Source organism: Aminobacter sp. AP02, from assembly GCF_003148805.1.
Lineage (GTDB): Bacteria > Pseudomonadota > Alphaproteobacteria > Rhizobiales > Rhizobiaceae > Aminobacter.
On record NZ_QGGX01000002.1, the window covers coordinates 1 to 111,255 of the forward strand.

Below are 111,255 nucleotides of genomic sequence, written 5' to 3' on the forward strand. Positions count from 1 at the left end.
GCACTGCCCGGCGCCGATGCGCTTTTGATCGCCACCGAATGGAAGAACTTCCGCGCGCCTTCCTTCGAGATGATCAAGCAGGCGCTCGCCACACCTGTCATCTTCGACGGCCGCAACCTCTACGACCCGCGCGTGCTCGCCCGCCACGGCATCGACTACATCTCCATCGGACGCAAGGGAGGCTGACCGCAACATACTGAAATCTTTGTTGATTGCTTATCCAGAGGCAGCTGATTCAGGCCGCCTCAATATTGTCATCAGTTCGGAACAATAGCCGCGCAGAACAGTTACCTTCCGCTGGGAAGGCGATGTTTGCGAAAAGCATGCAAGAACGGGGAGAATTCAATGGCAATCAGAAAAGTCAGAAAGGCTGTCATTCCGGTGGCAGGTCTCGGCACGCGGTTTTTGCCGGCAACCAAGTCGATGCCGAAGGAAATGCTGCCGGTCGTCGACCGTCCGGTGGTGCAATATGCAGTCGACGAAGCACTTGAAGCCGGCATCGAGCACATCGTCTTCGTGACGGGCCGCAACAAGGCTGTCATCGAGGACTATTTCGATCTGCATCCCGAACTCATCGGCACGCTCGAACAGGCCGGCAAGGTCCAAGAACTCAAGTCGCTGGAAAGCCTTTTGCCGGTGCCGGGTACCACCAGCTTCACCCGCCAGCAGGCGCCCCACGGCCTTGGCCACGCTGTCTGGTGCGCGCGCGACATCATCGGCGACGAACCTTTTGCGCTCTTGCTGCCCGACATGGTGTCGTTCGGCAAGCGCGGCTGCCTCGCCGAGATCATGGAGCTGTATGGCGAGACCGGCGGCAATGTCATCGCCGTCGAGCAATGCGCGCCGCATGAGACCCACAAATACGGCATCGTCGGCAAGGGTGTCGACGCCGGCTCGGGGTTCGAGGTGACCGCGATGGTCGAAAAGCCCAAGCCGGCCAATGCGCCGTCGAATTTCTACATCAATGGCCGCTACATCCTGCAGCCGGAAGTCTTTTCGCTGCTTGGCACGCAGGCGCGCGGTGCCGGCGGTGAGATCCAGCTGACCGATGCGATGGTTCGCCTCGCCGCCGACCAGGCGTTCTTCGCGAGGCCGTTCGATGGCCGGATGTTCGACTGCGGCTCGAAGGAAGGCTTCATCCAGGCCAATGTCGCCTTCGCCCTCAAGCGCAAGGACCTCAAGGGCTCGGTGCTGGAAGCCCTGCGCGAGATGATCGCCGAGCACGACCGCGAAAACATGCCCGCCTGATTGGTAGCTCAAAAGGAAAGGCCCGCTCGTCAGCCGACAAACGGGCCTCTCCGTTTTAAGCCGGCTTACTGGTTGCGGCGCTTGCCTTCCATCAGGTCGAGCACAGCGCGTGCCGCATCGAGCACGTTGGTCCCGGGGCCGAACACGGCCGCGACGCCGTGGTCGAGCAGGTACTCGTAGTCCTGCCGTGGTATGACGCCGCCTACAACGACGATGATGTCCTTGGCGCCCTTGGCCTTCAACGCATCGACCAGTTGAGGCGCGAGGGTCTTGTGGCCGGCGGCCAGCGACGACATGCCCACGACATGCACTTTCGAAGCAATTGCCGTGTCGGCGGCCTCGCCTGGGGTCTGGAACAGCGGGCCGGCGATGACCTCGAAACCGATGTCGCCGAAGGCCGAAGCGATGATCTTGGCACCGCGGTCGTGGCCGTCCTGGCCGAGCTTGGCCACCATGATGCGCGGCTTCTCGCCTAGTGAGCCGGCAAATTGGTCGAGCCGCGAGACCAGTGTCTGGAACTCTGGTTCGTCGTCGTAGGCCTTGCCGTAGACGTTTTCGACCACTTCCGGCACCGCCGCATGGTCGCCGAAAGCGCGGCGCATGGCGTCGGAGATCTCGCCAACGGTTGCACGCGCTCGCGACGCCTCGACGGCGGCGGCCAAAATGTTGCCTTCGCCTGACAGGGCGACCTTTTCGAGGGCAGCAAGCGCCTCTTCCACCCGCTTCGGGTCGCGCTGGCGTCGCGTACGCTCGATGCGGGCGATCTGGGCCTGGCGGACGGCGGAATTGTCGATCTCGAGAATGTCGATCTCGTCTTCCTGCTCGAGCCGGTACTTGTTGACGCCGACGATGACCTCTTCGCCCTTGTCGACGGCGGCCTGACGACGGGTCGCGGCTTCCTCGATCATGCGCTTGGGCAGGCCGGAGGCGACCGCCTTGGTCATGCCGCCCATCGCTTCCACTTCCTCGATCAGCGCCCATGCCTTCTCGGCAAGGTCGTTGGTCAGCGCCTCGACATAATAAGAGCCGGCGAGCGGGTCGACGACCTTGGTCACGCCCGTCTCGTGCTGGAGGATAAGCTGGGTGTTGCGGGCGATGCGGGCCGAAAACTCGGTCGGCAGCGCGATCGCCTCGTCGAAGGAGTTGGTGTGCAGCGACTGCGTGCCGCCAAGTGCCGCCGACATCGCCTCGAAGGCCGTGCGGACGATGTTGTTGTAGGGATCCTGCTCCTGCAGCGACACGCCCGAGGTCTGGCAATGCGTGCGCAGCATCAGCGACGACGCCTTGTTCGGCTCGAACTCGGTCATGATGCGCGACCAGAGCAGGCGTGCGGCGCGCAGCTTGGCGGCCTCCATGAAGAAGTTCATCCCGATGGCGAAGAAGAACGACAGCCGCCCGGCGAAGTCGTCGACATTGAGCCCCTTCTTCAGCGCCGCGCGTACATATTCGCGCCCGTCGGCCAGCGTGAAGGCCAGTTCCTGCACCAGCGTCGAGCCGGCCTCCTGCATGTGGTAGCCGGAGATCGAGATCGAGTTGAACTTCGGCATCTCCCTGGCCGTGTATTCGATGATATCGGCGACGATGCGCATCGAGGGCTCGGGCGGGTAGATGTAGGTGTTGCGGACCATGAACTCCTTGAGGATGTCGTTCTGGATGGTCCCCGAGAGCTGTTCTCGCGGCACGCCCTGTTCCTCGCCGGCAACGATGAAGTTGGCGAGGATCGGGATCACCGCGCCGTTCATCGTCATCGACACGGAGATCTTTTCGAGCGGGATGCCGTCGAACAGGATCTTCATGTCCTCGACCGAGTCGATCGCAACGCCGGCCTTGCCGACATCGCCCTCGACGCGCGGATGGTCGCTGTCGTAGCCGCGATGGGTAGCAAGGTCGAAAGCCACCGACACGCCTTGCTGGCCGGCGGCGAGTGCCTTGCGGTAGAAATTGTTGGACGCTTCGGCCGTCGAGAAGCCGGCATACTGCCGGATCGTCCAGGGACGGCCGGTATACATCGTAGCGCGTGGGCCACGCAGGAACGGCGCGAAGCCGGGCATGGAATCGAGATTGTCGATGCCGGAGAGGTCGTCGGCCGTGTAGAGCGGCTTGACGTCGATGCCTTCGGGCGTATTCCACACAAGCGTATCCGGCGACGCCTTGATCTCGCGTTCGGCGAGCTTTTTCCACGATTCAATCGATGGTTTGTCGGTCATTGGGGCCTCCTCGGACGCCGGCTTCCTCCCCACAAGGGGGAGGGTGAAAGTGCCCGGACTTCCATCACTCGAATTCCATGATCAGCTCGTCGACGGCGAGGCTTTCGCCAGCGGTTGCCGCGACGCGCTTGACCGTGCCCTTGCGCTCGGCGCGCAGCACGTTTTCCATCTTCATCGCTTCGACCGTCGCCAGCGACTGGCCGGCCTCGACCTCGTCGCCCTGCTTGACCAGGATCGACGTCACCACGCCCGGCATCGGGCAGAGCAGCATCTTGGAGGTATCCGGCGGAAGCTTGACCGGCATCAGTTTTGCCAGTTCCGCGACGCGCGGGCTGCGCACATGCGCCACCACGTCCATGCCGCGCCAGCGCAGGCGCCAGCCGGTGCCGGAACGCGCGGTCTTGACGCCGATCGAGCTGCCGCCAACGGCGAAGTTGGCGTGCAGATGACCAGGCAGCCAGTCACTCGAAACAGTAAGCGCTGTGCCATCGTCGAACGCGACAACCGTGCCGTCGGCACCGTCCTTGACCTGCAGCGGCAGGGTGAAACCGCCGAGCGTCACCACCCAGTCGGCACCCACCGGGCGCTGATGGTTGGCGAGCGCGCCGGAAATCTGGGCACCGCGGCGCTGCATCGACAGGTTGATGAGGGCGGCCACGCCGGCAAGCTTCTTGGCATCGGCCTCGGAAGGCGCGACGCCTGAGAAGCCGTCGGGATATTCCTCGGCGATGAAGGCAGTGGTGATGGCGCCCGAGCGGAAGCGCGGATGATCCATGACGGCCGACAGGAACGGCAGATTGTGGCCGATGCCTTCGACCTCGAAATCGTCGAGCGCGCGGCCCATGACCTCGATGGCGGTGGCGCGATCCGGCGCCCAGCTGCACAGCTTGGCGATCATCGGGTCGTAATACATCGAGATTTCGCCGCCCTCGAACACGCCGGTGTCGTTGCGCACCACCGTGCCGTCGTCGCGCTTGCCTTCGACGGGTGGGCGGTAGCGGGTCAGACGGCCGATCGACGGCAGGAAGTTGCGGTAGGGGTCTTCGGCGTAGAGCCGGCTTTCGATCGCCCAGCCGTTCAGCTTGATGTCGTCCTGGGTGAAACGCAGCTTTTCGCCCGCGGCAACGCGGATCATCTCCTCGACGAGGTCGATGCCTGTGATCAGCTCGGTCACCGGATGCTCGACCTGGAGACGCGTGTTCATCTCGAGGAAGTAGAATTTGCGATCGCCGTCGACGATGAACTCGACAGTGCCGGCCGAGAAATAGCCGACCGCCTTGCCCAGCGCCACTGCCTGCTCGCCCATCGCCTTGCGGGTGGCGGCGTCGAGGAAGGGCGAGGGCGCTTCTTCGATGACCTTCTGGTTGCGGCGCTGGATCGAGCATTCGCGCTCGCCGAGATAAAGCAGGTTGCCGTGCTGGTCGCCCAGCACCTGGATCTCGATATGGCGCGGCTGGGTGACGAATTTTTCGATGAAGATGCGGTCGTCGCCGAATGACGATTTCGCCTCGTTCTTCGACGACTGGAAGCCCTCGCGCGCCTCGGCGTCGTTCCAGGCGATGCGCATGCCCTTGCCGCCGCCACCGGCGGAAGCCTTGATCATCACGGGATAGCCGATCGAATTGGCGATCTTCACCGCCTCATTGGCATCCTCGATCAGGCCCATATGGCCCGGCACGGTAGAAACACCGGCCGAGGCCGCGATCTTCTTGGAGGTGATCTTGTCACCCATCGCCTCGATGGCTACTGGCGGCGGTCCGATGAAGGCGACGCCCTCGGCCTTCAGAGCCTCGGCGAAATTCGAGTTTTCCGACAGAAAGCCGTAGCCCGGATGTACCGCGTCCGCGCCGGTCTGGCGGATGGCATCGATGATCTTCTGGATGACGATGTAGGACTGGTTCGACGGTGCCGGACCGATATGGACGGCCTCGTCGGCCATCTTCACATGCAGCGCCTCGCGGTCGGCGTCGGAATAGACAGCGACCGTTGCGATACCGAGCTTCTGGGCGGTCTTGATGACCCGGCAGGCGATCTCGCCACGATTGGCGATGAGGATTTTCTTGAACATGTCTGACCTGCTCACAAAGGAATCGTGTCGTGCTTCTTCCACGGCGCTTCGACCTTCTTGCCGCGCAGGGCGGCGAAGGCGCGGGCGATGCGGCGGCGCGACGAATGCGGCATGATCACCTCGTCGATGAAGCCGCGTTCGGCGGCGACGAAGGGATTGGCGAAGCGTTCTTCATATTCCTTGGTGCGCGCGGCGATCTTTTCGGGATTGCCGAGTTCCGAGCGGTAGAGGATTTCGGTCGCGCCCTTGGCACCCATCACCGCGATCTCGGCGGTCGGCCAGGCGTAGTTGATGTCGGCGCCGATATGCTTGGACGCCATGACGTCGTAGGCGCCGCCATAGGCTTTTCGCGTGATCAGCGTGACCATGGGAACTGTCGCCTGCGAATAGGCGAACAACAGCTTGGCGCCGTGCTTGATGACGCCGCCATATTCCTGAGCCGTTCCCGGCAGGAAGCCCGGCACGTCGACCAAAGTCAGGATCGGGATCGAAAACGCATCGCAGAAACGGACGAAACGCGCCGCCTTGCGCGAGGAGTCGATGTCGAGGCAGCCGGCCAGCACCATCGGCTGGTTGGCGATGACGCCGACGCTCTGGCCTTCGATGCGCATGAAGCCGGTGATGATGTTCTTGGCGAAGGCCTCCTGGATCTCGAAGAAATCGCCTTCGTCGGCAATTGCCAGGATCAGCTCCTTCATGTCGTAGGGCTTGGCCGCGCTGTCGGGGATCAGCGTGTCGAGACGCTTCTCCAGCCGTGCCGGGTCGTCGTGGAACGGCCGAACTGGCGGCTTCTCGCGGTTGTTCAGCGGCAGGAAGTCAAACAGCAGGCGAACCTGCTCCAGCGCTTCGATGTCGTTTTCATAAGCGCCGTCGGCGACCGAGGACTTCGAGGTGTGGGTGCGCGCGCCGCCCAGTTCCTCGGCGGTGACGATTTCGTTGGTGACTGTCTTCACCACGTCCGGACCGGTGACGAACATGTAGGACGAGTCGCGCACCATGAAGATGAAGTCGGTCATGGCTGGCGAATAGACAGCACCACCGGCGCAGGGGCCCATGATGACGGAGATCTGCGGCACCATACCCGAGGCATCGACATTGCGCTTGAACACGTCGGCATAGCCGGCGAGCGAGGCCACGCCTTCCTGGATGCGGGCGCCGCCGGAATCGTTGAGGCCGATGACGGGCGCGCCGTTGCGCATCGCCATGTCCATGATCTTGCAGATCTTCTGGGCATGGGTTTCGGACAGCGAACCGCCGAGCACGGTGAAGTCCTGGGAGAAGACATAGACAAGGCGGCCGTTGATGGTGCCCCAGCCGGTGACGACGCCGTCGCCTGCCACCTTCTGCTCGGCCATGCCGAACTCGGTGGTGCGGTGGGTCACATACATGTCGAACTCTTCGAAGGACCCTTCGTCGAGCAGGACGTCGATGCGCTCGCGCGCCGTCAGCTTGCCCTTGGCATGCTGGGCGTCGATGCGCTTCTGGCCGCCGCCGAGGCGGGCTTCGGTGCGGCGGGCTTCAAGCTGTTCGAGAACGGCGCGCATCAGTTCATGCCCTTGTGAGAAAGCCACTTCCAGGCGGCGGGGAAGGCAATCGCCGCAAGCACGGCCTTGGCGATGTCGCCTGGGATGAAGGGATAGAGGCCGAAGGCCAGCACCGGCTTGTCGAAGCCGATGACCGAGCCGAGCCAGAGCAGGCCGGGCACGTAGATGACTGCGCCTGCGAGCAGGGCAGCAGCCATGGCAGAAAGCGGGTTGCGGTCCCAGCCGCGCTCGGCCAGCCATCCGGCAAGCAGTGCGGCTGGCAGGTAGCCGAGGAGGTATCCACCCGTCGGCCCCATCATGTAGGCGAGCCCGATGCCCTTTTCCGGTGTGCCGGCGAAGACCGGCAGGCCAAGCGCGCCCTGCAGGAGGTAGAGCGCGACGGCGGCAGCGCCACGTACCGGACCGAGCGCCAGGCCAAGCCCGATCACGACAAGCGTCTGCATGGTCATCGGCACGGGGTAGAACGGCACCTGGACCTTGGCCGACAGCGTCAGAAGCAACGAACCTGCGACGACGGCGATGACATCCATGGTGGTGAACTGGCTGGCTGGCCTGCTGGCTGCGGCTTGGTAGAGCGTCATGAGCTTTCTCCCGCGCTACGAGTTTGAAAAACAATGGCCTCTCGCCGCGTCAGCGGCAAGCAGCGAAGTTGGCGCAATAGCCCTATGGCGCGCGCAGGAAAACAGTTGAAAGTGTGCGAAAGCGTAATATACAAATTCGAGAACTGTAAATTGCGAATTTGCAAACATGGCGTCACGCAAACTCTATATCGGCCGCAAGGTGCGCGAGCTGCGCGAAGCCAACAAGCTGACGCAGGCGAGCTTCGCCGAACGCATCGGCATCTCGACGAGCTATCTCAACCAGATCGAAAACAACCAGCGCCCGGTTTCGGCCTCGGTTCTGCTCGCGCTCGCCGAAAAATTCCAGATCGACATATCAGAGATTTCGCAAGGCGACGGCGACCGGCTGTTGTCGGCTCTATCGGAAGCACTCAGCGATCCGCTGTTCGAAAACTACGCGCCGAATTTGCAGGAGCTGAAGCTGGTGACGCAGAACGCGCCGGGTTTTGCCCGGGCGCTGATCTCGGCCCACCAGGCCTACCGCCGCAACAGCGAGCAGCTTGCCAGCCTCGACGACACGCTTGGCAAGAGCATCGGCCTGACCGAGCCGACGCCTTACGAGGAGGTCCGCGACTTCTTCCATTTCGTCGACAACTACATCCATAGCCTTGATGTTGCCGCCGAGCGGCTGGCCAATGAACTCGGCATCGACGAGCGCGACAGCTACACGGCGCTTTCCGGGCATCTCGAAAGCCGCCACGGCGTGCGCATCGCCCGTGCCGACGCCAATGATGACGCGCTCAGGCGCTTCGATCCCAAGTCGGGCGTGCTGTTTCTCAACACCTATTCGCCGGTCGCCACCCGCAGTTTCCAGATCGCCTTCCAGATCGCCGAGATGGAGATGGAAACCGAGATTGCGCAGATCGCGCGCACCGCCGACTTCCGCACCAGCGAGGCACTGGAGATCTGCAAGATGGGCCTGCGCAACTATTTCGCCGGCGCGCTGACCCTGCCTTATCAGGCTTTCATGAAGGCAGCGGGGGAGCTACGCCACGATCTGGAACTTCTGGCGGCGCATTTCGGCGCCAGCATCGAGCAGGTCGCGCACCGCCTCAGTACCTTGCAGAGGCCGGGCCACAAGGGCGTGCCGATTTTTTTTGCCCGCATCGACCGCGCCGGCAACATCACCAAGCGCCATAGCGCCGCCAAGCTGCAGTTCGCCCGCTTCGGCGCGGCGTGCCCGCTGTGGAACGTGCACCAGGCCTTCGAGACGCCGGGACGCATCATCCGGCAGCTGGCCGAAACGCCCGATGGCGCGCGCTATCTGTGCATTGCGACGGAGATTTCCAAGGGCGGCGGCGGCTTCAACGCGCCGCATCGCCGCTACGCCATCGCACTTGGTTGCGAGGTCGCCTACGCCCGCGACTTCGTTTATGCCGACGGGCTGGAGTTGGGCAGCAAGACCGCCTTCGACCCCATCGGCATCTCATGCCGCATCTGCGAGCGCACCAATTGCCAGCAGCGCGCCGTGCCGCCGCTCAAGCGCAAGCTGGTCATCGACAAGGACGTCAGGCATCCGCTGCCGTACCGGATCGGCTGACGCTGAATTGCCCCTCACCCTTACCTCTCCCCGTGAAGGACGGGGAGAGGGGGGCGTCAGCGTAGCGGCTGAGCCTTCAACGTCTGATGTAAAGTGAGGCGTAGCGGCAGATGCCCCTTCTCCCCGTCGTTACGGGGAGAAGGTGCCGGCAGGCGGATGAGGGGCGGCGCAAGCCTGTCCGAGCCTAGTCCCTGCGCGCCACCACCCCGCCAACCGCCAGCATCAGCCAACCCAAAATCATGCCGGTGCCGCCGACGGGAGCGGCGAAAGGAAACAGGCGCTGGCCGAGAAATTCGCGGGCCAGAAGGTCGCCGGAAAATAGCAGGGCCGCCACGAGAAGAATGGCTGCGCCAATGTGGAGAATTCTCCTGCCGGCGACAACCAGCGACAGCGCGATCAGCGCTGGAGCGTGAAAGAGCAGGAAATTGGCGGCGGTTGCGACATTGGCGCTGCCGCCATGGGTTGCCGCCGCCGACAGCGCCACGCCCGCAGCACCAAACAGTGCGCCTGCCGCAAACAAGAACCGGTCGAATTTCATACTTTTTGCTCCTGCTTTCACACACCGGCGGCACCCCCACCCCTAACCCCTCCCCACAAGGGAGAGGGGAATTTCCCGCAACGTCCCGCGCCGATATCTAACGATGCAGAAGCCGCACAACAACGTCCCCCTCCCCCTTGTGGGGAGGGGTTAGGGGTGGGGGTATCTCTACATGCCATCATTGTAGCGTATGGTGCGCCGATTGCCGCAGGATGGCCGCTTTCCTGTGGACCTTGAACAAGCGCGGCTGATTGGGCGTTTGGCGTTCGCGCCGCCAGTCACTATGTTCGCGCACCGTTCAACAGGCACCAGGATTCCATGGCTGGCGACAACAGGAAAATCGCTGCGATCATCGCAGCCGAGATCAATGCGAAGCCCGAGCAGGTCGTGGCCGCGGTCGGACTGCTCGACGAGGGCGCGACCGTGCCTTTCGTCGCGCGCTACCGCAAGGAAGTCACCGGGGGCCTCGACGACACCCAGCTGCGCGATCTCTCCGAGCGGCTCGCCTATCTGCGCGAACTCGAAGCGCGGCGAGCGGCTATCGTCGACTCCATCACCAGCCAGGGCAAGATGACCGACGATCTGGCGGTGCGTATCGCCACCGTCACCACCAAGGCCGAGCTTGAAGACATCTACCTGCCCTACAAGCCCAAGCGCCGCACCAAGGCGGAGATCGCCAGGGAGCGCGGCCTAGGCCCGCTCGCTGAAACCATTCTCGCCGACCGGACTAAGGTGCCGGCCGAACTCGCAGCCGCCTATGTCAGTGGCGACGTGGCCGATGTGAAGGCAGCACTCGAAGGCGCGCGTGACATCGTCGCCGAAGGCATTTCGGAAAACGCCGAGCTTCTGGGCCGCCTGCGCAACCACATGAAGGAACGCGCGGTGATGCGTGCCCGCGTCGTCGACGGCAAGCAGGAAGCCGGTGCAAAATTCTCCGACTATTTCGACCATTCCGAGCGCTGGGCCTCGGTGCCGAGCCACCGGGCGCTCGCCATGCTGCGCGGCCGTAACGAGGACGTTTTGTCGCTCGACCTCGAGATCGACGCCGACGACACCTCGCCGGTCAAGCCGGTCGAGCGCATGATTGCTGCCTCTTATCAGATCGGCGCGACATTGCCTGGCGACCAGTGGCTGATGCAGGTCGCCGGCTGGACCTGGCGCGTAAAACTGTCGCTGTCACTGTCGCTCGACCTGATGCGCGACCTGCGCGAGGCGGCCGAGGAAGAGGCGATCCGCGTCTTTTCGCGCAACCTCAAGGACCTTTTGCTCGCAGCCCCCGCCGGCTCCCGCGCCACGATGGGCCTCGATCCGGGCATCCGTACCGGCGTCAAGGTCGCGGTCATCGACGCCACCGGCAAGGTGCTCGACACCACCACCGTCTACCCCTTCCCGCCCAAGAACGACGTGCGCGGCACCCAGGCTGAACTCGCCAGCCTGATCCGCCGCCACAATGTCGAGCTGATCGCCATCGGCAACGGCACTGGCAGCCGCGAGACTGAGCGACTGGTCGCCGACATGCTGGGCGACCTGCCGGCGCCCAAGCCGACGAAAGTCATCGTCAGCGAGGCTGGTGCGTCGGTCTATTCGGCGTCGGCCACGGCTGCCGCAGAATTCCCCAATCTCGATGTGTCGCTGCGTGGCGCGGTCTCCATCGCGCGGCGTCTGCAGGACCCGCTGGCCGAACTGGTCAAGATCGAGCCCAAGTCGATCGGCGTCGGCCAGTACCAGCACGACGTCGACCAGTATCGCCTCGGACGCTCGCTCGAAGCGGTGGTCGAGGACGCGGTGAACGCCGTCGGCGTCGACCTCAACACGGCGTCTGCACCCCTTCTCGCCCGAGTCTCCGGCCTCGGGCCGTCACTGGCGGAATCGATCGTCGCCTATCGCGACGCCTCGGGCGCCTTTGCCACGCGCCGCGACCTGCTTGCCGTGCCGCGGCTTGGACAGCGCGCCTTCGAGCAGTGCGCGGGTTTTTTGCGCATCCGTGATGGCAAGGAACCGCTCGATGCGTCCTCGGTCCACCCCGAAGCCTATGGCGTCGCCAAGAAGATCGTGGCGTCCTGCGGCCGCGACCTGCGCCAGCTGATGGGCGACAGTGCAGCGTTGAAGGCGATTGACCCTCGCGCGTTCGTCGATGAACGTTTCGGCCTGCCGACGGTGCGCGACATCATCGCTGAGCTGGAAAAGCCGGGCCGCGATCCGCGCCCGGGCTTCAAGACCGCGACCTTCGCCGACGGTGTCGACGACATCAAGGACCTGAAGCCGGGCATGCTGCTTGAAGGCACCGTCACCAACGTCGCCGCCTTCGGCGCCTTCGTCGACATCGGCGTGCACCAGGACGGCCTCGTCCATGTCTCGCAGCTGGCCGACAAGTTCGTGAAGGACCCGCACGAGGTGGTGAAGGCCGGCGACGTAGTCAAGGTCCGCGTCGTCGAGGTCGACATCTCGCGCAAGCGCATTGGGCTCACCATGCGCAAGGATGGCGGCGAGGCAGCACCCCGTTCGGCAGCCCCGGCAAAACCCCGCGACATGAAGTTCAGCTCGGCATCGCCCAAGCCGCAGCCAAACAAGCCGGCGCAACAAGGCGCCTTCGGTGCAGCGCTGCTCGAGGCGATGAAGCGGAAGTAGCGCGCGAGGCGCGACGTGGACGCCTCCCTCTCCCCGTTGTTCACGGGGAGAGGGTAAGGGTGAGGGGCAATCTCGGCCCGTTTGCGCTGCCCTCATCTGCCTGCCGGCATCTTCTCCCCGTAAGAACGGGGAGAAGAACGCTGTCCGCAACGCCGCATCCTTTCTGGAACGCACCGCACCTGCCATCCCGTGCTCCCCCAGCGGCATCATCGCCCTTGCCCGGCTCGCCGTTCGTGCTTAGAAAGCGCGGGAAAACGCGGCCCTGGCCGCATGCGAAAGGTGCCGTGATCCCATGTCCAAGTGGAAAGACGTCAAGAAGGTCGTGCTCGCCTATTCCGGTGGCCTCGACACATCGATCATCCTGAAGTGGCTGCAGACCGAACTCGGTGCGGAGGTCGTCACCTTCACCGCCGATCTCGGCCAGGGCGAGGAACTCGAGCCGGCGCGCAAGAAGGCCGAGATGCTCGGCATCAAGGAGATCTTCATCGAGGACGTGCGCGAGGAATTCGTCCGCGACTTCGTCTTCCCGATGTTCCGCGCCAACGCCGTCTATGAAGGCGTCTATCTGCTCGGCACCTCGATCGCCCGCCCGCTGATCTCCAAGCACCTCGTCGACATCGCCAGGAAGACCGGCGCCGACGCCATTGCCCACGGCGCCACCGGCAAGGGCAACGACCAGGTTCGCTTCGAGCTGTCGGCCTATGCACTGAACCCCGACATCAAGATCATCGCGCCATGGCGCGACTGGACGTTCAAGTCGCGCACCGACCTGCTCGACTTCGCCGAAAAACACCAGATCCCGGTTGCCAAGGACAAGAAGGGCGAAGCGCCGTTCTCGGTCGACGCCAACCTCCTGCACTCCTCCTCCGAGGGCAAGGTGCTGGAAGATCCGGCTGTCGAGGCGCCCGAATACGTCCACATGCGCACGATTTCGCCTGAGGCAGCGCCCGACAAGGCGACGATCATCAAGATCGGCTTCGAAAAGGGTGACGCGGTTTCAATCAATGGCGAGCGCCTGTCGCCTGCCAACCTGCTCGCCAAGCTCAACGACTATGGCCGCGACAACGGCATCGGCCGTCTCGACTTGGTCGAAAACCGTTTCGTCGGCATGAAGTCGCGTGGCGTCTACGAGACCCCCGGCGGCACGATCCTGCTTGTCGCCCACCGCGCCATCGAGTCGATCACGCTCGACCGCGGTGCCGCGCATCTCAAGGACGAGCTGATGCCGCGCTACGCCGAGCTCATCTACTACGGCTTCTGGTTCTCGCCGGAGCGCCAGATGCTGCAGGCGGCGATCGACCTCAGCCAGAAGGACGTCGAGGGTGAAGTGACGCTGAAGCTCTACAAGGGCAACGTCATGGTCATCGGCCGCGAGAGCGCCAAGTCGCTCTATTCCGACAAGCTGGTCACCTTCGAGGACGACCAGGGCGCCTACGACCAGAAGGACGCCGCCGGCTTCATCAAGCTCAACGCGCTGCGCCTGCGCACGCTGGCCGCGCGCAACCGGTAATCCAGGATTCCCCTCCCCCTTGTGGGGAGCGGTTAGGGGTGGGGGTGCTGTCGGCCGCATCGCCGGTGTCTTCAGTACGGGAATGGAATTACCCCCACCCTGTATCCCTCCCCACAAGGGGGAGGGAGGCGTCAGCGCCGCGCCATTCGATCCTGTCTGTTTGTCGGTTTTTTTAAGCCCCACCCTCATACATATCCGCGAGGTATTCCCGCTTGGCCGCGTCATCGCGCGCTGAATACAGATAGCGGCTGAACGCCTGGCGCTCGTGGTTGACCGCTGCCAGTTCCCAGACGCAGAAGGTCGCGCGGTGCGGCCCGGGCAGCGCAAACAGCGAGAAATCGGGCGCATCGGCCGTCTTGGCGTAAACAGTCTCCCACATCTCGTTGGCATTGCGCCACGAGCTCACTAGCAGGAAATGGAAATCGCCGCCGCAGCGGTGAAGGATGACGAAACCGAGCTCGCCATTGAGGTTAAGGCGCCCGGTCGCCGTCTCTGCGGCGAGGAAACGCTGCGCCAGCGCGCAGGTTTCGCGGGTCACCGGCGTTTCGGCTTCTGCTATGTCGTACCATTTCAGCAAGCCGCCGCCCGCCGGCACGGGCAGGCCGGGTGTCACCGATTTGGGGTAATGGGTGTAGCCTTCGACATTGCCGAAGTGCGAGAGATCGGCGGGCAGGCCGCTCTGGCTGTTCATGGCTAGATCCTCGTCCGCATCGAAAAAGCCCGGTGTTGCCACCGGGCTTTGTCACTCTGCGTCCGAGGCGCTGGCCTGGCCAGACTGCCCCAAAATGTCTCCTGACAGCGTCGTGTCAGGGCAACAGGCGTCAGTTGCCGTCGATCTCGGCACCGATGATGGCGATGGCCTGCTGGTAGACGCTGGCCGCGTTCCAGCCCTGCAGCGCGGCGAAATTGGGCTGGCCAGGCTGGTAGCCGGCGCCGGCCCGCCAGCCGTGGCCGCGCAGGAAGTTGGCGGTCGAAGCCAAGGCGTCGGCCCTGGAGCGGACCATGTCGATCCTGCCGTTGCCGTCGCCGTCGGCGCCGTATTTCAGCACGTTGACCGGCAGGAACTGCGTCTGGCCAATCTCGCCATGTGCAGCGCCGATTGCGTTGGGCGCCAGCGTTCCGTTCTGGACGAGCTTGAGCGCCGCGTAGAGCTGGTCGGTGAAATATTCGGAGCGGCGGCAGTCATAGGCCAGCGTGGCGACCGCCGACAGCGTGTGCTGGTTGCCAAGGAAAGCGCCGAAGCCTGTTTCCATGCCCCAGATCGCAATCAGCGGGCCGGCCGGCACGCCATAGCGGGCCTCGATGCTCTGGAACAGTGCCGCATTCTGCTTCTTGAGCGTCTTGCCCTTGGAAGCAATGGTCTTGCCGCCGCGCTTGGCCATGAACTGGTCAAGCGAGAGCTTGAAGCTCTTCTGGTTGCGGTCGGCGTAGATCGTCTTGGTGGCGTAGCTGGTCGCGGCCAGCGCGCTGAGCGCGTTGCCCTTGATGCCGTTGCCTGCCGCTTCTTGCGCAAACGAAGCTTTCCACGCTTCGAAGCCGCCAGCGTTGTTGCCGCACTGCGCCGCATACGCGCCGCTGGCCGAAACCGCCAGCATGGCGGTGGCCGCAGCAAAAGTCTTCACCTTGGCAGGTAGTGCCATGCCGTTCTCCTGATGCCTGAATCAATGCCCTTGGGAGGGATGTTGCCAGCCGCACGCTCTCTCGTCATCGTTAAGAAGGCGTTTACGTCCCCAATGTCCTGCAATGGCTGGTGGCAAAAAACTGGCACACGATCAAGCAGTGAATGTGGCGAGAGCAGGGAAAAACCGTGCAAGATGTCGATGTTGTGATCGCCGGAGCGCTTTTGCAGGTCTTTTCGGCGGCAAAACCGCACCGCTCGGTAAGGTTGAAGGCCAGGTGCAGGCCGGTCTCTGCGGTGCGCACGACAGGCTGTAAGCGTCGGCCTGCCACAATTCGTGAGCATCCCCAGCAGGAACTGATCGCCGATTGCGCCGTTTTCGCCACCTGAGGGACCCAAGAAAACGGAGCGAAAAGATGAAAAACAAACTGTTGTTGCCCGCCGTCGCGGGCGCGCTCGTCGCCTTCTCAGGCCCGTCATTTGCAGATGTTGCAGTACAGGCGGCCACCGATCTCAATGTTCGTGCAGGCCCCGGCCCGCAATACCCGGTCATAGGCGTCATCGGTGCCGGGCAAGGCACCACGCTGCGAGGCTGCCTAGAAGGCAGCAAATGGTGCAGCGTTGCCGATTCAGGCGGAGACGGCTGGGTCTATTCCGACTATCTGGTCGGTGATTTTGGCGGGCAGCAGCTGACACTTTCGGCCCGACCGGCCGATTCCGGCGTGATGGTGGTCGAACCGCCCAAGGGCGGCGGCGCCACTGGCGCAGTCGTAGGCGGTGTCACAGGTGCGATTGCAGGTGCCGTCGTCGGTGGTCCGGTGGGTGCTGCCGTCGGTGGCGGTGCCGGTGTCATTGCCGGCGGCACGGCCGGCACGGTGATCGATCCGCCGGGGAAGGTTCGCACTTATGTCGAGGCGCATCGCACCGAACCGGTCTATCTCGACGGCGAAGTGGTTGTCGGCGCGGGGCTGCCGTCCAATGTGCAGCTGACTGAAATTCCCGATTACGAATACCGCTATGTCTACGTGAACGGCCAACCTGTTCTGGTCGAACCTTCGACGCGCCGTGTTGTCTATGTCGTGCGCTGATTCATATGAGGTCGCCCGGCGTCCGCCCGGCGACCTCATTTTATTCGTTGTCCTGCCTTAGACATGCACCTGCGCCAACCCGGCTTCCGCAGCATCGTCGAACGGGCGGAAGGAAACATAGAGCAGCCAGAAGTAGAACCCGGCGACGCCAGAAATGATCAGCCATCCGGGTGCGAGGCCGAGGTTGGCATTGGCCGTGACCTCCCAAAGCGACGACACCAGATCGCCACTGCCTCCAGTGGCCTGAAGATTGGGCGTCGAAATCTTGAGCACCCAGGCCAGCAGCAGGATCAGGAACATCCAGATGTAGTTACGTCGCAGCCGCCGTGAGAATGCGTCGGCATAAGAAATGCGAAACTGGGGCTCCCTGAGGCTGTCGCCCAGCATCTTCCGCCAATTCACGTTCTCACCGGCCTCGGGCGAAAATATCTGGGCGAAGTAATAGCGTTCGAAGGTGCGGACGCGGGACCGGTAGACGTCGAAGAAACGGTAGCGCCGCGCCTCGATCCAAAGCAGCAGGAAAATGAGCAGCATGGCAAACAGCAGCACGCCGTGATGGGCGTTGGGCGTCGAAAGCGACACTGACAGCATCGCCGCCACGACCGTGATAGCCCAGTTGCTGGTTCGGTCGATACGGTCGCGCCAGCCGGCCATCCTGGCCATTTCCGCGCGATGGTAATGCGCCATGGTGTTGACGATTTCGGCCGAGGTCGAAGGCAGCGGCCCAAGCTGCGACAAATCTGGGTTGGCACTTTCCGGCATGGCAGCCTCCCTGGTGCTCTGGGACATCCCCTGAGTGTGCATCGGATAGGACACAAGGCACTCCTGGTGATGCTGTTGCGGCGTGGGACCCGGCTTGCGCTATATGCATGTTGCAGTGGCAGTCCGCGCTGTGGCCCGAAGGTCCGCCGCCGGCACCGATTCTATACCTGTTGCGGCGAGATCGCGCGAAAATTGGCCGCCGCCGCCCGGCTCAAAAGCGTATCGAAGTTCCCTTTTTTCCCGGCTTCGCGCTGCGTTTGAGCAGGCGCGCGAAATTGTCCGGCGGCAACGCCTTGGAGTACAGAAAGCCTTGGCCTGTTCGGCAGCCCATGGCGTAGAGCGCGGCCTCCTGCGCCCTTGTCTCGACGCCCTCGGCGACGACGGCAAGCCCCATGTCCTTGGCCATGCCGAGCACCGCGCGCACGATAGCGGCGTCCTGCCGGTTGCGGAGCATGTCGCGGACGAAGCTGCGGTCGATCTTGAGCACGGTAAGGGAAAAACGCTTGATGGTGCTGAGCGCAGCATGGCCGGTGCCGAAATCGTCGAAGGCGAGACCGACACCCGCCTTGGCCAGCTTGCGGAACGGCGCCAACGTGCGTTCCTCATAGTCGAGCGCGATGGTTTCGGTGACCTCGAGCTCCAGCGCCTTCGCCGGCAATTTGTGTCGCGCAAGCGTCGTCAGCACCGTCTCAGCCAGATTGCCGGCCTTGACCTGTGCCGCAAACAGATTAACCGCCATGCTGATGGGCGCCAGGCCCTGGGCGCGCCAATCGGCTGACTGGCGACAGGCTTCGTCGAGGATCCAGCTGCCCACCGTCAGCGCGCCCGTATGCGTTTCTAGCACGGCCAGGAAGTCGGCTGGCTCAAGCAGTCCACGGGTGGGGTGGCGCCAGCGAAGCAGAGCTTCGGCCCCCAGCACGCGGCCGCTCTCGAGGCAAACCTGCGGCTGGTAGTGCAGCACGAATTCCTTGGCACCGATTGCGTGCAGTAGCTCGTCCTTCAAGGCACGGCGCGCCGCAACGGCGTTGCGCATGTCTGGCTCGAACATGCGGTAGCTGCCGCCGCGTTGCCTTGCGCGGTAAAGCGCCAGATCGGCGCTGGCCACCAGCTCCTCCCGATTTCCTCCGTCGCCGGGCGCCACCGCGCCGCCGATGCTGGCGCCGAGCTTGAGCAGGTGATCGCCGATCTCGAATGGCTTGTCGAAGGACTGGAGCAGGCTGTCGGCCGCTGCCACAACAGTGGAGGGATCGTCGATACCGCGCAAAAGCACCGCAAACTCGTCGCTGCCGAGCCGGGCTACGACGGCATTGGTGTCGAGCGCAGCCGGCAGCCGGACAGCCAGCGCCTGCAGCAGCGTGTCGCCGGTGGCATGGCCGAGCGTGTCGTTGAACTTTTTGAAGCCGTCGAGGTCCAGCAGCAGTATCCCCGTCGCTTCGCCTGCCGCCAGCGCGTCCTCGAGCTGCATGTCGAACTGGAAGCGGTTGGGCATGCCCGTCAGCGTATCGTGATGCGCCAGGCGATGCAGCCGCATGTCGCGCTGCCGTCGCTCCGAGATGTCGCGGATGATGCCGCCCATGGCGATGCCGTTCGGTCCGCGCCAGATAGACAGCGAAAGCTCTATGGGGAATTCGCTGCCGTCGCGCCGAAGTGCCGCCACTTCCACTGTCTTGCCGTTCAGCCTCGACGGTCCGCCGGAGCCGACCCGGGCAATGCCCGCATTGTGGGCGCCGCGCAGCCTTTGCGGTATGATCAGGTCGAGCCTGTGGCCGAGCATCTCGGTCCGGTCATAGCCGAATATGCGTTCGGCTGACCTGTTGACATAGGTAATCGTGCCGCCGGCGTCGATGACAACCAGCGCGAATTCGATATTCTCGGCAAAGCCAGCAAGCAAGGTGTCGTCGCCGAAGCTAGGACCGTCTTCTTGGGGCAAAACATGCGAGCCGCCCGCATGATCACACATGGTGGTGAAATACCCTGAAATAATACATAAGCCCCCCGGCAGTCCGGCAGCCTAGTGGGGAAGTCTTAACAGGGCCTGAGCGCAGTGCACGGACTAGCGGGCCGAGCCGGTGCCGCGATGCGCGTTCCCTTGACTCTCGGGCCGTTTTCCTGTCTACAGCCCACAAATTCCGCGACGAGTTCCACTCCGAGCGGCCGACCGGGACACCCTTGGAGGGTAAAAACGATCCCGGAGGCCAACACCCGGCAGCGCAGTGCGCCCCCGGGTGCTTTTTGGTTTGGTTCGCGCGCGCAGAGGCATTACCTCTCGGTTCGACATTGTTTGGCTGAGAGAAGGGAAGTTGAATGTTTGAATCGCTGCAAGAGCGACTTGGATCGATCCTCAACGGCCTGACGGGCCGTGGCGCGCTGTCGGAGGCCGACGTCTCGGCAGCCCTGCGCGAGGTTCGCCGTGCCTTGCTCGAGGCCGACGTCGCCCTCGAAGTGGTCCGCTCCTTCACCGACCGCGTGCGCGAAAAGGCCGTCGGTGCGGCGGTCCTCAAGTCGATCAAGCCCGGGCAGATGGTCGTCAAGATCGTCCATGACGAGCTGGTCGAGATGCTCGGCTCCGAAGGCGTCGCCATCGACCTCAACGCGCCGGCCCCGGTCGTCATCATGATGGTCGGCCTGCAGGGCTCGGGCAAGACCACTACTTCGGCCAAGATCGCCAAGCGCCTCACCGAGCGCCAGGGCAAGAAGGTCCTGATGGCCTCGCTCGACACGCGCCGTCCGGCAGCGCAAGAGCAGCTTCGCCAGCTCGGCGAGCAGACCAAGGTCGCAACCCTTCCCGTCATCGCCGGCCAGTCGCCGGTCGATATCGCCAAGCGCGCCGTCCAGGCAGCCAAGCTCGGTGGCCATGACGTCGTCATCCTCGACACCGCCGGCCGTACCCATATCGACGAGCCGCTGATGGTCGAGATGGCCGACATCCGCAAGGTGTCGGACCCGCACGAGATCCTGCTCGTCGCCGACTCTTTGACCGGCCAGGACGCAGTCAACCTCGCCAAGAATTTCGACGACCGCGTCGGCATCACCGGTCTCGTGCTCACCCGCATGGACGGCGACGGCCGTGGCGGTGCGGCGCTGTCGATGCGCGCCGTCACCGGCAAGCCGATCAAGCTGATCGGCGTCGGCGAAAAGATGGACGCGCTGGAGGAGTTCTATCCCAAGCGCATCGCCGACCGCATCCTCGGCATGGGCGACATCGTTTCGCTGGTCGAGAAGGCTGCCGAAAACATCGACGCGGAAAAAGCCGCGGCGATGGCCAAGAAGATGCAGTCGGGCAAGTTCGACCTGAACGACCTCGCCGACCAGCTTGGCCAGATGCAAAAGATGGGCGGCATGGGCGGCATCATGGGCATGATGCCCGGCATGGGCAAGATGAAGGACCAGATGGCCGCGGCCGGCCTGGACGACAAGATGTTCGGCCGCCAGCTGGCCATCATCTCCTCGATGACCAAGGCCGAGCGCGCCAATCCCGACGTTCTCAAGCACTCGCGCAAGAAGCGCATCGCCGCCGGTTCCGGCACCGACGCCGCCGAAATCAATAAGCTGCTCAAGATGCACCGCCAGATGGCCGACATGATGAAAGCCATGGGCGGCAAGGGTAAGGGCGGTGGCCTGATGCGCGGCATGATGGGTGGTCTGGCCTCCAAGATGGGCCTCGGCGGCATGGGTGGAATGGGCGGCATGCCCGACCTGTCGAAGATGGACCCCAAGCAGCTCGAAGCCCTGCAGAAGCAGGCGGAAGCGGCAGGCCTCGGCGGCGGCCTCAAGGGCCTGCCTGGCAGTGGGCTTCCCGGCATGGGCGGCGGTTTGCCCGGCCTGCCCGGCGGCATAAAGCTTCCGGGGCTCGGCGGCGGCCTGCCCGGCCTTGGCAAGAAGAAGTGAGGAGCGCGCGATGACCGACATCACCCCGCAGGCACAGCTCCAGGACCTGCGCGCTTCGATCGACAATATCGACGCAGCCCTGGTTCACATGCTGGCCGAACGCTTTCGCTGCACAAAGGCAGTCGGCGTGCTCAAGGCGACGCACGGCCTGCCGCCAGCGGACCCGAACCGCGAGGCGACCCAGATCGCGCGGCTGCGCCAGTTGGCCGACGACGCGCATCTCGATCCCGATTTCGCGGAGAAGTTCCTGAACTTCATCATCCGCGAGGTGATCCGTCACCACGAAATGCTGGCCGCCGAAAGAAATGGCGGCTCAGACAGGACTACCTCCGCCTGATGGCGGAACAAGAAGAACAGACCAAACCCAAGACAGAACTATCAGGAGTAAGACAATGTCCCTTAAGATCCGCCTGGCTCGCGCCGGCTCCAAGAAGCGCCCCTACTACCACATCGTCATCGCTGACGCCCGCAGCCCGCGCGACGGCCGCTTCATCGAGGCGATCGGCGCCTGGAACCCGCTGCTGCCCAAGGATGGCGAGCGCATGAAGCTCGACGCCGACCGCGCCAAGTACTGGCTGTCGAACGGCGCGCAGCCGACCGACCGCGTTGCCCGCTTCTTCGACGAAGCCGGTATCGTCAAGCGCGAAGCCCGTTCGAACCCGACCAAGGGCGAGCCGGGCAAGAAGGCTCAGGAGCGCCTCGCCGCTCTGAAGAAGGCACAGGACGACGCTGCAGCCGCTATCGCAGCCGCTGCCGCCGCACCGGCCGAAGCTTCGGCAGAGTAATTTTCGCCGCTTTGGCGAATGGAAGACGGCGGGCCGAAAGGTCCGCCGTTTTGCGTTTCAGGCCAGCTCCTGCGCCGGTGCGGGGGGCGTGCTTGACCTCTGAAGAAGCAGGCTCCACCATTTCGCCAATGGAGGAGACGCATATGACCGACAAGAGTTCAGCTCTCAATGCCGACGGTGTGTCCGAGCCATTTGCCGCTGTTACAGCGCCGCTCGAAGCCTTTTCGCACGGCGAGCGTTTCGGCAGCAGCTTCAGGCATCTTTCAAGTTTCGGCGGCGGCGATCATGTCGGGGTGGCGCTTGAAGAGCTTGCGCCGGGCAAGGAGTCCAATCCGTCGCACTATCACTTGCTCGAGGAGGAACACGCCTACATCCTCGAAGGTGCGCTGACACTGAAGCTCGGCGCGCGAACCTATGTCATGAAGGCCGGCGATTATGTCTGCTTCCCCGCCGGCCAGAAGGTCGGGCATTCGCTGTTCAACCATACCGATGCTGCGTGCCGCTATCTCATCATCGGCGAGCGCAATCCCAACGATGTCATCGTTTATCCTGAATCCGGCCGGGTCAGCGTCCGGCTGACTGGCGAAGGCTACAGAAAGTCGGCGACCATGGATTATTGGGAAGGCATCGACCCGGCAGCCGCGAAGCCTGGCGCTCGTCAGGAATAGTAAAAGTTCTCCGCCGGCAGCATCTGCGGCGGGGTCTCACCCAGCGCCTCGAACACCGAGATCTCGCAGACCCGGCACAGACCGTCGAGCGCGAGGTCGTTGGCCTCCATGCCGAAGGGATCCTCCAGTTCTTCGGACAGCGCGTCGAGCCCGAAGAAGGTGTAGGCAATCAGCGCGGTGAACAGCGGGGTTGCCCAGCCGGCGGAAGCGGCCAGGCCGAACGGCAAAAGCAGGCAGAAGACGTAAGCCGTGCGCTGCAAGAGTAGCGTGTAGGCAAAGGGCAGGGGCGTGCCCATGATGCGCTCGCAGCCGGCCTGAAGTGCTGCGATTGCCGACAGCCGCTCGTCGAGAATGCGGTAATCCATTGCCTCCAGCACTTGGGTCCGCTTCAGCGCGCCGATCTTTGCGCCCATCCGCCGCATCACCGCGTCAGGCTTGTTGGTTGCGGCGTAGATCGCATCCACGGCATCGCCGACAAAGGGCCGGGCGGCGTCGCGCGTATCGATCCGGCGCAACTCGCCGCGCAGGAAATGGCAGAAGGCCAGCGAGTCCATCAGCAGGGGCCCCAACTGGTCGCGGTCGGAAATCATCGCGGTCGCGGCGCGGGAAAGATTCCTGATCTCGAACACCAGCTGGCCCCACAGCTTGCGTGCCTCCCACCAGCGGTCATAGGCGGCATTGTTGCGGAAGCCCAGATAGACCGATAGCGCGACGCCGAGCAGGGCAAAGGGAGCTACACCGGCATTGCCCAGGTCGAGTTTGAGCAGCTTGATTGCGGCGACCACCACGGCACCATAGAGCGCAAAGCCAAGAATTTGCGGCAGGATGCGCGGCACCACCGATCCGCGCATGACAAAGAACAGTTTCAGCAGGCCGGTGCGTGGACGAACGATCATATGGGCTTATACCCTTGCCTTGATGGTGGCCGCCATTGTGCGTCGGACGGGACGCCGGAGTCACGATCCAATCGCGACATGATTGGCAGTTTCGTCGAATTGTTTCAGGCGCTTGCCGGCTCTGTGCTGCTACGCCGCGTCGCCTGTACGGACGTATCGGATATCGGGCAGCCCTTCCTGGTTGCCCGATCCGTCGCCGAATGCTTCCGCTTTGAAGCCGTGCCGCTCATAGAAACGCCGCGCGCCGGCATTGGCCTTACAACAGAAAAGTTTCACGTGAGTCATGCCCATGGTCACGTGACGGAGCAAGTGGCTGCCGATGCCGCGTCCCGTCCAGGGCGGATCGAGATAGAACTGCTCGATCCAATCGCCCTTGACCGCGACGAAGCCGACGATGTCGTCCCGGATCGTCGCGACGGTGACTTGCTGGTCGTTGAGCAGGCTGCCCCTGACGAAGCGCAGGTCTTCATCAGGCGTTTGCAGCTGGGGCATCCAGTCAAAGGCGGCAAGCGCTGCCCTCAGGATGCGGGCGATGTCGTGTGCGTCTTGGGCCGAGGCCGGACGCAGCACGACATCGGGCATAGTGTCAGGCCGCCTTCTTCTTGGGCGTGATCAGGCCGCGCTCGACGAGCAATTCGGCGATCTGGACAGCGTTGAGGGCAGCACCCTTGCGCAGGTTGTCGGAGACGATCCACATGGCCAGGCCGTTCTCGACCGTGCCGTCCTCGCGGATACGCGAGATGTAGGTAGCGTCCTCGCCGGCCGAGTCGAGCGGAGTTGCGTAGCCGCCGTCCTCGCGCTTGTCGATGACCAGGCAGCCGGGTGCTTCGCGCAGGATCTCGCGCGCTTCGTCGGCGGTAATCGGCTTCTCGAACTCGATGTTGACGGCCTCGGAGTGGCCGATGAACACCGGCACGCGCACGGCTGTCGCCGTCAGCTTGATCTTGGGGTCGAGCATCTTCTTGGTCTCGGCCATCATCTTCCACTCTTCCTTGGTGTAGCCGTCTTCCATGAAGACGTCGATGTGCGGAATGACGTTGAAGGCGATGCGCTTGGTGAACTTCTTGGCCTCGACCGGATCGGCGACGAAAACGGCGCGCGTCTGGGTGAACAGCTCGTCCATGCCTTCCTTGCCCGCGCCCGACACCGACTGGTAGGTCGAAACGACCACGCGCTTGATGGTGGCGGCGTCATGCAGCGGCTTGAGCGCCACGACCAGCTGTGCGGTCGAGCAGTTCGGGTTGGCGATGATGTTCTTCTTGGAGAAGCCGGAAATCGCGTCGGGGTTCACTTCCGGAACGATCAGCGGCACGTCCTGGTCGTAGCGGAACGCCGACGAGTTATCGATGACGACGCAGCCCTGCTTGCCGATCTTGGGCGACCACTCCTTGGAAATGTTGCCGCCGGCCGACATGATCGCGATGTCGGTGTCGGAGAAGTCGTAGGTGTCGAGAACCTTGACCTTCAGCGTCTTGTCGCCGAACGACACTTCGGTGCCGAGCGAACGGCGCGACGCAAGTGCTACGACCTCATCGACCGGAAAGCCGCGTTCTTCGAGGATGTTGAGCATTTCCCGGCCGACATTGCCCGTGGCGCCGACGACTGCAACCTTGAAACCCATATCGAAAGTCTCCTGTCCCTCTCCGCTCGTTTTCTGGAGAAAACCCGCTGGCCGTTGCGGGTCTCGCCCCCGGGCCGGACCCGGGAGAGGGTGAGCAGGCCAAGGGAGATCAGACCGTTTTAGTGGTCATTTTGGCCATGGTTTTGGTCGAAAGCAGGGACGCGGCTCCGCGCCCGGCACAATGGTTGGCATTGTGTCCGGGGAAGTCGAATGCGAAAAGCGCCATCAAGAGGCCGCGCATCGGAGGGTTCCCTGTTCGCCGCCGCTTGTATCCGGTTTGTGTGGAGAGTCAATCGGTGTGCGAGGCGCGCGATGAAATCCTCGATCGGTTGTGATTTGACCTTTGCCGCGAGCCACCTAGGCTTGCTTGCGGATCCGTGACGGAGGAACCCATGGAAGTCCTGTCAAAACGTTTCCATCTGGCTGGCTCGTTCGCGGCCTTGACATTGTTTTCGTTGCCGGCGCTGGCGCATCACGGCTGGTCATGGACACAAGACGGCTTTTTCGAGCTCAAGGGCGTCATCGCCGAAATCTACATCGGCAATCCCCATGCCACGCTTGACGTCAACGTCGAGGGCGAAATCTGGCGCGTGGAGCTGGCTCCCCCGGCACGGACCATCGCCGCCGGATTCACCGAAGAGGTCGCCAGTAAGGGTGACGAAGTGGTGGCAGTCGGAAACCGGTCGCGCGACGAAACGGAAAAACGCATGAAGGCGGTCCGGATCGTCGTCAACGGGAAGACCTACGACGTCTATTCTGACCGCGTTCCGCCAAGTTGAGCAGGATAGCGCAGGTGGAGCAGCTTCAGGGGATAGAGCAGCTCGCCCTGGTCAGGTTGTTCAAGGCCTCGTTCGTCGCCTACCCCATCGTCAATGCGGTCCATATTGCTGCAATCGGCTTGTTGCTTGCTGCGGTCACGCTGATGGATCTGCGTGTTATCGGTGCGTTTGCCGCTTTGCCCGAACGCGCCTTCATCCTGGTTCTGAGGCGGGTCGCTTTCACGGCTTTCGGCTTCGCCATTCTGAGCGGGCTTCTGATGTTTGCCGTTCGGGCCACGCATTACGCGCAACTGCCGGTCTTTCTCGTCAAGATGGCGCTCATCGCCCTGGCCGGAGCCAATTTCGTTGTCTTCGCTGCCGTCTACAACGGTAAACGCGAGAACAGCCGGCGGACGCTATTGCGCCTGCTCGCAGGAGTTTCGATCCTGTTGTGGTGTGGCGTTTTGCTGTGCGGCCGCTTCATAGGTTTTCTGTAGGGCAGAAGCGGTCACTTCTGCCTGAGCCGGATGCGTGGGAAACGCAGTGGCGGCCATTCTTCCTCAGGCTGCGGCTGGGCCAGAAGGGTGGTGAGTTCGGCCGGCAGGCTGGCCAGCGCCTTCTTGGTGCCCACGCCATCGGCGATGCTGAGAATGCTGTCGTAGAACTCCACGCCCATTGCCGATTTTGGCGGAACGCTCTCATGCATGACGCTGATCACCGTCACATCGGGACAATTGTCCTTGATCACCTGATGGAAGGCGATCTTGGCGTCGATGTCGAGGGCAGCGGTCGCTTCGTCGAGGAACAGCACGCCGGGTTGCAATAGCAGGATGCGCGCGGCCACCAGCTTTTGCTTCTGGCCGCCTGAAAGCAGCTGGTCCCAGGATTTGCCCTGGCGGCTTTCGTCGTCGAGATGTTCGATGAAGTCACCAAGCCCGGCCTTGTGCAAGGCAACTGCGACCTTGGCCTCCGAGTGGGCGGCGGGGGCGTCCGGCAGGCAGACAAGCTGCTTCAGCGAAAGCTGCGGCAGCTTGATGTCCTGGGTAGCGTAGATGGTCCTGACGCCTTCGGGAAAGACGACGGCGCCGCGCCCATATGGCCACAATCCGTTGATCGCCTTGACCAGGGAGGTCTTGCCGCAGCCGGACTGGCCCGAAACGAAGGTCCATTCGCCGCGCCGGAAGCGCAGATTGGCGACCGTCAGGAACGGGCTGGCGTCGCGGCCCTGGTGCATCAGCTCGAGATTGCGGACAGTCAGCCCGAACAGGGCGTTCTGGTTGCCGTAGCTGAAGTCGGACTGGCCGGTGGCGGCATAGAATGCAGGCGGTGTCTGCACCTTTTCGATTGCCTTGGCCAGATCGGTAACGCGCTCGCTGTTGGCCTTCAGCGTGGCGATCGCCGGCATGACCTGGATGAACCACGAGCATTGGCTGATCAGCGAATTCACCAGTTCGGCACCGGTGATGTAGCCCTTCAAGTTGATCTGGCCATGCATGTAGGGAACGAGCCCCGGCCCATAGGCGACAAAGCGGGCGGCGATGAAGCCGTAGATCGATTCAAACGACATGTAGCCGGCATTGACGGTGTTCAGCCGTCCCCAGGTCCGGTCGATATCGCGGTAGAGCCGGTCGTGCATCGCCTGCTGGACGCCTTCGCCGTGCGATGCCGCGACGTGGAAGCTACGCCTGAGCAGGATCGTCAGTTCGCCGCGGTAGCTGCCTTCGGCCTGTTGCATCCTGACGCTGAGGCGTTCCATCACGCCACCCAGCTTCAGGGCGATGTAGGTGTTCAGCGGCACGTAGGCTGCGACCGCCGCGAGCGCGAGGACGAAGCTGCCATAGTTGCCGAGGAATTCCAGCCCGCGTACCGAAGTCGAGGTCTCCAGCAGCTTCTGGCCGACGAAATACAGCGACGTGGCAACGCTCATGATGCCCATGGCAAGCCCGATCGCGCCGCCGGTCATGCCCTTGATAGAATCCTGGACGCGCTGGTCGATATTGTCGGGGGCGGCCGTGCCGACGCCGTTTGCGTCGACAGTGTTGTGCTGGACGTGGAAGTGGGTGTGGTTGGTGTCGAGCAGTGCCGCGTTGAAGCGACCGTCGAGCCAGCCGCGCCATTTGCGGTGCAAGGTGGTTGAAAACAGGTGCCGGATGCCGGTGAAGCCCGCATCCTTGATGACCACGAGAAGGAGCAGGGTGCCGGCGCTTGTCAGCAGGGACGCCAGGGGCGCCGCATTGGCTGGATCGTGGAAGAAGGCGATGGAGTTGACCAGATCGCCCGATGCTTCGGCCATCCAGACGGCGGCCTTGCTGGAAAGTGCGGTGAGGAGGGCGATCACCAGCGTCAGCCCCCAGGCTTCCTTCCAGCGATCCGAGAACCAGTAGGCCCGCATGAGGCCCCAGAAGCTGCGCATCGCCGAAACCGGCGTCCGGGGAGGCGGCCTTGCGGCGCCGCGACGCCTTTTGTTCGCCGATGGATATCGAGGTCTGTCGACCCGAATCACTGTGTTCCCTGCCCCAGTGCCCTTTTCTTTAGCAAAGGGTAACATGAGTTGGGCATTCTCAAATCGATTTGTCCGGTCGTTGGCCCGGTTTGGATTCACCTCCTTGTGATCCGTGGCCCAGCGGCAACGGTTTTTGGCGTTCGAATACCCCTTTCGGGGGACGCCGAAAGGCCGCGGAGGCTTGCGGCCAGCGCTGGAACCTTGCAAAGCGTGGCGCCCAACGTGGACGAGGGGAAAATGCGCGGCGAGGTGCTTTACTACGACGAAACCCAGGGATTCGGCTTCATTGCCGGCGCTGATGGCAATCGCTACGCCTTCGCGCGCGAAGATCTGCGTCGCGAGATGCAGATCAGCAAAGGCGCCGAGGTCGAGTTTCAGCCGAGCGGCGGCCAGGCGCGGGGCGTCTTTTCGATCGGCAGCCAAACCAGCGCGCCGACGGCAGCGCCATCCCCACAGCTTTTCGGCCGTATGGCAGTTAGCAGCGTCATCGAAAAGACTAGCCTGTGGTCGTATTTCTGGCGCGGTCTAACTGCCAACTACGCCAATTTCCGTGGCCGGGCGCGGCGCAAGGAGTATTGGGGTTTTTACCTCTACTGGGCAATTTCGGTGATGCTGCTCATGGCCTTGGGCCTTGGCATCGACGGCGCGCTCGGCAATCTCGAGGCGGGCATGGAGGCGCCGGTCGTTGTGCTCGGATTGCCGGGGCTGTTGCTGTTGGCCGGCATAGTGCCATGTATTGCCGTCACCGTGCGGCGCATCCACGACCTTGGCCTGTCGGGCTGGTTCTACCTGCTGATCCTGCTGCCCTATGCCGGCGGGCTGATCATCCTGGTGTTTTCGCTGATGCCTTCGCAGAAGCACGAAAACAAATGGGGGGCCGTACCGGCGGGGGTGAAGGTTCCCCCGCCTCCGGGCGCCTGAGCGTCTTTTAGGCGAAGAACTTCGCCACGATGGCGTCGCCCATCTGTGTCGTGCCGACCTCGGTCTTGCCTTCCGACATGATGTCCTTGGTGCGCAGGCCGTCTTCCAGCACCGAAGCGATCGCCGCCTCGAGCTTGTCGGCTTCGGCCACCATGTTGAAGGAATAGCGCAGGCACATTGCGAACGACGCGATCATGGCGATCGGGTTGGCGATGCCCTTGCCGGCGATGTCGGGCGCCGAGCCGTGCACGGGCTCGTAGAGCGCCTTGCGCTTGCCGGTGACAGCATCCGGTGCGCCGAGCGAGGCAGAGGGCAGCATGCCGAGCGAGCCGGTCAGCATCGCGGCAACGTCCGACAGCATGTCGCCGAACAGGTTGTCGGTGACGATGACGTCGAACTGCTTGGGCCAGCGCACCAGCTGCATGCCGCCGGCGTCGGCGAGCATGTGGTCGAGCTTGACGTCCGAATACTTGGCCTTGTGGGTCGCGGTCACGACCTCGTTCCACAACACGCCCGACTTCATGACGTTGCGCTTTTCCATCGACGTCACGCGGTTCTGGCGCGTGCGGGCGAGTTCGAATGCGACGCCCGAGATGCGTTCGATCTCGAAGGTGTCATAGACCTGGGTGTCGATGCCGCGCTTCTGGCCGTTGCCGAGATCGATGATCTGCTTGGGCTCGCCGAAATAGACGCCGCCGGTCAACTCGCGCACGATCAGGATGTCGAGGCCCTCGACAACTTCCTGCTTGAGCGAGGACGATGCCGCGAGCGCGGGATAGCAGATTGCCGGACGCAGGTTGGCAAACAGTTCCATGTCCTTGCGCAGGCGCAAGAGGCCGGCCTCGGGGCGCACCTCGTAGGGAACGGCATCCCACTTCGGGCCGCCGACGGCGCCGAACAGTACGGCGTCCGCTGCCATCGCCTTGGCCATGTCGGCATCGGAGATCGCCTGGCCATGCGCGTCATAGGCCGAGCCGCCGACGAGGCCTTCTTCGGTGACGAAGCCGGTATCCAGTTTCTCGTTCATTGCTGTGATCAGCTTGCGGACCTCGGCCATGGCCTCTGGGCCGATGCCGTCGCCGGGCAGGAGAAGAAGATTGCGCGTCGCCATGGAAAGCCTTTCCGAAAGATGCGTGAACCGCGGCCTTGCTAGCCTTCGAGGGGCCCGCGTGCAAGCAGGAAAGGCTCTGCCAGCCGCATGAAATGGCGGTTTGTCCGGGCTTTGACGGCGGTTTCGGCCGCCGGTACGGCGTCTTGACACATGCAGCCGCCGCCGCGTTATCTTGGCCGACATGACGCATCGTCATGTCGGCCGGGTCGGGGGAGCGGGGAAATGCGTTTGTTGCCGGTGCTTGTTGCTTCGACGGCCTTGCTTGCGGCGCCCGCCGCGCTCGCGCAGTCGCTGAAACCGGACGAGGTGTTCAGCTCGATCACGGTCCGACCGATCAGCGAACCGAACCCGGTGCTCGGCGCCGACGGGCGCGTGCACCTTGCTTATGAGTTGCTGGTGGTCAATCCGAGCCAGCTTTTCGTGACTCTCGAAAAGGTAGAGGCGATAGGCGAGGGCGACGGCCGCCTGTGGACCCTCGAGGGCGATGGTCTCGGCGCGATGACCACCGTCTATGGCAGCAAGGGGCGGACGCTGGCGCCGGGCGGATCGGCGGTGGTGTTCGTGGACGTCAGCTTTGCTGCAGGCGACAAGCTGCCGGGACAGCTCACCTCGCGCATCGCCGCGACACGCCAAGGTGCCGGGGCCGATGGCAAGCCGGCGCCGTTGCCTGCGGATAGTCCTATTCCATCGACCTTCAGCTTCGATGGCGCCGCAACGAAGATCGGCAAGCAAGCTGTCGTCGTTCAGCCGCCGCTGCGCGGAAAGGGCTGGGTCGCCGTCAACGGTTGCTGCGACGCGATCACGTCGCACCGCGGGGCGGTGATGTCGGTCAACGGCCAACTTCGCGTTCCCGAACGCTTCGCCATCGACTGGATCAAGCTTGACGATGAGGGTCGGGTCTTTACCGGCGACGGCTCCAAGCTTGAGAGCTACGCCTATTACGGCGCGCCCATCCACGCCGCGGCCGATGGTGTGGTGGCCAACGTCTACGACGAGGCCGGCGAGCAGGTGCCCGGCCAGGATGCCAAGGGCATCACCACTGCAAACATCGGCGGCAACATGTTAGCTGTCGACATCGGCGATGGTGCCTACGCCTTTTACGCCCATCTGCAGCGTGGCAGCCTGAAGGTGAAGCTCGGCGATCGCGTCAAGGCAGGCGATATCATCGGCCTGCTTGGCAACACCGGCAATTCGACTGCACCGCACCTGCATTTCCATGTCATGGATGGGCCTTCGCCGCTCAATGCCAATGGATTGCCGTTCGTCTTCACCGCCTTCTCCAGCCAGGGCGTGCTGGCGCCTGGCGGCGACGATGCCATCGAAAGCGGCGAGCCAGCCAAGATCGAAAGCGGGCTTTCTGGTACGCACAACAACCAGCTGCCGCTCAACAACGAGGTCGTCGACTTCGAATAGGCTTGCCGCACCGGCCGGCAGTTCTTCAGTTCGGCCGGTTAGCCACGCTTCAGCGCCGTCACCTCGATCTCGATCTTCATCTCGGGCTTGTTGAGCTGGCACACGATCATCGTTGCCGCAGGCCGGATGTCGCCGAATGTCTCGCCGAGGATCGGGAATACCAGGTCCACATGGGCCTGGTTGGTGATGTAATAGTGCGCGCGCACCACGTCCGCCATTTCGAAGCCACCCTCGGAGAGCGCCTTGGAGATGGTGGCGAGGCAATTGCGCGTCTGCTCCTCGACGCTGTCGGGCATCGTCATGGTGGCATAGTCATAGCCGGTCGTGCCGGAGACGAAGCACCAGTCGCCCTGGACGACCGCCCGAGAGTAACCGGCGGTCTTCTCAAACGGCGATCCGGTGGAAATCAGCTTGCGCATGGAATCTCCTCATTGGGGCGGGATCAGCGCCTTGGTCATGGCGTCCTTGACCTCGGCTGGCCATGCGGTGAGTGTCGGCCAGGTCTTCGGTTCCGGCTTGTCGCCCTGCTGGGCGAAATAGAGCTTCTTGCCGGCGACATCGACGCCGATGAAGGCATCGGAACTGCCACAGGCATGTGGAACGCAACCGCTGGTAAACAGGATGCCGGATGCGGTCTTTTTGGTTTCGCCTGCCACGGACAGGCCAAGTGCCACTTGTTCAAGCTCGTTGCCAAGCAGTACTTGGGCAGCGGCATAAAGTTCGGCATTGGCAAAGAAATCGGAAGGATAGGTGATCTTGTCGGCGACTATGTCGGCCCAGCTCGTCCCGGGCTGCGGCACGAAGCTCAACTCGCCCGCCACCTTCAACCCTTCCTGCGGTGACCATACACGCACGGGCGCACTGGCGCCGGGCCTGAGATAGGGAACGAAATACAGCGTATCGCCGGTGGCCGAGGCCGGTGGCGTGCCGCATTCGCCCTCGCCGACGACGGTCGACTGGATGCCCGCCTCGGTCTTCCAGGCAAGCACGGTTTGCGGGCCACAGGCATTGCCGCCGCCGCCGACGTCGAAGATCGCAACCTTGGTGCCGTTCAGGTCAACCGTGCGCTCGTAATAGGCAACGTAGTCGCGCGCCAGTTCCTTGCCATCATAAGCGAGAATCTTGTCGAGTTGCGGCGTCTCGGTAATGGTGAACGTGCCGCCTTCGAACGGGACCGTCTGCGGCGCGCTTTCCTGGGCCTGAACCGAAGAGGCGGTCAGCGCCAAAGCGAACGCGGCAAGAAGGGTGGAAGATTTCATGGTCTGCTCCTCGAGATCGACCTGCGATGTCACGGAGCGGTACGCACTCCGAATCCCGACGCGCGACAATGACATGGCAAGGTGAGCCTGTCAGCCGAAGCCTGCTGCTCCAGCAAGAAGCCCCGCCGCGATTTCAATCGGGACGGGGCTTTGGAATTCCAGCCTGGGCTGTTTGCGGGCTATCGAGGCTCAGGCCCAGGGGCGGCTCTCGGCGACCTTCTTTTCGTAGGTGTCGATCGAGCTAGCCTTTTCCATGGTCAGGCCGATGTCGTCGAGACCGTTGAGCAGGCAGTGGCGACGGAAATCGTCGAGGTCGAACTTGACCACTCCGCCGTCGGGACCACGGATTTCCTTGGCTTCGAGATCGACCGACACGGTCGCATTGGCGCCGCGCGAGGCGTCGTCCATCAGCTTGTCCAGGTCGTCTTGGCTGACGGTGATCGGCAGGATGCCGTTCTTGAAGCAGTTGTTGTAGAAAATGTCGGCGAAGGACGTCGAGATCACGCAGCGGATGCCGAAGTCGAGCAGCGCCCACGGTGCATGCTCACGCGACGAGCCGCAGCCGAAATTGTCGCCGGCGACCAGAATCTGCGCCTTGCGATAGGCTGGCTTGTTGAGCACGAAATCGGGATTTTCCGAACCGTCCTCATTGTAGCGCATTTCGGCGAAAAGCCCGGTACCAAGGCCGGTGCGCTTGATCGTCTTGAGATAATCCTTGGGGATGATCATGTCGGTGTCGACATTGACGATCGGCAGCGGCGCTGCGACGCCGGTGAGCTTGGTGAATTTTTCCATGGCTTTGTGCCCGTCTGGTTGTTGCGGGGATTTGGCTTGCCCCGCTTTACACAAGCTTGGCCGGGAATCAAAGCGTTTCGACGCAGGGTCAAGCGGCGCGCCGCAGCTTCGCGCGGCGCGTCGAAAAGGTGTGGCTTACTTCGAAGGCGTCACGCCATAGACGCGGGCGATGTCATCGAGCAGCAGGTTCGCCGCAATGGCGCCGCCGGCGGTGTTCCACACGGCATCGTCGACCGCTACGGCATTGCCTGCCTTGACCACCGGCAGGTTCTGCCACAGCGGCTCGGCCAGCCAGTCGTCGGCCTGGCTGCTCGCCTTGCCGTTGCCGGTCTCGTAGACGAAGTAGAACAGACGATCGCCGTCGAATTCGGGGATGCGTTCCTTGGTCACGTCGTCGGCGAAGCCCGGCTTGTCCTGGACCGCGGGCCGCTGGATGCCGATCTGCGCGAAGATCATGCCGGGGAAGGTGTCCTTGTAGTAGATGCGGGTCAGGCCCGGCATGAAGCGGATCAGCGACACTTTTTCCGCTTTCTTGTCGCCCAGTGCTTCACCCAGCTTGGCCGCCTTGTCGTCGAACGCCTTCAGCTGTGCGTCGCCTTCCGCCTTCTTGCCAAGCGCATCGGCATAAAGCGTGAAGTTCATCTTCCAGTCGCCGCGCAGGCGCTCCGACATGACCGTCGGCGCGATCGCCGAAAGCTGGTCGTAGATCTTTTCCTGGCGCGTCTTGTTGCCGAGGATCAGGTCGGGCTGCAGGCCGGCGATCAGCTCGAGATTGATAGCCGATTCCTCGCCCACCACTTCGACACCTTCCATCTTGTCGGCGATGTGTTTGTACCAGGGCGAGCCGGTCCACGAGCGGACCGCGCCGACAGGCTTGAAGCCGAGGGCCAGAACGGCCTCGGTGCCCTCGTTGGTCAGCACGACGATGCGCTGCGGATTTTCTGGCACGTCGGTCACGCCCATGGCGTGCTTGACTTCGTGGGCGAAGGCGGCGCTGACAGCCAAGGCCGAGAAGGCCAGGCCGAGGGCGGCTTTGACGAAGAGCTTCATGGCTATGCTCCAAAACTTGACGGGGTCGAGAAGGTTTGGCAAAGGGTCAGAACAAACCCTGACTGTCAAGATCATATTAAGGCCCGCGCGTGCCCCTCGCTTCGTCGACCACGAGCAACCGAGCGCCTTGGCGCATCGGCCAACGCGCGCTGTTCTTGCTGCTCGGCGCGTCGCTTCTGGTGCTGATGTATCTCAGTCTCGCGCTCGGATACCGCCTCTACGCACCGACCGAAATCTGGGGCGCGCTGACCGCGTTCGACGGCAGTGAAACCGACGTCGTCATTCGCGATTTGCGCCTGCCGCGCGCCTTGATGGCGCCGATGGTCGGTGCTGCGCTCGGCATCGCCGGCGTGCTGGTCCAGACGCTGGCGCGCAATCGCATCGCCTCGCCCGACACGCTTGGCCTGAATGCCGGTGCCGCCTTCGCGGTGGTCATGGCAAGTGGCATTTTCGGTGTCGCTTCACTGCCCGGCCTGTCCGTCGCCGCCGCTGCCGGGGCACTTGGCACCAGCTTCATCGTCTTTGGCCTCGCGGCCGCCGCCGGCGGCATCTCGCCGCTGCGCATCGTTTTGGTCGGCGTCACCTTCGCCGGGCTGTTCGACAGCTTCGTCAACGTCGTGTTGACCGTCAACGAAACCATGCTCGACCAGCTGCTGTTCTGGCTTGCCGGTTCGTTTGCCGACCGCAAGATCGAGCTGGCGCTCAACGGCCTGCCGTTCGTACTGGTGGGCGGCGTGCTGGCATTTTCCCTGGCGCGCTCGCTCGATATCCTGCAGACCGACGACTCGACGGCGCGTGGTCTTGGCGTGCCGTTGGGCGTGGTGCGTGGTCTCAGCTTCGTGTCGGTGGCGCTGCTGTCCGGCGCGGCAGTCGCCATGGCCGGGCCGGTTTTGTTCGTCGGGCTGGTGGTGCCGCATGCGGCGCGCGCGCTGGTCGGGCTCGACCATCGGCTGCAGATCGTCGCCGCTGCCCTCGTCGGGGCGCTCTATACCACGCTTGCCGACATCGTCGCGCGCTTCGTCATTTATCCGCGTGAGGCGCCGGTGGGGGCGATCACCGCCATCGTCGGCGGTTGCCTGCTGCTTGTCCTGCTCAGGAGGCGCGCCGCATGAGTGTGCTCTCGCCTCGCTTGTCGCCGGCGTTGCTTAGGCTCAATCGCCGCGCCTGGATCGCCGTGGGCGTCATTGCCGCCGTTGCCCTTGTGGTTGCCATTGGCGGCATCGGCTTCGGCTCGACCTGGATCGACCCGCGCCGCGTCGTCGAGATCCTGTCTGGCGGCGGCGCGCGCGGCGAACGGGTCGTGGTGCTGCAGTTGCGCGCGCCGCGCGTCGTCATCGCCGCCCTTGCCGGCGGCGCCATGGCCGTCGCCGGCTACCTCTTGCAGAAGGTGACACGCAACGAGCTGGCCTCGCCGGGCGTGCTCGGCGTCATCGGCGGCGCCGGCCTAGGCGTTGTGATCTTCCTCGCGCTGCTGTCGGACGAGAGCAATTCGCTTGTCACCTCGATCGTCTGGCAACCTGTCGCGGCGATGATCGGCGCCTGCGTTGCCATCTCGGCGGTGTTCCTGCTGTCGGGCCAGCAGGCGTCGTCTGCAGTGCGGCTGTTGTTGTTTGGCATCGCGGTGGGCGCGGTGTGCAAGGCGGCAACGCTGATCCTGATGATCGTCGGGCCGATCTATCGCACGACCCAGGCCAGCCGCTGGCTTGCGGGTGCGGTCAACGAGATCAACTGGGGCGAGGTCCAGGTCGTTGCCATCGGGCTCGCCATCGCCATGGTCGGTGTCTTTGCGGTCGCGCGTCGCCTGCCGCCCGCCGACCTCGACGAGGTCTCGGCGCGTGGCATCGGGCTCAACCTGCCGGTGTTCCGCATCCTGGTCTTCGCGCTCGCATCGGCGCTGACGGCACTCGCGGTCGCCTTCGCCGGCGGCGTCGGCTTCATCGGCCTGATGGCGCCGCATCTGGCGCGGCTGATCGTCGGGCGGCCGGTCCTGCCCGGCATCGTCGCCAGCTTTCTTCTGGGTGCGATCATGCTGATCGGCGCCGATCTGATCGTACGCGTGCTGTTTGCGCCGACCGAAGTGCCTGCCGGCACGGTCACGGCGGTGATCGGCACGCCCTATTTCCTCTACCTCGTGCTGCGCAGGGGAAGCACCAATGGATAAAGCCATCAGCGTTCGCGCCCTGACTGTCGCTTATGGCGCCACCACCGCGCTCGACAGCGTCGATCTTGGCATTCCCAAGGGCAAGATCACCGTGCTTGCCGGGCCCAATGGCTGCGGCAAGTCCACCTTGCTGCGCGCCATCCGCCGCCTGCATCAGCCGAAATCCGGCGACATCCATCTTGGCGACGTGCCGATATCGGGGCTCAAGGAAAAGGAACTCGCCCGCCACATCGGCCTGCTTGCGCAAAACCCTTCGGCGCCCGACGACATGAGCGTCGAGGAACTGGTCCGGCTCGGGCGCTACCCGCACCAGACCATGCTGCAGCCCTGGAGTGCCGCCGATGGCGAGGCCATCCAGGCGGCGATGTTCGGCACCGGTGTCTCGCATCTCGCCGACCGCCGCCTCGGCTCGCTGTCGGGCGGGCAGCTGCAGCGCGTCTGGATCGCCATGGTCCTGGCGCAGGAGACCGACGTCATCTGCCTCGACGAGCCGGTCAACCACCTCGATATGGCGCATCAGATCGATTGCCTCGACCTCGTCACCCGGCTCAACCGCGAGCACGGCCGCACCGTCGTGCTGGTCCTGCACGACCTCAACCTTGCCGCGCGCTACGCCGACCGGCTGGTGTTCATGAAAGGCGGCGGGCTGGTCGCCGAGGGCGAGCCCGACACGCTGATGAGCGAGGCGCTGATCGAAGACGTGTTCGGCATCAGCTGCCGGGTCATCGTCGACCCTGTGCACCAGCGCCCGCTGTGCATCCCGATCCGCAATTCGACGCCGCGCTTCCGCCCGGAACAGACTGCCTGAAGCAAAAAAGGCCGTGGATCGCCTCGACGTTCCACGGCCTTTTTTCAGGCTTGGCGCAGCCTCAGGCGCGTTCGAGCGCCATCACGCCGGTTTCGGTGCCGGTGAGGCGGCGCGAGCGGCCGTCGGCGCCGACCACCATCTGGATGCGCCGGCGTTCCGACGAAAACAGCTTCGAGGTCGATACGTCCACCGGCGGGTTGAAGGCGATGGTGACGCGCCAGAGATCCGGCTTGATCGTCTCTTCGAGACCGATGACGCGGCCTTTGGCCGGATTGCCGTTAAACGTCCCCGACACCGTTTCGCCGACGGCGAACGGTACGCCGGAAATAGCGCTCTCGGTTTTGGTTTCGCTGGGACGCGCGGCAAGCGTGTTCCAGTCACGCGCGCCTTCCTGGCGGGCGACGAGTTCCAGCGCCTTGGCGTGGCTGATCGAGATGCCCTCAGTGGCGAGCGCGCCGCGCAGCCTGCGGGCATTGGTCTTGTAGTCGGTCTGACCTGTGGTCATGGTTTCGCTCCTTCGCGATGGGCGAACGGCGTGGTGAAAGTCGGGAGCCCGCATTGCCGCTTCGGCCGTCGCATCGACAGGGAAACGAAACTTTCGAGGGAAGCTTCACCAGGCCTTGCGGCTGCGGACGGCAGGGGCTTCCCGCCCTTGATCGCCCTCAGATAGGATCAAGCAGGCGCCCCGTCAATGAGGGGCGCCAAAGGCTGAATTTCAGGCCGATCGCCTTCATCGATTTCCTTGCCGAAAAGACGCGCACGCCGTGAGGCCATTGCATCGCCGGGCGCACGCACTATTTTGAAGGGGTGCGATGGTCCGCGCGGAGAGGTTGAGGCTGTTGATACGTTCGATGGCGAAACTGAAGGCAGGTTTGGTGGCGGCAGGCTTGATGCTTGCCGGCGCACAGGCTACCTTTGCGCTTGATCTGACAGTTCAGACAGCCCCCAATGTGCTGACGGTGCAGCCGCTTCCCAATCTGCTTGCCCGCGAGGGAAGGCTCAACGAGTTGCAGATATTGCAGAGCCGTCAGGATCGTTTGAACTACCAGTTCCAACAGCAGCAGTATCGCGAGCAGGACCGTCAGGCCGTCGTGCCGATGCGGCCCGAGGTGCCAGTCATGAAGCCGAGCTGCCAGATCCAGCCTTTCGGCAACATTTTCCGGACCGTCTGCCGATAGGCGCTTGCCCTCACGCTCAGCATGTCGAAGCTTGTCTTGCGGGCACGCAGGATTATGTCGCTGCCAGCTTCTCCGCCAGCACGCCGTCCAGCCTGTCGTAACCGGCCTCGACACCTTTGGCCATGCCGATGGCGATCGCGCCGTCCCTGGCTTCGCGAGAGCTGTAGAGCATGGTGTTGACCGAGATCGTGCGGCCGTCCTTTTCCGTCAGCACCAGCGTCGAGCGCGCCTCGCCATCGGTCCAGTCCATGTCGAACAGCTCGACGCTGACGATCTTTTCGGGGCGGAGGATTTCCCAATAGGTGCCCGTCATGCCCATGTCGCGGCCATCGACGTTTTGCCACACGAAGCGGTATTTGCCACCGACCTTGAGGTCGACCTCGCAGACGGCGAAGGACCAGCCGTCGGGTCCGGTCATCCAGCGTTTCAAAAGTGCCGGGATCGTCCAGCAGTCGAAGACGAGATCGCGTGGCGCGTCGAAGACGCGCGTCATGGCGATCTCGCGGTCGCTCGGGGTCGTCACTTCCAGCCGGTGGCTCATCGTCCTCTCCCTTGTTGTCATCTCAGGCCTTGCCCTGGTTGGCCTGCAAATCGGCAAGAAGCGCGTCGAGGCGCTTGTAGTTGCCTTCCCAGACCTTTCGGTACTCATCGAGCCAGCCGGTCGCTTCGGCGAGTGCTTCGCCTTCGATGCGGCACGGCCTCCGCTGCGCGTCGCGGCCGCGCGAGATCAGCCCGGCGCGCTCCAGCACCTTGAGATGTTTGGAAATCGCCGGCTGGCTCATGGCGAATGGTTCGGCCAGATCCATGACCGATACCTCGCCCGACATCAGCCGCGCCAGGATCGCCCGCCGGGTCGGATCGGCAAGAGCGGTGAAGGTCGCGTCAAGGCGTTCGGACGGCGTCATTTCATAACCCTTTTATTCTATAACTATAAGGCTATGAAGAATGCAGGTTCCCGTCAAGACGTTTCGAAGTTGTTGCCGACAATGGGCGCCCCCGCGCACGGCCATGGGCCCTGTGCGCCCGCGCCCATCGGCATTCAGGCCGCCTTGCTGGCCTTTTTCGCCCGCACATTCTGGTTCATGCGGAAGACATTGTCGGGATCGTATTTCCGCTTCACCTCGAGCAGCCTGGCATAGTTGCCGCCATAGGCCGCCTCGACCCGGTCGGCCTCGTCTGCCGGCATGAAGTTGATATAGGCGGTGCCAACCGCCTGGGGTCTGGTGGCTTCGTAGATGCCGCGCGCCCAGTCGATGCAGGCGCGGTCCATCGAGGCTTCGCGCCAACGCGCATGCACGTTCATGACAAAGTGCGAATTGCGCTGTGGGAAGGCCGTGGCATCCGCCGCCACGCGCTCGGCGGCACCACCGACGTGGCCGATGAAGATCTCGCATTCGGGGCCAGGCAAGGTGCGGATCGCATTGTCGAGAATGTCGATCGTGGCGTCCGGCAGGTCGATGAAGTCGTGGCTCTTCCAGTAGTTGCGCGCGCCCGGCTGAAGCAGCGGGTCGAATGCTGTCTGCCATCCGGCAAAGGGGTTCGGCCCGACCACGTCGACGATCGGCTTGCCGATGGCGCGCAAGGCGGCGGTCGCCTTTTCGCCTGCTTCGAGCTCGCCGCAATAACACATCGCCAGAACCAAAACCTCCTTCCAGTGCCATTGCGCCGGCAGGAAGGGCAGGGGCGGCGCCTTGCGCATCACCGTCCAGCAGGTGAGCTCGTCGGGTGCGTCTTCAAGCGCCTTTCGATATTGCTGGAGAACCGACTTGGCATCGTCGAAGGGATGCACCACAAGCCCAGACAGCACCTGCGGGCCGAGCTTGTGAAGCTTGAACTCGAACGCCGTCACCACGCCGAAATTGCCGCCGCCGCCGCGCAGGGCCCAAAACAGGTCCGGATGCTCGGTCGTGCTTGCCCGCACCAGTTCCCCATCCGCCGTCACCACGTCGGCCGAAAGCAGATTGTCGATGGTCAGCCCGAGCTTGCGTGCCGTCCATCCAAAGCCGCCGCCGAGCGTCAGGCCGGCGATGCCGGTGGTCGAGTTGATACCGGTAGGCACCGCCAGGCCAAAGGCCTGCGTTTCCCTGTCGACGTCGGCAAGGATCGCACCCGGCTCGACCCAGGCCCGGCGCGCCACCTTGTCGACACGCACGGATTTCATCAGGCTGAGGTCGATCATCAGCCCGCCGTCGCAGACGGCACTGCCTGCAATGTTGTGGCCGCCGCCGCGCACCGCGACCAGCAGCTTGTGTTCGCGTGCGAACTTGACCGCCGCGATGACATCGCTGGCACCCAGGCAGCGTACGATCAGGCCCGGCCGGCGGTCGATCATGGCATTCCACACCGAGCGGGCCTCGTCATAGCCCGCATCGCCGGCATGGAGCATCTGGCCGCGAAGGTTTGCGGCGAGGGCCTCGAGGACAGGTGTGCTCACCGTCGCCAGTTCACCGTCCGGTGTCGTCAGGTTCAGGTCGTTCATGGCGCTTCCTCCGATCAGGGAAAAAAGGCCTCCTCATCCGCCGTACGGGGCAATTTATGCGCCTCGCATCGGGCTGCAACAAGGCCGCTACGGCCTTGTTGCAGAATGTGATGGGCGGCAAGAAATGCCGGGCTTTTCCCCGGCTTTCCCGGCACGCCGCCGCCTGCTCAGTAAGCGGTGTAGCCGCCATCGGTGGCATAAGTGCCGCCGGTCAGGTTGGAGGCCTCGTCGGAGAGCAGGAAGAGCATCACCGCCACCTGTTCGGCGGGCGTCGAGTCGCGCTTGTGCGAGTCCGCCGCCTGCAACAGGCTGTCGGTCTTGAGCATGCTCATGCTGGGCTGGTTGCCTGCCGCCGCCATCTTCATCCTGACCAGTTGCATGGCGCGCTCGACCATCGGCGTTGCGGTATTTGCCATGTTCACCGAGTTGATACGGATGCCGTAGGCGGCATAGTCGATCGCCGCCGAGCGTGTCAGCCCGTTCACAGCGTGCTTGGACGCGACATAGGCCGGGGTGCCGCCAAAACCGATGAGCCCGGTCACGGAGCCGACATTGACGATCGCGCCGCCGTCATTCTGTGCCACCATCTGCTTGAGTTCGGCGCGCATCGACTTGAACGTGCCGGTGGCGTTGGTCTTGATGCAGGCGTCCCAGTATTCGTCGGTAGCCTCGTGTACCTGGGCAAAGACAAGGTTCTTCTGCTTGTCGTAGTCGATAGGATCGCCGGGGAAGATGGCGTCCATCACACCGGCATTGTTGAGAGCATAGTCGAGGCGGCCAAAGCGGTCGACGGCTGTCTTCACCATCTTGTCGCAGGTTTCGTTCTCGCCGACGTCACCATGGACGAACTCGACGCTGCCGCCAGCCTTGGCGATGGCGTTCATGTGGTCGGCGCCTTCCTTGTCGAGCCAGTCGACGCCGATGACGTTGGCGCCCTCGCGGGCGGCGCGCTGGGCGGCCACGGCGCCCATGCCACGGGCACAGCCGGTGATGATCATCGTCTTGCCCTTGAAGCGGTCGGGGATGAAATAGTCGGGGCTGACGGGGGAGATGTCATGCACGCCGATGCCGCGGCGAGCCGGCGTCTGGGCCTGTGCCGGCGTCGTGAGGCTCAGGCCACTGGCCGTCGTTGCCGCGGAGGCCATGGCAATGGCCTTCAGCAAGTCTCTGCGTTCCATCTGGTCTTCCTTTCTGCCTTGGACGATCCCGGGGAGGTTAGCTTTCAGAAGGCCACGCGAACGAACAGCATCGTGCTCCACCAGGGATGCTGCTCCTGACCCAGCGCGGTCTTGACCGCATCGCCGGGCACGGTCGCCGCCACATGTCCCTGGACATACACTTGCCGCGATACGAACACTTTGCCGGTCAGGTTGATCTCGTAGCCCAGGTCATCGGAACCAAGGAAGGATAGCGCCGGATTGCCGCCGAGGTTGGTCGTCGAATCGGCCCTGAACAGCCAGACCTGCGGCACCAGTTCGATCATCGGCGTCGGCCGCAGCCGCATCTGGAAGCGGTGTGCGATGACGTTCGAATCCTGCCAGATCTTGAACTGGTTGATGCCCTGCACCCACTGTTCGCCGTTGCCGCCCGAAAGCAGCGGGTCCCAGCGCTCGAATCGGCTGGTGGCGGGGTCGTCGCCGGTAAAGCGGGCGTAGCGGTAGCTGAAGGTCGGCGTCCAGGGCAATTCCGCGAAATTGTAGCCGGCCTCGCCGTAGTAGCCGTAGGCACGCATGTCGAAGTTCTCGTTGCGCTGCACGGCGAACTCGCCGGCGACGAAAGGCCCGGACCGGCCGACCTCGTTGGGCTGCCAGCGGAAGCGCGCGTCGTAGACCTGCAGTCCCTCGCGGCTGAAGGTCTGCGTCGGCGTATAGTAACCGAAGTTGGACTCCGGCACGCGCAGGAAGCTCAGGCCTATGTCGAGGCTCGGGGTCGGCGACGTTTCGAAATTGATGCCCTGGATCTTCGTTTGGCTGTCGACGATCGGCAATTCGTCCGGATCGAGGTAGAAGGCCTCGACTTCGGTGCCGTTGTAGGAAAGCTGGGCAAGCACCAGCATGTCCGCCGCCCAACGCGGGTTGGCCTGGAGTGCGGCACGGTTGTAGCCATTTGCCGAGGTATTGGCGATCAGGAAGCCGTCGCCGAGCAGGAAACGCTGGCGCCCGGCCGAGGCATTGAAGGCCAGTCGGTTGCCTTCGCTTGTCGTCGTGCCGGTGACAAAGCCGGCATAGGCATCCTCGACGCCGATGAAGCCACGGGTCTCGTCGGTGAAGAGTTCCTGTCCGACAGAGCCGCTGGCGATGGCACTGACGCCGCCATAGGCATAAAAGCTCTCGGTCACCGGGGTGATGCCGTAGATGCCCCCCTGCACGAAGCCTTCGGCCCAGTGCTCGTAGCCCTTGCCCGAGGGTGTTCCCACCACCAGCGGGTTGCCCGCCAGCATCAGGTCGGGCCGGCCGTACCAGGCGTTGGCGTTGCCGTAGTGGAGGGCGGTGCTTTCGAGCTTGAGCTTCAGGAACGTCCCGTTGGAATCATACAGGATAGGAAAGTCCTTGGCCTCGCCGGTGGCGAGCATGCCGCGCGCCTGCGACAGCGCGCCCGGATCCTTCAGCGTGACTGTCACGTCCAGGATCACCCCTCCGGTGGGCCCGAACGCGACGGTGTAGCCGATGTCGCCGATCCGGGCGTCGCGTCCGGCGCGGGCTAGGGTGAAGTCGAAAGTATCAGGGTCGAAGCGCTGCGACGGAAAGGCGCCAATTACCCGCCGCACCTGGTCTTCGATGCGCGCGTTGAGCGGCTTGTCGGCCGTCGGGTTGGCGATGGACACGTGCACAGCTTCGATTCGCTGAAATTCTTCGCCATTGACCGTCTGGGCTCGCGCCGGTCCATTCGCGAGCACGAGCGTAATCCCGGCGAGTACCACCGCTCCCACCCGGGCGATGCCTGCAAGGGATCCCCAAAGCTTTGGCAATTGTCAGTCTCCGTCGCCGGTGTTTGTCCGCATGCCTAGGCCGTTTGGCACACGCTGACGCTTTCCTTGATCGTTTTAACCATTTGGAGCGCATCGAGCTGTTCTGGCGCGGCCATCAGCGGGTTGTCCGACGCCACGAGATCGGAGAGCTTGCCAGTTTGATTTCGGCGATTGCCGACCAACGTCTGCGACATGGCGAACCCTTCGGACTTGGCCTGTGGAGAATCCATTTGCATCGAGCCAGAGGGTTGGCGACGGGCGAGACAATGTCAATTCGTAAAGGTCAAGTCGCTTCGCCTCCTTGGCATTGCGCCGGCTAATTACCGAGCAAGACGATATCCATCCGTGCTAGCCGTTGAGGGTCCGCGATGGCATCGATGCCGACGATCCTGTCGCCTTCGATCTTGAGCACCAAAACCACGCGCAGCTTGCCCTGCGGAGCGACCAACAGGCCGATCGCGCCGTCGACGAGTGCCGGCAACGCGGCTTGCGCGCGGCCCTTGAAGCTGCCCGCCACCGCCTGCGCGCCCCGCAATTCGGCAATAGCGCCCAGTTGAGCGGCGATCGCGTCGGCGCGGAACACGACGCCGGGGTCGAGCACCTTCAGCAGGCCGGCGAAATCGCCGCCGCGCGAGGCCGCGAGAAACGCCTCGACCACCTGGCGCTGTCGCGTCCGGTCCCGATCTTGCGGCTCGTCGGTGCCTTGTACCCGGCGACGGGCACGGCTCGCCAGCTGCCTCGTGGCCACCGGCGTGCGCTCGACGATGGGAGCGATATCGTCGAAGGAAAGGTCGAACATGTCGTGCAGCACAAAGGCGATGCGCTCGGCCGGCGCCAGCTTTTCAAGCACGACCAGCAGCGCCAGCCCGACCGAGTCGGCCATCGCCAGCTCGCGTTCGGGGTCGATGCCGGCGGCCTCGCCTGCCGCAGGTTCGGGGCCATCGTCGTCCAACTGGTCCTCGCGCCGCGACTTGCGTCGGCGCAACATGTCGAGGCAGACGCGCGCCACCACGGTCGTCAGCCAGCCGCCGATATTGCCAACGTCACTCGTATCGGTGCGAGCCAGCCTCAGCCAGGTCTCCTGCACCGCATCCTCGGCCTCGCTGGCCGATCCCAGCATCCGGTATGCCACCGCTCTCAGATGCCCGCGTTTCTCGGCAAATCGCTCGGTCAGAAAAATTTCGTCGCGCATCGGTCACATTCCTTGCTGGCGTTCCGTCATGGCCATGACGAACCAATCCCGGCCGATGTGACACGAAACCGGTCTGGGGGCAGTGGCGTCAAGATTGCCCCGGCGCAAGGCTGGAACATGAACGCAGAGTTTTCGAGGAGATTTCCAATGCATGCCCGTATGACCAACCCCGCAATCGTCCTTCCCGATGCCATGCAGGCGCTGTTTGCGCTCAACAAGGCGACCAACAAGAATGGTTTGCCCGAGGTGACGCGCATACTCGTCCATCTGCGCGCCAGCCAGATCAACGGTTGCAGCGTATGCGTCCACATGCATTCGCTCGAACTCAGGAAGCTGGGTGAAAAGGACGACCGCATCTTCGCGGTCGCAGCCTGGCGCGACACGCCCTGGTTCAGCGACGCCGAGCGTGCCGCCTTGGCGCTGACCGAGGCCGTCACCCGCGTCGCCGACAAGTCCGACCCGGTGCCTGACGATATCTGGCAGGAAGCCACGCGCCACTATGACGAAAAGGCGATCGCGGCGCTCATTCTGTCCATCGCGCTGATCAATGTCTGGAACCGTCTCAACGCCGCCGTCCGGCAGGTCGCCGGCGCCAGCTGGAGCTAGGCTTTCATGCGCTCTTCCATCCCGCCCGTCGGAAGGGAGAGCGCCCTATACCACCGCCCGGCGATAGAGATGCCAGGTGGCGTGGCCGAGTATCGGCAAAACCACCAGCAATCCGAGGAAGAACGGCAGGCAGGCGGCGAGCACTGCGAGCGTCACCACCAGCCCCCAGCCGAGCATGACCGCCGGGCTCGCCAGTACCGTGCGCACCGAGGTGATCATGGCCGTGATGAAATCGACCTCGCGGTCGAGCAGCATCGGGATCGAGATCACGGTAAGGGAAAACAGCACCAGGGCAAGTGCAGCACCCACGACATGGCCGACGCCCAGGAACATCCAGCCTTCGTTTGTCGTCGTCACCACATGGACGAAGCGGTCGAGCGTGGCAAACGACATGCGTCCGAGGATCAGCGCGATCAAGAGACGGATCTGGTACATCCATATCCAGAACACGAACAGCATGACGAACGCCATCCACGACACCTCGCGCCGCCGCTGCGCCCACACCACGGCCAGCACCTCGCGCAGGCTTGGCGTGTGTCCGGCTTCGAGCTGGCGGCTGACCTCGTACAGGCCGACTGCCGCGAAGGGGCCGACCAGCGGAAAGCCGATGGCGAAGGGATAGATCAGCCAGGGTTCGTGCAGCACCGCAAGCAAGACGGTAATCGCCATGCCGATCACGGCGAATATGGCGCCGATCAGAAGCCCGATCGTCGGCCGGCGCGCAAAGTCCGCCGCTCCCTCGGCGAGGCTGGCCCGTATGTCGGCCACGCTGAGCGCCCGCACCTCCGGCAGCGTGCCCGGACGCTTGCTTGGCTCTGCCGCCTTGTTCACATTGACCATCGCTTCCTCCCTCGCGTCGTCGCAGTTTATCAGACCATGCACGGCCAGGTGCAAAGTGTATTGATCAGGATCAAGAGCTTTCGCCGCTGGCGCAATTCAGGCCGAAGCCAGCCCGAAAGCCACGGCCGCTCCCACCAGCAGCATCGCTATCAGCCCCTGGAACAAGGTGACGACCACCTTGAGCGCCGCACGTGCCAGCGGCAGCTCCAGGTGCTTGGCAAACCAGCGCGTTTCCACCGTCACGTACCAGAGCGTGGCTAGGCCGAACAGCATGAGCCCCGACAGCAAGGTTGCGGGCCTGTCGATGCGCGTCAGCACGCCGCCGATGCTGGTGACCAGCGCGAAGGGGGCGGCGACATAGCACTGGCTGTAGAACGGCCGCTTCAAAGTCTTGCGGTCGATGCGGATGCCGCGATGGCGCAACAGCTTCAGCGCCATCAGCAGCGGGAAGATGCTGAAAGCCACGGCGCGAAACAGCAGCAGGTTGGAATCGCTCGCCAGGAACGACGGCGGTGCCCAAGGTATTTCCTGGCGCACCAGCGCCAGTTCGAAACCATGCGCGATCAGCAAGGTGATCAGCAAGAACAGCGGCGGGCTCAGCGTGTCGGCATATTGCTCGTGTAGATCGTCCGCCAATTCCACGTCGGCATAGCGCATCATCGCCTGGGGGTGGCGCAGCGTCCGCCACATGGTGATGGGGTAGAACAACAGCCACGAAGCCATCTCGTAGAGCAGCTCCTCGAGCGATTTCAGCAGTCGCATGAAATCCATGCGTCATCCCCTTAGGTTCCCCAGCGGCGCATCATGGCGGGGCCCATGCCGTCTGGAAAGAGCAGCCGTGCCGATCGTGCCTTTGTGCCAGGCACAGCCGATCTCGTGACAGCACGTTCACGGCGCCTGTCCGTCAGGCTATAGCAGGGCAAACCTCTCCCGTTGGATCTCGCCCAAGGATTCGCCTCATGACCACCGACACCGTGCTCGACCGCTTCCTGCGCTATGTCGTCATCGACACCCAGTCGGACGCGAGCTCACCGACACAGCCCTCGACCGAAAAGCAGAAGAACCTCGGCCGCCTGCTGGTCGACGAGCTGTTGGCGATCGGCCTGACCGACGCCCATCTCGACGAGCATGGCTATGTCTATGCCACGGTGCCCGCCAACACCGACAAGCAGGTGCCGGTCATCTGCTTTTGCTCGCACATGGACACAGCACCCGATTTCACCGGCACCAACGTCAAGCCGCAGCTCCTGCGCAACTATGCCGGCGGCGACATCCAGCTCAAGGGCGACCCGCAGCAGGTCATCCGCGTCACCGATCACCCCGAGCTGAAAAACCAGATCGGCAACGACATCGTCACCACCGACGGCACCACGCTGCTCGGCGCCGACGACAAGGCGGGCATCGCCGAGATCGTGACGGCGGCACAGTTCCTCATCGCCAATCCCGACATCAGGCACGGCACCATCAAGCTCCTGTTCACCGCCGACGAGGAGATCGGCCGCGGCGTCGACAAGGTCGACTTCAAGAAGCTCGGCGCCAAATTCGCCTACACCATGGATGGCGAAACCGCCGGCCATATCGAGGACGAGACCTTTTCCGCCGACGGCGTCGAGATCGCCATTTCGGGCGTCGCCATCCATCCCGGCTTCGCCAAGGGCCGCATGGAAAACGCCATCAAGATCGCCGGTGCCATCGTCGACCGGCTGCCGAAGGAGCTTGCGCCCGAAACCACCGAGGGCCGCGAAGGCTTCGTCCACCCCACCGCTTTGTCGGGCTCGATGGAAAAGGCCGCGCTCAGCCTGATTGTCCGCGACTTCACCGACGAAGGCCTCGCCACCAAGGAAAAGATGCTCGAAGACATCGTCAAGGATGTCATGAAGGCCTATCCCGGCTCGACCTACCGCTTCGAGGTCAAGCAGCAGTACCGCAACATGAAAAAGGTGCTCGACCGCCATCCCGAGATCGTCGAAAACGCGCTCGAAGCCGTCCGCCGCGCCGGCATGGCGCCTGTGCGCGGCAGCATCCGCGGCGGCACCGACGGCTCGCGCCTGTCCTTCATGGGCCTGCCCTGCCCCAACATCTTCGCCGGCGGCCACGCCTTCCACTCCCCCCTCGAATGGGTCAGCCGCCAGGACATGGAAAGAGCGGTGAAGACCATCGTGGAATTGGCGCGGGTTTGGGAGGAGAGGGCGTAAGGGGTTAAGCGCTGACTGGCTTGATGACATAGCCCGAAAAGATCGTTTTCTTACATTTGATCCGGGACAGTATGTCCTTTAAGGTTTCGAGATCTTCGCTTGTGGAGACGATCACTTGCTGATCGCTGCGCTGACTTGCAGCAGCTCGTTCTAACAGATGTCCAAAACTAATCTTCGACGAGGACTGCTGACGCGGCTCGTCAAGCAGCAACATGCCGGGATGATGCGTTGGATGTTGATGGCCAAGCTCTAGAAGTCCGAGCTGGTAGGCCCACTTTAGGCGGATCGCGTCGCTCGCGGACGTCTCGAATCCGATCTCGTAGCCTTCCTTTTGCGGTCGGTACGTGTCCTCGTCGATCGTCAATTCATCGGGGTCGAAGGTCGAGAAACCAAACGCGCGTGCCTGCTGACGCAACAATGTTGTCAAGGTGTCGAACTTAGCCCGATCGAGCGGACTCATCTTATCTGCCGGCAGGTCCGCACGGGCTTGTAGTAAATTCGAGAACGTTGCCGCGAGGGTCTGCATTCGCTCAACGGTGTCGTCAAACATCGATTGGATCGATTCCAGCTCACGAATGCGAGCTTCGGCACGCACCCGCTCCTCAATGGCAACAGCGGAGGGATTGCCCGTGGGCGCAATGAGATCTGCACGGATTGTCCGGATTTGACTATAGTATTCGTTGAGCTCGCGATCGGCTTGCGCAGCTCGCACCTCAAGCTTCCTCTGCTCGTCCTGCTCACGTTTCAGGATGTCCTGGAACATCTTCAACTGAGAGCGAAGGTATTCAATGTTGTCTTCGATCGGCATCACTGCCGTCAGCACCTCCTGCGACAGGAGCGAGTCGACCAAGGCCTGCTCGCATGTGGGGCATTGGTCCGGCGTAAGAGCTCCCACGCTGCCAGAATAGCGTTGGAGCTTCTGGACGTCCTGATTCTTCTGCATGTCGTCGGTCAACGACTTAATGCGCCGTTCCAGAGACGCGACGTCGGCCTCCTTCAATTGCTTAGCCATGTAAGCCTCGATGCGTAGCCGATTGGCTGCCTCGACTTCCTTATTCAGCGATTCGAGTTGGCGCACGAGGTGGTCCGCTGAGGCCCCTACCGCCGGCACGGCGATGGCATTGAGTTCGGCCACCCGAGTGCGAAGCTGGGTCAACAGACCTCTTAGCGTGACCCACTCTGCTTTCTCGGCAATCAGGACGTGGCCTCTGGCGAGTTCATCGAGCACAACGGTCGGTCGTTGTGGCAGCGCTTCCGTCTTGCCGCCGCTGCGTCGCGCGTAGCGATCCATTTCGTCCCAAAGATTCCCCCAATCCCTGGCGTTCTGATCAAACTGTTCCTGCAGGCGTTGCCGCTCCAGTTCGAGCTTATGAATATCGAGATCCATGATGAACTCGACCGCTCGTTTCTGAACCTCTCGGATCCTCAAGTAAGTGGGTATGGCCGCCGGGATCGCCGACCACCCAGCCTTCTGCTCGACCCAGAACAGTGGGAAGATGGTCTCCAGGTAGAGCTTACCATCCGGGGCGTCGTAGCGCCGAACCGTCGGCAACTTCCAACCCAAGAAATCCTCGAGAAAACGGTGGAAGCCATCTTCGCGCTGCGCGGCTCCCCCATCGAAGACGAAGAAGTTTCGACTTTCTGGACGAGCCTCAGGATTGGTCAGCGTCGCCCCGAAATCGACCGTGATCAGGCGGTTGTCGACATTGGTCCTTTTGATTGGCCGATGCACCGTCACAACGTGGCCAGCGCCGTTCTCAATCTCTAGCGACACGGCCGATTCTAGGACCGTCTCCGAGGTCTCATCGTCGTTCTTCAAGAAAGACGTCATGGCGTGCGGCAACGGCACCTCTCGCCGAGGGCTGAGCATCTTTTCCATGCCTAGGGCGTAAAGCATTCCCTGCATGCAGGTTGACTTGCCCTTTGTGTTGTCCGCCCAGATCACGTTCAACCCAGGCGCGAATGGAATGTCCGCCCCATAGGGGCCAGCGGAGGTCACCGCGCGCATGCGTAAATGCCGAAGGCGAAGCGTCACAGAAGGTCCTCCATTCGCCAAATTTTTGTCAGCTGAGCCTCTGTCAACTTCCTTGCCACTTCGGCCAGAAAAGTCCGCTCCTCCAAAAAGATGTCTTTGTTGGCATCGATCTCGGCGGCCACCTCGCGCCCTTTGTCCGTGAGCGCTACCGATTTACCCTTGGTCACGTCTACGAGGCCCAGTCCGTGGGCTAAGGCAACCGCACGATTGAGCCACGGCTCGACTCGTACTGAAATTTCCGATGTGCGAAGATCTCCCTTGAACATCGCGCGCACATCGTCTCGTCCTTCCCGAATTCGGACAGCATGGGCCAAGAACTGTAGCTTCGGAAAACTGCCCTTCTTGCCGTGGCTGTAGAACAGACTGAGCAGTAGGATGCCGATCCCCCACGACATCCGCAGGTCACCGGCAACGGGTTCAGGGCGAGCGGTGAAGGAGAACGCTGCACCTTGGATCGCCTGCCTAAATGAAATGTCAGACCGCATCGCTTGAGAAATCCAGCGGGCAGCGCATGATCCAGTCGGAGACGGCGCCGAGAGCGATATCTTCGGCGTTGGCATGTGAGAGCGTCGGTGCAGCTTCCTTGATCACGCTGATCAACGTGTCGAGTTCTGTATTGAGAATATTACTTGGCGCTGGCCCTCCTTGCGGACCCACATAGGTCAAACGACGCGTTCGACTTGCGACTGCAGCCGCCACTTTCTCATGCAGATCTGGCGCACTTGTCCGAAGAGCGTCGATCAACGCGTTGCCCTTCAAGAATAACTCTACACCATCATTCACGGCGGCCTGCACATCGTTCGGACCCGTGCGTTTGGCGAGTTTCTTTGTAGCGTTGGCCAGGAGGTTGGGCGAGCCGGCTTGCCAAGCATCCAACTCCTCCTGTGTTGGGGGTTGGATGTTGAGCGATACGTTGGTTAGCTTCGCCATGGCTGCGGACAAGGCCGCACCCGGGAACGAGTTCTGATCATGGATGCAGACCTCAAATCGATTGTCCAAATGGGCCATGTCCTTGGCGCGCAGATCGGTGGTCTTTTTGGCGCAATGAAGGTTCACGTCCTTGCTGTCGTGAACCGGCGTAAGCAGAATCCATTTTCTCACGGGTGTTCCGAGGAAGAGCTTGGAAACCTCGGTAGCTCCATCGACCATCTTTTTCAGATCAGTAGTGATCTTGGATTTTTGGCGGTTCGCGCGCGTCAGAATGTCGACCGGCTCTTCCACGGCAAAGCACTGATAAATAACCGCCTCGTTCGTGCAGTAGAAATCGATGCCAAAGTCGCCCTTATGAGTGGCCGGGACCTTATGGACGTCAAGTGTGCCATGCCGCACTTGCAACAGACTTAGAGAAAACATCTCCCAATCATCGGGATTCCACTGATGTACGACATTAACCACCTACGCGCCCCCCAAAGCGAAGCAGCTACTTATGCACGTTCGCAGCCTCGTCTCAACCTACCCGTTCATATGAGTCTGATTGGGCCAGGGTAGAATTTGACAACTGGCAAGCAGCCTTCCGTCAAGCGAACGCTCCAGACGCCAACTACGTAGCCGTAGTGAACAAATTTTTGGCCTCCTTCTCCCCAACCCCTTGTTCCCGCTCACCTTTCAAAAAAACTTTCGCCAAATTTATCCACGCCCCCCAAAAGCCGGCTTAACATCAGCCCATCTCCCTCAAGGGAAACCTGGTGCGCACCGGGTATCAGGTGAGGGGGACGGTGTCTTGGCCGGCGGCGCTGACGGTGGCGTTGCTGGGTGATGAGCCCCCAGGCCAAGGCCCTGCCAGCCGTTACGCGAAAATGCGTTGAACGGCACGAGGGTGGGGCAAGAGCACCGGCGGACGCATGGTGGCGTGCCGCATTCAGAATACTGAAGAAGGCGCGCCCCATGCGTCGGCTTCCCTGACAAATCCGGCTGGTTCGCCAGGCCGGCGGTTTTCGTGCACGCTCCCTCAAGCAAAAAGGTGTTTGACATGAAACGACCAAGGCGAATGGACGACCGCAAAAATGTAGTCGACGAGCGGCTGCCTTATACTGTGCGCAAGGTGGCCGGGCTTGCCGTGCGCATCGCCGCCACCCGCGACGGGGCGGCACAGCGCTGCGCGCCTGCCGCAAGGACCAATGCTGCCGCGCCGACCTCTACGGCGCCGAAGGCGCCCGCTGCACCGGCCGCCCCTCGGTCAAGGCAGCGTCCGAAGTCGAAGCGATGATGACCTTCCTCGCCGCCCTGTCGATGGGGGCCGTGGAGGTTTAGGTGCGGGCGGGCCCCTCATCCCCCTGCCGGGACCTTCTCCCCGCAGGCGGGGCGAAGGAGGCTGGCCGCAACGCTGACGTCCCCCTCTCCCAGTCATTCACGGGGAGAGGGTAAGGGGGAGGGGCAAGATCGACTGGAAACGACCCTAGATCACATTCAATTCCCGAAACGCCCGGCCTTCGGCAATGCGCTGGTAGCCGAAGGCGGAGCAGTCGATGGTCCGGTAGCCGCCATGCACGATAAGCTCGGCCAGCGCCTTGCCCACCGCCGGCGCCTGCTGCAGGCCATGGCCGGAAAAGCCGTTGGCGAAGATGAAGTTTTCAACCTCGGGATGCGGGCCGATGACGGCGTTCTGGTCGAGCGCGTTGTAATCGTAATGCCCGACCCAGGCCTGCGTCGCCTTGATCGCCTCGAAGGCCGGCACGCGCGTTGCCAGAGCCGGCCAGATCACCTCCTCGAACAGCGACCAGTCGGGGTTGAAATCCTGGGGATCGGCGGCCTGTTCGCCGTCCTCGCTCTCGGCGCCGCCGGTGATGTAGACCGAACCCTCGGGCCGGACATAGACGCCGGAGGGGTCGACCATCAGCGGCATGTCGGCGAATTTGTCGCGCGCCTCGAAGACAAAGACGTTGCGCTTGCGTGGCTCGACCGGCAGCGCGATGCCGGCCATGGCGGACACCTTGCCGGCGTTCGGCCCGGCCGCGTTGAACACCGTGCCGGCCTCCAGCCGCTCGCCATTGGCAAGCGTGACGGCGGTGACGCGGTCGCCCTCACGCTCGATGCCGGCCACTTCGGCGGTGATCAGGTCGACGTTTTTGGTCTTGAGCGCCTTGCGGAACAGGCCAAGCATGGCATGCGCGTCGAACCAGCCTTCGCCGGTGCGGCCGTAGGCGCCGGCGGAAATGCCCTCGGTCGAGATCCAGGAAAAGCGCTTTTGCAGCTGCTCGGCGTCCTCAAGCACGATGTCGGCGCCCTCGGCCATCTGTGCCTCGTGATTGGCCTTGAGGATGGGGAAACCGTTGTCGCCGGCAAGAATCAGATAGCCGCCCTCGCGGAAGCCGATGTCGGCGTCGGGGCCGAACTCGTCCTTGAGGCGCCGGAACAGGCCAAGCGTGAATTGCGACAGGCGGATGTTTTCGGGGATCGAGAATTGCTGGCGGATCGAGGCACAGGACAGCGTGGTCGCCGCATGGGCGAATTGCGGGTCGCGCTCGATCAGCGCGATCGAGCCGGTGAAACCCTCCTCGCGCAGATAATAGGCGATCGAGCTGCCGACGATCGCGCCGCCTGTGATGACCACGTCGTAGCGTGCCATGGAGTGTTCCCGTTGGTTGATGATGGAGGACAAAAGCAGTTACGCCACCACCCCGCAAGACCTTGCAAGGGCCAGCATTGCCGGGCAAGAAGACCAGATGTCACATTCTGTCTCGCGCCCGCGCCGTTCGGTGCTTTATGTGCCCGCCACCAACGAAAAGGCGCTGGCCAAGCTCGCCTCGCTTGCCTGCGACGCCGTCATCCTCGACCTCGAAGACGCGGTGCTGCCGCAGGAGAAGGTTGCGGCGCGCCAAAGGCTCGGCCAGTTCCTGACGCAGCGCCCGGCCAGCAAACGCGAATACATCGTGCGCATCAATGCGCTGTCGAGCGAGTGGGGCGCCGACGACCTTGCGGCCGCGAGTGCATGGAATGTCGATGGTGTGCTGTTGCCCAAGGTCGCCACGCCGCGCGACATATTGGAGGCCGGCGACGTGCTCGACGACAATGACGCGCCCGACGAGATGAAGCTGTGGGCGATGGTCGAGACGCCGCGCGCGCTGATCAATATCGGTGCCATCGCCGAGCTCGGCCGCGACCCGGCCTCGCGGCTCGCTTGCCTGGTTGCCGGCACCAACGACATCGTCAAGGAAACCGGCGTGCTGATGACGCCCGACCGGCGCTATCTGATGCCCTGGTTGATGCAGATGGTGCTCGCCGCGCGTGCCGGCGGGCTCGACATGCTCGACGGCGTGTCCAACGATTTCCGCGATCTCGACGCTTTCGTCAGCGACTGCGCCGAGGCGTCCGCCATGGGTTTCGACGGCAAGACCGTCATCCATCCCGCCCAGATCGAAGGCGCCAACGCGGCGTTTTCGCCGTCCGTGGAAGCGCTTGCCGAGGCGCGTGCCGTGGCCGACGCCTTCGCGCTTCCCGAAAACGCCTCGCGCGGTGTAATCTCGCTCGGTGGCAAGATGGTCGAGCGGCTGCATCTGGTCCAGGCCGAGAAGGTGCTGGCGAGGGCCGCGATGATCGCTGAGATGACGGGAGACGAAAAATGAAACTCTACCGCTTCCTGACCGGCCCCGACGACGCCACCTTCTGCCACAAGGTCACCGCTGCCGTGAACAAGGGCTGGCACCTGTTCGGCTCGCCGACCTATTCGTTCGACGCCGAAACCAAGACGATGCGCTGCGGCCAGGCCGTGGTGAAGGATGTCGAAGGCCACGACTACGAGGCCGGCGTCACCAAGCTCAGCGATTTTTGATTTTTCGGGGGGCGGCCGCCTATTCGGCGGCCTCCTCCAGCCGTTCCATGTCCTCGTCGGACAGGCCGAAATGGTGGCCGATCTCATGGATCAGCACATGGGTGACGATGTCGCCCAGCGTCTCCTCATTCTCGGACCAGTAGTCGAGAATGGCGCGGCGATAGAGTGTCACGCGGTTGGGGCCTTCGCCGGTCTGCGGGTTCCAGCGCTCGGCGATGCCGCGCCCCTCAAACAGCCCAAGCAGGTCGAACGGCGTTTCCAGCGACAGGTCGTCCATGATCTCGTCGGTGGGGAACTCCGCCATCTGGATGACGACCTCGCCGGTCAGCTGGCGAAACTCCTCCGGCAGATGCGCATAGGCTTCGAGCGCCAGAAGCTCCATCTCCTCGATCGAGGGCGAAAGCTGGTCGTGCCAGGCGCGGGTCTTGTAGATGCGGGCCATTATTGTTCCTTTTGAGGGCATATAGCCGTTCACTGGCGCGCTTACGAGGCCTTTGCCGCGCAGGCGACAAATAAGCGGTGAGGCAAGCTTCCCGGGAGAGGAATAAATTCCCCATGAATCGGCTTGACTCTCATGGGCGCCTCTGGAATCTATAAGAACATAACAGGAACAACTAATCGAAGGCAGATCGACATGGCAACCAGCGCCGTGGCGCGGGACGTCGTTTTTGCCCTGCGCCAGAAGATAGCGAAGATCGAGGGCACGCTGCCCGAACTACTGGTGTTGCCCTCCGACAGCACAGCGCCTTCGGGCATTCTTGTGCGTCGCAACGGCCTGGCATCGTCGCGCGATTTCCTCCTGCCCACCGGCGTCGAACGGCTCGACGAAACCCTGGGCGGCGGGCTGCCGAAGGCTGCGCTGACCGAAATCCATGGTACCCAAACGCGCAATGCGGGGGCTGCCGCAGGCCTGGCCCTTTGCCTTGTCAGCCTCATGATCAAGGCCAAGCCGGGTGCACTGGTGCTGTGGATCGGCACCGCCGAAATCTTCAGGGAGGCGGGACTTCCTTATGCGGGGGGCCTGGAATGGCTTTTCGGCCTTGCGCCGGAGCGCCTGCTTATTGCCGAAGCGCCCAAGCCTACCGATGCGCTGTGGATCGCCGAAGAGGCCGCGCGCATCGACGAGCTGACCGCCGTCATCGTCGAGTTGCGCGGCAACCCGCGCGGGCTTGATCTCACTGCCACACGGCGGCTCCACCGCCGTGCCCAGGAGGCTGGCCGTCCGGTGCTTCTGCTGCGCCAGTCGGCCGAGCCGGAACCGACCGCAGCACCCGTCCGCCTCATCGCCTCGCCGGCGCCGGCCTCGCTTCGGCGCACGCTCGCTGGTCCGCTCGCCGGCTCCATCGGCCCGCCCGCCGTCACCGTCGAAATCGGCAAGAGCCGCGCCGCACTTGCCGGCAAATTCATTCTGGAATGGAACCCAAATGCACACACCCTCGCAGAAAGAAGAGATGAGTCCGTCCCAGAGAATCGTGTCGCTGTGGTTTCCCCATCTCGCGGCCGAGCGGATCCTGCGGCGGCGGCTGGGACGGTCCTGGCGTTCAGGCCCACGTCCGAGCCAGCCCCTGGTGATCAGCCATCGCGAGAACAACACCCAGCGCATCGCCGCCCTCGACGAGCAGGCTGAAGCCCGCAGGCTGAGGCCGGGAATGGGCATCGCCGAGGCGCGCGCCATGCATCCCGACATCGATATCGTCGAGGCCGATCCCGAGGCTGACCGCCGGCTGCTTGAAAGCCTCGCCGACTGGTGCGACCGCTACACGCCGCTTGTCGCGATCGAGGGTGAAAGCGGGCTGTTCCTCGACATCACCGGCTGCGCCCATCTTTTCGGTGGCGAAAAGGCCCTGCTCGCCGATCTGATGGCACGGTTTTTCCATCAGGGTTTCGACGTGCGTGCGGGCTTGGCGTCCACGCCTGGGGCGGCGTGGGCCGCGGCGCGTTTTGCTGCCGGCCAGATCATTGCGCCGGGCGGCGAGCGCAATTTCTTCGCCCGCCTGCCGCTATCGGCGCTGCGGCTCGATCCGAAAACGAAAACAAGCCTCGAAAGCGTCGGACTGCGCACTGTCGGCGCGATCATGGATGGGCCGCGCGCACCGCTTGTCCGGCGTTTCGGCGCAACGCTCATCGAGCGGCTCGACCAGGGCCTTGGGCGTCTGGAGGAGGCGGTTTCGCCGCGCCTGCCGGTCGCACCCCTTTCGGTCGAGCGGCATTTTGCCGACCCGCTTTCGCTGATCGAAGATGTCGAGCGGCTGGTCGGCCTGCTTGCCGCGACGCTCAAGGTCGATCTCGAGCGTCGGGAGGAAGGCGCGCGAAGGCTTGAGCTTTTGCTGTTCAGGGTCGACGGCATGGTCAGCCGCATCACCGTCGGCGCCTCTCGGCCGATCCGCGAACCCGCGCTGATCCGAAAGCTGTTTCATGAACGGCTGACAGCGCTTGGCGAGACCATCGATGCCGGCTGCGGCTTCGATCTCGTGCGCCTGTCGGCACTCTCGACAGCCGGCTTCGATGCGCGCCAGGGCGATCTTGCCGGCGAGGTCGAAGATGATGGCGAAGGGCTGGCGATCTTCGCCGACCGCGTGACGGCCCGGCTCGGCGAGGTAGCCGTCCTCGAGCCTGTTCCGGCTGAAAGTCATCTACCTGAGCGTGCCGCTACTGTGGTTTCTTATGCGCAGGAGGAAAACAGGAAGGCCTTCGCAAAGGCAGGCAAGGCGCGGCGCGGCACCGTCAGCCAGTCCGGCCGGCTGGAGCGGCCCATTCGTTTGTTTCGCTTGCCGGAGCCCATCGACGTTCCGCTGACCGAGGTGCCCGATGGTCCGCCGCCGCATTTCCGCTGGCGCCGTGCCGTGCATCGCGTGACGCGTGCGGAGGGGCCGGAACGCATCGCGCCCGAATGGTGGCGCGAGGGGAACGAGGCGCCAACGCGGGATTATTACCGGGTCGAAGATGCCGATGGTCGTCGTTACTGGCTCTACCGGCAGGGCCTCTATGGAGCTCAGGCAGCGGCCCCGCGCTGGTTCCTGCATGGGGTCTTCGCATGAAGATGGTCGCTGCCATGAGCTACGCCGAGTTCGGCATCCAGTCGAATTTTTCCTTCCTGCGCGGTGCATCCGCGCCGGAAGAGCTGGTCATCGCGGCGAAGTTTCTGGGGCTTTCGGCGATCGGCCTTGCCGACTGCAACACTGTCGCGGGCACCGTGCGCGCCTGGAAGATGGCCGACACTGAAGGGCTCGCCTATCACCCCGGCTGCCGCCTGGTCTTTGCGGACGGCACGCCCGACATTCTTGCCTATCCGCAAAACCGCAAGGGCTGGGGCCATCTGTGCCGCATGCTCACCCAGGCCAATACAAGGCCTGAAAGCGAAAAGGGCGCCCCGCTTCTTTATCGGGACGACCTTTTCGAGTGGGGCGACCTGCTGTCGCTCGCGGTGCTGCCCGACGTCACGGTTGCCACGGAAGACGATCTGGCGCTTCTGCGCAGCCTCAAGGAACGTTTCGGTGCCTCCTTGTGGCTCGCGGTCGCCCCGAATTTCGGCGGCAATGATCGCTTCAGGATCGAGCAGGCCGTTGCCATGGCAGCGATCACCGGCCTGCGGCTGATGGCGACCAATGATGCGCTCTACCACGCGCCGGCCCAGCGCCCGCTGCATGACGTTCTGACCGCAATCCGTCTCAATGTGCCGGTCACCGAGGCGGGGTTCGAATTGAAGGCGAATGCCGAACGGCACTTGAAAGGGCCTTCGGATATGAGCCGGCTTTTCCGGAGGCATCCCGAGGCTCTGGCCGAGACGCTACGCTTTGCCGAAAGTCTGCATTTTTCGCTGAAAGAGCTCAAATACAACTATCCCGACGAACCCACGGAATCAGGCCTCGAACCGCAGGCGGAACTGGAAAGGCTGACATGGGAGGGGGCGAAAAGGCGCTACCCGGATGGCGTTCCGGAGAAGGTGCAAGGCATCATCCGGCATGAGCTCGGCATCGTCGAACAACTCAATTACGCCCGCTATTTCCTCACCGTGCATGACATTGTCCAGTTCGCCCGCTCGAAGGATATATTGTGCCAGGGGCGCGGGTCGGCGGCCAATTCCGTCATCTGCTTTTGCATCGGCATCACCGATGTCGGGCCAGACATCGTCGATGTCCTGTTCGAGCGCTTCATTTCCGTCGAACGTGGTGAGCCGCCAGACATAGACGTCGATTTCGAGCACGAGCGGCGCAGCGAGGTGATCGAGTTCATCTACGAAAAATACAGTTCCAAGCGCACCGCGCTCGCGGCGTCCGTCGTTACCTATCGCGGACGCTCGGCCCTGCGCGAGGTCGCCAAGGCGATGGGCCTGTCGGACGATGTCAGGGGTGCTTTGTCGGGGTCGATCTGGGGCTGGTACTCATCCGAACTTGGCGAGAAGGAAACGACGGCCGGCGGGCTCGACAAGACCGATCCGCTGACCCGGCACGTGATCGAGCATGCCAACAACATCATGGGTTTTCCGCGCCACCTGTCCCAGCATGTCGGCGGCTTCGTCATCACCCGCGACCGGCTCGACGAGATCGTGCCGATCGTCAAGACGGCGATGGACGAGCGCAAGATGGTCGAGTGGGACAAGGACGACCTCGACGCCGTCGGTATCCTGAAGGTCGATATACTGGCGCTCGGCATGCTGACCTGCCTGCGCAAGGCTTTTGGCTTGCTGACGGAAAAATATGGTGTCCACGACAAGCATGGCCGGCCGCTCGAGCTGGCAACGCTGCCGCCGGAGGACCCGAAGGTCTACGACATGATCTGCCGCGCCGACACGCTCGGCGTTTTCCAGATCGAGAGCCGGGCGCAGATGTCGATGCTGCCGCGCCTCAGGCCGCGCGAATTCTACGACCTCGTCATCGAGGTGGCGATCGTGCGGCCCGGGCCGATCCAGGGCGACATGGTGCATCCCTATCTCAGGCGCCGGCAAGGCAAGGAAAAAGTCGAGTTCCCTAAAAGGGAACTCGAAGACATCCTCGGCAAGACGCTCGGTGTGCCGCTGTTCCAGGAGCAGGCGATGAAGATCGCCATCGTCGCCGGCGGTTTTTCGCCCGGCGAGGCTGACCAGCTCCGGCGTGCCATGGCCACCTTCAAGCGCACCGGCACCATCGGCAATTACCGCGACCGCATGGTCAAGGGCATGGTCGACCGCGGTTACGAGCGCGACTTTGCCGAGCGCTGTTTCAAGCAGATCGAGGGCTTTGGTGAGTACGGCTTTCCCGAAAGCCATGCCGCGGCCTTTGCGCTGCTCGTCTACGCCTCCTGCTGGTTCAAGGCCTATTATCCCGACGTCTTCTGTGCGGCGATCCTGAACTCGCAGCCGATGGGCTTCTACCGGCCGGCACAGCTGGTCCGCGACGCCGAGGATCATGGCGTCGAAATCCGTGCCGTCGACATCAACCGCTCTGACTGGGACTGCACGCTCGAACGCTCCGGCTTCGATCCCAAGCGGATTTTTGCCCGCCACGCCGGAATGCGCGACGTCATCAAGACCAGTCACGCCGTTCGGCTGGGTTTCCGCCAGATCAAGGGTCTGGGCGAGGAGAAGATGAAGATCTTCGCCAAGCGGCGCGGCAAGGGTTACCAGTCGGTGCGCGATGTCTGGCTGCGTTCCGGCCTCAATGTCGGTGAGATCGAGCTGCTCGCCCAGGCCGATGCCTTCCGCTCGATCAATCTTGACCGGCGCGAGGCGCTATGGGCAGTGCGTGCGCTCGACGGCAAGAGTGCAGCCGAAATGCTGCCGCTGTTCGACCAGCCCGAGGTTCATTTGCCCGATAACGAACCGCAGATGCTTTTGCCCGCCATGCCGCTCGGCGAGCATGTCATCCACGATTACCGTTCGCTCGGTCTTTCGCTGAAGGCGCATCCGGTGGCCTTCCTCAGGCAAAGGCTGGACAAGGCCGGCATCACCCCGAATGGCCGGCTGCATCAGGTGCCTGATGGCAGGCGCGTCTCAGTGGCAGGGTTGGTGCTCGTTCGCCAGCGCCCGGGCAAGGGCAATGCCATTTTCCTGACATTGGAGGACGAAAATTCGGTCGCCAACATTATCGTCTGGGCGCGGGTCTTCGAACGCTTCCGGCCTGTCGTCATGGGATCGAAGTTCATCCGCGTCAGCGGCAAGCTGCAGACGGAATCGGGCGTGATCCACATCGTTGCCGACAAGATGGAGGATTTGACGCACTGGCTCGCCGCCATGTCGGAAGAGATGCAAATGTCAGCGGATGAAAAGGCGCAAGCAGCACTTGGCCAGGCAAGTGGTACCAGGCAAAGCGCCGCTGTAAAAGCCGCCAAAGACCCGCGTGTCGTGCAGAGCTATGAAAGGCTTGCCCGCAAGGCCAGCAGCGTCATGCCCAAGGGGCGCAATTTCCAATGACAGAAGGTGCGAGGTCAGTCCGTCGGCGAGGTTTTCCTGGGCGCAACCTCGGTGTCGAGAATCTGCCGCGCCTCGGAAGGCAGCATGACCGGGATGCCGTCGCGGACAGGATAGGCGATGCGCGCGAGCCGGGACACCAGCTCACCACGCTCGGCGTCCCAGGTCAGCGGCCCCTTGGTCAGCGGACAGGCGAGCAACTCGAGCAGCTTGATGTCGATATCGCGCTTGTTTGTCGCCTCAGCCATCATTGCTCCCCAACCGGCCCTCGCTATTGCAGGCTCGATCCGAACTCGTCGTTTTCGCGTGCCAGCGTCATTTCGGTGATGGCGATCAACGTTTCGGCGCGGGTCTTGAGATCGGGTGCTTCAAGCAGCGCCTGTTTTTCGGCCGCACCATATGGCGCCATCATCGACAGCGCGTTGACCAGTATGGCGTTGTCGGCGCGGCTGACGCTTTCCCAGTCGGCCTCGAGTTCATTGGCCTGGAGGTACGTACGAAAGGCCCTGAGCAGGGCTGGCCGATCGACTTCGGCGCCGGCCTTGTCCTCGGTGAGGTCAGCTGCAAACGACGTGATCTTGCATTGCCTGAACGGCGTCTTGACCATCAGCTCCTGGGCAACGCGGAAGCGGCACACGCCCTGCAACGAAATCAGGTAGCGGCCGTCGCCGGTCTCGGCAAGCGAGGTGATGCGGCCGATGCATCCGACCGGGCACAGCGACGGCTCGCCGTCGGGACGCAGCGTGCCGTCGAGCGAGGGCTGGATCATGCCGATCAGCCGGGAGCCGGCCATCGCGTCGTCGATCATCTGGAGATAGCGCGGCTCGAAGATGTTGAGCGGCATGCGCCCGCCCGGCAAAAGCAGAGCCGCCGTCAGCGGGAACACCGCCAATGTCGTCGGCAGATCGCTGTCGAGCCGGTAATGCGCGTTCCCTGCCTGCATCTTGCCCTCAACTGGCTGCCACTCAATCTGGGATTGCTGCGGTCATACGCAAAGACCGCAGCGAGGTAGCCCTCACGAAAACAGCAATGACGACAGCTTGCGCCGGGTGGCAAGTGTCACCTCGTCGGTGAAGCCCCAGGCCTCGAACAGCTTGAGCAACTGTGCCCTTGCACCGTCCTCGTTCCATGTCCGGTCAGCCTTGACGATGGCAAGCAGATTGTCAGCCGCTTCGGCGCGCTGGCCGTTGGCGTTCTGGATCATGGCGAGATCGAAACGCGCCTGGTGATCGGCGGGGTTTTGCGCCAGCCGGCGTTCGAGTTCGGCGGAATCGCCAAGGGCTGCGGCTTCTTCGGCGAGCGCGATCTTGGCGCGGACCGAAACAAGCGCAGGGACCGATTTCTTGTCATCTGGCGCGCGAGCCAGCACTTCGGTTGCGCCCGCGACATCGCCGGCCTCAAACAGGATGTCGGCGAGCGCAGCGATGGCGTCGACATTGTCGGGTGCCTGCTCCAGCACGGCATCATAGATCTGTGCAGCCGTCTGCAGGTCGCCTGCGCCGCGTGCTTCGGCAGCAGCTGCGAGTGCTTCGGCGATTTGCGGCTGGCCGCCATCCTTGCCTGCGATCTTGTCGATGAAGTCGCGGATCTGGCTCTCGGGAACGGCGCCCATGAAGCCGTCAACCGGCTGGCCGTTCTTGAAGGCGATGACGGCGGGGATCGACTGGATGCCAAGCTGGCCGGCGATCGCCGGATGATCATCGATGTTCATCTTGACGAGCTTGACACGGCCGCCAGCGGCCTGGACGACACGCTCGATCACCGGGGTCAATTGCTTGCACGGACTGCACCAGGGCGCCCAGAAATCGACAAGCACCGGTTGGTTGCGCGATTCCTGGATGACGTCGGCGCTGAAAGCGGCGGTCGTCGTGTCCTTGACGAGATCGGCTGCCGGTCCAGCACCATTGGCGGCGGCAGCGCCAAACTGCACGTTGGTGGCGTACTGGCTGCTCATGCCGCCGAAGGGATTGGTTTCGTTGCTCATCTTCACTCTTCCGGTGTGTCGTTCTCGCATGCAGCCCGTTCGACCGCGCGGCTGTCAGGCAACCATGTGGCGATCAGCCCGAGACTTTCAAGATAACAGCATCGTGGCCGGTTGCCTCTACGAATCGCAACAGGTCGCCGCTGGCGATTGAGGTTGTGGCTTCATTGGTCAGCGGGTGGGCGTTGATCATGGCGTTTTCCATCAGGGTACTGTCCAGCACCAGCTTCACCTTGCCTGAGGTGTCGTTGATCAGCCCGAAGACGGTGACCGAACCCGGCGCCACGCCGAGCAGTTCCATCAAGGCCTCGGGCTTGCCGAAGGAAACCCTGCTCGACGCGCCGATCAGCTGATGGATCTGCTTGAGGTCGACGCTCGCCTCTTCGTCCACGGTGACGAGAAAGAAGTTGTCCTTCTTGTCCTTGAGAAAAAGGTTCTTGGTATGCCCGCCGGCGATCGTGCCGCGCAGCGCCTGAGAATCGGCGACCGTGTAGAGCGGCGGGTGATCGTGCGTCTGGACAGTGATTCCGAGGGTGTCGAGGAAGGCCAGAAGCTCAGCCCTGGTCTTGGGATTCGTCGCGCCGGTCATGCAAGCCTTCGCCAAAAATTGCTGGGTGGCAGGGTTTATGGGCAATGGTCGTGACCAAGACAAGCCCGCCTTGTTCATCCACAGGCGTGGTTCGGCGGAAATGCAGGCTTTCCCGTGCGTCAGCAAAATTGCAAAAAAACTTCTCGTTTTCCCCGTTGCATTCGCGGCGGGCTTCGGCCATATAGGCGTCGTTGCGGCGACGAGCCGTGCGAGCGGGTGTAGCTCAGGGGTAGAGCACAACCTTGCCAAGGTTGGGGTCGAGCGTTCGAATCGCTTCACCCGCTCCAGTTTTCCCAAGGGAAAACCAACACCAAAAACGGCCACCTTCGGGTGGCCGTTTTGCTTGGCGCCATGTCTCACAGTCCATTCGAACCTGTTTGCTAGCTTTCACGGCATGCCCGGCCGGGCGGCGATTTTGACAATATTAGCCGTACCTCATAGGCTTCTCGAATTCAGTAGCTGTCGGCTCGTAGCTGGCAAGGCGATGAGTCGAACTGTTCCCGACGAAATCCGGAGGAGCGCTGAAGCCTTTCGGCGTTCCAGGCAAGGTTCGGCAACGAGATGAACCCGGCGATCATGGCGCTGCCTTTGGCAGTTTTCACCTTTTCCGCAGCAATCGCGGACGAGAAGGATTTTCTCGAAACCCTCTCGGGGAATTGGCACGGCTCGGGTCAGATACGGCTGAAACCCGAAGCGATGGAGATGGCCGTTTCATGCAATCTCGACTCTCGCGCTGACGGTGCCGAGTTCAAGCTCGATGGTGCCTGCCGGGCAAAGGCTGTCTTTTCGCGCCATATCGGTGTCGATCTGATTGCCAACGGCCAGCATTATTCCGGTTCGTATCTGGGTTCCGTGCACGGCCCTGCTGAGCTTACCGGTACGCGCTCTGGCGATACGCTCAACCTCAAGGTCAGGTGGCCGGACAGGGGCTCTGGTCCGCGCGTGGCAAGCATGCGGGTGGCGAACCTGGGCACGGGGCGCATGCGGATCGTGACCGTGGAGGCGCATCCCCGCACTGGAGTGCAGGTGGAGACGGCGCGGATCGAGTTCAGCCGGAACTAGGGAAAGGGCTTCGAAGCCTGTGGAATCGCCTGGCCGAATCCGCGTGCATTGATCAACGAGGCACTTTGAGGGATAGTTGGGCTGCGTGGTTCAGGAGCCTCGGGCGTATGCGTACACCGGTTGCCAACCAGATCAGGAAGCGCAGGGCCGTCTCTGACGCGCTTGGCCGCCACAAGGTTTTCGTCAGTTCAAGGCTGTTTCGTGGTGACGGCCAAACCGTTTCCCGGGTTCTGGTTTCCGGCCAGTACTACGACGTCAACGACGCCTTGCTCGACAAATTGATGGCCGGTGCGACGCCCAGAGAGCTGGAACTCGAACCTGCGCCCGATGACGCGGGCAGCCTGCGCTAGGCTGGGATGGCAGCGGAAAAGCTTCGCAACTACCGGCAAAAGCGCGATTTCTCCAAGACGCGCGAGCCGCGCGGCGTCGAGCAGGGCGGCGAAGGCAACCGCTTCGTCGTGCACAAGCACCATGCCACAGCCGATCACTACGATCTGCGCCTCGAACTCGATGGCGTGCTGAAGAGCTGGGCGGTGCCGCGCGGGCCCTCGCTCAACCCAGCGGACAAGCGCCTCGCTGTCGAGACCGAGGATCATCCGCTGGACTATATCGATTTCGAAGGGCTCATCCCCGAAGGCGAATATGGCGGCGGGCCGATGATCGTGTGGGATGCGGGGGTGTGGGCGCCGATGGAGGATGCGGCGACGGCACTGGAGAAGGGCGCCTTCAAGTTCCGGCTATGGGGGGAAAAGCTCAAGGGCGGCTGGATGCTGGCCCGGCTGAAGCCGAAGCCAGGCGAAGACAAGCGCAACTGGCTGCTGTTCAAGGAGCACGACCCGGCCGCCGACGAAAGCATCGATATTCTCGAGGCGAGCCCCGAAAGCGTGAAGTCGGGGCGGCGCATCGAGGAACTGGCGGCGCCGCCGAAGACGCGGCCGTCGAAACCCGAAGATATCAAGCCCGGAAAGCTTGCCGGTGCCGTGAAGGCGCCGATGCCGGCGCGGATCGAGCCGCAATTGGCCACGGCCTTGCCGAAGCCGCCCAAGGACGAGGGCTGGCTGCACGAGATCAAGTTCGATGGCTATCGCACCATGGTGCATCTCGCTGACGGGGCGGCAAGGCTGATCACCCGCAGCGGCATCGACTGGACAAAACGTTACGGCAAGCTGGCGCAGGCCTTCGCCAGACTGCCTTGCAGCGACGCCGTCATCGATGGCGAGATCGTCGTGCTCGACGACAAGGGCATCAGCCGGTTTGCCGCCTTGCAGGACGCGCTTGCCAGCGGGCACGACGAACTTCTGGTGTTCTACGCCTTCGACGTCGTGCATCTCAACGGCTGGGACTTGAGCAAGGTTACGCTCGACAAGCGCAAGGGCCTGCTGGAGCAGCTTCTTGCCGGTCATGTCCACGCCCAGTCGGCGCTGCAGCTCAGCGGCCATGTCACGGGCGACGGCCAGGCGCTCTACGACCGGGCAACCGAGATGGGACTTGAAGGCGTCGTGTCCAAACGGGACTCGGCGCATTACACGTCCGGACGCTCGCATAGCTGGACCAAGACCAAGGCGCTGAAGAAGGATGACTTCGTCATCGCCGGCTACACGACATCTCAGGCGGCTGAAGGGCTGGCAGCGCTTGCACTCGGCGAATGGGTCGATGGCGAACTGCACTATCGCGGCAAGGTTGGAACCGGCTTCGACGCTGAGACGTTGGTGACATTGCTGCACCGGCTGGAAGGCTTGCGCGAGGGTGCGGCAAAGCTCGATGGAGCGCCAAAGGAGGTGACCCCGGTGCGGCCCGTGCTCAATGCCCGTATCCACTACGCCAATCGCACGACCGACAATTCATTGCGGCATGCGGTGTTCAAGGGGCTGCGCGAGGCGGAGCTGTCGGAAGCACCCCAGGCCCCGCGCAAGCGGCTGATCACCGACGCCGACCTTGCCAGCATCTCGATTACCAACCCTACACGCCGGGTTCTCGGCAAGTCAGGGCCGACCAAGCTCGATATCGCCGTCTATTATGCCGCCGTCGGCGATTTCATGTTGCCGCACATCATGGGACGGCCGGTGTCGCTGTTTCGCTGCCCGACCGGACAACAGAAGGACTGTTTCTTCCAGCGGCACGCCTTTTCGGGCATGCCGCCGACGATCGCCTCATTCGAGACAAAGAACTCTGACGACGAAACCAAGACCTATATTTCGGTGGAGGATGCCAAGGGGTATCTGGCGCTGGCGCAGTTCGGCGTCGTCGAGTTCCATGTCTGGGGCGCGCTTCGCAAACGCTTGGACAAGCCTGACCGGATCGTCTTCGACCTTGATCCGGGTGAGGGCATCGGCTGGCGCGAGGTGGTCGAGGCGGCGGTGCATGTCCGCGACGAACTCGCGAAGATGGGCCTGGTGCCGTTCGTCAAGACGTCCGGCGGCAGCGGCATCCATGTGGTCGTGCCAACGACGGGCAAGCTCGGCTGGAAACCGTTCCACCAGGCAAGCGGCCAGATCTCGTCGCGGATCGCCGCGACAGCGCCCGACACCTTCACCACGGTGATGGGCAAGGACAACCGCAAGAAACGCATTTTCATCGACTTCCACCGCAACGCGCGCAGCGCCACTGCTGCGGCGCCTTATTCGCTTCGCGCCCGCACCAACATGCCGGCTTCGACCCCGCTGAGCTGGACGGATCTCGAGTCCATCGACGCTCCTCAGGATTTGAACTATTCTTCGCTTCCCGGACTTGTGGCCAGGTCCGGCGATCCCTGGGCAGACATATCCGATCATGCCCGGGACTTGCCGGCCGAGGTCATCGTCAAGAGTAAGTCTTGACCAAGAGTATGTCTTGAGTTGTGTCGCGTAGGAGACAAGCATGGCACCAAGGGCAAGTTGGAAGGGATATTTGAAGCTCAGCCTCGTCAGCTGCCCGGTACGGCTGTACCCGGCGACGAGTTCGAGCGAGCGCATCAGCTTCAATCAGCTGCACAAGGAAACGCATAACCGGATCAACATGAAGCCCGTCGACCCGGAGCTTGGCCTTGTCGAGCGCTCCGACCTCGTCAAAGGCTACGAATACGAAGACAAGAAATACGTGGTCATCGACGAAGCCGACATAGACAGCGTCAAGATCGAATCCAACCACACCATGAACATCGAGGCTTTCGTCGACGAAGATTCCGTCGACGTGATCTACCAGGATGCGCCCTACTATCTGGCGCCCGATGGCGCGATGGCCGAAGAGACGTTTTCGGTGCTGCGCGAGGCGCTGCGCAAGTCGGGCAAGCTCGCCATTGCCCGCCTGGTTCTGTCGAGCCGCGAGCGCGTGGTGACCATCGGCGCGCGCGAGAACGGCATGTTCGTCTGCACGCTGCGCAACCCGAGCGAAGTGCGCGGCACGGCCGAATATTTCGGCAACATTCCGGCTGGCAACCCCGATCCCGAGATGCTCGAGCTTGCCGAAGCGCTGATCAAGCAGAAGCTGACGACCTTCGATCCGAAGAACTACGAGGACCGCTACGAAATCGCCTTGATGAAGATGATCAAGGAGAAGCTGAAGGGTCACAAGCCGATCATCGCGGCGGCGCCCGAGCGCGGCAATGTCATCAACCTGATGGATGCGCTGAAGGCCAGCCTGGGCCAGGCCAAGCCGCCGGCCAAGAGCAAGACCAAGGCCGAACCGGCTGAGAAGCCGGCTGCCAAGCTTACCGCGGTTGCCGGCGGCAAGGCTGCGAAGAGCAAGAAGTGAAGGAGGCAGCCGGCAAGATCTTCGGCCTGGTGGGGGCGCTCGCAGCCTTCCCAAGGCGGCTAGCCGCACGGGAGGTGGTGCGGCAGGGCGGCGAGCTGCAGCACGGGGTTACGCGGCGAACGACGCATGTCGTGCTCGGGCGGACATGGCTCGGCAAACTTGACGAAGCGAAGCTGGAGGCCCGGATCGACGCGGCATCGGTCTCCGGTCGTCCGGTGCTCAGCGAGAACGGCTTTCTTGGCATCCTCGGCCTGCTGGAGGTAGCAGAGGCGCCTGCAATGACGCGCCAGGCGCTGATCGACCAGTCGCAGATTTCGCCTCGCGCCTTCGATCTTCTCGCGCTGTTCGACGCCTTCGAAAACCCCGCCGAACCCTATGCCTTCCGCGACCTCATCCTTGCCAAGAAATATGCCGGGCTTTTGGCGGGCGGAGCGACGTGGAGCGCGATCGCAAGGTCGGTCCATCGCTCTGGGCCAGTATCGTCGCTCACTGCATTGTCGCTCCATGTCGACGGTCGCGACACGATCTATGCGCGCCTGGGTGAGGACCTGGCCGAACTCGACGGGCAGCGGCTGCTGCCCCTCGGACGTTTCGACGATGCCGAGCTTGAAGACATTTTCGCCCTTGCCGAGGAGGCGGAGGAGGACGGCCGTTACATGGAGGCGGCTGCGCTCTATGGGCGCTGCCTTGCCTCCGATCCGAGCGACAGCGTGGCGGCCTTCAACCGGGCAAACTGCCTGCGTGCGGCCGGCCACGGCCAGGAAGCGATGCAGAGCTATCTCAGGGCGATCAAGCTCGATCCGAAATTCGTCGAGGCCTGGTTCAACCTCGCCGGCCTGTTCGCCGCGCAGGGCAAGGCGCATACGGCCCGGCGGCATCTCAAGAAGGCGGTGGCGCTCGATCCATCCTATGCGGATGCCGTGTTCAACCTCGCCAACCTCGAATATGAGGCGGGCGACCTTGCCGAAGCCAGGCGCTGGTGGTCGCTCTACCTTGAACTCGACAGCACCTCGGAATGGGCGAGGACCGCGGCCAAGGGCATCCAGTATGCCGACCTCCACCTCAGGGAACGGACGGCAAGCTAGATGGGCGTGAACTTTCTTTTCGACGGTCCCGAAGACGCTGATATCACCTTGCTTCTGGCCCATGGCGCCGGTGCGCCGATGGACTCGGCTTCGATGACGGCGACGACCAATGCCCTCGTTTTGGCCGGCTTTCGCGTGGCGCGTTTCGAATTCGGCTACATGGCGGCCAGGCGTACCGAGGCCGGTCGCAAGCCGCCGCCAAGGGCGGAGACGCTGAACCCCGAATACAAGGCAGCGGTCGAGCAGCTCGGCGCCAAGGGGCCGCTGATCATAGGCGGCAAATCGATGGGTGGGCGTGTTGCCAGCATGATTGCCGACGAGCTGTTTGCGTCGGGCAAGATCGCCGGGCTTTTGTGCCTGGGCTATCCCTTCCATCCGCCGGCCAAGCCCGAGCAGCTGCGTACCGGGCATCTTGCGGGGCTAAAGACGCCGACGCTGATCGTTCAAGGCACGCGCGACGAGTTCGGCACGCTTGAAGAGGTTCCGAATTACGAGCTGTCAGACAGCATCGAGGTGCTCTGGCTCGAGGATGGCGACCACGATCTCAAGCCGCGCAAGAGCATCTCGGGTTTTTCCGCCGCCGACCACCTGAAGACCTTGGGCAACGCCGTTTCGGCATGGGCCGCGCGGCTCGCCTGATCCCCGGATGAAGATCGCCACGTTCAACATCAACAACGTCAACCGCAGGCTCGACAACCTGTTGGCTTGGCTGAAGGAGGCCAAACCCGACGTGGTGTGCCTTCAGGAGTTGAAGGCGGCGGATGCGCAGCTGCCGCGATCCGCCATCGAGGCGGCCGGTTATGGTGCCGTGTGGCTGGGACAGTCGACCTGGAACGGCGTGGCGATCCTTGCCCGCGACACTGATCCGATCCCGACCCGGATGGAATTGCCCGGCGATCCCGACGATCGCCAGAGCCGCTACATCGAGGCGGCGGTCAACGGCGTGCTGATCGCATCGCTCTACGCGCCCAACGGCAACCCGCAACCGGGGCCGAAATTCACCTACAAGCTGGCCTGGCACGCGCGGCTTGAGGCGCACGCGGCCACGTTGCTTGCCGCTGACGTTCCTGCCGTGCTGGCCGGCGACTTCAACATCGCTCCGGAGCCCCGCGACGTCTATGCGACCAAGTCCTATGACGGCAATGCGCTGGTCCAACCCGAAAGCCGCATCGCCTTCCGGCAGCTGCTCGACCAGGGCTGGACCGACGCCATCCGCAAGAAATTTCCCAGTGATACGGTCTACACCTTCTGGGACTACAGGCGCAATCGCTGGCCACGTGACGCAGGCCTCAGGCTCGACCACCTGCTGCTCAGCCACAAGATGGCCAAGCGCCTGACAGGCGCTGGCGTGGATCGCGAGGTACGTGGCCGCGACGACGCGAGCGACCACGCCCCGGTGTGGATCACCACGAAATAGGGCGGTTCAGTTGACCGGTTTCGGTTCCGGGAACTGCCACTTGCCGTCGAGAATTTCCTGGCGCGGGCGATAGAGGCGAACGGTGTAGTTCCAACCTTTCATGATCGGCAGGCAGTTGGCGATCTTGCCGTCGCAGCCGCCGAACTGGATGGCTACCCATCGGCGCCCTTGCGGCGGTGACGTTGTTGACCGAATAGGCGTCGTAGGGGTTCTTTTCGAAATAGCCCTCGGCATTGTAGAGGCTGACCGACCAGAACGCATCGACGGGAACGTCCTTCACGTCGAGTTTATGAACGGTCGTACCGTTGTTGTTAGCCGGCGTAACGTTGAGATACGTCGCGTCCTTGTCGGGATTACCGCCCATCCGGCTGCGGTCCCGATCAGGTGCCTGACGGGGTCTGCCTCCTGCTTGGTGCCGAACGCCTTGCTGAAGTCGGGTATGGTGGTGGCGAGGACCAGCAGCGCAGCGCGGACCTTTTTCTGGCTCGCCTGATCCCAGTTGGGAGCTTCGAATGTGCCGGGGCTTGCCTGCTCGGTCATTATCCCTGGTGCTCAGTTGACGTGTTTCAGCGGTGGGGCCGTCCACTCGCCGTCCAGTGCGTCCGGCTTCGGCCAATAGAGCCGCAACGCCATGAAGAAGGGGCCTGTGGGTGCGGGCAACCAGTTGGCTTGCTTGTCGGTGCCCGGGCTGTCGTGCTGGATGTAAAGGGTCACGCCACCGTCGGCGTCCTTCTTGAGATCCGGCACCATTGCCGAGTTGATCAGGTAGCGGTTGAGTTCGTTGGCGTAGAGCAGGCTGGCCGGCAGCTCGTACAGGGTGAGCGACCAGAAGGCATTGGCCGGCGGCAATTTTCCGGGTTCGAAGCGCAGCGTATATGTGTTCGCTCCCGAGAGCGGCTTCTTTTCCTCGTCGACGAAGTAGGCCGGGTAGATCGCCTCGTCCTTCGAGTTGCCGTAGATGCCCAGCACGGCTCCCGCCATGCGCGCCATGTAATTGCCGTTGAGGTGCTCGCGCGTTCCAAAGGAATCGGCACTCGACAGCTTGCCCGTGTCGAGCTGCGTTTCCTTGTATTGCTTGAACGCGGCCCAGGCGTCAGCCATGCCGTCGGTCACGGCCTTTTGCGTCTCGGGGGGCAGGGCCTTGAAGTCGAAGGTCTTGCCCGCGCCGATGTCGAGCTTGGCGAAGCGCGCCATCAGCTCCGTTTCGGAGGGGTTGGTCGGAGCAAACTGCAAGATGAAATTCAGGACGTTGAAGAACTCGGGCGACTTCTTTTCTTCTTCAGCGCTGAGCGGTTTCATGAAGTCGACGGCCGGTGCAGCAGGAGGCGAGGGCTGGCCAAGGAATTTCGACAGCGGTTCTACCTTGTAGCCGGCCTGGATCTTCTTGACGTTGTCGATGTCGGCCGGATTGAACAGCTGTGTGCGGTAGAGCACGAAGGCGAATTCGGTTTCCGAGCGGATCACGCCCTTGATGCCGGGAGGTGTTTCGCCTTTCCAGTTCGGGCCGGCGAGCAGGAAGCTGCCTGCTTCGTTGCCGGTCGCGCGGCTGCCGACATAGGCGAAGTTGAAGGTGTACTGGTCGATGAACTGGAGCGAATAGTAACGCTCCTTCTCGATCGCCGGCACGGTGAACACCAGGGGTTCCGCCCGCAGATCGGCGCCGACATAGGAATAGGGCGTATCGGAGTTGGGCGACTGGATCGCCTTGTCGTCAGGAGTGTAGACCCGCGCATTGTTGAAGATCGTGTTGAACGGCGCCTTGAATTCGGGACCGCCCGTATCGACGAAATAGGAATGCTGGACGCGGTAATTGTCGACCAGCGGGAAGCCGTAGACGGTGGCCTCCTTGGCGATGGCGCGTGCCTCTTCCGGTGCGAGCGCCTGCGCTTGGCCCTTCGCGGGAAGAATGGCGGCGATGGCGGCCAGACCTGCAGCGAGGAGCCAGGCGAGCGCCCCGTCACCAATCTTGAATCCAGGACGCCGAACGAGCGCCTCCGAAGTTGGAGTACACGATGTCATGACGTCTCCCCAAGCTGCTACAGCACTGAATTGCTAACATGCCTCCGGCATGCTCGCCAGCCAAGCTAGTTCGCCTGAAATCAGCTTGTCACCCCCATGCCGGATCGTTCATTCCTCCAAGGTTACGGTATCCTTGCGCGCCCAACGCAAAAAGGCGGCGCACGAGGCGCCGCCTGTTCGTCGGTTCGATGTCTTGGCGTCAGTTGGCGGCCGGCATCTTGCAGTCGGCGGCGTAGCTGTCGCTATGGGCGGTCAGCACCTTGCCATCGGTCTTGAGCACCATCTTGCCGTCGGCCCCCTTTTCGGCCTTCAGCGAATACCAATCCTGCACCGGGTGCTGGTTGGGGCCGAACTTGAACGAGCCGCGCACCGAGGGGATTTCGGAGGTCAGCAGCGCGTTGCGGAAGGCAGGCAGGTCGTCGACGCCTGACTTTTCGAGGCCCGTGCCGATCAGCAGTGCCGCATCGTAACCCTGGGCGGCGTAGTAGGTGATCGGGCGGTCACCGAATTTGGCGCGCCATGCCTCGACGAAGGCCTTGTTGACCGGATTGTCGAAATCGTCGTTCCAGTGGCTGGTGACCTTCACGCCCGTAGCGGCGTCGCCGACCGCCTGGACGATGACCTGGTCGAGGGAGGCTGGATGGACGACCATCGGGATGTCCTTGAGCAGGCCTGCCTGCTGGTACTGGCGCATGAAGGCGATGCCAAGGCCGCCGGGCTCGAACTCGTAGACAACGTCCGGCTTGGCGGCGCGGATCTGCGCCATCTCGGCGGCGAAATCGGTCTGGTCGAGGCCGGTATAGGTCTCGCCGACAACCTCGCCCTTGTAGAAGCGCTTGAAGGCGCCCATCGTTTCCTTGCCGGCCTGGTAGTTCGGCGCGATCAGGAAGGCCTTCTTGTAGCCAAGCGACTGGGCGAGTGCGCCAGCACTTTCACCCTGGCTGTCGTCCTGCCAGGAGCTGACGAAATAATTGGGGTGGCATTCCTTGCCGGCAAAGGTCGCGGACGCGGTGTTGGCGCTGACATAGATCGCGTCGCCATCCAGGATGTCGGGCAGCGCGGCGAAGGCGACATTGGCGAACACCATGCCGGTGAACAGCTTGATGCCTTGCTCGGACAGCATCTTGTCGGCGATCTGCTTGGCGTTGCCCGGCTTCAGGCTATCGTCTTCGACCACCAGTTCGACGGTCTTGCCGCCGAGTTGGCCCTTGTTGGCATCGATGGCAAGCTGGAAGCCATCGCGGATGTCCTGGCCGAGATAGCCGGCAGGCCCCGAAAGCGTGGTGATCATGCCGATCTTGAGCGGGTCCTCGGCATAGGCCGCGCTTGCCGACAAGGCCAGAAATGCAGCCGACAAAATTCCCTTGAAATGCATAAGGTCAGTCCCTCCAGGTGAATGTTCTCCGACCGGTCCGGTGCGGCCGCCGCGTCTCCCGATCGCGGTTTTGCGCGGCACCCTTGCGGCCGGTGGACGTAATAAAACGGGGATGTCGCAGCGATGCGCGCGATCAGGACATTGAGCGCACATGCGCGGGCCTTGGCACCAGTCCAGAGATCGCAGGCACAACACGCTGCTCCTCCACGGTGTTGTCCAACCGCAAAACTTGGCGCAATCGCAGGCGTGGTAAATGGAAAATTCGTCGCCTGGACATGACGAGCAGGAATATCGGCTGATCGCTGATTGCTAATGCGTCATTGCGCGAGGTCGCGGGCGGTGCGCCGCAGCGTCTCGACCAGCACCTCGGCGGCGGGAGACAACCGGGCATTGGTGCGGGTGGTGATGCCGATCGGCATGGCGGTGGCGCGCAATGTCACCGGCAGGATGGTGATGGCGCCGGAGGCGGCCTCGCGGCGCGCGACCTGGGCGGGGAAGACGCCGAGATAGTCGGCGTCGATCAACAGCCCGCGGTTGGTCAAAAGCGATACGGAATCCACCGCATGCGGCGGCGGCTCGAGCCCTTCCTCGCGGAAGGCGATGTCGATCTGACGCCGCAAGCTGGTTTCCTGCGGCGGCAGGATCCATTCCCAGCCGATCAGGTCGGCCAGGCTGACATGCTTGCGCTCGGCGAGCGGATGGCCGCGGCGGGCGACAACGCAGGCGATGTCGTCCATCAGCACCTCTTGCACGACGTTGAGCCGGTCTCGCTGTTCGGACAAGCGCCCCACCACCATGTCGAGTTCACCGGCGCGCAAGGCGGGGATGAGCACGTCGTTGGTGCCTTCGACGATCTTGACCACCAGCTTGGGCCGCTCCTTGCGCAGGCGGGCAATGGCCGTGGGCAGCAATTCGGCCGAGGCCGAAAGCAGCGTGCCGATGGCGACACGGCCGCCGGTACCGTCGCGCAGGTCGGCGAGATGCTCCTCGGCATGGGCAAGCTGTGTGATGACGAGACGGGCATGCTCGGCCAGCGTGTCGCCAAACATCGTCGGCACGACCCCGCGATTGGTACGGTCGAAGAGCCTTGCCTTGGTCAGTGCCTCGATTTCCTGCAGCGCCTTGGTGACGGCGGACTGGGTCATGTTCAGCCGCTTGGCGGCGCGCACGAGGTTGCCTTCCTCGACGATGGCCACGACCATGCGCAGATGGCGGATGGTCAGGCGGCTGGTGACAAGTTTCATCGCGGCATCATCCTCCCAAATGACGATTGTGATTTTGATATTCCAAATCCTCATAGAAATATCCAGAGAATTCACTTGTTTGAATTTCCATTCACTGGGACCTTGCCACGAGGAAGGGCTGGCGGCGTGAGGAACGTTGCCGGCTCATGGAGGTATTTGGGCCTGAGGTCGCACTTTGCGACCCGCGCAGCGGACGTCGGCAGCATCTACCGCACGGGGAGGAAATTCACGATATGATGCAGAAATCCGGAGCAGCACGCCGCGCGGAAATCGCAGGTGCGGGAATTGGCGGCCTGACCACGGCCGCGGCACTGGCCCAGCGCGGCTGGTCGGTGACCGTGCATGAACGCGCGCCGACGCTGCGCACTTTCGGTGCGGGCATCTACATCTGGAGCAATGGACTGCGCGTGCTCCAGGCCATCGGCGCCTACGACCAGGCGACGGTCGGCGCGCATATCGGCCCGCAGTTCCACACCCGCGACCACAACAACACGACGATGGAAGAAATTCCGATCAACGGTCCTGGCGACGCCAGGCTGATCACCATCCTGCGCGAGCAGCTGATCAATTCTCTGGTCGACACCTGCCGCAGGAGCGGCGTCGAGATCCTGACCAGTTCTGAATCGGTGGGCGCCACGCCGGAAGGCGAGTTGCTGCTGGCCGATGGTTCGAAGCGCAAGGCCGACCTGATCGTCGGCGCCGACGGCATCAATTCCAAGGTCCGGGATTCGCTCGACCTGATGATGTACCGCAAGCATCTCGGCTATGGCGCGATCCGCATGCTGATTTCGCGTGACGACGGCGACGTGCCGGCGGAAGACCGCGAGCGCTACATCGAATATTTCACCGGCTCGCGCCGCATCCTCTATACGCCGGCGAGCGCCACCGACCTCTATGTTGCGTTGTGCTGCGCGGCCGACGATGCGGCGGCGCTGAAAGTCCCGGCCGACCACAAGCTGTGGACGCAATCCTTTCCGCATCTTGCCAATCTCGTTGCCCGTTTCGGCGACGCCGGCCGCTGGGATGCCTTCGAGGTGGTCAAGCTCAAAAAGTGGAGCAAGGGGCGGGTCGCCATCCTCGGCGATGCCGCGCATGCCATGCCGCCTTATCTCGGGCAGGGCGGCGGTTGTGCCTTGATGAACGGTCTTGGCCTTGCCGCGGCCGTCGACGAAGGAACCGACGTGGCGCATTCGCTGGCCGATTGGGAAGCGCGCGAGCGCCCGATGACAGAGCACACCCAGGATACCGCCGAGCGACTTGGCGACATGAACTTCTGGCCCGACGACGTGCGTTCGCAGGTGCTCAAGATCACCGGCCAGAGCCGCGAGATCGGCGCCGAGCGCATGAAGACGGCGCGCCATGCCCCGACCGCGACCGTGCCGCTCCCCTGACCAGCGAACATCTGGGCGCCCGTCGCCCCATCATTCGGAGAAAATAGATGAAATCCATCGAGATCGGCGCTAACACGCTGTCCTACGACGAAGCCGGCGAGGGCGATGTGCTGCTGCTTCTGTCAGGCTGGTGCCAGGACCACCGCCTGTTCAAGACACTGGTCCCCGAGCTTGCCAAGACCCATCGGGTTGTCCGTCTCGACTGGCGCGGCCATGGCGAGCATCGCGAGCATGACGGCGACTTCACTACGAGCGAGCAGGCCGACGATGTCATCGCCTTCCTCGACAAGATGAAGATCGACAAGGTCGTGCCGGTTTCGACCTCGCATGGCGGCTGGGCCAATATCGAGATCACCGACCTCCTTGGCAGCTCGCGCATTCCACGCTCGGTGGTGATCGACTGGATACAGACGACGCCTGACGAGGCCTTCTTCTCGATGATCGAACACATCCAGGATCGCACCAACTGGGAAAACGGCCGCGGCGACTTCTTCAACTACTGGATCGGCGACACCGAAAACCAGGACATTATCGACCACGTCAACGAAGAGATGGCGAAATACAGCTTCGAGATGTGGGCGCGTTCGGGCCATGAGATCGCCAAGGCCTACCGCAAATGGGGCAACCCGATGCAGCGCATGGCGGCGCTGCAGCAAAAGCGCCCGATCACCCACATCTACTCGCAGCCCTTCGAGCCGGAATACGCACAGGCGCAGGTCGACTTCGCGGCGAAAAACGACTGGTACAAGCCCAACAAGCTGCCGGGAAAGACTCACTTTCCCACGCTCGAGCAGCCGAAGGTCGTGGCCGAGACCATCCGCGCCTTCGTGAAGTAGGAGTTTTTGCATGAGCGCGCTTGCCGAAGAAGCCAACTGGCCGCGAGAGATCATCGACCGCGACTACGGCGCGCGTGCTTCGGTCGCCCCTGAGGTGTTCGACGCCGAGATGCGCAATTATCGCGGCCGCTCGGAGGAGATGCGTGTCCATGCATCGCATCTCGACGTCGTCTACGATGCCGGGAGCGGACAGACGATCGACATCTATGGTACCGGCGAAGGTCCGCGGCCCGTGTTTGTCTTCATCCACGGCGGCTACTGGCGCATGCTGTCCAAGCACGATTCCGCCTTCATGGCCGGGATGCTGGCCAGCCACGGCATCGCCACCGCTGTCGTCGACTACAGTCTTGCCCCCGATGTGACGCTCGAGGAGATCGTGCGCGAGGTCCGGGCGGCAATTGCCTTCCTGGCCAAGAATGGGCGCCAATACGGCATCGACCCGGACCGCATATATGTTGGGGGGAGTTCGGCTGGGGGCCACCTGACAGGTACGGTGTTGGCCGGCGGTTGGCACCAGCAGTTCGGTGTGCCCGAAAACCTCATCAAGGGCGCGATGCCGATCAGCGGCCTGTTTCATCTGGCGCCGATCGCCAATTCGTTCGTGCAGGATTGGCTGTCGCTCGATGCTTCCGAGGTCGAAGCGCTCAGCCCGGCGGCGAACATTCCAGATGTCGGCTGCCCGGTCGTTGTCGCTTATGCCGATGGCGAGCCGGCCGGATTCAAGCGCCAGTCGGCAGAATATGACCGGCTCTGGCGCGAGGCGGGTTTTGCCTCCGAGCTGATCGAGGTCGCCGGCCGCAACCATTTCGACGTGCTGCTCGACCTTGCCTCTGACGATACGGTTTTGTCCAAGGCGCTGGTCAAGTTGATCAAGGGTTAAGCGGTCTCGCGCGGCGTCAGCTGCTGGGCGTAGCGCCGTACGACGGCGGCGAAAGCGGAGACGGCCGGTGAGATCGAACGGCCGGTGGCGTGGATCATCACCACTTCGCGCGAGATGTCGGGCTGGGTCAGCGGCTTGCCGACAACCTTGCGGTGGCGGGCTGCGGCAAGCGCATAGGTGGGCAGAACCGCAACACCAAGCCCGGCCTCGACAAGGGCGATTGCGGTCGTGATCTGCGTGACCTCATAGGTTGGCTTGAGCGCGATCTCCGCCGTTTCGAAACCGACTTCCACCAGCAAGCGGATGCCGCTGTCGCGCGTAAGGGTGATCAGCGGCTGCTCCTCCAGTTCGCGCCATCGCACCGAATCCATGGCGTTGAACGGGCTGTGCTGGTCGCAGAACAGCATCAGGCTGTCGCGCACCAGAGGCAGGCGCTCGATGCCTTCTTCCGCCGGCGAAAAGGTGCCCAGGCCGCAATCGGCCTTGCCGCTCCTGACGCTTTCAACGATCAGCTCGGTGCCGACGTCGGCAAGTTGGACCGAGATGCCGGGATAGCGCTTGCGGAAGTCGGCGATGGCCTGCGGCAGCACGACGGCAGCGAGCAGAGGCGGGGCGGCAATGCGCAGGCGCCCGCGCCGGCGTTCCGCCAACTCATGCACGCCTTCGACCGCGTGTTCCAGTTCCTCCAGCGCCTTGGCGGCGGAGTGGCGGAACTCGCGCCCGGCGTCGGTCAGCTCGACACGCCGCGTCGTGCGATCGAACAGGCGCACGGCAAGCTCCGCCTCGAGGTCCTTGATCGCTTGCGATAGTGCTGGCTGCGCCGTGTTCAGCCGCTCGGAGGCGCGCGAAAAGTTGCCGAGATCGGCGACGGCGAGAAAGCTCTCGATCTGCTTGATGGTGATTTTCACGAGGCCTCCTGATTTATCGGAATATCATCTCAATTAATAACATGAATGACGATTGTCATATAGATGGCACCCGTGTTTTCTGGGCTCGGAGTGAGGGGCGCCAAATACGGCGCGGATGGAGGATTTCTTGGCGAGCGCGATCAGCGACGCGACGGACGGGGCAATGGGGCGCAGGTAGGCCGATGCGCTAGCGTTGTTTGGCGCGCACAATCCCAAGCTGGCTCTCAGCGTAAAAATCTGGCTCGCAACACATGGACGCGCGGGCGACGACATTCAGGTGGATGACCGATGAAATATACCAAGAAGGACGCCAAGGCCTATTCGCGGGCCACGATGAAGGGCATCTGGGCCGCCGGCCTGATGCCTTTCAAGGACGACCTGTCGATTGATGAAGCCGGCTTCCGCCACAACATCGATCACTGGATCGAGGATCTCAAGATCGATGGCTTCTTCATCGCCGGCAAGCAGGGCGAGTTCTTCTCGATGTCGCTCGACGAGCGCAAGCGCAGCTTCGACCTAGCCGTCGAGGCCTGCGCTGGCCGCGCCCAAACCATCATGTCCTGCTCCGACCAGAACATGGACGTCGTCATCGACCTCGCCAAGCATGCGCAGAAATGCGGCGCCGACTATATCGTCGTGCATGCGCCGATCCTGCATTTCTTCAAGCAGCAGGACGAAACGCTGCTCAACTATTACCGCACCATTGCCGACAAGGTCGACATCGGCATCGCGCTGTGGAGTCATCCCGACAGCGGCTATCTGATGAGCCCCGAGCTTTGCAACAAGCTCGCGGACATCGAAAATGTCGTCGCCATAAAGTACTCGGTGCCGCGCCCGATGTACAAGGAACTGACGGCGCTCGCCGGCGACCGCATCCTGGTCAGCACGGCCTCTGAAGAGGAGTGGCTGGACAACATCCTCGAGCTTAACTGGCAGCTTTATCTCTGCTCGTCGCCGCCCTACCTGATCCAGACCAAATACGACACGCGCATGCGCCAGTACACCGATCTCGCCTTCGCGGGCGAGGCCGACAAGGCGCGCGCCGTGCGCGATAGCCTCGACCCGGTGCGCGCGGCGCTCAAGGATACAAGGCCGGCCGAAAAGCCGCATTCGCATCAGAAATACTGGCAGGAACTGCTTGGCCAGACAGGCGGCAGGGTTCGCCCGCCGCTGCTCGAACTCACCGAAGAAGAGAAGCGCGCCACACGTGCCGCCTTCGAAAGCTGTGGCCTGAAGACCACGGCCTGATCCGTACAACCGACGTGCCCGCGCCGCCCAACAGGAGGAATGACCATGACCAGACGCCTAGCAGCCTTCAGCTTCTCCAAGTGGATCGACGAGCACCAGCATCTGCTCAAGCCGCCGGTCGGCAACCAGCAGATCTGGGAAGACGCCGACATGATGGTGACGGTCGTCGGCGGTCCCAACAAGCGCACCGACTATCATGACGATCCGGTCGAGGAGTTCTTCTACCAACTCAAGGGCGACATGATGCTCAAGGTGGTGGACAACGGCAATTTCTACGACGTGCCGATCCGCGAAGGCGAAATCTTCCTGCTCCCGCCGCATGTGCGCCACTCGCCGCAGCGCCCGCAGGAAGGCTCCATCGGTCTCGTGGTCGAGCCGAAGCGCAATGACGGCCTGCTCGACGCCTTCGAATGGTACTGCTTCGACTGCAACGCGCTGGTCAAGCGTGTCGAGGTCTCGCTGAAGAGCATCGTGCGCGACCTGCCGCCGATCTACCAGGCGTTTTACGCCGACGAGAAGGCCCGTACCTGCCCGAACTGCGGTTCGATCCATCCGGGCAAGGCCCCGCCGGAAGGCTGGGTCAAGCTCTAGCGGCTTCGATCGATGGACATGGCCCGCCCGACGGGGGCGGGCCGGCTCACCCAGGATTTCCAAGGCAATGACATTGAAGCAGGCATCGGTCCGGAGTCCGCAAGGATGAAGGTCGTCAGGCGATATTTGCAGGAACTCGACATCGAACTGGAGCGGCTCGAGGCCGGTCCGGTCGCGGTGACCTGCATTCCCGACATGGCCAACGTCGCCTGGCCGGCGAAGGCGATCTTTGGCGGGCTTTCGCGCGGCGACCTGGAAGCAGCAGCAGAAAGGTCGCCGGCTGGAACCGTCGACCCGGCAGGCGATACGGTGGCGCTGAGCTTCAATTGTTATGTCATCCAGACGCCCGATTACGTCGCGCTGATCGACGGCGGCATCGGTGATAGCAAGGAGCGCCCGCACCGTCCGGCCTGGCATCGACGCGAAACCAGATTCCTCGACACGCTGAAGGCCATCGGCATCGCGCCCGAAGATGTCGACATCGTCATCAACACGCATCTGCATGCCGACCATGTCGGCTGGAATACAAGGCGGGAAGGCGAAACCTGGCGGCCGACCTTTCCCAATGCCCGCTATGTCGTGTCCGAGATCGAGCTCGCCCACTGGACGGCCGTCCACGAGGCTGAGCCGTTCGGCACCACATTGCACGGCGCCTTCGCAGATAGCGTGTTGCCCATCATCCGCAGTGTCGGCTTCGAGCCGGTCGCGTCCGATGCCGAGGTCGTGCCTGGCCTGAGGCTGCGTCCAGCACCGGGTCATTCGCCCGGCATGGTGGTGGTGTCGCTGTCGACGGAAGAAGGAGACGTGCTCTTCCTCGCCGACGCCGTGCATCACCCGCTGCAACTCGGCGACGACTCCATCGCGTGCAATTTCTGCGGGGACCCTAGGCAGGCGCGCGCGACACGCGCAGCCCTGCTCGCCGATGCGGCTGCGGCCAATACGGTGCTAGCGCCCTACCACTTTCCCGCTCCCGTCTTCGGCCGGCTCGAGGCGGATGCGGCATCCTTCCGGTTTTGTCCTCTTGAGATCGAGGCGACTGGTCAGCCGGCTAACAAAAACGCGCCAACAAGGCGCCACCCAGAGGAGAACTGAGCCATGAATTTCAGACGTATGTTGCTTGCCGCTTCCGTCTCAGCCTTGGCGGCGCTGCCGGCCTTCGCCGCCGAACCCGTCAAGATCGGCATGATCACCACGCTGTCAGGCCCTGCCGGCTATCTCGGTCAGGACATCCGTGACGGCTTCATGCTTGCTTTGGAAGAGGGAAAGCTCGGTGGCGTGCTGGTCGAACTCGTCGTCGAGGATGACGGCCTGAAGCCCGGCCAGGGCAAGCAGATCGCCGAGCGCTTCCTCAGCGAAAACGGCATCAAGCTGTTCACCGGCATCGTCTTTTCCAACGTCGCCGGCGCCACCATTCCCGATATCGTCGACAGCGGTGCCTTCTATGTCAGCCCAAATGCCGCGCCCTCGAATCTGGCCGGCAAGGAGTGCAACGAAAACTACTTCGTCGTCTCCTGGCAGAACGATTCCCTGCATGAGAGCGCAGGCCAGAACGCCACCAATCTCGGCTACAAGAAGGCTTTCGTGCTGGCGCCCAACTACCAGGCCGGCAAGGACGCGATCGCCGGCTTCAAGCGCTATTTCAAGGGCGAGATCGCGGGTGAGATCTACACCCGCCTCGACCAGACCGATTTTGCGGCTGAACTCGCCCAGGTCCGCGCTGCCAAGCCTGACGTGGTGTTCCAGTTCCATCCCGGCGGCCTCGGCATCACCTTCCTGCGCCAGTACGAGCAGTCGGGCCTGATGAAGGAAATCCCCATGGTCGTGGCCGAGCCGTCGATGGACGGTGTGACACTTGCTGCCGTCGGCGATGCCGCCATCGGCCTCAACGTGTCGAGCCACTGGAACTCGGACTTCGACAACGCGGCCAACAAGAAGTTCATGGACGCCTGGAACAAGACCTACAATCGCCCGGTGACCTACTATGCCAGCCAGGGGTATGACGCGGCCCTCGCCTACGCTTCGGCACTGAAGGCGACCCGCGGCAATATCGACGACGCCGACGCGTTCCGTGACGCGCTGCGCAAGGCCGATTTCGAGTCTGTTCGCGGCAAGTTCGCCTTCGGCCCGAACCAGCACCCGGTGCAAAACTGGTACGCGTTGAAGGTCGAAAAGGGCGCCGACGGCAAGCCAGTGCTGAAGACCGTCGGCGAGGTTTTCAAGGACCATGGCGACGCCTACGCCGCCGACTGCAAGATGTAATCTCGGCCCGCTCTTTGCGGCGGGCGGCAAGACTGCCGCTCGCCCTCTTTCCCACCTTTCCAATCGAAGCGACAGGCGATGACGCTCTTCCTCGAACAGATGCTCAATGGCGTGCAATTCGGCGTCATGCTTTTCCTGCTGGCGGCCGGGCTGACGCTGATTTTCGGCATCATGGGCGTCATCAACCTGGCGCACGGCTCGATCTACATGATCGGCGCCTATGCCGGCACTTGGGTTGCGACCGAAACCGGTTCGTTCTGGCTCGGCATACCCGCAGCCCTTGCGGCAGCCGCCTTCACCGGCGCAGCGATCGAGTTTCTCGTCGTGCGGCGGCTTTATGGGCGAGACCATCTCGACCAGGTGCTGGCGACCTTCGGCCTGATCCTGATCTTCAACCAGACCATCACCATCCTGTTCGGGCGCCAGCCGCTGTTCGTGTCGATGCCGGCCTTGCTCGACGGCTCGGTCGAGCTTTTGCCGGGGCTCGTCTATCCGATCTACCGGCTTGCGATCATCGCTGTCGGCCTGCTGGTGGCGCTCGGGCTCTACCTGCTGATCAACAAGACGCGCATCGGCATGCTGGTTCGCGCCGGCTCGACCAACCGCGAGATGGTGCGCGCGCTCGGCGTCGACATCCGGTTGCTCTACACGCTGGTCTTCGGTCTCGGTGCGCTGCTTGCCGGCCTTGCCGGTTTCATGGCCGGGCCGATCCTTGCGGTGCAGGTCGGCATGGGCGAGCAGATCCTGATCACCACCTTCGTCGTGGTGGTGATCGGCGGCGTCGGCTCGATCCGCGGTGCGTTCTTCGCCAGCCTCATCCTCGGCATCGTCGACACCGGCCTGCGCGCTTACCTGCCTGGCCTTCTGCGTCAGGTCATGGTCGGTCCCGAGGCCGACGCGCTTGGCGCCGGCATCTCGTCGATGGGCATCTATCTCTTGATGGCGATCGTCCTTCTCATCAGGCCGAAAGGCCTGTTCATCCGAAATTCCTGAACTAGGCGCTGACTGGCCCATGGAAAAATCACTCAAGCGACCCGCTCTGCTTGCCGGCGTGCTGATTGCGCTCATCGCATTGCCTGTGGTCGCCGACGCTACCGGCTATGCCGCGCTGACGTCGCTGGCGACGCGCGTGCTGATCTACGGCATCGCTGCGGCGAGCCTCAACTTCGTGCTCGGCTATGGCGGAATGGTGAGCTTCGGACATGCCGCCTTCTTCGGCATTGGCGGCTATGTCGTCGGGATCCTCTACCAGCACTATTCGCTGGGCGAGCCGCTGTTCGGCTTCATATCAGGCACCAACCAGCTCCTGATCACCATTCCGGTGGCGCTTGTGGTCTCCGGCCTGATGGCCGCGCTCATCGGTGCGCTGTCGCTGCGCACCGGCGGCGTGCAGTTCATCATGATCACGCTGGCCTTCGCCCAGATGCTGTTTTTCCTGTTCGTCTCGCTGAAAACCTATGGCGGCGATGATGGGCTGATCATCCGCCGGGCCAACGAGCTGCCGGGTCTCAACATGCGCGACAAGCAGACCGTCTACTACGTCTGCCTCGCGATCACGGTGCTGTTTTTCGTGATCCTGTGGCGCATCGTCAATTCGCGCTTCGGCAATGTCATCGTCGGGCTGCGCCAGAGCGAAAAGCGCATGGCGGCGATCGGCCTGCCCGCCTATCGCTACAAGCTGATGGCCTTCGTCATCTCGGGCATGGGCTGCGGCCTTGCCGGCGCGCTGATGGCCAACTTCCTGCGCTATGCCAGCCCCGACATGATCCACTGGACCAAGTCCGGCGAGCTGATGGTGATGGTCATCCTCGGTGGCGTCGGCACGCTGTTTGGCCCGCTGCTGGGTGCTGCCGTCTTCATCGTGCTTGAATCCATCCTCGCCTCGTGGACCGAGAACTGGCAGCTCGGCCTTGGCCTGATCCTGCTGTTCGTCGTGCTCTACACCCAAGGCGGCGTACAGGCGCTTGGCGCCCGCATGTTCGGGAGACGCGCATGACCCCGGTCCTCAATGTCCAGGGCATGGTCAAGCGCTTCGGCGGCTTGCTTGCCACCGACCATGTCGACTTGACCGTCAAGCCTGGCGAGATCCATGCCCTGATTGGCCCCAACGGGGCCGGCAAGACGACGCTGATCTCGCAGCTTATGGGCGAGCTCAAGCAGAACGAAGGCACGATCGAACTCGACGGCCAGCCGATCACAACCTTGCCGACGGCAAAGCGCGTGTCGATGGGGCTGGCCCGCACTTTCCAGATCACGTGCCTGCTGCCCGACTATACGGTGCTGGACAACGTCGCCATCGCAATCCAGGTGCGGCAGGGCCACAGCTTCCGCTTCTGGGGCAATGTCCGGCACGAGGCAGGCTTGCGTGAAGACGCGCGCAGCTATCTCGCCGGTGCGGGGCTCGCCGACCGTGCCGACGAGCTGGTCGCCAACCTGTCGCATGGCGAGCAGAAACAGCTCGAGCTGGCGGTAGCGCTCGCCACCAAGCCGCGACTTTTGCTGCTGGACGAGCCGATGGCCGGTCTCGGCCATCTCGAAAGCCAGCAGATGATCGAAATGCTGCGCGGCCTCAAGAATCAGGTCTCGATGCTGCTGGTCGAGCACGACATGGAGGCGGTGTTTGCGCTCGCCGACCGCATTTCGGTGCTGGTCTATGGCCGGATCATTGCCACCGGCTCGGTCGACGAGATCAGGGACAATCCCGAGGTCCGCACCGCCTATCTGGGCGAGGGAGACGAGCTATGCTGAGCGTCGCCAAACTGCAGTCGGCCTATGGGCGGAGCCAGGTGCTTTTCGATGTCGCGCTGGAGATCGGCGATGGCGAGGTGGTGACCTTGCTCGGCCGCAACGGCATGGGCAAGACAACCACGGTCAAGTCGATCATGGGCCTGCTCAAGCCGCTGTCGGGCGAGGTCAGCTTCGGCGGCCGCGATGTTTGCGGTGCCACGCCCGAGACCGTGGCGCGGCTTGGCGTCGGCCTCGTGCCGGAGGGACGCCAGGCGTTCTCCACGCTGACAGTACGCGAAAACCTCGTTGCCACCGCCGCCAATCGTCTTGGCCGCAAGGATGCCTGGACGCTGGAGCGCGTCTACGCGCTGTTTCCGCGCCTGCGCGAACGCGCCAGCCAGGCAGCGGGCACGCTATCGGGCGGCGAGCAGCAGATGCTGGTCGTCGGCCGCGCGCTGATGACAAACCCCAAGCTGCTGATCCTCGATGAGGCGACCGAAGGGCTCGCCCCGGTGATCCGCGCCGAGATCTGGGCCTGCATCGAGGCGCTGAAGGCCGAAGGGCAGTCGATCCTGTTGATCGACAAGAATCTCAACGTGCTGAAGCGGCTCGCCGATCGCCATTACATTTTGGAGAAGGGCCGCACAGTCTGGTCCGGCACCGGCGACGACCTGACCCGCAACGCCGAACTGGTGCAGCGTTATGTCGGGCTCTGACAAGCGGCAACGCCGGCTGCGGATCTGCTTCGTCGGCTGGGGCGCGATTGCCAGCCGCGTCGGCGAACTGATCCGCGAGCGCAAGCCTGAAGGCGTCGAGATCGTTGCGGTTGCTGTCCGCGACGCTGGGCGCGAGCGTGGGAACCTTCCTCAAGGTGCGCGGCTGATCTCCGATCCGCAAGACCTTGCCGGGCTCGACATGGACATGGTGATCGAGGCCGCTGGCCGGCCGGCCGTCGCCCTTTGGGGCGAGGCGGCATTGCGGCATGGCGCAAGCCTTGTCGTCTCCTCCACCAGCGCCTTCTGCGACGACGCACTCTACGAGCGGCTGCTTGGCGTGGCCTGCGAGACCGGCAGCCGTATCCTCGTTCCCTCGGGCGCGCTCGGCGACCTCGGAGCGCTGGTCGCCGCCTCCATCCTGCCGATCGACGAGGTCACGCACACCATCGTCAAGCCGCCTTTGGCCTGGCTGGGTACCAAGGCAGCCGAGACCGTCGATCTCGACACGCTTGCGGAACGCACTGTGTTCTTTACCGGCACGGCGCGTCAGGCGGCGGATGCGTTTCCCCAAAACGCCAATGTCGCCGTCATTTCCGCTTTGTCGGGTATCGGCCTCGACCGCACGCGCATCGTGCTGGTGGCCGATCCGGCAGCGGTGCGCAACGTCCACGAGGTCAGCGCCTCCGGTGCCTTTGGCCGCCTTGACCTGCGCCTCGAAAACGAGCCGCTCAAAGACAATCCGAAATCATCCGAGATGACCACGCTCAGCCTCGTCAGGCTTATCGAAAACCAGCTTGCCCCCCTTGTGCGTTAGCCGCCAAGGACCATGGAGACTATCATGACGAAAACTTACCCCGACCTCATGCTTTACATCGGCGGCTTCTGGCGCAAGACCGTCGACACCCAGCCTGTGCTCAATCCGGCTGACGAAACCGTCATTGGCGCGGTGCCGGTCGCCACGCGCGCGGACCTCGACGATGCACTCGATGCCGCGGCCAAAGGCTTTGACGTGTGGCGCAAGACCTCGCCGGCGAAGCGCGCAGAGATCATCCTCAGGGCGTCCCAGCTGATGCGCAAGCGCATCGACGAGATCGCACATGCCATCACCCTGGAGCACGGCAAGCCGCTCGCCCAGGCTCGTCTCGAGGTCATTCGCGGCTGCGAATTCTTCGAGTGGGACGCGGCCGAGGGCCAGCGCACCTATGGCCGCGTCATCCCGAGCGAGCCGGGTATCAAATACATCGTGCACCACCAGCCCATCGGCACGGTCGCGGCGTTTTCGCCGTGGAACTTCCCGATGAGCCAGCCCTCGCGCAAGATCGCCGGCGCGCTTGCCGCCGGCTGCTCGATCATCCTGAAGGCGGCGGAAGAAACGCCTGCCGGCGCCTTCCATATAGCGCGTGCGTTCCACGACGCGGGCCTGCCTGCCGGCGTCTTCAATCTGGTCTTCGGCGTGCCTGCGGACATTTCGGGATACCTCATTCCCCAGAGCCAGGTCAGGCTGGTCGCCTTCACCGGCTCGACTGCGGTCGGCAAGCACCTGACCGAAATGGCGGCGCGCCACATGACGCCGGTGCTGATGGAACTCGGTGGACATGCGCCTGTCATCGTCTGCGACGACGTCGACCCTGTCGCTGCCGCGATCGCCTCTGCAGTGCGCAAGGCGCGTAATTCCGGCCAGGTCTGCACCTCGCCGACGCGCTTTTACGTGCAGGAGCGCATCTATGAAGCCTTCACCAAGGCATTCGCCGAGACAGCCCGTGCGATCACCGTCGGCAACGGCCTGGATGCGGTCACCCAGATGGGGCCGGTGGCGAACCATCGCCGGATCGAAGCGCTGGAAGCGCTGACGGCGGACGCACGCGCCAAGGGCGCCCGCGTGCTGACGGGCGGCGAGCGGCTCGGCAATCGCGGTTATTTCTTCCCCGTTACCACGATCTCCGACCTTCCGGACGACGCGCGCGCCATGCGCGAGGAGCCGTTCGGGCCGATGGCGCTGATCAATCCCGTCGGCTCAGTCGAAGAGGCCATCGAAAAGGCCAACGCGCTGCCCTTCGGCCTGGCGGCCTACGCGTTTACGCACAACGCTCGCACCGCCGACCAGCTTGCGGAAGGGATCGAGGCGGGCAACTTCTCGATCAACACGCTGGAAGCGTCGGTTCCCGAAACGCCGTTCGGCGGCGTCAAGGAAAGCGGTTACGGCCGTGAAGGCGGCCTCGAAGGGCTGGCGCAGTACACCGTCATCAAGAACGTGTCGCACCGCATGACGATCGCCTGACGCAGGCGGGCAAAGTGGCCGGTGCCCGCCCGGGCATCGGCCGTCTCAACACCGTTGCAGGTCAGTCCAGAGCGCGGTCGAGATGGGTGTAGCCGCCGTCGACGAACAGCCATTGGCCCGTGGTGTGGCTCGCCTTGTCGGAAAGCAGGAAGATGATGGTGTCGGCAATTTCCTCCGCCGTCGTCATGCGTTGTCCCAAGGGGATGCGCCTGGTGATTTCGGCAAGCCGTGCCTCGGGATTGTCGAAGGTCTTGAGCCATTTTTCGTAGAGCGGGGTCATCACCTCGGCCGGAATGACCGCGTTGACGCGGACGCCGTCGCCGCGCAGCGCCGCCGCCCATTCGCGTGTCAGCGACAGCTGCGCCCCCTTGGCGGCGGTGTAGCCGCTGGTATTGCCCTGGCCGGTAAGTGCGGTCTTGGACGACACGTTGACGATCGAACCGTGCGCCGTCTTGAGCCACGGCAGGCAGTGATGCGCTGTCGTGTAGTAGTGCACCAGATTGCGTTCGAGGGACTCGCGGAAGGCTTCGGGCCCGGCATCGAGGCCGATGCCGTCATTGATGCCGGCATTGTTGACCAGCCCGTCGATGCGGCCGAATGTTTTCGCTACATCCTTCACCGCCGCTTCGATCTCCGGGTCGTGCATCAGCTCGACCTGGACGAACATCGAGCGCGGCGCGGCTGCCTTTAGCGTGCCTGCGAAATCTGCTGCCAGCGGGCTGCGGCCGAAGACGACCGGAATGGCGCCTTCGGCGGCAAGACCGAGCGTGACCGCACCGCCGATGCCGGCGCCACCCCCGGTGACGATGACGACCTTGTCTTTGAGACCCAGGTCCATCTGCGTCAGCCCTTGAACTGGTAGTCTACAAGCGTCGCCGGCTTCATCTCGATGGAGAAGCCGGGTGCAGTGGGAGGCATGTAGGCGGCGTTGCGCACCACGCAGGGTTCCTTGAAGTGTTCGTGCAGGTGGTCGACATATTCGACGACGCGGCCCTCGCGGGTGCCGGCGATGCAGACATAGTCGATCATCGACAGATGCTGGACGTATTCGCACAGGCCGACGCCGCCCGCATGGGGGCAGACCAGCAGATTGTACTTCGCCGCCATCAACAGCACGGCGAGGATTTCGTTGACGCCGCCGAGACGGCAGGAGTCGATCTGCACGACGTCGATGGCGCCGCGCATGATGAACTGCTTGAACATGATGCGGTTCTGGCACATCTCGCCGGTGGCGACCTGGACCGGGGCGACGCCCTCGCGGATCTTGCGATGGCCCTCGACGTCGTCGGGATTTGTCGGCTCCTCGATGAACCACGGCTTGGCGAAGGCGAGGTCGCGCACCCAGTCGATCGCCTGGCCGACTTCCCAGACCTGGTTGGCGTCGATCATCAGCTGGCGGTCGGGGCCGAGCACCTCACGCGCGATGCGCAGGCGCCTGATGTCGTCGGCCTTGTCGCGGCCGACCTTGAGCTTGACGTGGTTGAAGCCGGCATCGATGGCTTCCTGGCAGAGGCGGCGCAATTTCTCGTCCTCATAGCCGAGCCAGCCGGCCGAGGTGGTGTAGCAGGGGTAGCCCTCGCGCTCGAGCGTGGCGATGCGCTCGGCCTTGCCGGGTGCTTGCTCGCGCAGCATGGCGAGCGCTTCGTCAGGCGTGATGCAGTCGGTGATATAGCGAAAGTCGATGCAGCGCACGAGCTCTTCCGGAGACATGTCGGTGACAAGCTTCCACACCGGCTTGCCCAACATCTTGGCCCAGACGTCCCAGACGGCGTTGACCACAGCGCCGGTTGCGAGGTGGATCGCGCCCTTGTCGGGCCCGATCCAGCGCAACTGGCTATCCGAGGTGACATGGCGCCAGAAGGCGCCCATGTCGGCTGCGACGTTGTCCATGTCCAGCCCAACGACGAGGTGGCGCATCGCCTCGATTGCCGCGCAACAGATCTCGTTGCCGCGGCCGATGGTGAAGGTCAGGCCGTGACCCTCGACGCCAGGCGTGTCGGTTTCCAGGATGACGTAGGCCGCCGAATAATCGGGGTCCGGGTTCATCGCGTCGGAACCGTCGAGATGCTGCGAGGTCGGGAAGCGCAGGTCGAGCACCCGCATATCGATGATGCTGGTCATAGCTGGGTCCCTAAGGTTCAGGCGGCGACGACGCGCTGCCGCTGGGTGCCGAGGCCTTCGATACCGAGGGTCATCGTCTGGCCGGCCTTGAGATAGACGGGTGGCTTCTGGCCGAGGCCGACGCCGGGCGGCGTGCCGGTGGAGATGACGTCTCCGGCCTGCAGGCTCATGAAGCGGCTGAGATAGGATACGACCTGTTGGACCGTGAAGATCATCGTCTTGGTCGAGCCGTCCTGGAAACGCTTGGCGTCGACGTCGAGCCACATCTTGAGGTTCTGCGGGTCGGCGATCTCGTCAGCCGTGACCATCCATGGGCCGGTCGGGCCGAAGGTGTCGCAGCCCTTGCCCTTGTCCCAGGTGCCGCCGCGCTCGATCTGGTATTCGCGTTCGGAGACGTCGTTGATGACGCAGTAGCCGGCGACGTGGGACATGGCGTCGGCTTCGTCGATGTAGCGGCCGGGCTTGCCGATGACGACGCCGAGCTCGACTTCCCAGTCGGTCTTGAGCGAGCCGCGCGGGATTTCGACGTCGTCGTCGGGACCGACGATGGCCGACGTCCACTTGTTGAAGACGATGGGCTCGGCGGGAATTGCAGCGCCGGTTTCGGCGGCGTGGTCGGCATAGTTGAGCCCGATGCAGATGAATTTTCCGATGCGGCCGACGCAGGCGCCGAGACGCAGATCCTCCTGGGGCGTGCCGGCGACGAGCGGCAGCGTCTGGGGATCGATGCCGCGCAGGCGGGCAAGGCCTTCAGGCGTCAGCACGTCGCCGGCGATGTCGTCGACGATGCCCGAGAGGTCGCGGACGCGGCCGGTGGAGTCGAGAATGCCGGGCTTTTCGTTGCCCTTGGGGCCGTAGCGGAGCAGTTTCATTGAAATCACCTTGTTTGGAAGAGCCGGAGGCGGCGAGCCGCCTCCGGGTGGTTTGGACCAGGATCAGTCGTACAGGACGGCTGCGATCTCAGGCTTATCGATGTTGGTCTTGTCATAGTAGTAGAAGCCGGTGTCGATGTTCTTTTCGACGGCTTCACCCTTGGCTGCCTTGACCGCAGCTTCGACGGTCTTGTAGCCGATGCCAACCGGGTTCTGGGTGATGGCGCCGGCCATCTGGCCGTCGCGGATTGCCTGCTTCTGCTGGGCGCCGGAATCGTAGCCGATGATGACCAGCTGACGGCCCAGTTCCTTGGCGCCGTTGACGACGCCGATGGCCGAGCCTTCGTTGGCACCGAACATGCCCTTGAGGTCCGGATTGGCCTGCAGGATCGCCTTGGTGATCTCGGTCGACTTGAGATGATCGCCCTCGCCATATTCGATGGCGACGATCTCGATCTTGGGATGGGCTTCCTTCATGCGGTTGACGAAGCCGTCGCGACGGTCGACGCCGGTGCGGCTGGTCTGGTCATGCACGACAAGCGCCACCTTGCCTTCGTCGCCGATCAGTTCGGCCATCTTGTCGGCGGCGAGGGACGCGGCCGCGATGTTGTTGGTCGAGGCGGTGGCGACCGGAATGTCGCTGTCGACGCCGGAGTCGAAGGCGACGACCGGTATCTTGGCATCCTTGGCCTGCTGCAGCAGCGGGATCGCCGCCTGGCTGTCGAGGGCCGCGAAACCGATCGCCGCCGGCTTCTTGGCAAGCGCCGCGGCCAGCATGTCGATCTGGCGGTCGACCTGCGTTTCCGAATCCGGGCCTTCGAAGGTGACAGTGACGCCGAGATCGGTGGCGGCCTTGTCGGCACCCGCCTTCACGGCCTGCCAGAACTGATGCTGGAAGCCCTTGGAGATCAGCGGGATGTACATCTTGTCCTGGGCCAGTGCCATGGTCGAGCCGTAGCCGAGGATCGTCATGGCGCTTAGGGCGCCGAGCATTGTGCGTCTGGTGAACATGTTTCCTCCGATTGAACTTTGGTTGATCGTTGCCGGGGAGCGCTCTCGCTCTCTTCTTGGTGTTGGCGCAGGGCGATGCACTGCGCGAAGCAAGCCTTCCTCAAAGCCTGCGGCGCCGCAGAATGTCGGTGTAGACGGCGAGAATGATGATCGAGCCGGTGACGACGGTCTGCCATTCCTGGGCGACCGAAAGGATGCGCAGGCCGTTGGCGAGCACGGAGATGATGAGCGCGCCGATGAGCGTGCCGATGATGGTGCCGCGGCCACCCGACAGCGAGGTGCCGCCGATGACGACCGCTGCGATGGCGTCGAGTTCGTATCCCTGGCCAAGCGCCGGCTGGGCCGAGTTGAGGCGCGAGGCGATCAGCAGGCCAGCGACCCCGCAGATGCTGCCGGCAAGCGCGTAGACGGCAATCTTCCAGCGGTCGGTGTTGACGCCGGAAAGGCGCACGGCCTCCTCGTTCGATCCGAGCGCGAAGGTGAAACGGCCTAGAATGGTGCGCTCGAGGATGAAGCTCGTCGCAATCGCCACCAGAAACAGGATCAGCACGCCGTTGGGGATAGGCAGGCCGGGGATGACGGTGCCGATCAGCGAGCCTTGCGAGATCTGGGTGAAGCCGGGCGTGTTGTTGAAATAGATCGGGCGCGTGCCTGAGATGACGAGGGACAGGCCCTTGAGGATCAGCATCATGCCGAGCGTGGCGATGAAGGGCGGGATCTTGAGCTTGGCAACGAAGGTGCCGGACAAGGTGCCGCTGGCAGCACCGGCGAGGATCGCGGCCAGCACGCCGAGGCCGAGCGGCATGCCCCAGAAGGTCAGCACCACGCCGGCGACGACCGCGCAAAAAGTCATCAGCGTGCCGACCGACAGGTCGATGCCGCCCGTTATGATCACAAGCGTCGCCGCGATTGCCAGCACGCCATTGACCGACGTCGCCTGCAGGATGGCGATGATGTTGGAGGTCTGCATGAAGTTGGGCGAGGCAAGGCTGAAGACGACGATCAGCGCGATCAGGCTGGCAAAGGCGAGCAGTCGGTGAGCGCCGGAGAATTTCGAGCCGATCGAGATCGTTCCGGTCGATGCGGTCGCACTCATTTGGCCTCTCCCTTTGCCGGCTTGGTATGTTTGTTGTTGTTCGCAGCGTCGCCGCGCAGCGTGGCGAGGTGCATGATCTCTTCCTGGCTGGCGCCGCCGGGCAGGACGCCGGTCAGGCGGCCTTCGCACATGACCGCAATGCGGTGGCTGAGCCTGAGAACCTCGGGCAGCTCGGACGAGATGACGATGATGGCGCGGCCCTGCTGGGCAAGCGCGTTCAGCAGCTTGTAGATTTCGTTCTTGGCGCCGACATCGATGCCGCGTGTCGGCTCGTCGAAGATCAGCACCTCGCAATCGCGCAACAGCCATTTGGCGATGACGATCTTCTGCTGGTTGCCACCGGAGAGCAGGCGAACTTCCTGCCGGTCTGACGGGGTCTTGATCGCAAGCTGGTCGATGTAGCGGCTTGCCGCGTCGTGCATCGCGGCTTCCTTCAGCAGGCCGCCGGGACCGGTGAAGCGGCGAAGGCTGGCCAGAACGACATTGTTGCGCACGTCCATGCCGGTGGCGAGGCCGAAATGCTTGCGATCCTCGGAGAGGTAGCCGATGCCGGCGCGCACGGCGTCCTGCGGCATGCGGATGTCGACCTTGTTGCCGTGCATGAAGATGTCGCCACTGTCGCGCCGGTCGGCGCCGAAGATGGCACGCGCAACCTCGGTGCGGCCGGCCCCCATCAGGCCGGCGAAACCGAGGATCTCGCCCTTGCGGACGGAAAAGCTGACATCGCGGATGACCGTGCCGCGATTGAGGTTCCTGACCGCCAGCACGACCTCGGAGTTTTCATGATCCGGCACATCGGGCCGCTCGTCGGTGAGGGCGCGGCCGACCATCATCGAGATGATCTTTTCGACCGGCGTCGTTTCGGCCGGCACGGTGCCGATGTATTCGCCGTCGCGCATGACGGTCACGCGGTCGGCAATGCGCTTCAGCTCATCCATCTTGTGCGAAATGTAGACGATGCCGACGCCCTCGGCCTTGAGGCGGGCGATGATGGCGAACAGCTCGTTGATCTCGGCGTCGTTCAAGGCGGCAGTCGGCTCGTCCATGATCAGCACGCGCGAGCGGTAGGACAGCGCCTTCGCGATCTCGACCATCTGCTGGCGGGCGATGGTCAGGCCACCGACGAGCGTGCGCGGATCGAGCTTCAAGTGCATACTGGCGAAGATCTCTGCGGCCTGGGCGTTGAGCTTGCCTTCATCGAGCAGCAGGCCGGCGGCCTTGCGCGGCTCGCGGCCGATGAACATGTTCTGCGCCGCCGTCAGATGCGGCATCAGGTTGAGTTCCTGATGGATGATGCCGATGCCGAGCTCCTGCGCCTGGCGTGGCGAGTTGATCTCGACCGGCTTGCCGTCGAGCAGGATTTCGCCGGCGTCGCGCCGGTAGATGCCGGCGAGGATCTTCATCATTGTCGACTTGCCAGCGCCGTTTTCGCCCATCAGCGCATGGACTTCGCCTGACAGCAGTTCGAGCTGGGCGTTGTGCAGCGCACGCACGCCGGGGAACGACTTCTCGATGTCCTTCATGACGACGAGGGCGTTCATGGGCGTCCTCCTTCGAGACCGTAGAAGCGTTCCGCCGTCCCAGACAGGATCTGCGTCCGCTCGTTCGCGCTTAGACCTTCCAGCAGGAGGCCGGTGACCTCGATCCAGAAGCCGAAGCTTGCAGCCAGGGTCAGGACGGGCCAGTCTGATCCCCAGACGATGCGGCGGGGACCGAACCACGCCAGCAGCTTCTCGACGGTTGGCCTCAGCGCCGCTACGGCTTTTTCAGGCGTGGAGCGAAGCTCGGCGGGCAGTTCGGTGAGCAGGCCGGAAAGCTTGCAGTGCACTTGCGGGTGCCGGGCGAGGGCGGCCATGCCGGTCTCCCACAAGGCATGGCGGGGGTCATTGGCTTCAGCCGCAAGCGCGGGTTTGGCAGCATGGTCGATGATGACCGGAAGGTCGGGGTTCGCATCGACGAAACGCTTCAGTGCCGCGAGATGCTGGGGCATGACCAGCGCGTCGAAGCGCAGGCCAAGCCGCTTCAGCGCGGCGATCGCTTCCGGGTGCGGGCGGGTGGCGATCCAGTCGGGATCTTCGAGGTCCTGCAGCATCGGCCGCACGCCCTTGAGCAGCGGGTCTTTCGCCAGGTGCTCCAATGACGCCACGCTTTCGGCGGCCGACAGATCGACCCAGCCGACAACGCCCGCAACTGCTTTGTCTTCGTGTCCCTGATCAAGCAGGAACTGTGTTTCCGCCTCGGTCGGGGCCGCCTGGACAAGGATGCGCTGGCCTATGCCAGCCGTGTCGGCGAGGGGCCGCATGTCGGCGGCGCCAAAGTCGCGATAGATCGGCGCGAGATGGGCGGCATCCGGCGTCAGCCAGCCATAGTCGCCGCGCCGGAGCGTCCAGTAGTGACAGTGGCCGTCGATCCTTTCGATCATGGCCGCCGCCTCGCCTAGATGGTGACGCCGCCGTCGACCAGGACTGCCTGGCCGGTGACGAAGCGGGATTCATCGGACAACAAATAGACCACCAGCGGTGCGATATCGTCGACGGTGGCCAGCCGGCCGATCGGCTGGCGGGCGATGAAGTCCTTCTCCGCCTGTACCGGATCGGCGGCAGAGGCGATGCGGCCACGCAGCGACGGCGTGTCGACGGTGCCGGGACACAGCGCATTGCAGCGGATGCCGCGGCGGACATAGTCGGCGGCCATGCCCTTGGTGAAGCCGATCACCGCAGCCTTGGTCGCGCCATAGAGCAAGCGGTTGGGGAAGCCTTTGATCGAGGACGCCATCGAGGCCATGTTGAGAATGGCGACGCCACCGGTCTTTTCCGCCTGCTCCAGCATGCCGGGCAGGAAGGCCTTTGTGGTGCGGTACATGCTCTTGACGTTGAGGTCGAAGCTGAAATCCCAGTCTTCGTCGCTGCAGTCCAAAATGGTGCCGTTGTGCACGAAGCCGGCGCAGTTGAAGAGCCCGTCGAGCGCTGGCTGCTGCTTGGCGAAGGCGGCAACGGCCGCGCCGTCGCGCACATCCAGACGATGAGTCTCGATGCGGCTGCTTTCAGCGGCAAGTGCCGCCAGCGCCTGGTCGTTAATGTCGGTCGCAATGACGTGTGCGCCCTCTTTGGCGCAGGCCAGTGCACTGGCGCGGCCGATGCCCTGGGCGGCGGCGGAAATGAAGATGCGTTTCCCGCTCAATCGCATAACCGTTGCCTCCTCCCAGCAAACTGCTTGCGTCTGTCTATATACGAACATACTATTCATAAATGAACCGACCTTGCAACGGGAAATGTGAGGCGGTCGACCGGGAGGATTTCGAGCGATGCCCAAACGGCCCGCCTACGCCGCAAATGACCAGGACAAGGACGAGCGCTACCGGGCGCCGGCGCTCGACAAGGGGCTCGATATACTGGAACTGCTGTCCGAGCAGCCGGGCGGGTTGACGCGCGCCGAAATCGTCAAGGCGATGGGGCGCGGTCCGAGCGAGGTCTACCGCATGCTCGAACGGCTGGTGGCGCGCGACTATGTCAGCCGCTCACCCGAAGGCGACCGCTACGCCCTGACGATGAAGCTGTTCGTGCTGGCGCACAGGCATCCTCCGGTGCGCAGGCTCGTCGCGCGCGCCTTGCCGCTGATGGACGGATTTGCCAGCGACGCGGGGCAATCGTGCCATCTGGTGGTTCCGGAAGGCGGTGCTGCCCTCGTGGTTGCGCATGCCAGTTGCCCAGGCAATTGGGAATTCGGCATCAGGATCGGCGCGCATATCGACCTTTTGGCGACCGGCTCGGGCCAGACCTTGCTCGCTTTCCAGGATGAGCACTCCCGGGCGGAAGCGACGATACGCTGGGAGGGAACGAAGCTGGCAATCGCCCGGGCCAAGCTCGAGCCGGTGCTCGAAGGCTATCGCAAGGCCGGCCACCGCATCGGCGAAAGCCAGCAGATCAGAGGCGTCGACGACATCTCCGTGCCGATCCTGTCGCCAGATGGCTATGCCATCGCGGTGCTGACCTGTCCGTACATCCAGCGGCTGGACGACGCACAGGCCGATATCGACCAGACGCTTGTATTGCTCAAGGACGTGGCGGCGAAGCTGTCGCTGTCGTAGGCGCAGACGCTGGCGCTTGGGAATACCCCCAACCCTAATCCCTCCCCACAAGGGGGAGGGGGACTTTGAAGCTTAGCGCCGCCCCTCACCCTTACCCTCTCCCCGTGAAAAACGGGGAGAAGGTCCCGGCAGAGGGATGAGGGGCGGCTGTTCGCTTCAGAAGGAGGTGCCGAGCCTGAATTCAGGATCGCAGCTCAGGCGGAGCGCCATCAAGCATCCGGCGGGACGACACCCTTGCGGACGGCGAAGTCGGCGTAGAAGCGGCGTTCCTGGGTCTGGATGACGGCGTATGCTTTCTTGGCGCGCTCGTAGAAGGCGAAGCGCTCGATGCCGACCATCTTGGTGCCCGTGCCGTCGATCAGCTTGCCGACCTCGCGCTGGACGTCGGGGATCTCGTCGGGATTGCCGACGACTTCCATGCGGCCGAAGGCGTCGTCGACAAAGGTGTCGACAGGCATCACCGAAAGCACCGCCTTCATCACCCGGACGATGTCGGCGTCGATGCGCAGCGGGCGGCCGAACACTGTCTGGCGCGAGATCGCTTCGGCCGGGAAATTGGCGTCGGCAATGATCAGGTCATCGCCATGTCCCATCGAGCGCAGCGCGTAGAGCACATCGGGGCTGAGCAGTGGATCGATGCGGAGTAGCATGGCGGATACCTGATGATGCGGGTTGCAACTGGGCGCAATGTGCAGGGACACGGGGCAACAGGCAAGCGATAGCCTTGGCTCAGGGCTCGCGGACGAACCCCTCGCTGGCGACAAGCAGATTGCGCGTATAGTCCTTGGTGACATTGCGGCTGGCAAGATCGCTGGCTTCGAGCCGCTCGACCTCCGCGCCGGTTTGCATCACCATTAGCCGCTCGCACATATGGGTGATGACGCCGAGGTCGTGGCTGACCATGACGAAGGTAAGATTGCGGTCGCGGCGCACCTGTTCGAGCAGGTTCAGCACCTCGGCCTGCACCGAGGCGTCGAGCGCCGACGTCGGCTCGTCGAGCAAAAGCACCGAGGGTTCGAGGATCAGCGCACGGGCAATCGCTACGCGCTGGCGCTGGCCGCCGGAGAGCTGGTGCGAATAGCGGAAGCGGAAGCCGGAGCCGAGGCCGACCTCGTCGAGCGCGCGCTGGATGCGCTTTTCGGTGTCGGCAAAGCCATGGATGTCGAGCGGTTCGAGCAGCAGCCGGTCGACCGTCTGGCGCGGGTGCAGGGAACCATAGGGGTCCTGGAACACCATCTGCACCTGGCGATAGAATTCCTTGTCGCGGGTCTTGCCCAGGCGCTTGGCGCCGACGTCGATGGTTCCCGAGGTGACAGGTGCCAGGCCCGCGACGGCGCGCAGCAGCGTCGACTTGCCGGAACCGGATTCGCCGACGAGGCCGAAGGACTCGCCCTTGTCGACGGTCAGGCTGACATCCTTGAGCGCGATGAAGTCGTCATAGACGACGCGCAGGCGGTCGATGGAAAGGGCAGGGGTCACAGCAGCCACTCCGGCTGGCGGTCGAGCACGGGCAGCGGGTGCCGGCTCGTGCCGATCTTGGGCATGCAGTTGAGCAGGCCTTGCGTATAGGGATGCTTGGCGCGGGACAGTTCCGAGGCCTTGAGCTCCTCGACGATCTTGCCGGCATACATGACGATCACCCGGTCGCAGAAGGTCGAGACCAGGCGCAGGTCGTGCGAGATGAAGATCAGCCCCATGCCGCGGTCGATGACCAGCCGGTCGAGGATGCGCAATATGTCGAGCTGGACGGTGACGTCCAGCGCCGAGGTCGGTTCGTCGGCGATCAGAAGTTCGGGGCCGGCAATCAGCATCATGGCGATCATGGCGCGCTGGCCCATGCCACCCGAAACCTCGTGCGGGTAGAGGTCGTAGACGCGCTTCGGATCGCGGATCTGCACGGCCGCAAGCATGTCGAGCGCGCGTTCGCGCGCCTCCGACTTGCCGATCTTCTCATGGGTGCGCAGCGTCTCCAGTATCTGGCGGCCGATGGTCATGACAGGATCGAGCGAATATTTCGGGTCCTGCAGGATCATGGCGACGCGGTTGCCCCGCAGCGCCCGGCGCTCGGCCGGCGACGCCTTCAAAAGATCGATACCGCTGAATTCGAGCCGCTTCGCCCTGATCTCGGCCTGTTGCGGCGTCAGCCCCATGATGGCGCGGCCGGTTTGCGACTTGCCGGAGCCGGACTCGCCGACGATGCCGAGCCGCTCCTGGCCAAGCGAAAAGGATACGCCGCGCACCGCCTCGACAACGCCGGTACGGGTTGGGAACGAGACGCGCAGGTCGTCGACATGCAGCAACGTGTTCATTGGCCACCGCTGCGTGTGTCGAGTGCGTCGCGCAGGCCGTCGCCGAGCAGGTTGAAGCCGAGGCTGACGATGAGGATGGCGGCGCCGGGGGCGGCTGCCACCCACCACTGGTCAAGGATGAAGCGGCGCCCCGAGGCGATCATGGCACCCCATTCCGGCAGCGGCGGCTGGGCGCCGAGGCCGAGGAAGCCAAGGCCCGCGGCGGTCAGGATGATGCCGGCCATGTCCAGCGTGACGCGCACGATCAGCGAGGAGATGCACAAGGGCATGATGTGGCGCAAGACGATGCGCATCGGCGAGGCGCCCATCAGCTTGACGGCTGCGATGTAGTCGGAGTTGCGAACAGTCAGCGTTTCGGCACGCGCGATGCGGGCGTAGGGCGGCCACGACGTCAGCGCGATGGCGATGATGGCGTTTTCGATACCAGGCCCGAGCGCGGCGACAAAGGCGAGCGCCAGCACAAGCTTGGGAAAGGCGAGGAAAATGTCGGTGATGCGCATCAGCACAGCATCGATCCAGCCACCGGCGTAACCGGCCGCCGTGCCCACAAGCAGGCCGATGGGCGCTGCGATGATCGCCACCAGCACGATGACCTGCAAGGTCAGGCGCGAGCCGTAGATCAGGCGTGAGAGGATGTCGCGCCCCTGGTCGTCCGTGCCGAGCCAGTTGGTGGAACTCGGCGGCAGCAGGCGGGCGTTCTTCAGGTCACCGATATAGGGCGAGTATGGCGAGAGAAGCGGCGCGAAGGCGGCGACGAAGAGCAGGAGAATGATGATGCCGAGGCCGATGACGGCCAGCTTGTTTGCGGCAAAGCGGCTCCAGGTCAGATAGGCGCGGCCAAGCCGGGCCTGCAGGCGCGACTGCGGCCTGTCGGTCAAAAGCCATTCGCGGCGGGTCATAACAGCGTCGCTCATCGTATACGCGTCCTTGGGTCGAGCAGGCGATAGAGCAGGTCGGAGAGCAGGTTGAGCGCGATGAACACCGAACCGATGACGATCGTGCCTCCCAACACCGCGTTCATGTCGGCGTTCTGCAGCGAGTTGGTGATGTAGAGGCCGAGCCCGGGCCAGGCGAAGACGGTTTCGGTCAGCACCGAGCCTTCGAGCAAGCCGGCATAAGACAGCGCGATCACGGTGACCAGCGGCACGGCGGCGTTGCGCAGCGCATGACCCCAGATGATGCGCGTTTCCGACAGGCCCTTGGCCCGGGCTGCAACGATGTATTCCTGGCTCAGCTCGTTGAGCATGAAGGAGCGCGTCATGCGGCTGATATAGGCGAGCGAGAAGTAGCCGAGCAGCGAGGCCGGCAGGATGATGTGGGCGAAGATGTCCTTGAAGGCAGCCCTGTCGCGGTTGAGCACCGCGTCGAGCAGGAAGAAGCCGGTGATCGGCGTGAAGGTGTATTCGAACACCACGTCGATGCGGCCGGGGCCGGCGGTCCAGCCGAGGCGGGCGTAGAACACCAGAAGCGCGAGCAGGCCGAGCCAGAAGATAGGCACCGAGTAGCCGATCAGGCCGATGATGCGGACGATCTGGTCGGCGAGGCTGCCGCGCTTGACGGCGGCAAGCACGCCGAGCGGGATGCCGAGGGCCGCTCCGATGATCGTGCCGACGGTGGCGAGTTCCATCGTCGCCGGGAAGACGCGGCGGATGTCGGCCATGACGGGGTTGGTGGTCAGCACGGAGGTGCCGAAATCGCCCGACAGCACGCCTTTCACGTAGAGATAGAACTGATGGTAGTAGGGCAGGTTGAACCCCATCTCTTCGCGCGTGCGCTCGACGACGTGGGCCGGCGCCCGGTCGCCGACGATGGCGAGCACGGGGTCGATTGGCACGACCCGGCCGATGAAGAAGGTCACCGCCAAAAGGCCGAGATAGGTGGTGCCCACGATCACCACGAAACTGGCGATCGCCTTGAGAATGGCGGAGGCGCGCTTGTTGGCGCGCCTCGCCGGCGTCTGTGTGTCAGCAGTGCTCAATGGTCAGATCCTTTTGCGCGCAACCCCTATGGCTGGAGGTCATGCGCAGTTCCGAATGGTTACAGCGTCGCGTTGCGCGCCCCTGAGGGCGCGCTGCGCTGCAAAGGATCATTCCTTGGTCACGGGGGCGACGAAGTTGGAGTCGAAATTCGGCCCCAGCTTGTAGTTCTTGACGTTGCCGCGCAGGCCGGCAACCTCGGTCTGCTGGAAGATCAGCAGGAACGGGCTGGTGTCGAGCGCCGCCTGCTGCAGCTCCTTGTACATCGTGGCGCGCTTGTCGTTGTCGCGCTCCAGGAGGGCCGCCTTGGTCTTTTCGGTCAGCTCCGGAACGTCCCAGGCGTTGCGCCAGGCCAGCGTCTTCACCGTGCCGTCGTCGGCGTTGTTGGGGTTGGAGGTGAAGGTCTCGGCGTTGGAGTTCGGATCCCAGTAATCCATGCCCCACTGGCCGATATACATGTCGTGGTTGCGGGCGCGGTACTTGGTCAGCGTCTGCTTGCCGTCGCCGGGAATGATCTCCAGCTTGATGCCGGCCTGGCCGACGGTCTGCTGGAAGGATTCGGCGATGCCTGTCACCGGCTGGGTGTTGCGCACGTCCATGGTGACGGTAAAGCCGTCCTTCAGGCCGGCCTTCTCCAGCAGTTCCTTGGCCTTGGCGACATCGAAGGTAAACGGGTTGGAGTCGAGCGCACCGAGCACGCCCTTGGCCTGGTAGGTCTGTCGGATCTCGCCAATGCCCTTGATCAGCGTCGAGCCGATCGCGTCGTAGTCGACCAGGTACTTCAGCGCCTGGCGAACTTCCGGCTTGGCAAGGTTCTCGTTCTTCTGGTTAAGGCTGATGTAGTAGACCGTGCCCTTGGGCGCGCTGGTGGTGGTCAGGTCGGCCTTCTTGGAAATAGCTTCCAGGTCGCCCGGCTCGAGATTGCGGGCGACGTCGATGTCACCGGCTTCGAGCATCAGGCGCTGGGTAGCGCTTTCCTTGACATGGCGATAGATGACGCGGGCCAGAGCCGGCTTGTCGCCATAGTAGTTGTCGTTGCGCTCAAGCACGAGGATTTCATTGGCGCGCCAGTCGCGGATCTTGAACGGACCCGAGCCGGCATAGCCGGTCTTCAGCCAGCCATTGCCGAAATCGTTGTCGAACTTGTACTCGTCGGTCGGAGTGACCGGGGCTACATGCTCCAGCACCAGTTTGCTGTCCATCACGGCACCGACGGTGGCAGTCAGGCAGTTGAGCACGAAGGACGGCGCGTAGGACTTGTCGACGGTGAAGACGAAGGTGCCGTCGTCGACGGCCTTGGCCTTTTCGGTGACGTTGTCCTTGGTCAGGCCGAACTGGGTGAGGATGAAGGCAGGGCTCTTGTCGAGCTTGACGACGCGCTCGAACGACCAGGCGACGTCCTTGGCGGTGATCGGGTTGCCGGACGCGAACTTCAGGCCGGGCTTGAGCTTGAAGGTGTAGGTCAGGCCGTCATCGGACACGGTCCAGCTCTCGGCGACGCCTGGACGTACCTTGGTGGTGTCGCTGATGTCGAGGCGTACCAGCATGTCATAGGCATTGCCGAGAAATTCGGCCGGGCTCAGCTCGAACGATTCAGCCGGGTCGAGCGTGATGGTGTCGTCGATGGCCCAGGCCTGGACCAGTGTGTCGGCCGGCGTCGCCGCAAGCGCGGGTGCCGCAAAGACCATTGCCGACAAAGCGGCGCCTGCAAGCATCAGGCGGAAATGCCCGTTCATTTTACCGATCATCATTTTTTCAGTTCCCCAAGTTGACGATAGTTTGTTGTTAGACCGCCGTTTCGTGCCACGCCGAGCGCAAGACCCTCAGCCAGTTGCCACGGCAGATTTTCGCCAGATCGGCGTCACCATATCCAGCGTTCCCAAGAGCGGCAACGAGCTTCTGCAGGCCGGCGGCGTCGCCGATTTCGCCTGGCACGGTGGCGCCGTCGAAGTCAGAGCCCAGCGCCACGCCGTCGATGCCGACATGCTCGACGAGATAATCGATGTGGCGGATCATGTCGGAGAGCGGGGTGTCGACGCTCTTTGCGCCATCCTCGCGCAGCATGGTGACGGCGAAGTTCAGCCCGACCAGGCCGTTGCTTTCGCGCACCGCGGCGAGCTGCTTGTCGGTCAGGTTGCGGCTGATCGGCGTGATCGCATGGGCGTTGGAATGGCTGACGATCAGCGGCTGGTCCGAGAGCTTGGCGACGTCCCAGAAGCCCTTTTCGGTGATATGGGCGAGGTCGATCGCGATGCCGATGCGATTGCATTCCTTGACCAGCCGTTTGCCGGCTTCGGTCAGGCCGGGGCCGGTGTCGGGGCTTGAAGGAAAGGCAAATGGAACGCCATGGCCGAAGACGGTGTTGCGGCTCCACACCGGGCCGAGCGAGCGCAGGCCGGCGGCGTAGAACACGTCGAGCGCTGCAAGATCGGCGTCGATCGCCTCGCAGCCTTCCATATGCAGCACGGCGGCGAACTTGCCTTCGGCCCGCGCGGCGTCGATGTCAGCACCGTTGCGGCAGATCTTCCAGCCGCCGGCGCGCTCGATCCTGAAGGCAATCGAAGCCATGTCGAGGGCAATGTCGAGGGAAGGCGCGCGTTCGAGCGGCTTGCACAACGGAATGGCATAGTGGCCGTTTTCGTCGCGCGCTTCGTCGGGCATGTTGGCGGAGGTGATATAGATCGCGCACAATCCGCCGACGAGACCGCCCTTTTGGGCGCGGAGCATGTCGATATGGCCCTGCTTGGTGCCTTCGATGAACTCCGCGACCGGGTCGGCGCCCTTGGCGGCGTTGTTCCACAACCGATAAAGCACGTCGTTGTGGCCGTCGAAAACTGCCTGCATTACCTACTCCTGTCTGCGGCGGTAGTTGAAGGTTGAAGTGTCAGGCAAGTCAACCTGTCCGTTGAGGCGAGCCTTGGACCGGCGCCGCAAATCCGCTTCGGCCGCGTGTCCAGGACCAACAGGAATCCTCGCCTGGACCACTAGGGCGCGGGAAATGACACGGGCCCCGAAAATGCACGGAATTTTCGGCTGATCGGGCGCTCCGATGCTCGAGGCAGATGACCTTGCGGCAGCCTGCGTCTTTGTACGGCATTGAGTTCTGATCAAAATTTGTGCAGGCCACCGCAGGCGATTTTTCAGTCGCTCGCCGAACTGCAATTTCATTGATCAGGTTAGGAAGTTTTATATGTCAGAAGTCAGTCTTCTCGATCATGCACTCGTGCGCCTTGATGAGGCGGCAAAACACCTGAACGTCGATGCTGACGTTATCGAGAAACTGAAATTTGCCCGCGAGACCACCAAGGCCCGTCTGATGATCCGCATGGACGACGGATCGCGCAAATCCTTCATCGCCTGGCGCTGCCGCTACGACGACACGCGCGGACCGACCAAGGGCGGCATCCGCTTTCATCCGGAGTCGACGGCCGACGAGGTCGAGATGCTGGCCTTCTGGATGACCTTCAAGTGCGCCGTGATGAACCTGCCCTATGGCGGCGGCAAGGGTGCCGTGCAGGTCGACCCGCGCAAGCTGTCCAAGGCGGAGCTGGAGCGTTTGTCGCGCGCCTACATCCAGGCGTTTGCCCGTATCATCGGTCCCGACCGCGACATCCCCGCACCAGACGTCTACACCAATTCGATGATCATGGGCTGGATGGCCGATGAGTATGCCCAGATCGTCGGCCAGGCCTCGCCCGCCGTCATCACCGGCAAGCCGCTGGCACTGGGCGGTTCGCTCGGCCGTGGCGACGCCACCGCGCGCGGCGGCTACTACCTCGTGCGTCACCTTGCCGAAGAACTCGGCCTCAAGGGCAGCCTGCGCATCGCCGTGCAGGGCTTCGGCAACGCCGGCCAGCACATTGCACGCCTGCTCGCCTCGGACGGTCACAAGATCGTCGCGGTTTCCGACTCCGAAGGTGCCGTGAAGGCTGCTGGCGGGCTCGACCTAGACCGGCTGTTCGTCGCCAAGGACAGCGGCCGCTCGGTCACCACGACAGCTGGCCACGCCGGCCATGAATTGCTCTACGGCGATGCGCTGCTGGGCGTCGAGTGTGACATTCTGGTGCCGTCGGCGCTGGAGAACATGATCCGCATCGACAATGCCGACCAGGTCAGGGCACGCATCGTGCTCGAACTGGCCAACGGCCCGGTCACCGCGGAAGCGGACGAGGTTTTGGAGAAAAAGGGAATCGTCGTCCTGCCCGACATCCTGGCCAATGCCGGCGGCGTCACCGTCTCCTACTTCGAGTGGGTACAGAACCGTCAGGGCTATTACTGGGCGATCGACGAGATCCACGACCGCCTGCGCACCATCATGGAACGCGAGGGCCGTGCCATCTGGGACGTTGCCAAGGCCAAGGACGTGTCAGTGCGTACCGCAGCCTACGTGCATGCGCTCGCGCGTCTCGGCGAGGCGATCGAAGCCCACGGCACGCAAAACTACTTCGCGAGCTGAGCCATCAAGCCGCCGGATCGAGAGGTCCGGCGGCTTCCTGGACCGCAACTTTCCGGTTGAAGCGCCGAAATGGTGCGGGTAGGTCTTCTGCCGGAAATCCTGACAACCCTTGCCTTTCAGGCGCAACCGGTGGCCCGACAATGTCCTTCATTCCCGATTGGTCGACCATCATCCAGTTTGCGATCGCGACCTTCATCATCGCGATCACGCCTGGTCCCGACATGACCTTGTTTGTCGGCCGGGCGCTGTCGGAAGGCCGCAAGGCGGGCTTTGCCTGCATGGCCGGTGCGATGACGGGCATCGTCTTCCACACCACGCTCGTGGCGCTCGGGCTGTCGGCGCTGATCGTCGCTTCGCCGCAAGCCTTCATGGCGCTCAAGATCGCCGGTGCGGGCTATCTCGTCTGGCTTGCCTTCCAGGCGGTTACCAAGGGTTCGGCCTTTTCTCCCGACACCGCCAAGCGCGAGCCGCGCTCGACGTTCCAGAACTGGGCGACCGGGCTTGGCATCAACCTGCTCAACCCGAAGATCATCCTGTTCTTCATGACTTTCCTGCCGCAGTTCGTTTCCGCGCACGACACCAATGCACCGGGAAAGCTGTTCTTCCTCGGCGCGATGTTCATCATCCTGTCGCTGCCGATCACGGCACCCATGGTGATTGCCGCCGACAAGTTCGCCGGCCTGCTCAAGAAGAGCCCGCGCGTGACGCGCGTCGTCGATTACCTGTTTGCAGGTGTGTTTTCGGCCTTCGCGCTGAAGATCCTTACGGCGCAGGCGAAGTAGGGCGCAACGTCCCGGCAAAGCGGCCGGTGACGAACCAGTAGGCTATGCCGCCGACGAGGCCAGCCCCGATGATGGAAACCGGCACCAGCGGGGCCATGTAGGCGAAATCCGGGTTGCCACCCTGGTAGGCGAGGCCGTCCAACACCAGGCCGACAAACCCGCCGGCCAGTGTGTAGAACAGCCAGTCGCGCTTGCCCAGCAGTTCGGCGAGCACCATGACCACGATCGCTGGTATGAAGGCGAAATACGCGACGACAAGCGCGGTGAAGGGTATCGAAAAGATCATCGATCCGCTGATGACTTCGGGCGGCATGTCAAGCGTCGCGAGCCTTGTCGCTCCAAGGAAAACCACGCTCAGGAAGGCGCCGGCGGCAAGCGCCGCCGCGAGATAGCCCAGCACCATGTGCGCGAATTTGCCGAGGTAGAGCAGGAAGCGGTTCACGCCTCGCCGTGTCCAGCGATCATCATCGCCTCGAGCGCCAGGCGCTCGGTCTTTTTCATGCGCTCGGATTCCGACTTGAGCTGGCCGCAGGCGGCGAGGATGTCGCGGCCGCGCGGGGTGCGGATCGGCGAGGCGTAGCCGGCATTGTTGATGTAGTCGGCGAACTTTTCGATCTGCTCCCAGTCCGAGCACTGGTAATTGGTGCCGGGCCACGGGTTGAACGGGATCAGGTTGATCTTGGCGGGAACGCCGCGCAACAGCTTGACCAGCGCCTTGGCATCCTCGAGGGAGTCGTTGACGTCCTTGAGCATCACATATTCGAAGGTGATGCGGCGCGCGTTCGACAGGCCGGGATAGGCGCGGCAGGCCTCGATCAGCTCCTTGAGCGGGTACTTCTTGTTGATCGGCACGAGCAGGTCGCGCAAATCGTCGTTGGTGGCGTGCAGCGAGATCGCCAGCATGACGCCGATTTCCTCGCCGGTGCGGAAGATTTCCGGCACCACGCCCGAGGTCGACAGCGTGATGCGGCGCTTGGACAAGGAAAGGCCGTCGCCGTCGGAAGCGATCAGCAGCGCCTTCTTCACCGCCTCGAAATTGTAGAGCGGCTCGCCCATGCCCATCATGACGATGTTGGAGATCTTGCGGCCCTCGGCCGGCACGATCGCGCCGTCGGGCGTGTTGCGGTCGGGGAAGTCGCCCAGCCGGTCGCGCGCGGTCATCAGCTGCGTCAGGATTTCTTCCGCAGTCAGGTTGCGCACCAGCTTCTGCGTGCCGGTGTGGCAGAACGAGCAGGTCAGCGTGCAGCCGACCTGGGACGAGATGCACAGCGTGCCGCGGCCTTCCTCGGGAATGTAGACGGTCTCGATCTCCACAGGGCGACCGGCGCCACGCGGCGGAAACCTAAACAGCCACTTGCGCGTGCCGTCGGAGGAAATCTGCTCCTCGACGATCTCGGGGCGCGCGATGTTGAAGTGCTTGGCCAGTTCGGCGCGCAGGTCCTTGGAGATGTTGAACATGTCGGCGAAGTCGGAGACGCCGCGGACGTAAAGCCAGTGCCAGAGTTGCTGGACGCGCATCCTGGCCTGGCGCTCGGGAACGATGCCGGAGGTGATCA

The 111,255-nt window shown here is 63.4% G+C and carries 108 protein-coding genes, 1 tRNA gene and 1 pseudogene (1 of these 110 only partly in view); 50 read left to right on the forward strand and 60 right to left on the reverse strand.

Annotation, left to right across the window (positions count from 1 at the left end):
• A partial coding sequence (locus C8K44_RS01865; protein WP_245417330.1) for a UDP binding domain-containing protein occupies positions 1-186 on the forward strand: 186 nt, incomplete at its 5' end.
• Between the two features lie 165 nt (positions 187-351).
• Entirely contained in the window at positions 352-1,248 is an 897-nt protein-coding gene (locus tag C8K44_RS01870; protein ID WP_109574414.1) for a UTP--glucose-1-phosphate uridylyltransferase, read from the forward strand.
• 65 nt (positions 1,249-1,313) lie between these two features.
• Here C8K44_RS01870 and scpA read toward each other — a convergent pair whose 3' ends face one another.
• From scpA to C8K44_RS01890, 4 genes are all read right to left on the reverse strand, one after another.
• Positions 1,314-3,455: a methylmalonyl-CoA mutase gene (gene scpA, locus C8K44_RS01875; RefSeq protein WP_109574074.1), complete on the reverse strand. Its 2,142-nt coding sequence runs from the start codon at positions 3,453-3,455 to the stop codon at positions 1,314-1,316.
• A gap of 64 nt (positions 3,456-3,519) precedes the next feature.
• The gene (locus C8K44_RS01880; protein ID WP_109574075.1) at positions 3,520-5,523 is read right to left on the reverse strand and encodes an acetyl/propionyl/methylcrotonyl-CoA carboxylase subunit alpha; all 2,004 of its coding nucleotides are present in this window, start codon (positions 5,521-5,523) and stop codon (positions 3,520-3,522) included.
• 11 nt (positions 5,524-5,534) lie between these two features.
• The gene (locus tag C8K44_RS01885; protein ID WP_109574076.1) at positions 5,535-7,067 is read right to left on the reverse strand and encodes an acyl-CoA carboxylase subunit beta; all 1,533 of its coding nucleotides are present in this window, start codon (positions 7,065-7,067) and stop codon (positions 5,535-5,537) included.
• Positions 7,067-7,648: a biotin transporter BioY gene (locus tag C8K44_RS01890; protein WP_109574077.1), complete on the reverse strand. Its 582-nt coding sequence runs from the start codon at positions 7,646-7,648 to the stop codon at positions 7,067-7,069. The genes C8K44_RS01885 and C8K44_RS01890 overlap by 1 nt, the downstream gene beginning before the upstream one ends.
• A gap of 166 nt (positions 7,649-7,814) precedes the next feature.
• Between C8K44_RS01890 and C8K44_RS01895 the strand changes: the two genes are divergently transcribed.
• Entirely contained in the window at positions 7,815-9,227 is a 1,413-nt protein-coding gene (locus C8K44_RS01895; RefSeq protein WP_109574078.1) for an XRE family transcriptional regulator, read from the forward strand.
• Between the two features lie 184 nt (positions 9,228-9,411).
• Here C8K44_RS01895 and C8K44_RS01900 read toward each other — a convergent pair whose 3' ends face one another.
• Positions 9,412-9,765 carry a DUF423 domain-containing protein gene (locus C8K44_RS01900; RefSeq protein ID WP_109574079.1) on the reverse strand — a complete coding sequence of 118 codons (354 nt, stop codon included), beginning with the start codon at positions 9,763-9,765 and terminating at the stop codon, positions 9,412-9,414.
• 318 nt (positions 9,766-10,083) lie between these two features.
• Here C8K44_RS01900 and C8K44_RS01905 point away from each other — a divergent pair, with 318 nt between their 5' ends.
• Positions 10,084-12,393, forward strand: a complete 2,310-nt coding sequence (locus tag C8K44_RS01905; protein ID WP_109574080.1) for a Tex family protein — start codon at positions 10,084-10,086, stop codon at positions 12,391-12,393.
• Positions 12,394-12,685: 292 nt separating this feature from the next.
• A complete protein-coding gene (locus C8K44_RS01910; protein ID WP_109574081.1) occupies positions 12,686-13,903 on the forward strand; it encodes an argininosuccinate synthase in 1,218 nt (405 codons plus the stop codon).
• Positions 13,904-14,075: 172 nt separating this feature from the next.
• Here C8K44_RS01910 and C8K44_RS01915 read toward each other — a convergent pair whose 3' ends face one another.
• The gene (locus C8K44_RS01915) at positions 14,076-14,594 is read right to left on the reverse strand and encodes a hypothetical protein (protein WP_109574082.1); all 519 of its coding nucleotides are present in this window, start codon (positions 14,592-14,594) and stop codon (positions 14,076-14,078) included.
• 130 nt (positions 14,595-14,724) lie between these two features.
• Positions 14,725-15,498, reverse strand: coding sequence for a lytic transglycosylase domain-containing protein (locus C8K44_RS01920; protein ID WP_245417351.1), 774 nt, complete (start codon positions 15,496-15,498; stop codon positions 14,725-14,727).
• A gap of 439 nt (positions 15,499-15,937) precedes the next feature.
• On the opposite strand from C8K44_RS01920, the gene C8K44_RS01925 reads away from it, so the two are divergent.
• Positions 15,938-16,609, forward strand: coding sequence for a DUF1236 domain-containing protein (locus C8K44_RS01925; protein WP_109574084.1), 672 nt, complete (start codon positions 15,938-15,940; stop codon positions 16,607-16,609).
• Positions 16,610-16,666: 57 nt separating this feature from the next.
• Here the strand turns inward: C8K44_RS01925 and C8K44_RS01930 are convergent, their stop codons facing one another.
• The gene (locus C8K44_RS01930) at positions 16,667-17,371 is read right to left on the reverse strand and encodes a DUF2270 domain-containing protein (protein ID WP_109574415.1); all 705 of its coding nucleotides are present in this window, start codon (positions 17,369-17,371) and stop codon (positions 16,667-16,669) included.
• A gap of 211 nt (positions 17,372-17,582) precedes the next feature.
• Positions 17,583-19,331: an EAL domain-containing protein gene (locus tag C8K44_RS01935; RefSeq protein WP_109574085.1), complete on the reverse strand. Its 1,749-nt coding sequence runs from the start codon at positions 19,329-19,331 to the stop codon at positions 17,583-17,585.
• Positions 19,332-19,675: 344 nt separating this feature from the next.
• On the opposite strand from C8K44_RS01935, the gene ffh reads away from it, so the two are divergent.
• The 4 genes from ffh (at position 19,676) to C8K44_RS01955 (ending at position 22,712) form a co-directional block, all read left to right on the forward strand.
• The gene (gene ffh, locus C8K44_RS01940; protein ID WP_109574086.1) at positions 19,676-21,259 is read left to right on the forward strand and encodes a signal recognition particle protein; all 1,584 of its coding nucleotides are present in this window, start codon (positions 19,676-19,678) and stop codon (positions 21,257-21,259) included.
• Positions 21,260-21,269: 10 nt separating this feature from the next.
• The gene (locus C8K44_RS01945) at positions 21,270-21,596 is read left to right on the forward strand and encodes a chorismate mutase (protein ID WP_109574087.1); all 327 of its coding nucleotides are present in this window, start codon (positions 21,270-21,272) and stop codon (positions 21,594-21,596) included.
• Between the two features lie 55 nt (positions 21,597-21,651).
• Entirely contained in the window at positions 21,652-22,044 is a 393-nt protein-coding gene (gene rpsP, locus C8K44_RS01950) for a 30S ribosomal protein S16 (RefSeq protein WP_109574088.1), read from the forward strand.
• Between the two features lie 143 nt (positions 22,045-22,187).
• Positions 22,188-22,712 (forward strand): cupin domain-containing protein, encoded by a 525-nt coding sequence (locus tag C8K44_RS01955; RefSeq protein WP_109574416.1) that lies wholly within the window; start codon positions 22,188-22,190, stop codon positions 22,710-22,712.
• Here the strand turns inward: C8K44_RS01955 and C8K44_RS01960 are convergent.
• The 3 genes from C8K44_RS01960 to C8K44_RS01970 form a co-directional block, all read right to left on the reverse strand.
• Positions 22,703-23,608, reverse strand: a complete 906-nt coding sequence (locus tag C8K44_RS01960; protein ID WP_109574089.1) for a bestrophin family ion channel — start codon at positions 23,606-23,608, stop codon at positions 22,703-22,705. The two genes, C8K44_RS01955 and C8K44_RS01960, sit on opposite strands and share 10 nt — an antisense overlap.
• 129 nt (positions 23,609-23,737) lie before the next feature.
• On the reverse strand, positions 23,738-24,190 hold the full coding sequence (locus tag C8K44_RS01965; RefSeq protein ID WP_109574090.1) for a GNAT family N-acetyltransferase: 453 nt from the start codon (positions 24,188-24,190) through the stop codon (positions 23,738-23,740).
• A 4-nt stretch (positions 24,191-24,194) separates the two neighbouring features.
• Positions 24,195-25,229 carry an aspartate-semialdehyde dehydrogenase gene (locus C8K44_RS01970; RefSeq protein ID WP_109574091.1) on the reverse strand — a complete coding sequence of 345 codons (1,035 nt, stop codon included), beginning with the start codon at positions 25,227-25,229 and terminating at the stop codon, positions 24,195-24,197.
• Between the two features lie 392 nt (positions 25,230-25,621).
• On the opposite strand from C8K44_RS01970, the gene C8K44_RS01975 reads away from it, so the two are divergent.
• Both C8K44_RS01975 and C8K44_RS01980 read left to right on the forward strand, forming a co-directional pair.
• Complete coding sequence (locus C8K44_RS01975; protein WP_109574092.1) at positions 25,622-26,008, forward strand: DUF6152 family protein; 387 nt, start codon at positions 25,622-25,624, stop codon at positions 26,006-26,008.
• Positions 26,009-26,022: 14 nt separating this feature from the next.
• Complete coding sequence (locus C8K44_RS01980) at positions 26,023-26,484, forward strand: hypothetical protein (RefSeq protein WP_109574093.1); 462 nt, start codon at positions 26,023-26,025, stop codon at positions 26,482-26,484.
• Between the two features lie 11 nt (positions 26,485-26,495).
• Here the strand turns inward: C8K44_RS01980 and C8K44_RS01985 are convergent, their stop codons facing one another.
• Positions 26,496-28,400, reverse strand: coding sequence for an ABC transporter ATP-binding protein/permease (locus C8K44_RS01985; RefSeq protein ID WP_109574094.1), 1,905 nt, complete (start codon positions 28,398-28,400; stop codon positions 26,496-26,498).
• 300 nt (positions 28,401-28,700) lie between these two features.
• Here C8K44_RS01985 and C8K44_RS01990 point away from each other — a divergent pair, with 300 nt between their 5' ends.
• Positions 28,701-29,411, forward strand: coding sequence for a DUF805 domain-containing protein (locus C8K44_RS01990; RefSeq protein WP_348626314.1), 711 nt, complete (start codon positions 28,701-28,703; stop codon positions 29,409-29,411).
• Between the two features lie 7 nt (positions 29,412-29,418).
• On the opposite strand, the gene leuB is transcribed toward C8K44_RS01990, so the two are convergent.
• Positions 29,419-30,522 (reverse strand): 3-isopropylmalate dehydrogenase, encoded by a 1,104-nt coding sequence (gene leuB, locus C8K44_RS01995; protein WP_109574096.1) that lies wholly within the window; start codon positions 30,520-30,522, stop codon positions 29,419-29,421.
• A 222-nt stretch (positions 30,523-30,744) separates the two neighbouring features.
• Here leuB and C8K44_RS02000 point away from each other — a divergent pair, with 222 nt between their 5' ends.
• The gene (locus tag C8K44_RS02000; RefSeq protein WP_158282701.1) at positions 30,745-31,935 is read left to right on the forward strand and encodes a M23 family metallopeptidase; all 1,191 of its coding nucleotides are present in this window, start codon (positions 30,745-30,747) and stop codon (positions 31,933-31,935) included.
• 38 nt (positions 31,936-31,973) lie between these two features.
• Here C8K44_RS02000 and C8K44_RS02005 read toward each other — a convergent pair whose 3' ends face one another.
• The 4 genes from C8K44_RS02005 to C8K44_RS02020 form a co-directional block, all read right to left on the reverse strand.
• Positions 31,974-32,354: a RidA family protein gene (locus C8K44_RS02005; protein WP_109574098.1), complete on the reverse strand. Its 381-nt coding sequence runs from the start codon at positions 32,352-32,354 to the stop codon at positions 31,974-31,976.
• 9 nt (positions 32,355-32,363) lie between these two features.
• Entirely contained in the window at positions 32,364-33,194 is an 831-nt protein-coding gene (locus C8K44_RS02010) for a hypothetical protein (RefSeq protein ID WP_109574417.1), read from the reverse strand.
• Between the two features lie 189 nt (positions 33,195-33,383).
• The gene (gene leuD / locus C8K44_RS02015; RefSeq protein ID WP_109574099.1) at positions 33,384-33,989 is read right to left on the reverse strand and encodes a 3-isopropylmalate dehydratase small subunit; all 606 of its coding nucleotides are present in this window, start codon (positions 33,987-33,989) and stop codon (positions 33,384-33,386) included.
• A gap of 135 nt (positions 33,990-34,124) precedes the next feature.
• Entirely contained in the window at positions 34,125-35,039 is a 915-nt protein-coding gene (locus C8K44_RS02020; RefSeq protein WP_109574100.1) for an iron-siderophore ABC transporter substrate-binding protein, read from the reverse strand.
• Between the two features lie 89 nt (positions 35,040-35,128).
• Here C8K44_RS02020 and C8K44_RS02025 point away from each other — a divergent pair, with 89 nt between their 5' ends.
• The 3 genes from C8K44_RS02025 to C8K44_RS02035 are packed head-to-tail and all read left to right on the forward strand — an operon-like array spanning position 35,129 to position 38,008.
• Entirely contained in the window at positions 35,129-36,151 is a 1,023-nt protein-coding gene (locus tag C8K44_RS02025) for an iron ABC transporter permease (protein ID WP_245417331.1), read from the forward strand.
• Positions 36,148-37,200 (forward strand): iron ABC transporter permease, encoded by a 1,053-nt coding sequence (locus C8K44_RS02030; RefSeq protein ID WP_109574101.1) that lies wholly within the window; start codon positions 36,148-36,150, stop codon positions 37,198-37,200. The genes C8K44_RS02025 and C8K44_RS02030 overlap by 4 nt, the downstream gene beginning before the upstream one ends.
• Positions 37,193-38,008 carry an ABC transporter ATP-binding protein gene (locus C8K44_RS02035; RefSeq protein ID WP_109574102.1) on the forward strand — a complete coding sequence of 272 codons (816 nt, stop codon included), beginning with the start codon at positions 37,193-37,195 and terminating at the stop codon, positions 38,006-38,008. The genes C8K44_RS02030 and C8K44_RS02035 overlap by 8 nt, the downstream gene beginning before the upstream one ends.
• A 61-nt stretch (positions 38,009-38,069) precedes the next feature.
• Here the strand turns inward: C8K44_RS02035 and C8K44_RS02040 are convergent, their stop codons facing one another.
• On the reverse strand, positions 38,070-38,513 hold the full coding sequence (locus C8K44_RS02040) for a glyoxalase superfamily protein (protein WP_109574103.1): 444 nt from the start codon (positions 38,511-38,513) through the stop codon (positions 38,070-38,072).
• Positions 38,514-38,859: 346 nt separating this feature from the next.
• Between C8K44_RS02040 and C8K44_RS02045 the strand changes: the two genes are divergently transcribed.
• Positions 38,860-39,186: a hypothetical protein gene (locus tag C8K44_RS02045; protein WP_146203898.1), complete on the forward strand. Its 327-nt coding sequence runs from the start codon at positions 38,860-38,862 to the stop codon at positions 39,184-39,186.
• A gap of 52 nt (positions 39,187-39,238) precedes the next feature.
• On the opposite strand, the gene C8K44_RS02050 is transcribed toward C8K44_RS02045, so the two are convergent.
• The 7 genes from C8K44_RS02050 to C8K44_RS02080 all read right to left on the reverse strand — a co-directional run bounded on the left by C8K44_RS02050 (position 39,239) and on the right by C8K44_RS02080 (position 45,825).
• Positions 39,239-39,727 carry an SRPBCC family protein gene (locus C8K44_RS02050; RefSeq protein ID WP_109574105.1) on the reverse strand — a complete coding sequence of 163 codons (489 nt, stop codon included), beginning with the start codon at positions 39,725-39,727 and terminating at the stop codon, positions 39,239-39,241.
• Positions 39,728-39,749: 22 nt separating this feature from the next.
• Complete coding sequence (locus C8K44_RS02055; RefSeq protein WP_109574106.1) at positions 39,750-40,091, reverse strand: metalloregulator ArsR/SmtB family transcription factor; 342 nt, start codon at positions 40,089-40,091, stop codon at positions 39,750-39,752.
• 134 nt (positions 40,092-40,225) lie between these two features.
• Entirely contained in the window at positions 40,226-41,665 is a 1,440-nt protein-coding gene (locus C8K44_RS02060; RefSeq protein ID WP_109574107.1) for an FAD-binding oxidoreductase, read from the reverse strand.
• Positions 41,666-41,832: 167 nt separating this feature from the next.
• Positions 41,833-42,843 carry an SDR family oxidoreductase gene (locus tag C8K44_RS02065; protein WP_109574108.1) on the reverse strand — a complete coding sequence of 337 codons (1,011 nt, stop codon included), beginning with the start codon at positions 42,841-42,843 and terminating at the stop codon, positions 41,833-41,835.
• A gap of 44 nt (positions 42,844-42,887) precedes the next feature.
• Positions 42,888-44,633, reverse strand: coding sequence for an alginate export family protein (locus C8K44_RS02070; RefSeq protein WP_146203899.1), 1,746 nt, complete (start codon positions 44,631-44,633; stop codon positions 42,888-42,890).
• Between the two features lie 35 nt (positions 44,634-44,668).
• Entirely contained in the window at positions 44,669-44,863 is a 195-nt protein-coding gene (locus tag C8K44_RS02075) for a hypothetical protein (RefSeq protein ID WP_146203900.1), read from the reverse strand.
• 86 nt (positions 44,864-44,949) lie between these two features.
• Complete coding sequence (locus C8K44_RS02080; protein WP_109574111.1) at positions 44,950-45,825, reverse strand: sigma-70 family RNA polymerase sigma factor; 876 nt, start codon at positions 45,823-45,825, stop codon at positions 44,950-44,952.
• A 147-nt stretch (positions 45,826-45,972) separates the two neighbouring features.
• On the opposite strand from C8K44_RS02080, the gene C8K44_RS02085 reads away from it, so the two are divergent.
• A complete protein-coding gene (locus C8K44_RS02085; protein ID WP_109574112.1) occupies positions 45,973-46,431 on the forward strand; it encodes a carboxymuconolactone decarboxylase family protein in 459 nt (152 codons plus the stop codon).
• Between the two features lie 45 nt (positions 46,432-46,476).
• On the opposite strand, the gene C8K44_RS02090 is transcribed toward C8K44_RS02085, so the two are convergent.
• Together C8K44_RS02090 and C8K44_RS02095 are read right to left on the reverse strand one after the other, a co-directional pair.
• Positions 46,477-47,271 (reverse strand): DUF2189 domain-containing protein, encoded by a 795-nt coding sequence (locus C8K44_RS02090; RefSeq protein ID WP_109574419.1) that lies wholly within the window; start codon positions 47,269-47,271, stop codon positions 46,477-46,479.
• Positions 47,272-47,367: 96 nt separating this feature from the next.
• Positions 47,368-48,042, reverse strand: a complete 675-nt coding sequence (locus C8K44_RS02095) for a permease (protein WP_109574113.1) — start codon at positions 48,040-48,042, stop codon at positions 47,368-47,370.
• A gap of 188 nt (positions 48,043-48,230) precedes the next feature.
• Between C8K44_RS02095 and pepT the strand changes: the two genes are divergently transcribed.
• A complete protein-coding gene (pepT, locus tag C8K44_RS02100) occupies positions 48,231-49,466 on the forward strand; it encodes a peptidase T (RefSeq protein ID WP_109574114.1) in 1,236 nt (411 codons plus the stop codon).
• A gap of 4 nt (positions 49,467-49,470) precedes the next feature.
• Here pepT and C8K44_RS02105 read toward each other — a convergent pair whose 3' ends face one another.
• The 3 genes from C8K44_RS02105 to C8K44_RS02115 are packed head-to-tail and all read right to left on the reverse strand — an operon-like array spanning position 49,471 to position 52,896.
• Complete coding sequence (locus C8K44_RS02105) at positions 49,471-51,501, reverse strand: hypothetical protein (protein ID WP_109574115.1); 2,031 nt, start codon at positions 51,499-51,501, stop codon at positions 49,471-49,473.
• The gene (locus C8K44_RS02110; RefSeq protein ID WP_109574116.1) at positions 51,498-51,986 is read right to left on the reverse strand and encodes a hypothetical protein; all 489 of its coding nucleotides are present in this window, start codon (positions 51,984-51,986) and stop codon (positions 51,498-51,500) included. Before C8K44_RS02110 ends, C8K44_RS02105 begins: the two co-directional genes overlap by 4 nt.
• Positions 51,976-52,896 carry a hypothetical protein gene (locus C8K44_RS02115; RefSeq protein WP_109574117.1) on the reverse strand — a complete coding sequence of 307 codons (921 nt, stop codon included), beginning with the start codon at positions 52,894-52,896 and terminating at the stop codon, positions 51,976-51,978. Before C8K44_RS02115 ends, C8K44_RS02110 begins: the two co-directional genes overlap by 11 nt.
• Before the next feature lie 592 nt (positions 52,897-53,488).
• Between C8K44_RS02115 and C8K44_RS02120 the strand changes: the two genes are divergently transcribed.
• The gene (locus tag C8K44_RS02120) at positions 53,489-53,707 is read left to right on the forward strand and encodes a hypothetical protein (RefSeq protein WP_109574118.1); all 219 of its coding nucleotides are present in this window, start codon (positions 53,489-53,491) and stop codon (positions 53,705-53,707) included.
• 189 nt (positions 53,708-53,896) lie between these two features.
• Here the strand turns inward: C8K44_RS02120 and C8K44_RS02130 are convergent, their stop codons facing one another.
• Positions 53,897-55,066 (reverse strand): FAD-binding oxidoreductase, encoded by a 1,170-nt coding sequence (locus tag C8K44_RS02130; RefSeq protein WP_109574119.1) that lies wholly within the window; start codon positions 55,064-55,066, stop codon positions 53,897-53,899.
• 97 nt (positions 55,067-55,163) lie between these two features.
• On the opposite strand from C8K44_RS02130, the gene C8K44_RS02135 reads away from it, so the two are divergent.
• Entirely contained in the window at positions 55,164-56,063 is a 900-nt protein-coding gene (locus C8K44_RS02135; RefSeq protein ID WP_109574420.1) for a CoA ester lyase, read from the forward strand.
• Positions 56,060-56,269, forward strand: a complete 210-nt coding sequence (locus C8K44_RS02140; RefSeq protein ID WP_109574120.1) for a DUF1737 domain-containing protein — start codon at positions 56,060-56,062, stop codon at positions 56,267-56,269. The genes C8K44_RS02135 and C8K44_RS02140 overlap by 4 nt, the downstream gene beginning before the upstream one ends.
• A 19-nt stretch (positions 56,270-56,288) precedes the next feature.
• On the opposite strand, the gene C8K44_RS02145 is transcribed toward C8K44_RS02140, so the two are convergent.
• Positions 56,289-56,711, reverse strand: a complete 423-nt coding sequence (locus C8K44_RS02145) for a metallopeptidase family protein (protein ID WP_109574121.1) — start codon at positions 56,709-56,711, stop codon at positions 56,289-56,291.
• Between the two features lie 192 nt (positions 56,712-56,903).
• Between C8K44_RS02145 and C8K44_RS27835 the strand changes: the two genes are divergently transcribed.
• The 3 genes from C8K44_RS27835 to C8K44_RS02160 are packed head-to-tail and all read left to right on the forward strand — an operon-like array spanning position 56,904 to position 62,657.
• A complete protein-coding gene (locus tag C8K44_RS27835) occupies positions 56,904-57,896 on the forward strand; it encodes a hypothetical protein (RefSeq protein ID WP_109574122.1) in 993 nt (330 codons plus the stop codon).
• Positions 57,838-59,307 carry a DUF6504 family protein gene (locus C8K44_RS02155; protein WP_109574123.1) on the forward strand — a complete coding sequence of 490 codons (1,470 nt, stop codon included), beginning with the start codon at positions 57,838-57,840 and terminating at the stop codon, positions 59,305-59,307. The genes C8K44_RS27835 and C8K44_RS02155 overlap by 59 nt, the downstream gene beginning before the upstream one ends.
• Positions 59,304-62,657 carry an error-prone DNA polymerase gene (locus tag C8K44_RS02160; RefSeq protein WP_109574124.1) on the forward strand — a complete coding sequence of 1,118 codons (3,354 nt, stop codon included), beginning with the start codon at positions 59,304-59,306 and terminating at the stop codon, positions 62,655-62,657. Before C8K44_RS02155 ends, C8K44_RS02160 begins: the two co-directional genes overlap by 4 nt.
• Before the next feature lie 14 nt (positions 62,658-62,671).
• Here the strand turns inward: C8K44_RS02160 and C8K44_RS02165 are convergent, their stop codons facing one another.
• The 5 genes from C8K44_RS02165 to C8K44_RS27240 form a co-directional block, all read right to left on the reverse strand.
• Positions 62,672-62,902 (reverse strand): Trm112 family protein, encoded by a 231-nt coding sequence (locus tag C8K44_RS02165; protein WP_109574125.1) that lies wholly within the window; start codon positions 62,900-62,902, stop codon positions 62,672-62,674.
• A gap of 23 nt (positions 62,903-62,925) precedes the next feature.
• Positions 62,926-63,597 (reverse strand): LON peptidase substrate-binding domain-containing protein, encoded by a 672-nt coding sequence (locus C8K44_RS02170; protein WP_109574126.1) that lies wholly within the window; start codon positions 63,595-63,597, stop codon positions 62,926-62,928.
• A gap of 72 nt (positions 63,598-63,669) precedes the next feature.
• Positions 63,670-64,638, reverse strand: coding sequence for a thioredoxin (gene trxA, locus C8K44_RS02175; RefSeq protein ID WP_109574127.1), 969 nt, complete (start codon positions 64,636-64,638; stop codon positions 63,670-63,672).
• A 73-nt stretch (positions 64,639-64,711) separates the two neighbouring features.
• The gene (locus tag C8K44_RS02180; RefSeq protein WP_109574128.1) at positions 64,712-65,224 is read right to left on the reverse strand and encodes a prolyl-tRNA synthetase associated domain-containing protein; all 513 of its coding nucleotides are present in this window, start codon (positions 65,222-65,224) and stop codon (positions 64,712-64,714) included.
• Positions 65,190-65,405: a hypothetical protein gene (locus C8K44_RS27240; RefSeq protein WP_146203901.1), complete on the reverse strand. Its 216-nt coding sequence runs from the start codon at positions 65,403-65,405 to the stop codon at positions 65,190-65,192. Before C8K44_RS27240 ends, C8K44_RS02180 begins: the two co-directional genes overlap by 35 nt.
• Before the next feature lie 31 nt (positions 65,406-65,436).
• Here C8K44_RS27240 and C8K44_RS02185 point away from each other — a divergent pair.
• The 8 genes from C8K44_RS02185 (at position 65,437) to C8K44_RS02220 (ending at position 72,517) form a co-directional block, all read left to right on the forward strand.
• Positions 65,437-65,511 (forward strand) — tRNA-Gly (locus C8K44_RS02185).
• 274 nt (positions 65,512-65,785) lie between these two features.
• A complete protein-coding gene (locus C8K44_RS02190) occupies positions 65,786-66,286 on the forward strand; it encodes a hypothetical protein (protein WP_109574129.1) in 501 nt (166 codons plus the stop codon).
• Positions 66,287-66,393: 107 nt separating this feature from the next.
• Positions 66,394-66,636 carry a hypothetical protein gene (locus tag C8K44_RS02195; RefSeq protein ID WP_109574130.1) on the forward strand — a complete coding sequence of 81 codons (243 nt, stop codon included), beginning with the start codon at positions 66,394-66,396 and terminating at the stop codon, positions 66,634-66,636.
• A 6-nt stretch (positions 66,637-66,642) separates the two neighbouring features.
• Positions 66,643-69,102 (forward strand): DNA ligase D, encoded by a 2,460-nt coding sequence (ligD, locus tag C8K44_RS02200; RefSeq protein ID WP_109574131.1) that lies wholly within the window; start codon positions 66,643-66,645, stop codon positions 69,100-69,102.
• A 40-nt stretch (positions 69,103-69,142) separates the two neighbouring features.
• A complete protein-coding gene (locus C8K44_RS02205; RefSeq protein ID WP_109574132.1) occupies positions 69,143-70,015 on the forward strand; it encodes a Ku protein in 873 nt (290 codons plus the stop codon).
• On the forward strand, positions 70,012-71,100 hold the full coding sequence (locus tag C8K44_RS02210; protein ID WP_109574133.1) for a tetratricopeptide repeat protein: 1,089 nt from the start codon (positions 70,012-70,014) through the stop codon (positions 71,098-71,100). The genes C8K44_RS02205 and C8K44_RS02210 overlap by 4 nt, the downstream gene beginning before the upstream one ends.
• Positions 71,101-71,739, forward strand: a complete 639-nt coding sequence (locus tag C8K44_RS02215; RefSeq protein WP_109574134.1) for an alpha/beta family hydrolase — start codon at positions 71,101-71,103, stop codon at positions 71,737-71,739.
• 7 nt (positions 71,740-71,746) lie between these two features.
• Positions 71,747-72,517 carry an exodeoxyribonuclease III gene (locus C8K44_RS02220; protein WP_109574135.1) on the forward strand — a complete coding sequence of 257 codons (771 nt, stop codon included), beginning with the start codon at positions 71,747-71,749 and terminating at the stop codon, positions 72,515-72,517.
• Positions 72,518-72,523: 6 nt separating this feature from the next.
• Here the strand turns inward: C8K44_RS02220 and C8K44_RS02225 are convergent.
• From C8K44_RS02225 to C8K44_RS02240, 4 genes and pseudogenes are all read right to left on the reverse strand, one after another.
• Positions 72,524-73,048, reverse strand: a pseudogene (locus tag C8K44_RS02225) (DUF1214 domain-containing protein); the annotation flags it as partial.
• Between the two features lie 21 nt (positions 73,049-73,069).
• Positions 73,070-74,536, reverse strand: a complete 1,467-nt coding sequence (locus tag C8K44_RS02230) for a DUF1254 domain-containing protein (protein ID WP_109574136.1) — start codon at positions 74,534-74,536, stop codon at positions 73,070-73,072.
• A gap of 199 nt (positions 74,537-74,735) precedes the next feature.
• Positions 74,736-75,911 (reverse strand): ABC transporter substrate-binding protein, encoded by a 1,176-nt coding sequence (locus C8K44_RS02235; RefSeq protein ID WP_109574137.1) that lies wholly within the window; start codon positions 75,909-75,911, stop codon positions 74,736-74,738.
• A 317-nt stretch (positions 75,912-76,228) separates the two neighbouring features.
• Positions 76,229-77,155: a LysR family transcriptional regulator gene (locus tag C8K44_RS02240; RefSeq protein ID WP_109574421.1), complete on the reverse strand. Its 927-nt coding sequence runs from the start codon at positions 77,153-77,155 to the stop codon at positions 76,229-76,231.
• Between the two features lie 233 nt (positions 77,156-77,388).
• On the opposite strand from C8K44_RS02240, the gene C8K44_RS02245 reads away from it, so the two are divergent.
• From C8K44_RS02245 to C8K44_RS02255, 3 genes are read left to right on the forward strand one after another with little or no spacing between them, the layout of a single operon-like run.
• Complete coding sequence (locus tag C8K44_RS02245) at positions 77,389-78,546, forward strand: NAD(P)/FAD-dependent oxidoreductase (RefSeq protein ID WP_109574138.1); 1,158 nt, start codon at positions 77,389-77,391, stop codon at positions 78,544-78,546.
• A gap of 47 nt (positions 78,547-78,593) precedes the next feature.
• Positions 78,594-79,382: an alpha/beta hydrolase gene (locus C8K44_RS02250; RefSeq protein ID WP_109574139.1), complete on the forward strand. Its 789-nt coding sequence runs from the start codon at positions 78,594-78,596 to the stop codon at positions 79,380-79,382.
• Between the two features lie 10 nt (positions 79,383-79,392).
• Entirely contained in the window at positions 79,393-80,262 is an 870-nt protein-coding gene (locus C8K44_RS02255; RefSeq protein ID WP_109574140.1) for an alpha/beta hydrolase, read from the forward strand.
• On the opposite strand, the gene C8K44_RS02260 is transcribed toward C8K44_RS02255, so the two are convergent.
• Positions 80,259-81,170 (reverse strand): LysR family transcriptional regulator, encoded by a 912-nt coding sequence (locus C8K44_RS02260; RefSeq protein WP_109574141.1) that lies wholly within the window; start codon positions 81,168-81,170, stop codon positions 80,259-80,261. The genes C8K44_RS02255 and C8K44_RS02260 overlap by 4 nt on opposite strands.
• 288 nt (positions 81,171-81,458) lie before the next feature.
• On the opposite strand from C8K44_RS02260, the gene C8K44_RS02265 reads away from it, so the two are divergent.
• The 10 genes from C8K44_RS02265 to C8K44_RS02310 all read left to right on the forward strand — a co-directional run bounded on the left by C8K44_RS02265 (position 81,459) and on the right by C8K44_RS02310 (position 90,989).
• Positions 81,459-82,418 carry a dihydrodipicolinate synthase family protein gene (locus tag C8K44_RS02265; RefSeq protein ID WP_109574142.1) on the forward strand — a complete coding sequence of 320 codons (960 nt, stop codon included), beginning with the start codon at positions 81,459-81,461 and terminating at the stop codon, positions 82,416-82,418.
• A gap of 45 nt (positions 82,419-82,463) precedes the next feature.
• Positions 82,464-83,009, forward strand: coding sequence for a 3-hydroxyanthranilate 3,4-dioxygenase (locus tag C8K44_RS02270; RefSeq protein WP_109574143.1), 546 nt, complete (start codon positions 82,464-82,466; stop codon positions 83,007-83,009).
• An 18-nt stretch (positions 83,010-83,027) separates the two neighbouring features.
• Positions 83,028-84,101: an MBL fold metallo-hydrolase gene (locus C8K44_RS02275; protein WP_158282702.1), complete on the forward strand. Its 1,074-nt coding sequence runs from the start codon at positions 83,028-83,030 to the stop codon at positions 84,099-84,101.
• A 3-nt stretch (positions 84,102-84,104) separates the two neighbouring features.
• On the forward strand, positions 84,105-85,268 hold the full coding sequence (locus C8K44_RS02280) for an ABC transporter substrate-binding protein (protein WP_109574145.1): 1,164 nt from the start codon (positions 84,105-84,107) through the stop codon (positions 85,266-85,268).
• 78 nt (positions 85,269-85,346) lie between these two features.
• Positions 85,347-86,261: a branched-chain amino acid ABC transporter permease gene (locus C8K44_RS02285; protein ID WP_109574146.1), complete on the forward strand. Its 915-nt coding sequence runs from the start codon at positions 85,347-85,349 to the stop codon at positions 86,259-86,261.
• 19 nt (positions 86,262-86,280) lie between these two features.
• Positions 86,281-87,264, forward strand: coding sequence for a branched-chain amino acid ABC transporter permease (locus tag C8K44_RS02290; RefSeq protein ID WP_109574147.1), 984 nt, complete (start codon positions 86,281-86,283; stop codon positions 87,262-87,264).
• The gene (locus C8K44_RS02295; protein ID WP_109574148.1) at positions 87,261-88,016 is read left to right on the forward strand and encodes an ABC transporter ATP-binding protein; all 756 of its coding nucleotides are present in this window, start codon (positions 87,261-87,263) and stop codon (positions 88,014-88,016) included. The genes C8K44_RS02290 and C8K44_RS02295 overlap by 4 nt, the downstream gene beginning before the upstream one ends.
• Positions 88,010-88,711 (forward strand): ABC transporter ATP-binding protein, encoded by a 702-nt coding sequence (locus C8K44_RS02300; protein ID WP_109574149.1) that lies wholly within the window; start codon positions 88,010-88,012, stop codon positions 88,709-88,711. Before C8K44_RS02295 ends, C8K44_RS02300 begins: the two co-directional genes overlap by 7 nt.
• Positions 88,698-89,525 (forward strand): aspartate dehydrogenase, encoded by an 828-nt coding sequence (locus C8K44_RS02305; protein ID WP_109574150.1) that lies wholly within the window; start codon positions 88,698-88,700, stop codon positions 89,523-89,525. The genes C8K44_RS02300 and C8K44_RS02305 overlap by 14 nt, the downstream gene beginning before the upstream one ends.
• Before the next feature lie 24 nt (positions 89,526-89,549).
• Positions 89,550-90,989: an NAD-dependent succinate-semialdehyde dehydrogenase gene (locus tag C8K44_RS02310; RefSeq protein WP_109574422.1), complete on the forward strand. Its 1,440-nt coding sequence runs from the start codon at positions 89,550-89,552 to the stop codon at positions 90,987-90,989.
• A gap of 61 nt (positions 90,990-91,050) precedes the next feature.
• Here C8K44_RS02310 and C8K44_RS02315 read toward each other — a convergent pair whose 3' ends face one another.
• From C8K44_RS02315 to C8K44_RS02350, 8 genes are all read right to left on the reverse strand, one after another.
• Positions 91,051-91,827, reverse strand: coding sequence for an SDR family oxidoreductase (locus tag C8K44_RS02315; protein WP_109574151.1), 777 nt, complete (start codon positions 91,825-91,827; stop codon positions 91,051-91,053).
• 5 nt (positions 91,828-91,832) lie between these two features.
• Positions 91,833-93,110, reverse strand: coding sequence for an L-fuconate dehydratase (locus C8K44_RS02320; RefSeq protein ID WP_109574152.1), 1,278 nt, complete (start codon positions 93,108-93,110; stop codon positions 91,833-91,835).
• Between the two features lie 17 nt (positions 93,111-93,127).
• On the reverse strand, positions 93,128-93,982 hold the full coding sequence (locus tag C8K44_RS02325; protein WP_109574153.1) for a fumarylacetoacetate hydrolase family protein: 855 nt from the start codon (positions 93,980-93,982) through the stop codon (positions 93,128-93,130).
• A gap of 63 nt (positions 93,983-94,045) precedes the next feature.
• Positions 94,046-94,993 (reverse strand): ABC transporter substrate-binding protein, encoded by a 948-nt coding sequence (locus C8K44_RS02330; RefSeq protein ID WP_109574154.1) that lies wholly within the window; start codon positions 94,991-94,993, stop codon positions 94,046-94,048.
• 100 nt (positions 94,994-95,093) lie between these two features.
• Complete coding sequence (locus C8K44_RS02335) at positions 95,094-96,089, reverse strand: ABC transporter permease (RefSeq protein ID WP_109574155.1); 996 nt, start codon at positions 96,087-96,089, stop codon at positions 95,094-95,096.
• A complete protein-coding gene (locus tag C8K44_RS02340; RefSeq protein ID WP_109574156.1) occupies positions 96,086-97,630 on the reverse strand; it encodes a sugar ABC transporter ATP-binding protein in 1,545 nt (514 codons plus the stop codon). The genes C8K44_RS02335 and C8K44_RS02340 overlap by 4 nt, the downstream gene beginning before the upstream one ends.
• A complete protein-coding gene (locus C8K44_RS02345) occupies positions 97,627-98,511 on the reverse strand; it encodes an amidohydrolase family protein (protein WP_109574157.1) in 885 nt (294 codons plus the stop codon). Before C8K44_RS02345 ends, C8K44_RS02340 begins: the two co-directional genes overlap by 4 nt.
• 14 nt (positions 98,512-98,525) lie before the next feature.
• The gene (locus C8K44_RS02350; RefSeq protein WP_109574158.1) at positions 98,526-99,275 is read right to left on the reverse strand and encodes an SDR family oxidoreductase; all 750 of its coding nucleotides are present in this window, start codon (positions 99,273-99,275) and stop codon (positions 98,526-98,528) included.
• 118 nt (positions 99,276-99,393) lie between these two features.
• On the opposite strand from C8K44_RS02350, the gene C8K44_RS02355 reads away from it, so the two are divergent.
• The gene (locus C8K44_RS02355; protein ID WP_109574159.1) at positions 99,394-100,176 is read left to right on the forward strand and encodes an IclR family transcriptional regulator; all 783 of its coding nucleotides are present in this window, start codon (positions 99,394-99,396) and stop codon (positions 100,174-100,176) included.
• Between the two features lie 209 nt (positions 100,177-100,385).
• Here the strand turns inward: C8K44_RS02355 and C8K44_RS02360 are convergent, their stop codons facing one another.
• From C8K44_RS02360 to C8K44_RS02390, 7 genes are all read right to left on the reverse strand, one after another.
• Positions 100,386-100,826 carry an RbsD/FucU domain-containing protein gene (locus C8K44_RS02360; RefSeq protein WP_109574160.1) on the reverse strand — a complete coding sequence of 147 codons (441 nt, stop codon included), beginning with the start codon at positions 100,824-100,826 and terminating at the stop codon, positions 100,386-100,388.
• A gap of 79 nt (positions 100,827-100,905) precedes the next feature.
• Positions 100,906-101,655, reverse strand: a complete 750-nt coding sequence (locus tag C8K44_RS02365; RefSeq protein WP_109574423.1) for an ABC transporter ATP-binding protein — start codon at positions 101,653-101,655, stop codon at positions 100,906-100,908.
• Entirely contained in the window at positions 101,652-102,485 is an 834-nt protein-coding gene (locus C8K44_RS02370; protein ID WP_109574161.1) for an ABC transporter ATP-binding protein, read from the reverse strand. Before C8K44_RS02370 ends, C8K44_RS02365 begins: the two co-directional genes overlap by 4 nt.
• Positions 102,482-103,399, reverse strand: a complete 918-nt coding sequence (gene nikC, locus C8K44_RS02375) for a nickel transporter permease (protein WP_109574162.1) — start codon at positions 103,397-103,399, stop codon at positions 102,482-102,484. Before nikC ends, C8K44_RS02370 begins: the two co-directional genes overlap by 4 nt.
• Positions 103,396-104,463, reverse strand: coding sequence for an ABC transporter permease (locus C8K44_RS02380; protein ID WP_109574163.1), 1,068 nt, complete (start codon positions 104,461-104,463; stop codon positions 103,396-103,398). The genes nikC and C8K44_RS02380 overlap by 4 nt, the downstream gene beginning before the upstream one ends.
• A 108-nt stretch (positions 104,464-104,571) precedes the next feature.
• Positions 104,572-106,209, reverse strand: a complete 1,638-nt coding sequence (locus C8K44_RS02385; RefSeq protein WP_109574164.1) for an ABC transporter substrate-binding protein — start codon at positions 106,207-106,209, stop codon at positions 104,572-104,574.
• Positions 106,210-106,246: 37 nt separating this feature from the next.
• Positions 106,247-107,305, reverse strand: coding sequence for a dipeptidase (locus C8K44_RS02390; RefSeq protein WP_109574165.1), 1,059 nt, complete (start codon positions 107,303-107,305; stop codon positions 106,247-106,249).
• A 346-nt stretch (positions 107,306-107,651) separates the two neighbouring features.
• Here C8K44_RS02390 and C8K44_RS02395 point away from each other — a divergent pair, with 346 nt between their 5' ends.
• Both C8K44_RS02395 and C8K44_RS02400 read left to right on the forward strand, forming a co-directional pair.
• Positions 107,652-108,917, forward strand: coding sequence for a Glu/Leu/Phe/Val dehydrogenase (locus tag C8K44_RS02395; RefSeq protein WP_109574166.1), 1,266 nt, complete (start codon positions 107,652-107,654; stop codon positions 108,915-108,917).
• A gap of 140 nt (positions 108,918-109,057) precedes the next feature.
• Complete coding sequence (locus tag C8K44_RS02400; protein WP_109574167.1) at positions 109,058-109,699, forward strand: LysE family translocator; 642 nt, start codon at positions 109,058-109,060, stop codon at positions 109,697-109,699.
• Here C8K44_RS02400 and C8K44_RS02405 read toward each other — a convergent pair.
• A complete protein-coding gene (locus tag C8K44_RS02405; protein WP_109574168.1) occupies positions 109,680-110,141 on the reverse strand; it encodes a hypothetical protein in 462 nt (153 codons plus the stop codon). The two genes, C8K44_RS02400 and C8K44_RS02405, sit on opposite strands and share 20 nt — an antisense overlap.
• On the reverse strand, positions 110,138-111,255 hold the 3' portion of the coding sequence (rlmN, locus tag C8K44_RS02410; protein WP_109574169.1) for a 23S rRNA (adenine(2503)-C(2))-methyltransferase RlmN. The gene runs 118 nt beyond the window's last position; only the last 1,118 of its 1,236 coding nucleotides appear in the window; the start codon falls outside the window, past its right edge — the gene reads right to left on this strand; its stop codon occupies positions 110,138-110,140. The genes C8K44_RS02405 and rlmN overlap by 4 nt, the downstream gene beginning before the upstream one ends.

Excerpts from the sequence above, each read along its gene's own strand:
- C8K44_RS02340 (WP_109574156.1), bottom strand. The coding sequence starts at position 97,630 with ATGAACGCCCTCGTCGTCATGAAGGACATCGAGAAGTCGTTCCCCGGC.
- C8K44_RS01885 (WP_109574076.1), bottom strand. The coding sequence starts at position 7,067 with ATGCGCGCCGTTCTCGAACAGCTTGAAGCCCGCCGCACCGAAGCCCGC.
- C8K44_RS02195 (WP_109574130.1), top strand. The coding sequence starts at position 66,394 with ATGCGTACACCGGTTGCCAACCAGATCAGGAAGCGCAGGGCCGTCTCT.
- C8K44_RS02130 (WP_109574119.1), bottom strand. The coding sequence starts at position 55,066 with ATGGCACGCTACGACGTGGTCATCACAGGCGGCGCGATCGTCGGCAGC.
- C8K44_RS02355 (WP_109574159.1), top strand. The coding sequence starts at position 99,394 with ATGCCCAAACGGCCCGCCTACGCCGCAAATGACCAGGACAAGGACGAG.
- C8K44_RS01900 (WP_109574079.1), bottom strand. The coding sequence starts at position 9,765 with ATGAAATTCGACCGGTTCTTGTTTGCGGCAGGCGCACTGTTTGGTGCT.
- C8K44_RS02215 (WP_109574134.1), top strand. The coding sequence starts at position 71,101 with ATGGGCGTGAACTTTCTTTTCGACGGTCCCGAAGACGCTGATATCACC.
- C8K44_RS02285 (WP_109574146.1), top strand. The coding sequence starts at position 85,347 with ATGACGCTCTTCCTCGAACAGATGCTCAATGGCGTGCAATTCGGCGTC.
- C8K44_RS02245 (WP_109574138.1), top strand. The coding sequence starts at position 77,389 with ATGATGCAGAAATCCGGAGCAGCACGCCGCGCGGAAATCGCAGGTGCG.
- C8K44_RS02290 (WP_109574147.1), top strand. The coding sequence starts at position 86,281 with ATGGAAAAATCACTCAAGCGACCCGCTCTGCTTGCCGGCGTGCTGATT.
- C8K44_RS02265 (WP_109574142.1), top strand. The coding sequence starts at position 81,459 with ATGAAATATACCAAGAAGGACGCCAAGGCCTATTCGCGGGCCACGATG.
- C8K44_RS02305 (WP_109574150.1), top strand. The coding sequence starts at position 88,698 with ATGTCGGGCTCTGACAAGCGGCAACGCCGGCTGCGGATCTGCTTCGTC.
- C8K44_RS02395 (WP_109574166.1), top strand. The coding sequence starts at position 107,652 with ATGTCAGAAGTCAGTCTTCTCGATCATGCACTCGTGCGCCTTGATGAG.
- C8K44_RS02045 (WP_146203898.1), top strand. The coding sequence starts at position 38,860 with ATGGCGAAACTGAAGGCAGGTTTGGTGGCGGCAGGCTTGATGCTTGCC.
- C8K44_RS02325 (WP_109574153.1), bottom strand. The coding sequence starts at position 93,982 with ATGAAACTGCTCCGCTACGGCCCCAAGGGCAACGAAAAGCCCGGCATT.
- C8K44_RS01920 (WP_245417351.1), bottom strand. The coding sequence starts at position 15,498 with ATGCTGGCGGTTTCGGCCAGCGGCGCGTATGCGGCGCAGTGCGGCAAC.
- C8K44_RS01880 (WP_109574075.1), bottom strand. The coding sequence starts at position 5,523 with ATGTTCAAGAAAATCCTCATCGCCAATCGTGGCGAGATCGCCTGCCGG.
- C8K44_RS02205 (WP_109574132.1), top strand. The coding sequence starts at position 69,143 with ATGGCACCAAGGGCAAGTTGGAAGGGATATTTGAAGCTCAGCCTCGTC.
- C8K44_RS01915 (WP_109574082.1), bottom strand. The coding sequence starts at position 14,594 with ATGAACAGCCAGAGCGGCCTGCCCGCCGATCTCTCGCACTTCGGCAAT.
- C8K44_RS02335 (WP_109574155.1), bottom strand. The coding sequence starts at position 96,089 with ATGAGTGCGACCGCATCGACCGGAACGATCTCGATCGGCTCGAAATTC.
- C8K44_RS01975 (WP_109574092.1), top strand. The coding sequence starts at position 25,622 with ATGGAAGTCCTGTCAAAACGTTTCCATCTGGCTGGCTCGTTCGCGGCC.
- C8K44_RS02170 (WP_109574126.1), bottom strand. The coding sequence starts at position 63,597 with ATGCAGGCAGGGAACGCGCATTACCGGCTCGACAGCGATCTGCCGACG.
- C8K44_RS02255 (WP_109574140.1), top strand. The coding sequence starts at position 79,393 with ATGAGCGCGCTTGCCGAAGAAGCCAACTGGCCGCGAGAGATCATCGAC.
- C8K44_RS02235 (WP_109574137.1), bottom strand. The coding sequence starts at position 75,911 with ATGCATTTCAAGGGAATTTTGTCGGCTGCATTTCTGGCCTTGTCGGCA.
- C8K44_RS02140 (WP_109574120.1), top strand. The coding sequence starts at position 56,060 with ATGAAACTCTACCGCTTCCTGACCGGCCCCGACGACGCCACCTTCTGC.
- C8K44_RS01905 (WP_109574080.1), top strand. The coding sequence starts at position 10,084 with ATGGCTGGCGACAACAGGAAAATCGCTGCGATCATCGCAGCCGAGATC.
- C8K44_RS02370 (WP_109574161.1), bottom strand. The coding sequence starts at position 102,485 with ATGAACACGTTGCTGCATGTCGACGACCTGCGCGTCTCGTTCCCAACC.
- C8K44_RS02035 (WP_109574102.1), top strand. The coding sequence starts at position 37,193 with ATGGATAAAGCCATCAGCGTTCGCGCCCTGACTGTCGCTTATGGCGCC.
- C8K44_RS01935 (WP_109574085.1), bottom strand. The coding sequence starts at position 19,331 with ATGTGTGATCATGCGGGCGGCTCGCATGTTTTGCCCCAAGAAGACGGT.
- C8K44_RS02120 (WP_109574118.1), top strand. The coding sequence starts at position 53,489 with ATGGACGACCGCAAAAATGTAGTCGACGAGCGGCTGCCTTATACTGTG.
- ffh (WP_109574086.1), top strand. The coding sequence starts at position 19,676 with ATGTTTGAATCGCTGCAAGAGCGACTTGGATCGATCCTCAACGGCCTG.
- C8K44_RS01925 (WP_109574084.1), top strand. The coding sequence starts at position 15,938 with ATGAAAAACAAACTGTTGTTGCCCGCCGTCGCGGGCGCGCTCGTCGCC.
- C8K44_RS02030 (WP_109574101.1), top strand. The coding sequence starts at position 36,148 with ATGAGTGTGCTCTCGCCTCGCTTGTCGCCGGCGTTGCTTAGGCTCAAT.
- C8K44_RS01930 (WP_109574415.1), bottom strand. The coding sequence starts at position 17,371 with ATGCCGGAAAGTGCCAACCCAGATTTGTCGCAGCTTGGGCCGCTGCCT.
- C8K44_RS01970 (WP_109574091.1), bottom strand. The coding sequence starts at position 25,229 with ATGGGTTTCAAGGTTGCAGTCGTCGGCGCCACGGGCAATGTCGGCCGG.
- C8K44_RS02300 (WP_109574149.1), top strand. The coding sequence starts at position 88,010 with ATGCTGAGCGTCGCCAAACTGCAGTCGGCCTATGGGCGGAGCCAGGTG.
- trxA (WP_109574127.1), bottom strand. The coding sequence starts at position 64,638 with ATGAGCAACGAAACCAATCCCTTCGGCGGCATGAGCAGCCAGTACGCC.
- C8K44_RS02145 (WP_109574121.1), bottom strand. The coding sequence starts at position 56,711 with ATGGCCCGCATCTACAAGACCCGCGCCTGGCACGACCAGCTTTCGCCC.
- C8K44_RS02075 (WP_146203900.1), bottom strand. The coding sequence starts at position 44,863 with ATGGATTCTCCACAGGCCAAGTCCGAAGGGTTCGCCATGTCGCAGACG.
- C8K44_RS01945 (WP_109574087.1), top strand. The coding sequence starts at position 21,270 with ATGACCGACATCACCCCGCAGGCACAGCTCCAGGACCTGCGCGCTTCG.
- leuB (WP_109574096.1), bottom strand. The coding sequence starts at position 30,522 with ATGGCGACGCGCAATCTTCTTCTCCTGCCCGGCGACGGCATCGGCCCA.
- pepT (WP_109574114.1), top strand. The coding sequence starts at position 48,231 with ATGACCACCGACACCGTGCTCGACCGCTTCCTGCGCTATGTCGTCATC.
- C8K44_RS01955 (WP_109574416.1), top strand. The coding sequence starts at position 22,188 with ATGACCGACAAGAGTTCAGCTCTCAATGCCGACGGTGTGTCCGAGCCA.
- C8K44_RS02020 (WP_109574100.1), bottom strand. The coding sequence starts at position 35,039 with ATGAAGCTCTTCGTCAAAGCCGCCCTCGGCCTGGCCTTCTCGGCCTTG.
- C8K44_RS02320 (WP_109574152.1), bottom strand. The coding sequence starts at position 93,110 with ATGACCAGCATCATCGATATGCGGGTGCTCGACCTGCGCTTCCCGACC.
- C8K44_RS27835 (WP_109574122.1), top strand. The coding sequence starts at position 56,904 with ATGGCAACCAGCGCCGTGGCGCGGGACGTCGTTTTTGCCCTGCGCCAG.
- C8K44_RS02275 (WP_158282702.1), top strand. The coding sequence starts at position 83,028 with ATGGCCCGCCCGACGGGGGCGGGCCGGCTCACCCAGGATTTCCAAGGC.
- C8K44_RS02055 (WP_109574106.1), bottom strand. The coding sequence starts at position 40,091 with ATGACGCCGTCCGAACGCCTTGACGCGACCTTCACCGCTCTTGCCGAT.
- C8K44_RS02110 (WP_109574116.1), bottom strand. The coding sequence starts at position 51,986 with ATGCGGTCTGACATTTCATTTAGGCAGGCGATCCAAGGTGCAGCGTTC.
- C8K44_RS01965 (WP_109574090.1), bottom strand. The coding sequence starts at position 24,190 with ATGCCCGATGTCGTGCTGCGTCCGGCCTCGGCCCAAGACGCACACGAC.
- C8K44_RS02350 (WP_109574158.1), bottom strand. The coding sequence starts at position 99,275 with ATGCGATTGAGCGGGAAACGCATCTTCATTTCCGCCGCCGCCCAGGGC.
- C8K44_RS02330 (WP_109574154.1), bottom strand. The coding sequence starts at position 94,993 with ATGTTCACCAGACGCACAATGCTCGGCGCCCTAAGCGCCATGACGATC.
- C8K44_RS02240 (WP_109574421.1), bottom strand. The coding sequence starts at position 77,155 with ATGAAACTTGTCACCAGCCGCCTGACCATCCGCCATCTGCGCATGGTC.
- C8K44_RS02220 (WP_109574135.1), top strand. The coding sequence starts at position 71,747 with ATGAAGATCGCCACGTTCAACATCAACAACGTCAACCGCAGGCTCGAC.
- C8K44_RS01890 (WP_109574077.1), bottom strand. The coding sequence starts at position 7,648 with ATGACGCTCTACCAAGCCGCAGCCAGCAGGCCAGCCAGCCAGTTCACC.
- C8K44_RS02295 (WP_109574148.1), top strand. The coding sequence starts at position 87,261 with ATGACCCCGGTCCTCAATGTCCAGGGCATGGTCAAGCGCTTCGGCGGC.
- C8K44_RS02180 (WP_109574128.1), bottom strand. The coding sequence starts at position 65,224 with ATGACCGGCGCGACGAATCCCAAGACCAGGGCTGAGCTTCTGGCCTTC.
- nikC (WP_109574162.1), bottom strand. The coding sequence starts at position 103,399 with ATGAGCGACGCTGTTATGACCCGCCGCGAATGGCTTTTGACCGACAGG.
- C8K44_RS02080 (WP_109574111.1), bottom strand. The coding sequence starts at position 45,825 with ATGCGCGACGAAATTTTTCTGACCGAGCGATTTGCCGAGAAACGCGGG.
- C8K44_RS02135 (WP_109574420.1), top strand. The coding sequence starts at position 55,164 with ATGTCACATTCTGTCTCGCGCCCGCGCCGTTCGGTGCTTTATGTGCCC.
- leuD (WP_109574099.1), bottom strand. The coding sequence starts at position 33,989 with ATGGAAAAATTCACCAAGCTCACCGGCGTCGCAGCGCCGCTGCCGATC.
- C8K44_RS02385 (WP_109574164.1), bottom strand. The coding sequence starts at position 106,209 with ATGATCGGTAAAATGAACGGGCATTTCCGCCTGATGCTTGCAGGCGCC.
- C8K44_RS02065 (WP_109574108.1), bottom strand. The coding sequence starts at position 42,843 with ATGGAACGCAGAGACTTGCTGAAGGCCATTGCCATGGCCTCCGCGGCA.
- C8K44_RS01910 (WP_109574081.1), top strand. The coding sequence starts at position 12,686 with ATGTCCAAGTGGAAAGACGTCAAGAAGGTCGTGCTCGCCTATTCCGGT.
- C8K44_RS02010 (WP_109574417.1), bottom strand. The coding sequence starts at position 33,194 with ATGAAATCTTCCACCCTTCTTGCCGCGTTCGCTTTGGCGCTGACCGCC.
- ligD (WP_109574131.1), top strand. The coding sequence starts at position 66,643 with ATGGCAGCGGAAAAGCTTCGCAACTACCGGCAAAAGCGCGATTTCTCC.
- C8K44_RS01985 (WP_109574094.1), bottom strand. The coding sequence starts at position 28,400 with ATGCGCAGCTTCTGGGGCCTCATGCGGGCCTACTGGTTCTCGGATCGC.
- C8K44_RS02390 (WP_109574165.1), bottom strand. The coding sequence starts at position 107,305 with ATGCAGGCAGTTTTCGACGGCCACAACGACGTGCTTTATCGGTTGTGG.
- C8K44_RS02050 (WP_109574105.1), bottom strand. The coding sequence starts at position 39,727 with ATGAGCCACCGGCTGGAAGTGACGACCCCGAGCGACCGCGAGATCGCC.
- C8K44_RS02250 (WP_109574139.1), top strand. The coding sequence starts at position 78,594 with ATGAAATCCATCGAGATCGGCGCTAACACGCTGTCCTACGACGAAGCC.
- C8K44_RS02085 (WP_109574112.1), top strand. The coding sequence starts at position 45,973 with ATGCATGCCCGTATGACCAACCCCGCAATCGTCCTTCCCGATGCCATG.
- C8K44_RS02270 (WP_109574143.1), top strand. The coding sequence starts at position 82,464 with ATGACCAGACGCCTAGCAGCCTTCAGCTTCTCCAAGTGGATCGACGAG.
- C8K44_RS02005 (WP_109574098.1), bottom strand. The coding sequence starts at position 32,354 with ATGCGCAAGCTGATTTCCACCGGATCGCCGTTTGAGAAGACCGCCGGT.
- C8K44_RS02400 (WP_109574167.1), top strand. The coding sequence starts at position 109,058 with ATGTCCTTCATTCCCGATTGGTCGACCATCATCCAGTTTGCGATCGCG.
- C8K44_RS02060 (WP_109574107.1), bottom strand. The coding sequence starts at position 41,665 with ATGAACGACCTGAACCTGACGACACCGGACGGTGAACTGGCGACGGTG.
- C8K44_RS01960 (WP_109574089.1), bottom strand. The coding sequence starts at position 23,608 with ATGATCGTTCGTCCACGCACCGGCCTGCTGAAACTGTTCTTTGTCATG.
- C8K44_RS02160 (WP_109574124.1), top strand. The coding sequence starts at position 59,304 with ATGAAGATGGTCGCTGCCATGAGCTACGCCGAGTTCGGCATCCAGTCG.
- C8K44_RS02000 (WP_158282701.1), top strand. The coding sequence starts at position 30,745 with ATGCGTTTGTTGCCGGTGCTTGTTGCTTCGACGGCCTTGCTTGCGGCG.
- C8K44_RS01895 (WP_109574078.1), top strand. The coding sequence starts at position 7,815 with ATGGCGTCACGCAAACTCTATATCGGCCGCAAGGTGCGCGAGCTGCGC.
- C8K44_RS02190 (WP_109574129.1), top strand. The coding sequence starts at position 65,786 with ATGAACCCGGCGATCATGGCGCTGCCTTTGGCAGTTTTCACCTTTTCC.
- scpA (WP_109574074.1), bottom strand. The coding sequence starts at position 3,455 with ATGACCGACAAACCATCGATTGAATCGTGGAAAAAGCTCGCCGAACGC.
- C8K44_RS02310 (WP_109574422.1), top strand. The coding sequence starts at position 89,550 with ATGACGAAAACTTACCCCGACCTCATGCTTTACATCGGCGGCTTCTGG.
- C8K44_RS02090 (WP_109574419.1), bottom strand. The coding sequence starts at position 47,271 with ATGGTCAATGTGAACAAGGCGGCAGAGCCAAGCAAGCGTCCGGGCACG.
- C8K44_RS02315 (WP_109574151.1), bottom strand. The coding sequence starts at position 91,827 with ATGGACCTGGGTCTCAAAGACAAGGTCGTCATCGTCACCGGGGGTGGC.
- C8K44_RS02345 (WP_109574157.1), bottom strand. The coding sequence starts at position 98,511 with ATGATCGAAAGGATCGACGGCCACTGTCACTACTGGACGCTCCGGCGC.
- C8K44_RS02040 (WP_109574103.1), bottom strand. The coding sequence starts at position 38,513 with ATGACCACAGGTCAGACCGACTACAAGACCAATGCCCGCAGGCTGCGC.
- C8K44_RS02280 (WP_109574145.1), top strand. The coding sequence starts at position 84,105 with ATGAATTTCAGACGTATGTTGCTTGCCGCTTCCGTCTCAGCCTTGGCG.
- C8K44_RS02165 (WP_109574125.1), bottom strand. The coding sequence starts at position 62,902 with ATGGCTGAGGCGACAAACAAGCGCGATATCGACATCAAGCTGCTCGAG.
- C8K44_RS02230 (WP_109574136.1), bottom strand. The coding sequence starts at position 74,536 with ATGACATCGTGTACTCCAACTTCGGAGGCGCTCGTTCGGCGTCCTGGA.
- C8K44_RS02095 (WP_109574113.1), bottom strand. The coding sequence starts at position 48,042 with ATGGATTTCATGCGACTGCTGAAATCGCTCGAGGAGCTGCTCTACGAG.
- C8K44_RS27240 (WP_146203901.1), bottom strand. The coding sequence starts at position 65,405 with ATGGCCGAAGCCCGCCGCGAATGCAACGGGGAAAACGAGAAGTTTTTT.
- C8K44_RS02360 (WP_109574160.1), bottom strand. The coding sequence starts at position 100,826 with ATGCTACTCCGCATCGATCCACTGCTCAGCCCCGATGTGCTCTACGCG.
- rpsP (WP_109574088.1), top strand. The coding sequence starts at position 21,652 with ATGTCCCTTAAGATCCGCCTGGCTCGCGCCGGCTCCAAGAAGCGCCCC.